At 45.0% G+C, this 115,343-nt stretch carries 80 protein-coding genes, 1 tRNA gene and 4 pseudogenes (1 of these 85 only partly in view); 27 read left to right on the plus strand and 58 right to left on the minus strand.

The window, feature by feature from the left end; all coding sequences use genetic code 11:
• Together ADJ77_RS05515 and ADJ77_RS05525 are read right to left on the minus strand one after the other, a co-directional pair.
• Positions 1 to 403: the 5' portion of a DUF2335 domain-containing protein gene (locus ADJ77_RS05515; RefSeq protein ID WP_025077842.1), read on the minus strand. Its footprint begins 104 nt before the window's first position; only the first 403 of its 507 coding nucleotides appear in the window; the start codon lies at positions 401 to 403; its stop codon lies off the left edge, out of view.
• 742 nt (positions 404 to 1,145) lie between these two features.
• Positions 1,146 to 2,894, minus strand: a complete 1,749-nt coding sequence (locus tag ADJ77_RS05525) for a S41 family peptidase (RefSeq protein WP_025077841.1) — start codon at positions 2,892 to 2,894, stop codon at positions 1,146 to 1,148.
• 195 nt (positions 2,895 to 3,089) lie between these two features.
• Between ADJ77_RS05525 and ADJ77_RS05530 the strand changes: the two genes are divergently transcribed.
• Together ADJ77_RS05530 and ADJ77_RS05535 are read left to right on the plus strand one after the other, a co-directional pair.
• Positions 3,090 to 3,163, plus strand: a tRNA-Asn gene (locus ADJ77_RS05530).
• 649 nt (positions 3,164 to 3,812) lie between these two features.
• Entirely contained in the window at positions 3,813 to 5,366 is a 1,554-nt protein-coding gene (locus ADJ77_RS05535) for a thiol-activated cytolysin family protein (RefSeq protein WP_025077840.1), read from the plus strand.
• A 711-nt stretch (positions 5,367 to 6,077) separates the two neighbouring features.
• Here ADJ77_RS05535 and ADJ77_RS05540 read toward each other — a convergent pair.
• From ADJ77_RS05540 to ADJ77_RS05565, 6 genes are all read right to left on the minus strand, one after another.
• Positions 6,078 to 6,446 (minus strand): desulfoferrodoxin family protein, encoded by a 369-nt coding sequence (locus tag ADJ77_RS05540; protein WP_025077839.1) that lies wholly within the window; start codon positions 6,444 to 6,446, stop codon positions 6,078 to 6,080.
• Positions 6,447 to 6,671: 225 nt separating this feature from the next.
• On the minus strand, positions 6,672 to 8,645 hold the full coding sequence (locus tag ADJ77_RS05545) for an alpha-amylase family glycosyl hydrolase (protein WP_208595988.1): 1,974 nt from the start codon (positions 8,643 to 8,645) through the stop codon (positions 6,672 to 6,674).
• 288 nt (positions 8,646 to 8,933) lie between these two features.
• Entirely contained in the window at positions 8,934 to 9,941 is a 1,008-nt protein-coding gene (locus ADJ77_RS05550) for an Outer membrane protein SusF domain-containing protein (RefSeq protein WP_025077838.1), read from the minus strand.
• A gap of 82 nt (positions 9,942 to 10,023) precedes the next feature.
• A complete protein-coding gene (locus ADJ77_RS05555) occupies positions 10,024 to 11,205 on the minus strand; it encodes a SusE domain-containing protein (protein ID WP_025077837.1) in 1,182 nt (393 codons plus the stop codon).
• 302 nt (positions 11,206 to 11,507) lie between these two features.
• Positions 11,508 to 13,139, minus strand: a complete 1,632-nt coding sequence (locus ADJ77_RS05560; protein ID WP_025077836.1) for a RagB/SusD family nutrient uptake outer membrane protein — start codon at positions 13,137 to 13,139, stop codon at positions 11,508 to 11,510.
• 21 nt (positions 13,140 to 13,160) lie between these two features.
• Entirely contained in the window at positions 13,161 to 16,226 is a 3,066-nt protein-coding gene (locus tag ADJ77_RS05565; RefSeq protein WP_025077835.1) for a SusC/RagA family TonB-linked outer membrane protein, read from the minus strand.
• A 281-nt stretch (positions 16,227 to 16,507) separates the two neighbouring features.
• On the opposite strand from ADJ77_RS05565, the gene ADJ77_RS05570 reads away from it, so the two are divergent.
• The 7 genes and pseudogenes from ADJ77_RS05570 to ADJ77_RS05600 all read left to right on the plus strand — a co-directional run bounded on the left by ADJ77_RS05570 (position 16,508) and on the right by ADJ77_RS05600 (position 27,775).
• Complete coding sequence (locus ADJ77_RS05570; protein ID WP_025077834.1) at positions 16,508 to 17,533, plus strand: LacI family DNA-binding transcriptional regulator; 1,026 nt, start codon at positions 16,508 to 16,510, stop codon at positions 17,531 to 17,533.
• A gap of 174 nt (positions 17,534 to 17,707) precedes the next feature.
• Positions 17,708 to 19,036 (plus strand): MFS transporter, encoded by a 1,329-nt coding sequence (locus tag ADJ77_RS05575; RefSeq protein ID WP_025077833.1) that lies wholly within the window; start codon positions 17,708 to 17,710, stop codon positions 19,034 to 19,036.
• Between the two features lie 599 nt (positions 19,037 to 19,635).
• Entirely contained in the window at positions 19,636 to 22,329 is a 2,694-nt protein-coding gene (locus ADJ77_RS05580; protein ID WP_050696117.1) for a 4-alpha-glucanotransferase, read from the plus strand.
• A gap of 362 nt (positions 22,330 to 22,691) precedes the next feature.
• On the plus strand, positions 22,692 to 24,605 hold the full coding sequence (pulA, locus tag ADJ77_RS05585; RefSeq protein ID WP_050696118.1) for a type I pullulanase: 1,914 nt from the start codon (positions 22,692 to 22,694) through the stop codon (positions 24,603 to 24,605).
• Positions 24,606 to 24,757: 152 nt separating this feature from the next.
• Entirely contained in the window at positions 24,758 to 26,737 is a 1,980-nt protein-coding gene (locus tag ADJ77_RS05590; RefSeq protein ID WP_050696119.1) for a glycoside hydrolase family 13 protein, read from the plus strand.
• A 289-nt stretch (positions 26,738 to 27,026) separates the two neighbouring features.
• A pseudogene (locus tag ADJ77_RS05595) lies at positions 27,027 to 27,603 on the plus strand (zeta toxin family protein).
• A complete protein-coding gene (locus ADJ77_RS05600; protein ID WP_025079195.1) occupies positions 27,593 to 27,775 on the plus strand; it encodes a hypothetical protein in 183 nt (60 codons plus the stop codon). The pseudogene ADJ77_RS05595 and the gene ADJ77_RS05600 overlap by 11 nt, the downstream one beginning before the upstream one ends.
• 123 nt (positions 27,776 to 27,898) lie before the next feature.
• On the opposite strand, the gene ADJ77_RS05605 is transcribed toward ADJ77_RS05600, so the two are convergent.
• Together ADJ77_RS05605 and ADJ77_RS05610 are read right to left on the minus strand one after the other, a co-directional pair.
• Positions 27,899 to 28,426, minus strand: a complete 528-nt coding sequence (locus tag ADJ77_RS05605) for a DUF6646 family protein (RefSeq protein ID WP_025079196.1) — start codon at positions 28,424 to 28,426, stop codon at positions 27,899 to 27,901.
• A gap of 13 nt (positions 28,427 to 28,439) precedes the next feature.
• The gene (locus ADJ77_RS05610) at positions 28,440 to 29,888 is read right to left on the minus strand and encodes a hypothetical protein (RefSeq protein ID WP_050696120.1); all 1,449 of its coding nucleotides are present in this window, start codon (positions 29,886 to 29,888) and stop codon (positions 28,440 to 28,442) included.
• Positions 29,889 to 30,411: 523 nt separating this feature from the next.
• On the opposite strand from ADJ77_RS05610, the gene ADJ77_RS05615 reads away from it, so the two are divergent.
• Positions 30,412 to 31,590, plus strand: coding sequence for an IS4 family transposase (locus ADJ77_RS05615; RefSeq protein ID WP_025079277.1), 1,179 nt, complete (start codon positions 30,412 to 30,414; stop codon positions 31,588 to 31,590).
• Positions 31,591 to 31,749: 159 nt separating this feature from the next.
• On the opposite strand, the gene ADJ77_RS05620 is transcribed toward ADJ77_RS05615, so the two are convergent.
• The 4 genes from ADJ77_RS05620 to ADJ77_RS05635 form a co-directional block, all read right to left on the minus strand.
• Positions 31,750 to 32,238, minus strand: a complete 489-nt coding sequence (locus ADJ77_RS05620; protein WP_025078549.1) for a hypothetical protein — start codon at positions 32,236 to 32,238, stop codon at positions 31,750 to 31,752.
• Positions 32,239 to 32,612: 374 nt separating this feature from the next.
• Positions 32,613 to 33,545, minus strand: coding sequence for a redoxin domain-containing protein (locus ADJ77_RS05625; RefSeq protein WP_050696121.1), 933 nt, complete (start codon positions 33,543 to 33,545; stop codon positions 32,613 to 32,615).
• A 128-nt stretch (positions 33,546 to 33,673) separates the two neighbouring features.
• A complete protein-coding gene (locus ADJ77_RS05630) occupies positions 33,674 to 35,353 on the minus strand; it encodes an ABC transporter ATP-binding protein (protein ID WP_050696122.1) in 1,680 nt (559 codons plus the stop codon).
• A gap of 145 nt (positions 35,354 to 35,498) precedes the next feature.
• Entirely contained in the window at positions 35,499 to 36,389 is an 891-nt protein-coding gene (locus tag ADJ77_RS05635; RefSeq protein ID WP_025078550.1) for an NAD kinase, read from the minus strand.
• Between the two features lie 135 nt (positions 36,390 to 36,524).
• Here ADJ77_RS05635 and ADJ77_RS05640 point away from each other — a divergent pair, with 135 nt between their 5' ends.
• The 4 genes from ADJ77_RS05640 (at position 36,525) to ADJ77_RS05655 (ending at position 41,737) form a co-directional block, all read left to right on the plus strand.
• Entirely contained in the window at positions 36,525 to 37,094 is a 570-nt protein-coding gene (locus tag ADJ77_RS05640) for a DJ-1 family glyoxalase III (protein WP_025078551.1), read from the plus strand.
• Between the two features lie 80 nt (positions 37,095 to 37,174).
• Positions 37,175 to 37,810 (plus strand): 2-C-methyl-D-erythritol 4-phosphate cytidylyltransferase, encoded by a 636-nt coding sequence (locus tag ADJ77_RS05645; RefSeq protein WP_050696123.1) that lies wholly within the window; start codon positions 37,175 to 37,177, stop codon positions 37,808 to 37,810.
• A gap of 553 nt (positions 37,811 to 38,363) precedes the next feature.
• Entirely contained in the window at positions 38,364 to 40,460 is a 2,097-nt protein-coding gene (gene recG / locus ADJ77_RS05650) for an ATP-dependent DNA helicase RecG (RefSeq protein WP_025078553.1), read from the plus strand.
• Between the two features lie 272 nt (positions 40,461 to 40,732).
• Entirely contained in the window at positions 40,733 to 41,737 is a 1,005-nt protein-coding gene (locus ADJ77_RS05655; protein ID WP_025078554.1) for a M23 family metallopeptidase, read from the plus strand.
• Positions 41,738 to 41,993: 256 nt separating this feature from the next.
• On the opposite strand, the gene ADJ77_RS05660 is transcribed toward ADJ77_RS05655, so the two are convergent.
• The 4 genes from ADJ77_RS05660 to ADJ77_RS05675 form a co-directional block, all read right to left on the minus strand.
• Positions 41,994 to 43,208 (minus strand): anaerobic sulfatase-maturation protein, encoded by a 1,215-nt coding sequence (locus ADJ77_RS05660; protein ID WP_025078555.1) that lies wholly within the window; start codon positions 43,206 to 43,208, stop codon positions 41,994 to 41,996.
• Positions 43,209 to 44,037: 829 nt separating this feature from the next.
• Entirely contained in the window at positions 44,038 to 44,481 is a 444-nt protein-coding gene (locus ADJ77_RS05665; RefSeq protein WP_025078556.1) for a hypothetical protein, read from the minus strand.
• A gap of 214 nt (positions 44,482 to 44,695) precedes the next feature.
• Positions 44,696 to 45,475 (minus strand): glycosyltransferase family 2 protein, encoded by a 780-nt coding sequence (locus ADJ77_RS05670; protein WP_025078557.1) that lies wholly within the window; start codon positions 45,473 to 45,475, stop codon positions 44,696 to 44,698.
• Positions 45,472 to 46,746, minus strand: a complete 1,275-nt coding sequence (locus tag ADJ77_RS05675; protein ID WP_025078558.1) for a glycosyltransferase family 4 protein — start codon at positions 46,744 to 46,746, stop codon at positions 45,472 to 45,474. Before ADJ77_RS05675 ends, ADJ77_RS05670 begins: the two co-directional genes overlap by 4 nt.
• Positions 46,747 to 48,084: 1,338 nt before the next feature.
• Between ADJ77_RS05675 and ADJ77_RS05680 the strand changes: the two genes are divergently transcribed.
• A complete protein-coding gene (locus ADJ77_RS05680; protein ID WP_025078559.1) occupies positions 48,085 to 50,007 on the plus strand; it encodes a DEAD/DEAH box helicase in 1,923 nt (640 codons plus the stop codon).
• Between the two features lie 952 nt (positions 50,008 to 50,959).
• Here ADJ77_RS05680 and ADJ77_RS05690 read toward each other — a convergent pair.
• The 3 genes from ADJ77_RS05690 to ADJ77_RS05700 all read right to left on the minus strand — a co-directional run bounded on the left by ADJ77_RS05690 (position 50,960) and on the right by ADJ77_RS05700 (position 55,881).
• Entirely contained in the window at positions 50,960 to 53,083 is a 2,124-nt protein-coding gene (locus ADJ77_RS05690; protein ID WP_025078561.1) for a S46 family peptidase, read from the minus strand.
• Positions 53,084 to 53,097: 14 nt separating this feature from the next.
• On the minus strand, positions 53,098 to 54,564 hold the full coding sequence (locus ADJ77_RS05695; RefSeq protein WP_025078562.1) for a lipopolysaccharide biosynthesis protein: 1,467 nt from the start codon (positions 54,562 to 54,564) through the stop codon (positions 53,098 to 53,100).
• A 90-nt stretch (positions 54,565 to 54,654) separates the two neighbouring features.
• Entirely contained in the window at positions 54,655 to 55,881 is a 1,227-nt protein-coding gene (locus ADJ77_RS05700) for a nucleoside recognition domain-containing protein (RefSeq protein ID WP_025078563.1), read from the minus strand.
• 426 nt (positions 55,882 to 56,307) lie between these two features.
• Here ADJ77_RS05700 and ADJ77_RS05705 point away from each other — a divergent pair, with 426 nt between their 5' ends.
• Positions 56,308 to 56,742 carry a hypothetical protein gene (locus ADJ77_RS05705; RefSeq protein WP_025078564.1) on the plus strand — a complete coding sequence of 145 codons (435 nt, stop codon included), beginning with the start codon at positions 56,308 to 56,310 and terminating at the stop codon, positions 56,740 to 56,742.
• Between the two features lie 1,100 nt (positions 56,743 to 57,842).
• Here ADJ77_RS05705 and ADJ77_RS05710 read toward each other — a convergent pair.
• The 7 genes from ADJ77_RS05710 to ADJ77_RS05740 all read right to left on the minus strand — a co-directional run bounded on the left by ADJ77_RS05710 (position 57,843) and on the right by ADJ77_RS05740 (position 65,748).
• Positions 57,843 to 58,304: a copper resistance protein NlpE N-terminal domain-containing protein gene (locus tag ADJ77_RS05710; protein WP_025078565.1), complete on the minus strand. Its 462-nt coding sequence runs from the start codon at positions 58,302 to 58,304 to the stop codon at positions 57,843 to 57,845.
• 114 nt (positions 58,305 to 58,418) lie between these two features.
• Complete coding sequence (locus ADJ77_RS05715) at positions 58,419 to 58,889, minus strand: DUF4625 domain-containing protein (protein ID WP_025078566.1); 471 nt, start codon at positions 58,887 to 58,889, stop codon at positions 58,419 to 58,421.
• A gap of 190 nt (positions 58,890 to 59,079) precedes the next feature.
• The gene (locus tag ADJ77_RS05720) at positions 59,080 to 59,817 is read right to left on the minus strand and encodes a DUF4625 domain-containing protein (RefSeq protein WP_025078567.1); all 738 of its coding nucleotides are present in this window, start codon (positions 59,815 to 59,817) and stop codon (positions 59,080 to 59,082) included.
• Positions 59,818 to 60,013: 196 nt separating this feature from the next.
• Positions 60,014 to 62,170 (minus strand): TonB-dependent receptor, encoded by a 2,157-nt coding sequence (locus ADJ77_RS05725; RefSeq protein WP_025078568.1) that lies wholly within the window; start codon positions 62,168 to 62,170, stop codon positions 60,014 to 60,016.
• 325 nt (positions 62,171 to 62,495) lie between these two features.
• Positions 62,496 to 62,834 (minus strand): hypothetical protein, encoded by a 339-nt coding sequence (locus ADJ77_RS05730; RefSeq protein ID WP_025078569.1) that lies wholly within the window; start codon positions 62,832 to 62,834, stop codon positions 62,496 to 62,498.
• Positions 62,835 to 63,108: 274 nt separating this feature from the next.
• Complete coding sequence (locus ADJ77_RS05735; RefSeq protein ID WP_025078570.1) at positions 63,109 to 65,364, minus strand: polyribonucleotide nucleotidyltransferase; 2,256 nt, start codon at positions 65,362 to 65,364, stop codon at positions 63,109 to 63,111.
• Positions 65,365 to 65,547: 183 nt separating this feature from the next.
• Positions 65,548 to 65,748 (minus strand): hypothetical protein, encoded by a 201-nt coding sequence (locus ADJ77_RS05740; RefSeq protein WP_050696124.1) that lies wholly within the window; start codon positions 65,746 to 65,748, stop codon positions 65,548 to 65,550.
• A 265-nt stretch (positions 65,749 to 66,013) separates the two neighbouring features.
• Here ADJ77_RS05740 and ADJ77_RS05745 point away from each other — a divergent pair, with 265 nt between their 5' ends.
• From ADJ77_RS05745 to ADJ77_RS05765, 5 genes are all read left to right on the plus strand, one after another.
• On the plus strand, positions 66,014 to 68,656 hold the full coding sequence (locus ADJ77_RS05745; RefSeq protein WP_050696125.1) for a substrate-binding domain-containing protein: 2,643 nt from the start codon (positions 66,014 to 66,016) through the stop codon (positions 68,654 to 68,656).
• A gap of 195 nt (positions 68,657 to 68,851) precedes the next feature.
• Positions 68,852 to 71,164: a TonB-dependent receptor gene (locus ADJ77_RS05750; protein ID WP_050696126.1), complete on the plus strand. Its 2,313-nt coding sequence runs from the start codon at positions 68,852 to 68,854 to the stop codon at positions 71,162 to 71,164.
• A 305-nt stretch (positions 71,165 to 71,469) separates the two neighbouring features.
• Positions 71,470 to 73,365, plus strand: a complete 1,896-nt coding sequence (locus tag ADJ77_RS05755; RefSeq protein ID WP_050696127.1) for a GH32 C-terminal domain-containing protein — start codon at positions 71,470 to 71,472, stop codon at positions 73,363 to 73,365.
• 312 nt (positions 73,366 to 73,677) lie between these two features.
• Positions 73,678 to 74,832 carry an MFS transporter gene (locus ADJ77_RS05760; RefSeq protein WP_025078572.1) on the plus strand — a complete coding sequence of 385 codons (1,155 nt, stop codon included), beginning with the start codon at positions 73,678 to 73,680 and terminating at the stop codon, positions 74,830 to 74,832.
• A gap of 81 nt (positions 74,833 to 74,913) precedes the next feature.
• Complete coding sequence (locus ADJ77_RS05765) at positions 74,914 to 75,795, plus strand: carbohydrate kinase family protein (protein WP_050696128.1); 882 nt, start codon at positions 74,914 to 74,916, stop codon at positions 75,793 to 75,795.
• Between the two features lie 436 nt (positions 75,796 to 76,231).
• Here the strand turns inward: ADJ77_RS05765 and ADJ77_RS13230 are convergent, their stop codons facing one another.
• Both ADJ77_RS13230 and ADJ77_RS05770 read right to left on the minus strand, forming a co-directional pair.
• Entirely contained in the window at positions 76,232 to 76,453 is a 222-nt protein-coding gene (locus ADJ77_RS13230; protein WP_148301605.1) for a hypothetical protein, read from the minus strand.
• Positions 76,454 to 76,470: 17 nt separating this feature from the next.
• A complete protein-coding gene (locus tag ADJ77_RS05770) occupies positions 76,471 to 78,429 on the minus strand; it encodes a leucine-rich repeat domain-containing protein (protein WP_025078573.1) in 1,959 nt (652 codons plus the stop codon).
• Between the two features lie 598 nt (positions 78,430 to 79,027).
• Between ADJ77_RS05770 and ADJ77_RS05780 the strand changes: the two genes are divergently transcribed.
• A complete protein-coding gene (locus tag ADJ77_RS05780) occupies positions 79,028 to 80,572 on the plus strand; it encodes an arylsulfatase (RefSeq protein WP_050696129.1) in 1,545 nt (514 codons plus the stop codon).
• Between the two features lie 661 nt (positions 80,573 to 81,233).
• Here ADJ77_RS05780 and ADJ77_RS05785 read toward each other — a convergent pair.
• From ADJ77_RS05785 to ADJ77_RS05825, 9 genes are all read right to left on the minus strand, one after another.
• Positions 81,234 to 82,424: an SH3 domain-containing protein gene (locus ADJ77_RS05785; protein ID WP_234398128.1), complete on the minus strand. Its 1,191-nt coding sequence runs from the start codon at positions 82,422 to 82,424 to the stop codon at positions 81,234 to 81,236.
• A gap of 120 nt (positions 82,425 to 82,544) precedes the next feature.
• Positions 82,545 to 82,784, minus strand: coding sequence for a hypothetical protein (locus ADJ77_RS13745; RefSeq protein WP_148301606.1), 240 nt, complete (start codon positions 82,782 to 82,784; stop codon positions 82,545 to 82,547).
• Positions 82,766 to 83,308, minus strand: coding sequence for a DUF5991 domain-containing protein (locus ADJ77_RS14120; RefSeq protein ID WP_025078577.1), 543 nt, complete (start codon positions 83,306 to 83,308; stop codon positions 82,766 to 82,768). Before ADJ77_RS14120 ends, ADJ77_RS13745 begins: the two co-directional genes overlap by 19 nt.
• A gap of 195 nt (positions 83,309 to 83,503) precedes the next feature.
• Positions 83,504 to 84,535, minus strand: coding sequence for a hypothetical protein (locus ADJ77_RS05800; RefSeq protein ID WP_025078578.1), 1,032 nt, complete (start codon positions 84,533 to 84,535; stop codon positions 83,504 to 83,506).
• Positions 84,536 to 84,680: 145 nt separating this feature from the next.
• A complete protein-coding gene (locus ADJ77_RS05805; protein ID WP_025078579.1) occupies positions 84,681 to 85,412 on the minus strand; it encodes an ankyrin repeat domain-containing protein in 732 nt (243 codons plus the stop codon).
• 114 nt (positions 85,413 to 85,526) lie between these two features.
• A complete protein-coding gene (locus tag ADJ77_RS05810) occupies positions 85,527 to 86,309 on the minus strand; it encodes an ankyrin repeat domain-containing protein (protein WP_081784442.1) in 783 nt (260 codons plus the stop codon).
• Between the two features lie 75 nt (positions 86,310 to 86,384).
• Positions 86,385 to 87,995 (minus strand): hypothetical protein, encoded by a 1,611-nt coding sequence (locus ADJ77_RS05815; protein WP_050696130.1) that lies wholly within the window; start codon positions 87,993 to 87,995, stop codon positions 86,385 to 86,387.
• Positions 87,996 to 88,001: 6 nt separating this feature from the next.
• The gene (locus ADJ77_RS05820; protein WP_042740993.1) at positions 88,002 to 88,778 is read right to left on the minus strand and encodes a hypothetical protein; all 777 of its coding nucleotides are present in this window, start codon (positions 88,776 to 88,778) and stop codon (positions 88,002 to 88,004) included.
• 1 nt (position 88,779) lies between these two features.
• A complete protein-coding gene (locus tag ADJ77_RS05825; RefSeq protein WP_244148556.1) occupies positions 88,780 to 90,459 on the minus strand; it encodes a type VI secretion system Vgr family protein in 1,680 nt (559 codons plus the stop codon).
• 54 nt (positions 90,460 to 90,513) lie between these two features.
• Here ADJ77_RS05825 and ADJ77_RS14125 point away from each other — a divergent pair, with 54 nt between their 5' ends.
• Positions 90,514 to 90,699, plus strand: coding sequence for a hypothetical protein (locus ADJ77_RS14125; protein ID WP_244148557.1), 186 nt, complete (start codon positions 90,514 to 90,516; stop codon positions 90,697 to 90,699).
• Between the two features lie 25 nt (positions 90,700 to 90,724).
• Here the strand turns inward: ADJ77_RS14125 and tssD (ADJ77_RS05830) are convergent, their stop codons facing one another.
• Positions 90,725 to 91,123 carry a type VI secretion system tube protein TssD gene (gene tssD / locus ADJ77_RS05830; protein WP_025079278.1) on the minus strand — a complete coding sequence of 133 codons (399 nt, stop codon included), beginning with the start codon at positions 91,121 to 91,123 and terminating at the stop codon, positions 90,725 to 90,727.
• A gap of 1,066 nt (positions 91,124 to 92,189) precedes the next feature.
• On the opposite strand from tssD (ADJ77_RS05830), the pseudogene ADJ77_RS14400 reads away from it, so the two are divergent.
• Positions 92,190 to 92,629, plus strand: a pseudogene (locus ADJ77_RS14400) (hypothetical protein); the annotation flags it as partial.
• A 197-nt stretch (positions 92,630 to 92,826) separates the two neighbouring features.
• Here the strand turns inward: ADJ77_RS14400 and ADJ77_RS14005 are convergent.
• The 12 genes and pseudogenes from ADJ77_RS14005 to ADJ77_RS05895 all read right to left on the minus strand — a co-directional run.
• Positions 92,827 to 93,289: pseudogene (locus tag ADJ77_RS14005) on the minus strand (type VI secretion system tip protein VgrG); the annotation flags it as partial.
• 17 nt (positions 93,290 to 93,306) lie between these two features.
• On the minus strand, positions 93,307 to 93,705 hold the full coding sequence (locus ADJ77_RS05845) for a hypothetical protein (RefSeq protein ID WP_234398192.1): 399 nt from the start codon (positions 93,703 to 93,705) through the stop codon (positions 93,307 to 93,309).
• A 131-nt stretch (positions 93,706 to 93,836) separates the two neighbouring features.
• Positions 93,837 to 94,442, minus strand: a complete 606-nt coding sequence (locus ADJ77_RS05850; RefSeq protein WP_025079218.1) for a M23 family metallopeptidase — start codon at positions 94,440 to 94,442, stop codon at positions 93,837 to 93,839.
• Positions 94,443 to 94,474: 32 nt separating this feature from the next.
• A complete protein-coding gene (locus ADJ77_RS05855) occupies positions 94,475 to 95,176 on the minus strand; it encodes a DUF4280 domain-containing protein (protein WP_050696133.1) in 702 nt (233 codons plus the stop codon).
• A 3-nt stretch (positions 95,177 to 95,179) separates the two neighbouring features.
• Positions 95,180 to 95,950: a hypothetical protein gene (locus ADJ77_RS05860; RefSeq protein WP_025079216.1), complete on the minus strand. Its 771-nt coding sequence runs from the start codon at positions 95,948 to 95,950 to the stop codon at positions 95,180 to 95,182.
• Positions 95,951 to 96,149: 199 nt separating this feature from the next.
• Positions 96,150 to 96,734: a hypothetical protein gene (locus tag ADJ77_RS05865; protein ID WP_042741144.1), complete on the minus strand. Its 585-nt coding sequence runs from the start codon at positions 96,732 to 96,734 to the stop codon at positions 96,150 to 96,152.
• Positions 96,731 to 97,759: a hypothetical protein gene (locus ADJ77_RS05870; RefSeq protein ID WP_042741143.1), complete on the minus strand. Its 1,029-nt coding sequence runs from the start codon at positions 97,757 to 97,759 to the stop codon at positions 96,731 to 96,733. Before ADJ77_RS05870 ends, ADJ77_RS05865 begins: the two co-directional genes overlap by 4 nt.
• Positions 97,760 to 97,777: 18 nt before the next feature.
• The gene (locus tag ADJ77_RS05875) at positions 97,778 to 99,610 is read right to left on the minus strand and encodes a type VI secretion system Vgr family protein (RefSeq protein WP_050696134.1); all 1,833 of its coding nucleotides are present in this window, start codon (positions 99,608 to 99,610) and stop codon (positions 97,778 to 97,780) included.
• Between the two features lie 130 nt (positions 99,611 to 99,740).
• Positions 99,741 to 100,139 (minus strand): type VI secretion system tube protein TssD, encoded by a 399-nt coding sequence (gene tssD / locus ADJ77_RS05880; RefSeq protein ID WP_050696135.1) that lies wholly within the window; start codon positions 100,137 to 100,139, stop codon positions 99,741 to 99,743.
• A gap of 1,060 nt (positions 100,140 to 101,199) precedes the next feature.
• On the minus strand, positions 101,200 to 101,829 hold the full coding sequence (locus ADJ77_RS05885) for a toxin-antitoxin system YwqK family antitoxin (RefSeq protein ID WP_025079269.1): 630 nt from the start codon (positions 101,827 to 101,829) through the stop codon (positions 101,200 to 101,202).
• Between the two features lie 87 nt (positions 101,830 to 101,916).
• Positions 101,917 to 102,540 (minus strand): hypothetical protein, encoded by a 624-nt coding sequence (locus ADJ77_RS05890; protein ID WP_025079268.1) that lies wholly within the window; start codon positions 102,538 to 102,540, stop codon positions 101,917 to 101,919.
• A gap of 48 nt (positions 102,541 to 102,588) precedes the next feature.
• A complete protein-coding gene (locus ADJ77_RS05895; RefSeq protein ID WP_050696136.1) occupies positions 102,589 to 103,767 on the minus strand; it encodes an IS4 family transposase in 1,179 nt (392 codons plus the stop codon).
• A 272-nt stretch (positions 103,768 to 104,039) separates the two neighbouring features.
• Here ADJ77_RS05895 and ADJ77_RS14535 point away from each other — a divergent pair.
• Both ADJ77_RS14535 and ADJ77_RS05915 read left to right on the plus strand, forming a co-directional pair.
• Positions 104,040 to 104,447: pseudogene (locus ADJ77_RS14535) on the plus strand (IS1380 family transposase); the annotation flags it as partial.
• 348 nt (positions 104,448 to 104,795) lie between these two features.
• Entirely contained in the window at positions 104,796 to 106,160 is a 1,365-nt protein-coding gene (locus ADJ77_RS05915; protein ID WP_025077722.1) for a hypothetical protein, read from the plus strand.
• Positions 106,161 to 106,635: 475 nt separating this feature from the next.
• On the opposite strand, the gene ADJ77_RS05920 is transcribed toward ADJ77_RS05915, so the two are convergent.
• The 6 genes from ADJ77_RS05920 to ADJ77_RS05950 form a co-directional block, all read right to left on the minus strand.
• Positions 106,636 to 107,115, minus strand: coding sequence for a hypothetical protein (locus ADJ77_RS05920; protein ID WP_025077721.1), 480 nt, complete (start codon positions 107,113 to 107,115; stop codon positions 106,636 to 106,638).
• A complete protein-coding gene (locus tag ADJ77_RS05925; RefSeq protein WP_025077720.1) occupies positions 107,105 to 107,617 on the minus strand; it encodes an RNA polymerase sigma factor in 513 nt (170 codons plus the stop codon). Before ADJ77_RS05925 ends, ADJ77_RS05920 begins: the two co-directional genes overlap by 11 nt.
• 489 nt (positions 107,618 to 108,106) lie before the next feature.
• Positions 108,107 to 109,999, minus strand: coding sequence for a biosynthetic arginine decarboxylase (gene speA / locus ADJ77_RS05935; RefSeq protein WP_025077718.1), 1,893 nt, complete (start codon positions 109,997 to 109,999; stop codon positions 108,107 to 108,109).
• 156 nt (positions 110,000 to 110,155) lie between these two features.
• Entirely contained in the window at positions 110,156 to 110,728 is a 573-nt protein-coding gene (locus ADJ77_RS05940) for a shikimate kinase (protein WP_050696224.1), read from the minus strand.
• 93 nt (positions 110,729 to 110,821) lie between these two features.
• A complete protein-coding gene (topA, locus tag ADJ77_RS05945) occupies positions 110,822 to 113,158 on the minus strand; it encodes a type I DNA topoisomerase (protein ID WP_025077717.1) in 2,337 nt (778 codons plus the stop codon).
• 78 nt (positions 113,159 to 113,236) lie between these two features.
• Positions 113,237 to 113,773 (minus strand): NUDIX domain-containing protein, encoded by a 537-nt coding sequence (locus ADJ77_RS05950; protein ID WP_025077716.1) that lies wholly within the window; start codon positions 113,771 to 113,773, stop codon positions 113,237 to 113,239.
• A gap of 366 nt (positions 113,774 to 114,139) precedes the next feature.
• Between ADJ77_RS05950 and ADJ77_RS05955 the strand changes: the two genes are divergently transcribed.
• A complete protein-coding gene (locus tag ADJ77_RS05955) occupies positions 114,140 to 114,964 on the plus strand; it encodes an alpha/beta hydrolase (protein ID WP_025077715.1) in 825 nt (274 codons plus the stop codon).
• Positions 114,965 to 115,343 lie beyond the last annotated feature (379 nt).

Consider the following 115,343-nt stretch of genomic DNA (forward strand, 5'->3'; position numbering starts at 1 on the left):
AATCATGCCCACAAAGAGCTAAAAGCGTCGACAATCCAATAAGAATTACAACAATAGAATATCCCATCCATTGTCCTCTGAAACTTTCTTTCAATCCACTTGTAACGATATTTCTTTCTGTGCTTATACGGTGTTCCACCTGCCGTTCCATCATAGACAAAATACGCTCTGGCGCATCAGGAATAACGTCCCCATAGGCTTTAAAATCTTCAGGAGCAGGCAAAGGACCACGAAAAGAGTGTTCTGTTTCTAATGCCATAAAAGCACTTACTATTTTAGAGCGTTGCTCAGGCTCTAAGGTTTCAAGTACTTCATTGATATCAGTTATGTCTTCTGACAGCTCTTCTTTAGTAGGCAACGTAGATGTGTCTTGCTTAGTCTCTTTTTGTTTATCACTTTCCATAGTTTAGCCGTTTTAGAACAATGTTCATGTCATTTGCAACAATCCTTGTATCTCTCTGCAAATCTTCTAAATCGTTTCCTTGCAGATAGCGTTCAAAGCGCCTCCTTGATATAATACCAATCACAGACAAGAAACCTGACCGCATCGTTGGTCTTTCTGAAAACAAGACCGATGAGGTAACATTCTTCTGTTCTTTTTTCTTTATAAGTTTCATAACGACAATGATGTTCTTAAATGAACACGCCACAAATTTACATATTCTGTTCGAGAATTCCAAGCCTTCACGTAATTATTTTTTCGTGTTATAAGAAGAAAAACACCATTTCTTTACCTCGAAGAAGTTTGCCAAAATCAAGATCCTTTCGTGAACATAAATATTTATTTTCACGAAGAGAAACATTTTTCTTCATGAATAAAAATATTTTTTTTCATGAAAATAATTCGACAATCGTGCTCTTTGAACATCCAAACAGCTAAACACATCCTATGTACCTTTGGTTTTACAACACGTCTCTCACAGTAAAATATTCTCCATCCAACTATATATAACATCGTATTTAACCCTCAACACCAATGGTGTTTACCAACAGCACCACACGTGCTGACCGCTAACACAACAACAGAAAACAGGGAAATGCTTACAAGGCAGCACTAACAAAAAAATGAAAACCATACTAATAAAAACAAGGCTTACAAGTTCCAAACGGACTTATAAGCCTTGTTCTTTTCCTAAAAGTTCCCTTTATTTCGCCTTTGTCTTGCTCTTATTATCAACAGACACATTGCTTGCTGGTTCAATCTTAACCATTGGCTGACTCACAACAGGCTGAAGGAGCTTCTTATACTCTGCTGGATTCTGCAATATCTCTACAGCCCTTTTCCACTGCTTGTCAAACTGCAGACTGTTCTCCAGCGAGCCTTTCTGATAGTAATACGCTGTAACAAGGTCGTTTGTCAGCAGCTTCTTCAGCACGGACTTGTTGTAGTCAAGATCCTTGGCGAGGTTATGGTTCAACTTCTTCTCCAATGCGTCAAACTCCGGCTTGGCTTCATCATAATAGCCCTCGAACTTAGCCAACTTCACAAGGTTCTCCAAGTACTTCCTGCTCTCACGGTCATACTTGAAGCCACTCTTCAGCACAGCCTGCTTGAAGTCCTCGAAATCGGCATCAGAGAGAACGAATGTCTTTGCCGGACCAATCGTAGGATGCTTCTTCAGATACTGCAACTCCCAGTTCCACATCACCTCCGTAGAGTCACGACCAGACGAAGCGAGATAGAAAGCAATGTTCGGCAGCGAGTCAGGACGCACCTCCACATCAGGCTTGATGCCACCGCCATCACGCACCTCACGCCCGTTTGCCGTGTGGAAGACGCTTGTCAGCGAGTCGGGCACATGCTCGGTATATCCTCCGTTGGCGTGCTTGTACTTGATAGTCTGTATGCAACGTCCGCTCGGAATGTAATACTTGCTGGTCGTGAGCTTGAGGTTTGCATTGTAAGGGAGATCCATTGAAACCTGCACAAGTCCCTTTCCGTAGGTCCGTGTACCGAGAACTACCGCACGGTCAAGGTCCTGCAGGCTGCCACTGGTAATCTCGCTGGCGCTCGCCGTTTCATCATTTACCAGCACAACAATCGGCATAAGGGTGTCAATCGGCTCAACAGTCGTCTTATAGTCCTTGTTTGCACGCTCCATCTTACCCACTGTCTTCACAAGCGTAAGCCCCTTCGGGACAAACATATTCACGATATTTACAGCCTCCTGCAGACTACCACCGCCATTGTTACGCAGGTCGAAGACAAGCGATGTCATGCCCTGCTTCTTCATATCGAGGAAGGCACGACGCACGTCCTTGGCACAACCTGTCGTAAAGGAATTAAGATTCAGATAACCGATTCCGCCATCCTGCAGACCATAATAAGGTACGGCAGGGAGCTGGATGGCACGACGCGTAATCTTAAACTTCATCTTCTTGTCTGTTGAAGGGCGGCGAACTGTCAGAATAAAAGTTGTACCGGCATCGCCACGCAGGTGGCTGCTGACGTATGAAACATCCTTGCCCACCATTGAGGAGTCACCGATAGACAGGATGACGTCACCTTTCTTCAGACCGACTTCCGCTGCGGGCATATTTGCATAAGGCTCATCAATGACGGCATTCTTCTGTGCGAAGTTGTAACGAATCAGCGCACCGATGCCTGCATATTTGCCCGAAATCATCATATCGAGGTCCTTTACTTTCTCTTCCGGATAATAAACCGTATAAGGATCCAGCGAATGAAGCATGTAATTGATACCGTTTCCGATTACTTCATCAGAGTTCAGGGTATCAACATACATCATATCAAGATACTTATAGATGGCAGAAAAAGTCTCAAGATTCTTTGCAACCTTGAAGTTATGGTCTTTACCTGCAGTGCTTTGCGCCATTACAGCTCCTCCGAAAGCAAGTACCCAGAGTCCGAAAGCCAAGAAGAGTTTTCTCATTATATATATATTCTATTTATTGTTTAATATGCTTATCACGGAACAAAAGTACGTTATTATAATGGAAAACAGGTCTTCAAAAGCATGAAAATAAAGAAAATTACGATTTTATTGAAATTTTCTTCAAAAACATTTGGTGGGTTCAAAGAAACATAGTACCTTTGCAACCGCTTACAAGAAATAAGCAATACGACTGCTTCAGTAGCTCAGTTGGTTAGAGCACCTGACTGTTAATCAGGGGGTCGTTGGTTCAAGCCCATCCTGGAGCGCATCAAAAGGAATTACGAAAGTAATTCCTTTTTTGTTTTCATACCCAAGAAACTCCAACACAGAACAAACCCGACTACTTATTTCATCCTCAGCTTCTGACACAGGGAATCTGTTTGTTCTTATATTTCAAGATGCCGATAAGACTTCAAAAAAACTTACATATATTTAAACAAAACACCTATAAACAAAGATAAAGACACCTATAAAAAGCAAGTTTACAACCAACAGAAAATCAATCAGTTATAACGTCGTGCAAGAAAAGGTGCTTAATTGGACTTCAAAAGGGCGTTAGTAACACGCCAAAAGAGCATCTTTTGAACCCTAACAGGGCGTCTTTTCAAAGCCAAAAGACCATGTATTGATTTCAAGATGTATGAAAAAGATTTACATCTACCTGTAAGTAACGGAATAAAGGAGCTGTTAACAGCCAACTTTCACATACTTATAGCACAGCCTTTTGGTCCATCTTAACCTTGTTTTAATACTTCAAAAAAAGACAAACATCACTTACGTGTACCAGAATGAATTATGTTAAAGAAATTTAATTACACTGACCTCGAGGCAAGGTTCTTCAAAAAACGCATTTAATAAGGTAAAACATACAATTAATAATATAGAAGTATAACTCTCAACTAATCAACAAACAAAATGAAGAAATTAAAGTTAAGAAAAGAACTAATGCTTATGTTCCCCATCCTCTTGGGCGCATGTACCAATGACAAAGACGGAGATTTGGGAACAAACACGGGAAATGGAGCTTTCCCAACAGCAATCAATTCGTATGTTCATTCCATGCCTTCGGTAAAACAGATAGAACCTTTCGCTGAGAGAAAAGCCGGTGAAGCGAAGACAATCTCTCTCATATCTCCACTTGCAAGTACAAGAGCAGGAGCTACAAAGGAATTCTACGAGCAGGCAAAAGAGTTTGAGGAACAGCTTCTCTTCTCAGATGATAAAAACGTTTTCTATCCAGGCGCACTGCTTCGGGCGAAGAGTGTGGTTGAAGGAGAGTACGACCCTATTGAGGCAGAACGTGCTCCGATAGTCCTTTCCACTGATCTTCCCGGCAGTTCTGACCCAACAGTCAGGATAGAGAACCCCACCCTTTCAGGCGTGAGAAAAGGAATCAACGAGTTACTTAGCCGTGGCTTCAACGCTCCTGCAGCCAACCTCACCTATTCAATTGAGGAAGTTTACGACAAAGCACACCTCAAAATGGCAATGGGCGGCAACTACAAGGGTGCTGCTAACACTGTGGAGGCAAGTGCTGGATTCAGCTTTGACAAGGAAAAGAACCGTTTTCTTGTGAAAGTGCAGCAGGTATTCTATGAGCTTAGCATTGACCTTCCTAAAAAGCCATCCGACCTTTTTGCCAAGGAATTTGACTACAAGAAAGAGTTTGGAAACGAGAAGCCGTTATTTGTTTCTTCTGTAAAATACGGACGAATTCTCCTCTTGGGTATTGAGACGAACATGACTAAGAAAGAGGCTGAAGCAAAGCTACAAGCGTCTGTGCTGGGTGGAAAGATTGGCGCAAACGCAGAGGCTGCTTATCAGGACCTGCTGAAAGAGTCAACTATCAAGGGACGTGTCCTTGGTGGTGATGCCAAACTTGGTGCGCTGGCAGCCATCAATCTGGAGGATGTTAAGAAGTTCATCGGCGAAGGTGCACGCCTGAGTACTGAAAATCCCGGTGCTCCGATTGCCTACAAGCTGAAGGAACTCGGAACCAACCGTACATTCAAGACGGTAATTTATTCCAAATACACCAAGAATGACCCTTATGCAGGTGAGTTCTCACATATCAGCTTCGACCTGATTGTTTTGGACGAACTGAAATCATTGTCAGGTCAGAAACTCGATGCAGGAAGGGGCTTCATACAGTTTGGCAATGATGCTAAGCAGCGGACAGAATTCTTCTTCGACCGTTGGAGCAGACGCATACGCCACAATTTCCCGAACTACAAAAGCGGAGAAAAGATCCTTGTCGTATTTGAAAGAGGAAAAAGGAGTGATGGTTTCAAGGAAAAATACACCTTTGAAGTTCCTCTGTTCGAGACCCTGGTGAGAGAAGGAAAGAAACTGGGACAAGGAGGCGTAAACAAACTTTACGACACAGCGAAGAATCCTCTGAACCTGCGTGACACGACAGGAGATGTGACATTGACCTTCGGAATAGAGAATCTGAAGTTCCACAAGTAAACTATCTTCCATACAGACTGCTGTCAAAACATCAGCAGTCTGTAACCAAACTGAATGAAAGACCATAAAACCGCTGCGGGGATATGGATGTATATACATTTTCCCATCCAAGGTTTTACATTCATTGTTTTCTCTTTGAAAAGAATCTGGCAAAACGCCAGGTTCTTTTATTTTTTCCTTTTCTTCATACTGCTTTCTGGTATAAACTAAAAATAAGAATGGACACATTACTGACGTGATAGTTCACCAGCTCTTTTATCTCTTTCTTTATTCTAAAAAGAATTTTCGCCATCATCTATCCTTTCTACAGGCTCTCAAACTTCATAAGTAGGTAGATAAGATAAGTAGGGAATAAGATAAAAGATACAACGATTGAAAGTAAAAAGAGTAGCTCATAAGACAGAAAAAACACAGCAAAACAGTTCTTATAGATGTCAAGTTATAATTTCTTTTCATGAAAAGAAATATTTTTCTTCATGAACATAAATATTTATTTTCATGAAAATAAATATTTATCATCGTGAAAAGAATTTGATAATGTCAGTGTATTGGATAAGATGGGGAAGCTGCTGGCGTGTTAAAGATATACTTTTGCTAAAGAGAAAAGCATAAGAAAAATAGGAAGAAAACCGAAAAAGGGCACATGGACTCCTGCTCAAGGAGACACATGCACCCATAATAATTATTATATGTCAGTTTGAAATTCTGTTCTTATTTTGAACGCCAAAGACCATGGAGGTTGCAGTATTCACGTGCATAAACCTCAGTTGCATCAGTCTTGAACTCAGCTACCGGACGGTCTGTCGGCTCGAGATACTTACGGAGAACCTCGTTGTTATTGGTTACTAACTCAATCCAAAGGATAGAGTGAGCCTCAGTCATCGGGTGCTCAACCTCACCTACGGTTACACGGTAGCCACCTTCAATTTTCTCAACAACTGGCACGTGCTTCTCTGTTGCAGCGTCAGTAGTATTTTCAACTACGTGCTCCATCTTTCCTACTCCACATTCACCGCCTACCAATACCTCAACGATGTTACCACACTCTGCGCACTTATATAATTCGTTTCTTTTTGCCATAATAAATTAATTCTTAATGTTGTGAGTGCAAAGATAGAATTATTTTCCGAAAGAAACAAGCCTTATACTTGTAATTATTACAGTTTTTACATTCTTTAATACATCCTTCATGATATAAAGAGAAAGGCGGACAGAATTCTGCCCGCCTTTCTCTTTAGTCTATCAAAGTTATTATTTGAGTAGTAGAATATCCTTGAGACATGCAGCACAGGGCTGCGCATCGCCTTATCTGATAATGATTTTCCTGCCTGCGTGGATATATACCCCACGCTGCACAGGCTTACCGCTGAGTCGCTGACCAGAGAGTGTGTAATAATACCTGTCGGCCGTACGGAGCTTTGAATCAGTCTCAACGCCTTCAATACCTGTTGCTTCAGTTACATCCCTGACCGTAAATTTCCCGTTCTCTTTTGCAGACGAAACAATAAAATAAGATGTCCGCTTCACACGCTCTACATCCAAAGACTGATTGGCACCTGCATTTGCTGCCGTACCTATGCTGAACACGAAGTTCACATAGTCATCAGCATTATTGAGTGTATAATCCTTATAGAACCAGGTCTTGCCGTTTACGGATACTGTCGCAGTAACCTTATCGCCGGGCCATGCTGTACCAGTATGCGTACCGCCCCATGAGTGATAGTTCACGTATGACTTCCAATTCACCTCATCAGTATTCACATAGACACGAATCGTCTCTGGCGTGTAAGGAGCTGCAGCAGCTATCTTATAGCTGCGAGTGATAACCTTACCCACGACACCATTGACCAGCAATGCCACCTTCAAAGTTGTTTCTCCCTCAGGGAGGGTTATCTCCGTACCCGAAGCCACCTGTGTGCTGCTTGCCGCAGGTGTTGTGCCATTCGTTGTATAAACAAGTTTAGCCCCAGCATTGGTAGATACAGCAGTTAGTTTAACCTTTAAATTCTCACCTTCATACGCTCCACTCGCCTTATCAACCCAAGCCGTCTCTGCATCTGAAGCAAGATAATAAGCATAGTGATAGCCACTCAACAACTTTGTATAACGTGAAGTCGGAACTGCCAGTTGGTTTGCGTTGCTACCCACAACCACCAGCAGCTTGCCGTTCGTACCCGTAACAACATTCGCATAATAGCCAGCAGAAGAACGATAGTTCTGATAACTGCTCGTATTCGTTACACCAGCCAGCTTACGGGCATCAATCATTGCCTTTATCTCCTTTGGATAGGCAAGGTAATGGGTATAGAACACACAAGGCGTTCCAGGCATTGCCAACAAGTAGGCATTGGCTGCAAGTGTATCCCTGCGGATAGGGTCAGGAGTGTAACCATTGGTCGTTCCTCTGTCCTGTACATCGTGATTCTCAACAAAGGTAACGGCATACTGCTTATAAGCACCATTATCAACATTGATGCCTGTAGTATTGGATTCGTTGAGCATACTCCAGTTATTCTGATTGATGGCATCACGAACAGTATAACGGAAAGCAAAGTCGAAGGCAGCACTCTTCTTACCTGTAGCATCTATCCATCCCTTTACATTATTCGCATTGCCGTCCCAGTACTCGCCGACAGAGTATTTCACGTTGGCTGCAGTATTATAATCACCCACATGATAAGCGCCAAATCCCTTCACCATATCATAACGGAAACCAGCATAACCAAGGTCATTGAGCAGGTAATCCTCGTATGCCTTCACAATGTTCTGCACGTTAGTGCTCTTGTGGTCAAGGTCACGCATGCCTCCCCAACCTTCTCCCTCGTCATTGTTCTTACTGAGCTGAACACCTATCCGGGACGCTTCTGCAGCCGCTGCACCATTGTCATCATTAGCGCAAACATCCGTCGACAGGTTCTGATAAGTCACACCCTTATACTCTTCAGCAGGGAAACCAAACCATCCATTGTTCGTTCCATGATGGTTGATAACCACATCGGCAATCGTGCCGACCTGCTTGTTCTTGAAAGTAGTTATCATGCTTCTCAACTGCGCTTCCGTACCAAACGTAGAGTTCTGATTGAAGTAATAGAGCGGGTCATAGCCCATTGACTTCGTTGCGGCGGCTTTACCACTCTGCGGAACCCATACAAGGTCAAAGTAGCCGGAGAAGTCATCGGCTTTCTTTTCCAATACTGTCCACTGGGACGCATCGAATGAATCCCAATAAAAACCTTGCAGCATCACACCGCCATAACCAGCAGGCCAGCCCTGTGCCATAGTGCAGAGGGAGAGTCCTAAGGCATATAAAAACACGAGTTTACGTTTCATATAGATTTCTTTTTTAGTCTTTTACAGTCTATGCTTGCAAAGATAGTAATTAAACAAACACAAGACCTGTAATGAACTGAGTATCTGCATTATTTACAGTGCAATCGTTTGCACGCACAATAAAGAAAAGGGAAAGATGCTCCCCTGCAATTCCTTCGCCTTGCTGTCAGTACAAAAAGAAAGGGTGTGTCGGACTTTACGCCGGCACACCCTCGTCATTTAATTTAGTTTCAGTATTTACGGAGCTACTTCCATTGTGCAAGAAGACTTCGTATCACACAAGAGATAGAGCTTGATGTTGTACTTACCAGCAGCAACCTTAATGTTATCACCCTTGTAAGTGATATCAGCTAACGAGCCACCCCAGTCTAATTCCCAGGCGTTGTTGGCACGGAACTTCATCTCGCCTTCGGTCAGTGTGATGCCCTTAATCTCCCAACACTTCTCTGCAGCATTGTAGGTCATTGCCTGATCGCTGTCCCATCCGCCTGCTGTTGCAGAACCGATGACACCGACACGGTTAATAGCAGTATAGGTAAGTGCCTGTGATGTGAGGTCAACATCAACCTTATAGAAGCCTGCTGGTTCAGTCATCACGATGTTGCTACCTTTCTCTACGAGACCTGTACCATAGTCAGTACCGTTCCAGTCCTGCTGGGTTGCGAACTTAAAGCCATTCTGGTTGAGATACATAAAGCCAGTGTACTTGCCGTCACCAGCTGCGCTATAAAGCGGATTGCTGAACGACCAGCCGTTAGCATCGCCTGACATGTAAAGATACTGCGTGAAAGCTGGTGCAACACAGGTCACACTTGCAGTAACATTCTGTGTAAGGCTGAAGCCCTCACCACGAACCAGTTTCACCTTGTCCGTCACAGTCACTGCCACCTTATGCAGGTCGCCATTCTTGCCATAAAGGTTCTCTACGGCAGAAACAAGTTCTGTACTCTTCACCTTACCGCTCTCACTTGCATTGAGTGTTGCCGTCTTGCCGTTATAAGTAAGCAAAGCGGTCAACGACTGAGAAGCAACAGGATGTGTTGAAACCACCTTCGGAACAAACAGCTGGACAGAGTCAGCTGTCACCGTATTGAAGTCGATGGCAGATGCTTCACCTACAGTCAACGTCACCGTACTGGTAGTCTCTGCGCTGTTACTCTGTGGAGCAGACCATGCTTCATATTCATCGCTACCGCAGGACGCAAGGAGCAATGCGGCACTTGCCATGATTAATAATTTCTTCATTTCGATTCTTCTTGTTATGTGATGAGGGTGTGCCATGCTGGTTGTGCCTGCTGACACACCCTCTATAATCATCTTTAATAAATTACTGCTTTACGAAAGAGTACTGTCCAGTGATGTCGTTGAAGTAAACAACGTAGGTACCCTTGCCATTGCGGACGTTCTTTCCACCCTTGGCAGCAACGCCGTATGGGAATGCTTCAGAACCCCAGTTTGCATCCCAAGCACCGTTAGCAGCGAACTTGCAGCCCTCACCATCAGCACCAGTAGACTTCTCGTCGAAGGTTACGGTAGCCTTCCAGTCGTGGTTCTCAACAACCGTAGTCTGGGCAGCCAGTGGTGTACCGCCGGCAGCGTTCCAGCCATCATGCTTGCCAGGCAGAGCCATGGAAGCATAGACTTCAGGTGCAGCACCCGTATAAGCCTCTATCTTCAGCTTCGTATTCTTGGTATCGAAGGTGATTGTATAATAGCCAGCTGTCGGCACAACGATATCGGAAGAACCACCGTTATTATATACAAATTCTCCGAAACTTGCGCCCTGACCGACCTGACCGTCATCCCAGTTTGAAGGATTCTTCTTCAGCTTGAAGCCGGTTGTTGACAGATAACCCGTCCAGGAGATGACACCCTTACCGGTCTTCTTGTCATACTCCTGACCTTCCATCGGCAGCAATGGAACTACCTGACTGTCGCCCCAAGAGCCGTCTCCGAATGATCCTCCGATGAGATACCAGGTCTCAACAGGGGCATCAGAGAGCTCTACATAATAAGGAGCTACACTTACCTTTACAGGGTTAGAGTAGATGGTATCACCATTTATCAATGAATAAACACGTGCATAAAGGTCCTGCGCAGAAGGAACATTGTTCTCCTCATAGCGTTCCATCTTCTCAATGGCAGTAGCAAGGTCGGATGCAGAAACAGAGGTAGAGCAGGTTCCTGTCGGCGAACCGACAGATGCATAGTTGCCACGCTCAGCATCCATATCAACAACAGCGTCGACAGACTTTGTCCACTTGTTGGTGGTAGAGAACTGCATACCGTATTCAGCGGCTACAGGGAAACCATATTCAGGCTGCGACCATGTGAAGTTCAGGTTTTCAGCAACCTTCAGATCTATTGTCTGTGCAGCGTAAGCTGGTGTGTTCAGCACAAATGTCTCTGGTGTCTGAAGGACTGGATTATTGTCCAGGTCCTTGTCGCAGGCAGAGAACAACGCCACACCTGCAAACAACAGCAACGATGACTTAATTATTGATTTCATATTGATTATTCTTTAATCGTTTACTTTCTATTATTCAGTAGTACATGTTTCCGATGACTTCCAAGCTACAAGTTCAACCCCGTAAAACCACGACTGATGCCATGCCAGGGGCTTGTCGGCTAATTCTTTTCACGAAAAGAAATATTTATTTTCATGAAGAAAAATATTTATTTTCATGAAGAAAAATATTTATTTTCACGAAGAAAAATAATTATTTTCATGAAAAGAATTTGCCACAGATGATATCCGGGAGGTTAAACCACAGTATCAACCGAGCTTGTCGGTCATTGATTCCACCTCAATTAATACCCTGGATTCTGAATCAAGTTCTCTGCATTGGCAGTCATGTCACTTGTCGGAATCGGGAAGATATTGAGGTGAGAATCGAAGTTACGACCGTTCTTCACGCCGCCTTTCCAACTCCAGTTGTAGTTGACATTACCACCGAAGTAACCGAAACGGATAAGCGTTGTACGACGTAAGCCCTCAAAGTAGAACTCACGGCTCCACTCGTCACAGATCTGACGGAGAGAGTAAGCAGTCTGCGTTGTGGCATGAGCACGGTTACGGAGTGCGTTGACATAGGAAGTACCCTCTGCTGATGTCCTACCACCGTTCAGTCGTGCATCAGCCTCAGCAGCTATCAGGTAAGCCTCAGCAGCACGCATGAGGAAGAAGTCAGCATCAGGGAAGAGTGCATTATGACCCGCAGAGCCGTCTGTCTTGAAGTTATTGAACTTACAAACAGAGAATCCGTTAGTAAACAACTTCACTCCTTTCTCATCGTCACCATTGGTAACATTACGACCTTCACCATCAAAGAGAGCACGGTCGTCATCAGCAGCTGCAGGCATAGCGTAAGCTGCAATATTAGGAGCATCGTTGTTAGGGAAGAACTTCAACACGAGGTCTGAACGCATGCGGTTACCAGCCCAGCCACCAGTCGTATTGTTACCCTTGACAGTAGCATCTTTTATATGCTCGCTGTTATCGTTTGAACCTGCCATGAGATAGAGTGTTGTTCCGTATGATGTAGTCTTCAGACCATCCTGGAGGATTGGGAATACAGCCTCAACAGAAGCACCATTCTCACCGTTATCGCCCATGAAGAGCTGCTGGTAAGCACTCCACTGTCCCTTCTTAGCAGTATAGAGCTTGTAAGGAGAGTCAATAACCTTCTTTGCGTACGTCTTAGCATCAGCCCAGTCTGCTGTACCAGTATAGACCTCAGCATTCATATAAAGACGAGCCAGAAGCATCCATGCTGCAGCCTTGTCAACACGACCATAGCCGGTAGTAGCTGAAGTCTTTGGTGCTGGGTCGTTCAGATTAGGCTCAACCTCGTTCTTCAACTCATCAACGAGCCACTTGTAAAGGTCAGCACGCTTGATACGTGGTGGCTTTGAAGAAGAGATAGCAGTTGTGAAAGGTACATTGCCCCATCCGTCCAACAGATAATAATAGTTCAAGGCACGGATGAAACGAACCTCAGCTGACATCGTAGCATTGTAGTCACCAAAGTCAGCAAGATATTGGTTACAGTACGTTATACCGACATAGAGACGGTTATAAAAACCATTCAACATTGGGTGTGATGCATCGTAGGTATTGAAGTTGAAGTTAGAGATACCCTCGTCACCCCACGAACAGATAGCCTCATCAGTCGTCAGTTCCTGCGTATTGAACAGCTGACGCACGTAACCACTTGTACCACCATCGATACCATCAACATCGCTGTCGCCGTTGGCACCACCGTTACCAGCCATGGCAATGTGGGCATAGCACTTATTGAATGAGCTTTCTGGTGATGTATTCTCCCTTGTATTAAGGTTTGGGTCAATAGGCTTGACATCCAAATCACCAGTACAAGAGGTAAATCCTACTGACAGCAGAAGTGCTGCTGCAGAGAATATATATTTGAATTTAGTATTCATTGTCTTTACTCTTTAATAGATTTAGAAATTCAGATTCAGACCCAGGATGAATGAGATTGGACGTGGGTAGAGATTGTTGTCAATACCGTTGAACACCTCTGGATCAAGACCTTTATACTTGGTGAGACAGAACACGTTGTTGACTGTTCCGTAAACACGACCAGAGATACCGTTCCATGAACCCTGCTTGAGAAGGTTAGCGAAGCTGTAACCCAAGGTTACGTTGTCCATCTTCAGGAAAGAAGCATTCTGAACCCAGTAGTCAGTCTGTGTTGATGTAGGGTCGTATGAACGCCAGTTGTCAGCCAGTACATCTGAAGGACGGTTCACGAGATACTTGCTCTTTACATACAGTTCTGAATTTGACATATTGGAAGAGCTTGCATAAGTATCGTTGTAAACATAGTTGCCAAGACTTGCACGGAGCGCAAAGCCGAGGTCCCAGTTACGGTACTCGAAACGAGAAGCGAAGCCCATCGTTACTGGAGCAGCAGGTGCCTTGTAGTAATACTTATCATCATCGGTAATCTTGCCGTCGCCATTGCGGTCAACAACAACACCCTCCAACGCCTTTCCGTTCTTGTCGTATGCCTGCTGGAATACGTGGAAAGAGTTGATTGTATTGCCTACGTGCTGTGCCTGGATATTACCACCTGTACCGGCAGAGATACCGCCTGTAGGTACGAAATAGTTAGGATTGTCGCCACCGTTGAGCTTGGTAATCTTGTTATAGTTATAGGTGAAGTTGTAATCCATTGTCCAGTTGAAGTCCTTGGCATTCACTGCCAGCCAGTGGATACTTGTCTCCACACCTGTATTGAACATTGAACCGATGTTGGTCATCACCTTATTACGGAAGTTAGAACCTGCTGACACATCTGCTGTGTTAAGGAGGTCGTTGGTCTTGCGGTAATACCAGTCGATGGTACCAGTAAGACGCTGCTTGAGAATACCCCAGTCAAGTCCTATATTATAAGAGGTGGTTGTCTCCCACTTCAGACTTGGGTCGTATGCCTTTGGACGAGCCAGAGAACCGTCACCGGTAAGTGGATAGTAAGATTCGTTACCAGTATTCATTTCATATACGGCGAAGTAGTTGTAGTCGCCGATACCTTCCTGCTGACCTGTCATACCCCAGCTGAGACGCAGCTTCAGGTCTGACAGCCAGTCAATCTTCTTAAACATATTCTCTTCATTGATACGCCATGCGAAAGCGAAAGAAGGGAATACAGCCCAGTGATCCTGGAAACGTGAAGAACCATCATCACGTACTGTTGCTGTTACCATGTAACGACCATCCATCAAAGACCAGTTTGCACGACCGAAGAATGACACGAGATAGTTCTCTGTTGCATAATAATAAGGAGCATAGTTACGTTGTTTCCCAGCAAGATTTGCATCATTATTGGTCTTTGGATAGTAGCTCCAGTAAGCGTTTTTGGTGTTATGCCAGAAGTGAGCCCACTCATAACCTGCCATAATATCAAAGTGGTTCTTTGCCTTGTCGTTGAAGTCATGGTAGTACTGAGCGTAAGCAGAGAGCTGCATATTGCGCTTCAACTGTGTTTCCCATCCGTATGAACCATAGTAGATTGCCTGCGGAGAAGCTGGGTCAACATCCGTTACCTGACGTCCCTTTGCTACATCAAGACCTGCAGTAACGTGGAGACGGAGATCCTCAAAGCCATGTACCTTATAGTCAATGTCAGCACTTCCGAGGAAGTCGCGGCTGATAGCACGGTCGTTCTTCAGGTTGAGAATTGACACTGGGTTCTTTGTAGCCAGATTATAATAGGTCTTTGGCCAGCTGCTGTCATTAAGCGCTGTACCGTCATCAAGCCACTGGTAGTAGCCACCGAACTTCTCATATCCAGCCGCATATACAGGCTGTGTCGGGTCAAACTGACGTGCGGCCTTGATAGCCTCACCATCAGCAAAGCGGTTCTTTGTCCACATTCCCTTAGCATTCAATGTCACTTTCAAGTGATCGTTCAAGAGAGAAGGGCTCAATGTCAACGCACCCGTGAAACGCTCGAAGTTAGAAGTCTTGATGATACCCTGCTGGTTTGTGTATCCTGCACTGACACGATAAGGCAACCAGTTAGCAGCCTGACCAGATACAGCTACGTTATGATCGTGGCTGATAGCAGTACGGAAGATTTCATCCTGCCAGTTAGTATTGGCATTACCAAGGCGAGAATAAGCTGTTGGAACTTTGTTTCCATTAGAATCAAGGGTGTACAAATCAGTACCGAACTTCTCCTTTATGAGATTACGATACTCATCAGCTGACAACACATCAAGGTTCTTTGACTTCGTACTAACGGTAAAGCTACCGTTATAAGACACCTGCAAGCCACGGCGTCCTTTCTTGGTTGTGATGATGATGACACCATTTGAACCACGAGAACCATAGATAGCTGTAGCAGAAGCATCCTTCAAAACGTTGAAAGACTCAATATCCTGAGGGTTTACAAGAGACAGAGGGTTACTTACACCCTTGACGCCTGTCTGGTCCATAGCCACACCGTCGATGACAATCAACGGGTTGTTAGAAGCATTCAGAGACGAACCACCACGGATACGGATGTTAGAACCGCCACCAGGAGTACCGCCGTCGCTTGTCACACTCACACCGGCAACCTTACCAGCGAGCATGTCCTGCGCATTAACAACAAGACCCTTGTTCTTGCCATCAGGCTTCAGAGCTGTCACAGAACCGGTAAGGTCACTCTTCTTGACTGCACCATAACCAATGACAACGACCTCGTTCATCTGCTGCGCCTGGTCTTCCTGAAGTGTAATTACCATACCATTGGTTGCAGCAACCTGTTGTTTCTGGAAACCAATGTAAGAAATTGTCAAAGTAGCACCTGGCTGTACGTTGACAGAGAAGTTACCATCAAGGTCAGTCACAGTACCATTACTTGTCCCATTAATAAGGACAGAAGCACCAATGACTGGCTCGCCAGTAGCATCCTTCACCTGTCCAGTAATAGTAGACTGCGCAAAGGCACTGACTGAAAGGAACAGACTTAATAATAAAGTCAGCATCCTAACAGGAAATTTGCATTTTACCTGCTTCATCTTTTTTATTGTTAAAGTAATTTATAAATTGATTAAAGTAATATCTGTTTAGCTTTATTATAAGGTAGGTTAATAGCCGTTTCACGGCTTAATCTGATGCAAAGATAGTTGAGTTTAAGCTACTTTGTACTTTTTTTGCTTTGAAAACGTTATTTATATTGCGCAAACGATTGCACAAATAAATATGAGATAAATGAATTGACATAGGTCAAAGAATTTGTGAAAAATATGTATATTTGCGTTATAAAACAAGTAGCAGACTAAAAACAAAGCTAAATCGAATGAGTGACTCAACCAGCATAACGATGAAGGATATAGCACGAGACCTCGGCGTCTCCGTTGCTACCGTGTCGCGTGCACTCAAGGACAGCCCACGTATCTCTGCTGAGAAACGCGAGGAAATAAAGAGGTATGCGCGCGAACATAACTTCTTCCCTAACATCATTGCTGAGAGTCTGCGCAAAAGCAAGGTGCAACCCATCAAAATCATCGGTGTCATCATTCCCCAGCTTAACCACTTCTACTTCTCGTCAATCCTCTCCGGCATTGAGGAAGAAGCCTCATTGCGTGGCTACCGACTCATGGTAGCACAAAGCCAGGAGAACTATGAGAACGAGGTGAACATCTGCCGGGCTTTCTCCGAGAGCAAGGTATGCGGCATCATCGTATCACAAGCCAAGAACACTGCCAAGTACGACCATTTCCAAAGGCTCATCGACCAAGGCGTTCCATTGGTATTCTACGACCGTATCAGTACTGGAGTGAATGCCAGCCGTGTGGTGGTGGATGACTATATGGGTGCATACGCTGCCGTAACACATCTCATCGAAACCGGCTGCAAGCGCATCGCCTACTACGGCACTTCGCTGACAATGGAAATCGGGAAGAACCGTTACAACGGGTATCGTGACGCCTTGCTGAAGCATGGCATGCAACCTGACGACCAGTTGATTAAGAACTGCGACAACAGAGCGGATGCAGAGACTATCACTCCTGATGTGATGCGACTCCCCCAACCGCCTGACGCTTTCTTTGCCGTCAATGACGACACTGCCATCGGCATCCTCTATTCCTGCAAACGCATGGGATTCCATATCCCAGAAGACGTCTCAATCTGCGGTTTCACCAACGGACAGCGTGCCATTGCCTGTGACCCGATGCTGACGACTGTCGAACAACGAGGCATCCGCGTAGGCGAAGAAGCTGCCAGCATCCTCATTGACCAGGTGGAAGGAACGCTGCCAAAGGACAAGGTGGAGAAGCGGGTGGTGAGAACAAGGCTGATTATCAGAGGGACAACAAGGTAAATGAGAACCTCCCCAGCCCCTCCGATGGAGGTGAGTGCCTAACGGGAGAGAGGAAGGGTATTGGGCTAATTAGCCTTATTTGCCCAATTTGCCACATTAGCTTTATTAGCCCTATTAGCCTTATTAGGCAAATAAGCCTGATGACCCAATAAAATTCTAAAATACAACATAACAATGAAACAAAAACCTAATTTAAGTTTCTGGCAACTATGGAATCTCAGCTTCGGATTCTTCGGAGTGCAGATTGCCTACGCACTGCAGAGTGCAAACATCTCCCGCATCTTTGCAACATTAGGTGCCGACCCGCATAAGCTCAGCTATTTCTGGATACTACCGCCATTGATGGGTATCGTCGTGCAGCCGATTGTCGGAACACTCTCCGACAAGACGTGGACACGCTTCGGCCGCCGCATCCCTTATCTCTTCGTCGGTGCAGCCGTTGCCGTTCTCGTGATGTGCCTGCTGCCCAATGCCGGTTCGTTCGGCATGGCTGTCTCAACAGCTATGGTGTTTGGACTAATCTCATTGATGTTCCTTGACACAAGCATCAACATGGCTATGCAGCCATTTAAGATGCTGGTGGGCGATATGGTCAACGAAAAGCAGAAGACACTCGCCTACTCCATCCAGAGCTTCCTCTGCAATGCTGGCTCTATTGCCGGCTACGTCTTCCCGTTCTTCTTCACCTTCTTAGGTATCTCAAACCAGGCCCCATCAGGCGTAATTCCCGACTCTGTGGTCTATTCTTTCTATATCGGTGCAGCCATCCTCATCCTATGCGTGCTCTATACAACAGCCAAAGTGAAGGAGATGCCACCACAGGAATATGCAGAATACCACAGTGTAAAGAAGGCTGAAAATGAATCGAAGGCAAGTATGATTACCCTTCTGAAGAATGCGCCGTCTACTTTTTGGAAGGTGGGACTGGTACAGTTCTTCTGCTGGTTTGCCTTTATGTATATGTGGACCTACACCAACGGAACCGTGGCTGCCAACTGCTGGGGCGTTGACATGTTTGCTGCTGACGCCACGACCACCACAGGTTATCAGGAGGCCGGCAACTGGGTGGGAATCCTGTTTGCCGTACAGGCTATCGGCTCTGTGCTCTGGGCAATGGTTCTTCCACAGTTCAAGAACCGCAAACTGGCATACGCACTCTCCCTCGTCTTGGGTGCTGCCGGCTTTGTCCTCGCAGCCTTCGTACACGACCAGTACATGATGTTCATTCCGTTCATCCTCATCGGATGTGCCTGGGCAGCAATGCTTGCCATGCCCTTCACCTTCGTCACGAACGCACTGGAGGGCTATGGACACATGGGAGCTTACCTCGGACTCTTCAACGGAACCATCTGCATCCCGCAGATTATCGCAGCAGCCGTCGGTGGCGTTCTTCTTCAGATGGTTGGCTCCGTGCAGAGCAACATGATGATTCTGGCTGGCGTAGCCCTCTTCCTCGGTGCACTTTCCGTTGGAATCATCAAGGACCGCCGTTCTACTGAATAAGAAAACAATCCTTTTTATAATCTCTCTGAACTTAAAAGGTGTACTGAAAAGCGTTTCAGCACACCTTTTTCTTTTCTATCAACGTTGTCCACGCCTCTTACCGCCCCCCAAAAGCAAGAGCCCTTTGTTTGCCTTAATTATTCCATTCCACATCATCTTCCAATTTTTCATCATGAAAAGAAATGATAAGCCATCGAGAGTTCAATGGAAAAGAGGCGTAATTAACTATGCAAACAAATAGGTTTCAACAGCTAATGAACATCCTCCTACGAATTCACTATCCGCAACTTACAAATATTATAGTCCCTATCACAAAATTCGTTTACCATTTCTAACGACTGTGCTACAGCCCAGCACGAATGGTGCTTGGCGTGCGCACCATTGGTGCTGAGCACCGACACGCAAGCGAAATATCGTCAGAAAGCAGCGCAAAGCAGGTTTTATCTATACTTATAGAGTGATAGTTTATTAGCCATGAACTATCAACAATTTACCATCATGCAAACGATTGCACAAGAATTGATTTAAATCATTTGAAAGGCTATTGCTTTTTCTGATTAATATTCTTATCTTTGACGAAAAATAACTATCCCAACTCTATGAACATACAGTTTCACATAGACTATCAGACCTACTACGGACAAGACCTTGTCCTGAATGTTATTACGGGTCGACATAACGGGGCCGCAGAGACCTCACAGTATAGAATGCGCACTGCTGACGGCTACCACTGGGAGGTGGAAGTCAAGAAGGACGCAAAGCCAGGGACGCAGATTGACTACTTCTACAGTATTCTCCGTGGTGACAATGAAGAACGGAGAGAATGGGGAGTAACGAACCATCGACTGGACTTTGACACCGAACGGAGTCTGAACTACCGTGTTTACGACCACTGGAGCGATATTCCTGACAATGCCTTCCTCTACGCTTCTGCCATTACCGACTGTGTCGTGGGGAAAAAGCTGATGAAGGCTAAGCTCAACAACTACAACAAGGCGGTCACGCTGAAAGTGCGTGCGCCACAGTTAGGCGATGCTGACGAGCTTTATCTCGTAGGCGCTGAGCCGGCACTGGGTGCATGGAACGTGAAGAAGGCACTGAAGATGGTACAGCACAACATCAATGAGTGGAGCCTCACCTTGGATGGAACGAAACTTGCCGGCAACCAGATAGAAGTAAAATTCTTCATCAAACGCAATGACAGCAACGAGAACATTGTATGGGAGTACAGCGACAACCGCACGCTGACATTGCCGACAATGGATGAAGGCGATGTCGTTGTATATGAGTTGGCAGAGGCATCCTTCCCGCTTCCAGCTGTCCGTGTTGCCGGAACATTGGTACCGGTATTCTCACTCCGTTCACAGACGAGCTTCGGTATCGGCGACTTTGGCGACCTGAAAAAGATGGTTGACTGGGTAAGCATGACCAACCAGCGTGCGCTGCAGATTCTTCCCATCAATGATACGACCATCACTCACACTTGGACTGACTCTTATCCGTATAGCTGTATCTCTATCTTTGCCCTCCATCCACAGTATGCTGACCTTACAGCATTGCCTGCTTTGAAGGACAAGAAACAGCAGGAGAAGTTCGAGACACTGCGCAAAGAGCTCAATGCGCTGCCACAGATTGATTATGAGCGTGTCAACGATGCGAAGACTGAATATCTCCGTCTGCTCTTTGAACAGGAAGGTGCTAAGGTGCTCGAAAGCACTGCTTTCAAGACATTCTTTGCTGAAACGGAGAGTTGGCTCGTACCATACGCACAGTATTCATATATGAGAGACAAGTTCGGAACAGCCGATTTCTCTCGCTGGGCTGACCATAAGCAATGGGATGAGGCTGACCGCAAGGCGTTGTCTAACCCTAAGGACAAGGCTTATAAAGAGGTAGCTTTCTTCTATTACGTACAGTTCGTGCTGAGTACTCAGCTGAAAGCAGTGCACGAATATGCACAGGCACATAAGATTATCCTCAAGGGTGATATTCCTATCGGTGTCAACCGCTATGGCTGTGACGTATGGACAGAACCTCGTTACTTCAACCTTAACGGTCAGGCAGGTGCACCACCCGATGACTTCTCGGTAAACGGTCAGAACTGGGGGTTCCCTACTTACAACTGGGATGAGATGATAAAGGACGGTTGCCAGTGGTGGGTAAACCGCTTCCAGAACATGGCACGGTACTTTGATGCTTACCGCATCGACCACGTTCTCGGCTTCTTCCGCATCTGGGAGATTCCAGTTCATTCGGTACATGGTCTACTCGGTCAGTTCTCTCCATCACTCGGTATGAGCCGTGAGGAGATTGAAGGCTACGGTCTGCACTGGCAGGAGGAACTCTTTACAGAGCCGTTTATTGCCGACTGGGTGCTCGACCGCATCTTCCGTGAGCACGCTGATGAGGTACGACAGAAGTATGTTGAACACGTATGGGGCGACAGATACAAGATGCGTCCGGAGTATGATACACAGCGAAAGGTTGAAAAGGCATTTGCTGGTAAGAACTCTGACGTTGACATCTGGCTGCGTGACGGGCTTTACGCATTGATTAGTAATGTTCTATTCGTTCGTGACCACAAGGATGCTAATCGTTTCCATCCACGTATCTGCGTACAGTTCGACTTCATTTACGAAAGTCTCTACGACAGCGACAAGGCTGTATTCAACAAGCTCTACAACGATTACTACTATCGTCGCAACAACCAGTTCTGGTATCAGGAGGCAATGAAGAAGTTGCCTAAGTTGGTAAATGCGACCCGTATGCTTGTCTGTGCGGAAGACTTGGGAATGGTTCCTGACAGCGTAGCGTGGGTGATGAACGAGCTGCGTATTCTCAGCCTTGAGATTCAGAGTATGCCAAAGGACCCTAAAGTACGCTTCGGTCATCTTGGCGAAAACCCTTACCGCAGCGTCAGCACCATCTCTACACACGATATGGCAACACTACGTCAGTGGTGGGATGAAGACTGGGCACGCACGCAGGATTACTTTAATAGTATGCTTCATCGTGGTGGTCCGGCACCTCATCCACTGCCAGGTTGGTTGGCAAGAGACGTCGTAAGCCGTCACCTTACATCGCCAAGCATGCTCTGCATCCTCGGTATTCAGGACTGGATGAGCATTGACGAGGAACTCCGTTTGGCTGACCCTGATGCCGAACGTATCAATGTTCCGGCCAATCCAAAGCATTACTGGCGTTACCGTATGCACGTCAGCATCGAGGATCTGATGAAGAACAAGGCTTTCAACGAACAGATAACAGACCTCCTCTATCAGGCTGGTCGATAACAAGAATAGGTGATGATGGATATTATTATTTTTATAACTGTCCATCATCACCTAATATCTAACACCCAACACCTAACATCCAATTCATCATCACCCATCATTCAACACCCAACACCTATCATCCAATTCACCATCACCCAATTCACCATCACCCATCATTCAACACCCAACACCTATCATCCAATTCACCATCACCCATCATTCAACACCCAACACCTATCACCCAATTCATCATCACCCATCATTCAACACCCAACACTTATCACCCAATTCATCATCACCCATCATTCAACACCCAACACCTATCATCCAATTCACCATCACCCATCATTCAACACCCAACACCTAACATTCAACACCCAATGAAAATAAAATATAAACTTGCAGCATCTGTTGCTGCTTTCATATTCTCGCAGAACGTTGCAGCACAGCAGCGATTCAACGAGATGACCTATTCTCCAAGTGAGACGACTTTCCGTCTCAACGCTCCCTCTAAGCCAACGCTCCGCCTTTATGAGGCAGGACGAGGTGGAAAAGCCTATAAGAAAGTGAAACTTATGCCCAATGGCGATAACACCTGGACGGCAACCGTGAAGGGAGACCTCAAAGGTAAGTTCTATACATTCGACATCGGACGTGGTGAAACACCGGGTGTCTTTGCCAAAGCGGTAGGCTGCAATGGCGGTCGTGGTGCCGTTATTGATATGAAGGAGACCAACCCGGCAGGCTGGGAGAACGATCGTCGCGTACCAACCAAGAGTCCGGCAGACCTTGTTATCTATGAGTTGCACCACCGTGACTTCTCTATTGACCCTTCATCGGGCTTGATGCACAAGGGTAAATACCTCGCCCTGACCGAGCAGAAGGCTATTGACCACTTGAAGAAACTGGGTGTTAACGCTGTACATATCCTCCCATCGTTCGACTTTGCATCGGTAGATGAATCCAAGCCAGACGTGCCACAGTATAATTGGGGATATGACCCATTGAACTATAACGTACCAGAGGGTAGCTATTCCTATGATGCCAACCTGCCGACACGTCGTATTATGGAGTTCAAACAGATGGTGCAGGCATTGCACAAGGCAGGTATCAGAGTTATCCTTGACGTTGTTTACAACCACACTTTCGACCTTGCAAACAGCAACTTTGAGCGCACTTACCCTAAGGCTTACTACCGATACAATGCTGATGGTACGCCATCAAACGGCTCGGGATGCGGCAATGAGACAGCAAGTGAGCGTCCTTTGATGCATGATTATATGCTGGAGTCAATGAAATACTGGGTGAACGAGTATCACATTGATGGTTTCCGTGTAGACCTTATGGGTGTGCATGACATCCAGACAATGAACGATATCCGTCGTGAACTAAATGCCATCGCCCCTGAGATATTTGTCTATGGCGAGGGATGGAGTGCAGGTTCTTGTGCTTATCCACACGAGAAGCTGGCGATGAAAGCTGCTGTTCCACAGATGCCGGGCATCGCAGCCTTCTCTGATGACATCCGTGATGCATTGCGTGGACCTTTCTCTGACGACCATAAGCCCGGTTTCCTTGGTGGCGTTACAGGTCTGGAAGAAAGTTTGAAAGCAGGTATTGCAGGTATGATTGACCATCCGCAGGTAGACTATTCAAAGGTGAACTATTCCAAGAAACCTTATGCCCTTGAACCCACTCAGATGATTTCTTATGTCAGCTGCCACGATGATATGTGCCTTGTTGACCGTCTGAAGGCTTCCATTCCAGAAGCTGAATACGACGAGAATGAGCTGATTCGTCTGAATCTTCTTGCCCAGACAGCCGTGTTCACATCACAGGGTGTACCCTTTATGCTCGCTGGTGAAGAGATGCTTCGCAACAAGAAGGGCGTGCATAACTCATTTAATTCACCTGACAGTATCAACCACCTCGACTGGAACAACCTCAAGACTTATCCGCAGGTATTCAAGTATTACAGTGGACTCATCAACCTCCGCAAGGCACATCCAGCCTTCCGAATGGGCAGAGCCGACCTCGTTCGCAAGCATCTTGAGTTCCTTCCTGTACAGGACTGCCTGATTGCCTTCCGTCTGAAAGACCATGCTGGCGGCGACAAGTGGAAGAACATCTACATCATCCTCAATGCCAACAAGGAGCTTCGCACCATCAACATCCCTAAGGGACAGTACACAATCGTATGTGCAAACGGCGAAGTCAATGAAGCTGGATTAGGCGAAATGGAAGGTGGAGAGGTAATGGTTGACGGACAGTCTGCCCTTATCCTACACGATTAAGGAACCAAATCCTTCCCCACTTCTCCCTCAAAGGGAGGAGTGTTAACCATTCAGCAGATTATTAATAGCAGTCAAGGGGATTGGGCTCATTGGGCATATTAGCCTAATTAGCCCAATAACTCCAACACCACAGCAGAACAAATTACCTAATAATGAATCTCAAAGAAATAACCAACTATCCTAATCTTCCGCTCTTCCAAAAGGGCTGGAAGATTCTTTTATTCTTACTTCTCTTATCAAGCCCTATGACCGCTCATAATAGTACGGCAAGTTCTAAGAAAGCCAATAACCGCACTGCTGCACCCAACGTAACCCGCATTGACCCTACCAACTGGTACGCTGACATGCAGGATCCGACGTTACAGCTGATGGTATATGGAAAGGATATCAAGTTTGCAGACGTATCTGTAGACTACCCTAATGTAAAGATTGACTCTCTTGTACGCCTCGATTCGCCTAATTATCTCCTTATTTATCTCAACTTAAAAGGGGCAAAACCAGGTGACATAGTCCTTACCTTCTCTAATAAGAATGGTAAAAAGACCACACAGAAATTCCAACTGAAAGCACGTGAGATGGCTGGAGCAGAGCGTAAAGGCTTCGACATTTCGGATGTTCTTTATATGCTGATGCCCGACCGCTTCGCTAACGGTAATCCAAAGAACGACATAATCAAAGGAATGGAAGACCAGCTTTGCAACCGCAACGAGCCAAGTCTGCGCCACGGTGGTGACCTTGAAGGCCTCCGTCAGCATCTCGACTACTTCACCGACCTTGGTGTTACTGCCCTTTGGTTCACACCTGTATTGGAGAATGACCGCCCTGCCGATGATGGCAAATACAGTACCTACCACGGCTACGCCACAACCGACTACTATCGTGTTGACCCTCGCTTCGGCACGAACGAAGAATATAAAGCCCTCATTGACGAATGCCACAAGAAGGGACTGAAGGTGGTTATGGATATGATTTTCAACCATTGTGGCGACTATCATCCTTGGGCTAAGGGAACACGCATTGATGAGAACGGCAAGACTATCAAAGACTATCCTTCAAAAGACTGGTTCAATAGTCCTAACTATGGGCTACAGACAAGCTACAAGCTCACCCCAGTTCTCGACCCATACGCCAGCAAGGTGGATATGGCAGAGACTGTTGACGGATGGTTCGTATCGTCAATGCCCGACCTCAACCAACGCAATCCACACGTAATCAAGTATCTGATTCAGAACTCTATCTGGTGGATTGAGACCGTAGGCATCGACGGAATTCGTATGGATACTTATCCTTACGCCGACCGGAAGGCAATGGCAGAATGGATGAAGGTGCTCGATAAGGAATATCCTAACTTCAACACCGTTGGCGAAACATGGGTAACAGAACCAGCTTACACGGCAGCTTGGCAGAAAGACAGCAAACTCTCCGACATCAACAGCTATCTGAAAACCGTAATGGACTTTGCCTTCTTCGACCGTCTTTCGCAGGCAAAGAACGAGGAAACAGACGACTGGTGGAAGGGATGGAACCGCATTTACAATTCCCTTTGTTATGATTACCTCTACACAGACCCATCTTCTGTGATGGCATTCATCGAGAATCACGATACAGACCGCTTCCTTGGCAATAGCAAGGACTCAACAACTTTGAAGCAGGCATACGCCCTCTTGCTGACAATGAAACGTATTCCACAGCTCTACTATGGCACGGAGATTCTGATGAATGGCACAAAAGAGAAGACAGATGGCAATGTACGTCAGGACTTCCCGGGTGGTTTCCCAGGCGATAAAGTCAACAAGTTCACACGTGAAGGCCGTACCAAAGCAGAGAATACAATGTTTGACTGGACCAGCCGCCTGCTCCATTGGCGACAGAACAACGATGTAATCATCAACGGATCACAGACACAATTCATACCTCACCATGGTGTTTACGTCCTTGCCCGTCAACATAATGGCAAGACAGTTCTCACCATCCTCAATGGCAAGAAGGCTGACAACCAAGTCGACGTAGCCCGATATGCCGAAGTGATAGGCTCACACACCACCGCTACTGATGTCCTCACAGGTGCTACCATAGACCTGACAAAGAACATTCCATTGGGACAGCGACAGGCAATGGTACTCAGTTTTTAATTCCTCTGAAACTTAGGAGGCTTATTTAACAGTTCATTTACCTGTTAGATAAAGCATCTGAACTTTTCATACATATAACATATAGGCAATGACAACCTACTATCTTTGGTTGTCATTGCCTTTATTATCACTTATTATCTATCCGACAAAAGAACAGATAAATAAAGAACTTAGAACTAAGGAAACGATTTCTCTGCAACAAATAAAAGAAGTAAAAAATGATACTACACAATTAATAAAAAATCAACTGACTTGCTTTATTCATAAGAAAAGATTATCTTTGCATCGAATGGTAAAACATTTATATATCATAGCAGGGTGGAATGGGGCTGGAAAGACAACAGCTTCTATGACAATATTACCAAAGACCCTTTTGGTAAAGGAGTTTGTCAATGCCGATGAAATAGCAAAAGGATTGTCACCACTCAACCCTGAAGGTGCAGCCATTGAAGCAGGAAGGTTGATGCTTCAACGAATAGACTACCTCTTAAGAAAAGATGAGTCATTTTCTATTGAGACAACACTTGCAACTCGCTCCTATATTAAACTCGTAGAGAAGGCGCATCAAAGAGGATTCGTAGTCAATCTCTTATTCTTTTGGCTACCATCACCAGAGCTTGCAAGCATACGTGTGACTGAAAGAGTAAGAATATGGTGGACACAACATTCCTAAAGACATAATATACAGAAGATATTTATTGGGACTATCAAATCTGTTCAACTTGTTTATGAACAAGGTTGATATATGGTCAATATATGATAACAGCATACAGCCTAAAGAGCGCATAGCTTTCGGAGGGAATAGTATAAGAACCAGAATTAGTAATAAAGTAAAATTTAGAAAGATAAGAAGTTATGTCAAATAAAGAAATAGAAGCCTATTTGAAAACGATTGAAGAGGGGTTTATTGAGTCAGAACGAATCTTGTTAAAAGAGAAAGCTGCCAACAATGAATCTGTCATTAATTGTGATGAAAACGGTAATATTGTTAGCATTCCAGCGAAAGACATTATTGCCAGAAACCGTCAATATCAATAAAAAGACTATTATTATCCAATAAAGGCTATCGGACACTCCGATAGCCTTTATTGTTTATTTGCATCCAACCTGCACCCACCTGCCCTTCAAGTCATCACAATGAAGCAGCAGACAAAAACAGCATCAGAACGTGATGGTCATACCCAGCGAGAGGGCTGTCTTCCCTTGATAGATAGGTCCATAATCCTCGTCATCACCGAAGGTTTTGAAGAGGTTTTGCCGCACCTGCCCATAGAGTCCGAACGTCTCACTGAAGTTATAGCGCACACCTGCCTGCAAACCACCCGTCCGCAAGCCGACAGAAGCACCAGTATAGATATCCAGTACAGATGGCAGCTTCAGCACTTCCGACCAATGATAATTACCCATAAGGCTGAGGTCATAGCCCACCAGGAAACTATTATCCCCATCACCATGCTTTTTGACGGAGACATAAGTTATCTGACCGCCTAAAGAAACAAAATCACTGAGCGCATAATCAGTTCCCAACTCAAAGCCCGACTTACCCCCGACATTGGCATAACCGCCATAAACTTTCACATCACCTTCTCCGTCCCACGCCTGTGCCTGTGCGCTGCGGGGAACGCAAAGCAGGCAGACAAGCAGCAGAAGCCACTGGCAGAAACAGCGTTTCTCTACGTATTTCATCATCTTCACAGCTCTTTTACTTAATTGTGTACTTTGTAATAGCAAACACTTTACGGCGTTCACCCGTCTTTGCATTCTTCACCACCTGCGTTCCATAGACGAGGAAGTTATCGCCATACCAGTGCTGAGAGTTGGAATAACGCATCTTCTTTACATCCTCATCATCGTTATCCGTCTCCATAATCTCCGATGTACGGTCCTGGATAACATTCCCGTCAGCATTTCTGAAGAGTTTTGAAACCAGTCGGTTCTTATCAGCAAAGAGCAGGTTGACGTTCTTCCCCTTCAAACTTGCTGACACAAAACGCTTCACATACATCGGCATTATACGTGGCTCCATTGGGAAACATTCATCCCATAGCAGATTACCAGCAACATCAAACTTTGCCAGAACAGCGTGCGTATAGTTATAGCCGGCGAAGGTTGTCACCGTCGTATTACCAATCCAGGTCGTACGGTAAACCGGATAAAATGCCTCACCCAGATAGAAGTAATCCTTACCATCTGTCATAATACGGTGCGAAGCCATCAGATACTTAAGCGAATATTCCTTACCTGCCTTCTCAGCCTTTTCCTTTTTGCGTTCAATTTTCGCCTGCTTACGGTCGCTCATATACTCCGTAAAGTTCTTTAGCTTCAAGAAGTTGTAGAACTTGATATTATTAAACCTATCGTCTTTCAACTCTGAGAAGAAGATACCTTCTGCCCCACCTTTCTTTGCCTTTGAGTAAGTTCCAGTGACAAAGAACTTGTTGCCAGCTTTTGAAACCGATGCCGAGATGATACGTTCGGCAATGTCAGCAGTAAGATTGTTTGCGCCTAACTGATTGCCCTGCATATCCATACGAACCAGATAGACGTCGGTCTCAACCCTCACCAGTGCATAGATAGTATTGTCGATTACGGTGTTTTCAAGAACAAAGATATTCTTATCCTTCACTTTCGGGAAGTGGATATCAGCAAAACGGCTATTACCCGTCTTCAGGTCAATGATGCCGATGCGGTCTAATTTCTTCTGCGTTGAGCTGAAGATGACAGCCCCTTTGTCAACAATCAGGTTTCTCATTGTTCCCTTTCGGGTATATTCGCCATCTGTAGTGGTTATTTTTCGTGTTGCAGGGTTGAAAGCAACAATCATAAACGTACCATCCTTCTCACGCAAGACAGTATAGAGCACACCGCCTTCAACCACATCCGAATAGAAATACATTCCCTTGTCAATCAATACCGAATCAGTACTTACCAGTTTCATCGCCGTTGAATAAAACTCAGTCTTAAAATATCGCTTGTCTCCTTTGCAATCCTTAGCAAATGACTGAACAACCAGCCCCTTTTCTTCTACTGGCAGAACAATCTGGTTTTCATAATCAGCACGGTGGGGATACTCAATTCGTCCAATAACTTGGGCTGTCATACTCATTACCTGAGAGCACAACGCAATAACGCATAATAGCAGAGTTCTCATATTACTTTATATTTTATAGTTAATTATTAGTGTTGTCATTATGTCTTCAGAACTTCCATAAAGTTCTATACGATATTTAATTTCAGATATTCATCTTCCCTTTTTAAAAGCGTAGCTTACTTCACACAAAAGTACATTATTTATTGGAAAATCAAAAAGAATTCAAAAAAATATTTATATTCTCCTGTTATTTTCAGCTTAATTAGAAGTTTATACAGGCTATTTGAAGCCCAACAAACAATTTTATTTGAAATTAGCAGCATAGCTGGAATAAACATCGAATTATGGGGTAGCTTAAGTAAAGGGGAGCAAAAAGAGGATATATCAATTTTGACACACCCTCTTTATTATCACTTATTCTCTATCCGACAAAAGAAAAACAATTAAAGAACTTACAATACTAGTGATGCAATAATTTTAAATTAAACTTCATATATCCCTTTATTAATAAGGGTTTCAGATCGTTCTTTGATTTTTTGATTTGAAAATGACAGCGTAACTTTGCAACCAAAACTGCATTGTTATGAACGTCGGTCGATATGTGTTTTCACAAGTTGTGAAGTACATACCTCGTTATCAGTTCGACAAGTGCGTGAAGAAGTACCGTGGCGACTGGCATGTCAAGGATTTGACTTGTTACAACCAGCTTCTGCACCTTTTGTTTGGACAGCTGACGAGTTGTGATTCTCTACGGGACATCTGCCTGTGTCTTGGTGCCCACAAGGACATCCTCTACCATCTTGGATTTGGCAACACGGTCAACCAGTCATCACTTTCCCGAGCTAACGACAATCGGGATTACCGCATCTATGAGGAGTTTGGCATCTATATGATAAATCTGGTAAGACCTTTATACACAAGGACCTCGATACCAGATGTCACTATAGACAACGTACTTTACTCCCTCGATTCCACGACCATCTCCACAAGTGTCAAACTTGCGACATGGGCTTTAGGAAGATACAACAAGGGGGCGGTGAAGATGCACACTCTGCTTGACTTGCGCGGGAGCATTCCAGCAAACATCCACATCACGGATGGCAGATGGCATGACAGCAACGAACTTGAACTGACTGCGCCGGAGCCTCTTGCCTTCTATATGATGGACAAGGCCTATGTTGACTTCGATGAGTTCTTTCGCTTCCATTTGGCTGGAGCCTATTGGGTTACCAGACCGAAGGACAACATGAAATACGAGATTATTGGTCATAGAAAAGACTTCTCCCGAGAGGATGGTATTCGAGGCGACTTTACCATTCGCTTGACTCAGCCAAAGACTCATGCACTTTACCCTGAGCCTTTCAGGGCAGTCTGCCACTATGATGAGGAGACGTGTGAAGAAATAGTGTTCATCACTAACAACTTCGAGATCAGCGCAGTGGAAGTGTCCGTCCTGTATAGGCACAGATGGGACATAGAGGTGTTCTTCAAGTGGATAAAGCAGAACATTGTCGTGAAGACCTTGTGGGGGTATTCCGAGAATGCAGTCCGAATCCATCTCTGGGTTGCAGTCATCGCCTATCTGCTTGTTGCAAGAATAAAGGCGGACAACAAAAGCCCATACACCATTACGGAAGTGGCAACGCTGATAAGAGTTTCTGCTTTGGAGAAAACTCACCTCAGAGATTTAATCACTAAGCCGAGAACCTCTGTCATTTACAATCAATATGTCAAAGAACTACCTCTATTTGATAATATGTAAAACTTAACGCGATTTTATCGCATCAGTACTAAACTTACAACTAAAGAAACGGTTTCTTAGATACAAATAAAAGAAGTAAAAAAATGCTACTACACTATTAATAAAAACATCACCAACAAAAACAACATAATTGAACAGTATATAAACAATCTACTCAACTTAAAATACTTCAATCAGCTTCATAAATTCATTGAACTCGGAAGAGTATTTTACACCTGTCCGTCCCCAGTCATATTCATATCGAACAGTCTTTCCAGGATAGTAGATATAGATGTATAGACCACCCATATCGCTGCAATGGTTGTTGTCTTTTACCGCCACAACGTCCTTTACAGTACCCTTGACGAACATATCGTCAACAAGTTCTTGTACACGACGAGCGCTGTCATCATTAAAACGAACAGTTGTGACAGTGTCTTTACCATCGTCAGATACAAATACTGATTGCGTACATTTTGTTACAATACCATTCTTATATAACATCCAATAAACATCCGTAAGACGTCTACTAAAGCCTAGATCACGTCCAATAAGAACGGAGTCATACGCTCTAAGTGCATCCTTTCCCTTGACACTACCTCGATTACCTTCTGAACAGCTGATGACTGCGAAGGCAATTATTCCACACAACCATAATAACTTATTCATCCCTCTAAAAATAAAAAAGTCAACCGTTATCAATCAATCCTACTAACTATATCGAAATGTAAGACATAGTAAAACAGTGCTCCTGTCGACAACAACCTTTCCTTTATGTACCTTTTACAAAAGTAAGCATTAATATTCTTGTTTCCAAACACTGGTCAACAAAAGTTCTTCTTACCCGTCTTTTCTATACGTGTTAGTGCTTAGCACATAGCGTGCGGATAGCAAACACCAATGGTGCTGAGGGCTGACACATTGCAATATGCTACCAACGTAGATTCAGACGGAGTACTTTTCAAGGGATAAAAAGCACAGGGCTGCCTCGTAAGGACAGCCCCGTGCATCTTAATTTAGGGGTTATTAGTTTTGCAATCTGTTTATGACTGGAACACTATCGTCAGACTCGTCCTGCTCTTGACAGGGCGTCCCTTCTGCATAGCAGGGTTCCACTTCGGCATGTTATTGGTAAGACGGACCGCCTGCTCCTTGTAGTATTCAACACAGTTATCCAACACACGCTTCTGTTTCTCCGCATTCATCTTCATGAAATGCTTGCTTGTTCCCTGTACGTTCTTCACATCAACGACACGGGCACCAGTAACAGTACCATCCATTTCAACATTGAAGACAACTGTCACCTCGGCATGTACCTTTGAACGGAAAGACTGGATGCTGCGACGCTGACCCTGTGCAAAGTAGCTGTCAATAGCCTCCTGCCCGCCTTCAAAGGTTGGAAGAACATCCGTCTTGCTTACCTCTGGAGCAAGTGGAAGAGCCTCCAACTTCGCTTTCAGCTTGTTTATTTCCACCGTTCCCATGACAATCTTACCATCCGGGGCAATGAGATACATTGACGGAATCCAGTCAACCTTATACAACTGGTCAATCATCGTGTTCTTTCTGAACTTCTTGAGTTCGCTCACCTGTGTCCAGTTCATCTGGTACTGACCCCAGTAAGTCTTCGCCCATACCTCACGGTCAGTATCGAATGAGATACCGATGAACTGCACCCCATAGTCGCGGAACTGCTCGTAAAGGGCTTTCATTGCCGGAATATCACGACGGCAGTCGGGACACCAGCTTGCCCAGAAGTCCAGTACTACGTAACTTCCACGATACTGGCTCAGGCTTATGTCCCTGCCATCGTATGTCCTCAGCTTGAACTCAGGCGCACGTGTGCCGGGCTTCAGCATGTTTACCGCATACTTAGCATCCAGATTCGTTGTCTGCTCAGTGTCTGTTGTCTGCGCAAAAGCTGCCGGTGCTGACATGAAGATTGCACAGACAGCTGCTAAAAGAATTCTTTTCATATCTTTTCTTGTCTATTTTTCAGTTTCATTCGTTCGTCAATAAAACGGCTCCTCCAGCCCTCAGGTTTCCTTTCGGTTTGTCAGTCATGTTGCAAATATACGACCTTATTTTGGATAACGCAAATACCTTATTGTATTTTTTCAATCGTCAGCGTCTGGTCGCAATAGTCAACAACCGCCGGGCGGTGGGTTATGAAAATCACCGTCTTATCATGATTTGAGAGTATATTCTTCAAAAGCAGGCGTTCTGTCTGCGGGTCAAGTGCCGATGTAGCCTCATCAAATATCATGACACTACGGTCACGCAGAAGCGAACGGGCTATGGCTATGCGTTGCGCCTGACCTTCGCTGAGTCCTCCTCCCTGCTCTGAACAGAGGGTATCAAGCCCTAACGGAAGGTGGAAAACAAAGTCGGCACAGCTTTTCTCAAGTGCGGCATTCATCTCTTCCTCTGTTGCATCGACCTTGCCGAGCAGCAGGTTCTCACGGATTGTACCGCTGAGAAGCGTGTTGCCTTGGGGCACATAGACGAAATTGGTACGCATAAGCGGGGTCAGCTCCAGGCATTCCATCCCGTTGTATATCTCTACCGAGCCCTTATTGGGTTTCAGCAAGGCAAGCAGCATACGTACAAGTGTGGTCTTTCCCGCACCTGTTTCGCCAAGAATAGCCGTACAGGAGCCAGGATAGAAATCGAAGTCCAGATTTCTCAATATCTCACGTTCGTTATCATCATAACGATAGTCGATGTGGTTAAGACGGATACCGCAGGGGCCAGCCAGCTCTATTGAGTCCCCTTGTTCCTCCAAAGGGTTTTCCTCCAACTCCATCAGTCGCTCTGCAGCCGTGAACACTGATACGAAAGCTGGTACAAGTTTCGTCAGCTGCCGGGCAGGGCTCTGAATCTTATTCACCAACTGCAAGAAGGCAGTCATACCACCAAAGGTAAGTGAATGAGCCGACATGCGGAGGGCTGCCCATGTAAAGGCAACAAGATAGCCAAAGGCAAAACCGAAGTTCAGGACAAGATTGGAGAAGACAGAGAACTTTGTTTTCCGCACCACCTTACGGCGCAATTCGCGTTGTGTTCCCTCCAGTTTCCCCACGATCATCTCGTCACTTTCGAGTGTCTTGATGAGCATTCGGTGCTGGATAGTCTCCTGCAGAACGCTCTGAACCTTTGAGTCAGAGTTGCGAACCTCACGTGTCAGCCGTCGCATCTGCCGTACATAAACCTTGCTGATGAGAACAAACAGCGGGATCATAACGACGATGAGGATTGCCAGACGCCAGTCCATCGACATCAGATAGAAGAAAGCACCGAGGAACATTGCCACCGTTGAGACTGAATTCGGGATGGTCTCGGTAAGAAAGTTCACCACATTGACAACATCAAACTCCAGACGGTTCAGCACGTCACCACTGTGATGACGCTCCTTTCCATGCCATTCCGAGCGCAGAATACGGTCGAGCATACGCTGCTGCATACGGTTCTGAGCCTTGATACCCAGCAGGTTCCGCACCCACACAGAGGCTATATTCAATGCAAAGTCACAGATAATCAGGGCTCCCATGATTCCCACTGCGACGTAGATACTGCCTTCCCTGGCATGAGATGCCACATCAATGGCATGCTGAACAGCCCATACCGTTGCCAAAGAAACGCCCACGCTGAGAATTCCTATCAGTGCATTCAGCACCGCCTGCCTACGGTTACCACGCCATGCTATCCACAGCCAGCGGAATATCTCCTTGCTTGTGTAGCGTGTTTCAGGGATTTGAAAGAGCTTCTTTATCTTGTTCACCATTATTATCTCCTTTGTTTAATTATATCGAGAGCTTAGGAATCCGGAGGAGGACAGCACACATTACAGTTCTATATGCTATGATTCAGAAAGATATTCCTAAGATTTACAATCCCTTTCATCGTCTCCCCGCAGACTGCCTGCCGCCTTAAAGTTTACGCGTATCGGCTCCCCACATCAGTTTCTCGCGTAGTGTCGAGAAGAATCGCTGCCCATGCAGCTTCACAATGCGCACCTTATGCGGTGCTTTCTTCACTGTCAATGTCACCCCTTCACGCAGTTTCTCCGACCTCCCGTCCACTGCTGCAAGGAAATTATGGCTCCGGCTCTGCACCTCGAGCTTGATTTCAGCCTCGTCACTGATGACAATCGGACGGATATTCAGGCTATGTGGGGCTACGGGAGTTATGCTCAAGATACCTGACTGGGGCACGATAATCGGTCCGCCGATAGATAATGAGTAAGCTGTTGAGCCTGTCGGCGTACTAATGACAAGTCCGTCTGCCAGATAAGTAACCAGGTATTCACCGTTAACACTTGCCTTTATGGATATCATCGCAGCATTGTCACGTTTCAGGATGGCGATGTCGTTCAATGCGAAAGGACAGTTTTCGAGCGGCTCACCATCAGCTTCCAGCTGGATGACGGCACGCTCTTCAATCTCACATTTCCCCGCAAAGACATCATCGAGCACCCTTTCAATATCCTCGGGCACCACATTTGCGAGGAAACCCAGTCGTCCCATGTTCACGCCGATGATAGGTGTCTGCTTCGGACCGACCTTGCTTGCAGCCTTCAGAAACGTACCATCACCGCCTAACGAGATGACATAATCGACATCGAAGTTCACCCCTTCAAACACTCCTGCTATGGGAAAATCCCTCTTCAGTTCATTCGCCAGGACACGATAGAAGTTCTGCTCGATATACACATCAGCCTCATGACCTGCCAGATAGTCCAGCATGTCAAGTATCTGAAGTGTGTCGAAAGCCTTGGAGGCATTCCCGAAAACAGCAAAACTCAGTCTCTTTTCTGCCATAAAAACGTGCCTTTTTAATTTCTTTTAGCCTTACAATACATACTAAACGATAGATATTTAGTATATTTGCACAACCTTTACATTTGCAAAAGTAAAGATTTTAATTGGATTTATGTACTTAAAAACAAAATAAATATGGCTAAAGTATATGAGTTTCTTGCCAACGGCTTCGAAGAAGTAGAGGCTTTGGCACCTGTTGACATCCTGCGCCGTGGGGATGTGGAGGTAAAAACAGTCAGCATAACGGGCAGTCATCTCGTTGAGTCATCACATGGAGTAATCGTCAAAGCCGACCTCCTTTTCGAGGAGATAACCGACTTCTCTGACGCAGACCTGCTGATGTTGCCTGGCGGAATGCCCGGGTCAAAGAACCTGGACAGGCACGAAGGTGTGCGCAAAGCACTCAAGGAACAGTTTGAAAAGGGCAAACGTGTTGCTGCCATCTGTGCTGCACCATTGGTATTGGCATCCGTCGGACTGCTGAAAGGCAGGAAGGCAACCATCTATCCCGGCATGGAAAGCCACTTAGGTGAGGGCGCTGAATACACGGGGGCACTTGTTCAGGAGGACGGAAACGTTACAACAGGAGCAGGTCCTGCTGCTTCTTTCCCTTACGGATACAAGCTCCTGAGCTATTTCGCACCTGCCGAGAAGGTCGAAGAGATACAAAAGGGAATGATTTACGACCAACTTCTTAATTCATAAATCATCATTCATAATTCAGAACTGTGAGTCATAAAACGTCAAAATATGCCATCATCGTCGCTGGTGGAAAGGGACTGCGAATGGGAGCAGACATCCCCAAGCAGTTCCTTCCCGTTGGCGGAAAACCTGTCCTGATGCACACAATCAGCCGCTTCCACGCCTACGACAAGGATTTGAAGGTTATCCTTGTGCTGCCGAAGGAACAGCAGGATTACTGGCAGGAGCTGTGCGAACAGTATCATTTCAATGAGGAATACCAGTTGGCGGATGGTGGCGCAAGCCGCTTCCAGTCATGCAAGAACGGCTTGTCGATGATTCCGGCTGATACTGTCGGGCTTGTCGGCATTCATGATGGCGTGCGTCCTTTCGTCTCCTGCGAGACCATTGCACGCTGTTTTGATACTGCACAGGAGGCGAAAGCGGTAATTCCAGTACTGCCTGTTACTGACACACTGCGCTTTACCGGTGACTCCCCAAGTGGACGAAACGTGCAACGCAGCGATTATAAAGCCGTACAGACGCCGCAAGTCTTTGACATCCAACTTATCAAAAAGGCATACGAACAAGAAGAAAAAGCCGATTTCACTGATGATGCCAGCGTCGTTGAGCATCTCGGGCAGACTGTTACAATGGTGGAAGGGAACAGGGAAAACATTAAAATCACCACCCCGTTCGACTTGAAAGTGGCAGAAGTTCTGGTAATTCATAATTCATAATTCACAATTCATAATTATGATTACCGTTGTCAAGTCAGAATTCATAATTCATCGTTCATATATTATGATTACTGAGTTTGATGGGGTTATTGGATGAGAAGAACGAAAGAATGAAAACGTAAAGATGGTGTTTAAAGCTGATAGATAGCACTATAAAACAGCGTAGAGCATAGGGATGAGAAGTGTAAAGGGCGTTCTTTCCGAATTATTTTCACGTAAAAAAGAAATTATTTTCATGAAGAAAAATATTTATTATCGTGAAAAAAAATATTTATTTTCATGAAAATAATTCGCAACAGGCAAATTCTAACGTGAATAAGAAGGCTGAAGAACAGCTTTATTTACACACCGCTGCAAGCTAAAAGAAGGTCGGAAGCAAGTGAGAAAGTGAACAAGTAGACGAGTAGACGAGTTTATCAGTTATATGTTTTATAAAACAGCAAACATCAATATTCATAATTATGAACTATGAATCCTGAACTCTGACTTAACAATGGTAATCATAATTATGAATTATGAATTACTCAGTAATTGTGAATTATGAATTAGACTAATGGATATACTATCGCAAGACATAATGTATTTACCAGGTGTAGGACCACGCCGCAGGGAGATTCTGAGCAAGGAGCTTGGTATCCAGACCTATCGTGACCTGCTGGAATACTTCCCTTACAAGTATGTCGACCGAACAAAGGTGTATCTCATTTCAGAGCTTTCACAGGATATGCCGTTCGTGCAAATCAAAGGAAGAATCCTCAGCTTTGAGGAAGCTGAGATGGGAAAACGTAAGAAACGTATCATCGCACACTTCACGGACGGACATGGCATCTGTGATATAGTGTGGTTCAATGGCACGAAGTATATCTATCAGAATTACCAGATCAACAAGGAATATATCATCTTCGGAAAGCCTACCATATTCAACGGCAGGTTCCAGTTCACCCACCCCGACATTGACGATGCTTCCCAGTTGCAGCTCAACGACATGGGGATGCAGCCTTTCTATGTCACCACCGAGAAGATGAAGAAGGCGGGAATCACTTCACGTGCGGTGGAGAAACTGACGAAGACACTCATCGGCAAGCTCACAGAACCACTGGAAGAGACTCTCCCTCCCTTCATAACAACCCACCTGCATCTCATCTCACGCGATGCTGCCATGCGCAAGATTCATTACCCAAAGTCGGTTGATGACACCCAGCGTGCCCGTGTACGGCTGAAGTTTGAGGAACTTTTCTATGTCCAACTCAACATCCTCCGTTATGCCAGCGACCATCGCCGCAAGTACCGTGGTTATATATTTAATCGCATCGGGGCACAGTTCAACTGGTTCTATGCCCACAACCTGCCCTTTGAACTCACCGGGGCACAGAAGAGGGTGATGCACGAAATACGTGCCGACATGGCTGGCGGGCGACAGATGAACCGTCTGCTGCAGGGCGACGTGGGCTCGGGTAAGACGCTCGTCGCCCTTATGTCGATGCTCATTGCCATCGACAACGGTTATCAGGCGTGTATGATGGCACCGACGGAAATCCTTGCCGAGCAGCATCTGCAGACCATCAAGGAGTTCCTCAAGGGAATGAACCTGCGCATAGAACTGCTGACGGGCATCGTGAAAGGCAAGAAACGCAAGGAAGTATTGGATGGACTGTTGGACGGTTCCATCAATATCGTCGTCGGAACACACGCCATCATTGAGGATAAGGTGCAGTTCCAGCACCTCGGTATGGCTGTCGTTGACGAACAGCACCGCTTCGGCGTGGCACAACGTGCCAAGCTGTGGAGCAAGAGCGAGAACCCTCCGCACGTACTGGTCATGACGGCTACACCTATACCACGCACCCTTGCAATGACCATCTACGGCGACCTTGATGTCTCCGTCATTGACGAGCTGCCGCCGGGACGTAAGCCCATACAGACCATCCACAAGTATGACGACCAGATGACAAGCCTATATCAAGGCATCCGACAGCAGATAAAGCTCGGACGCCAGGTGTATATCGTCTATCCGCTCATCAAGGAAAGCGAACGTATGGACCTCAAGAACCTTGAAGACGGCTTTGAGGCTATGTGCGACATATTCCCTGATTTCCAGCTCAGTAAGATACACGGGAAGATGAAGGACAAGGATAAAGAGGCCGAGATGCAGAAGTTTGTCAGCAGACAGACACAGATACTCGTTGCCACAACGGTGATAGAAGTGGGCGTGAATGTCCCCAACGCCAGCGTTATGATTATCCTCGATGCCCAGCGTTTCGGGCTGTCCCAGCTCCATCAGCTGCGTGGTCGTGTCGGTCGTGGTGCCGAACAGAGCTACTGCATCCTTGTCACCAACCACAAACTGACCAAGGAAACCAGTAAACGAATTGACATCATGTGCGAGACAAACGATGGTTTTGAGATTGCTGAAGCCGACCTCAAGCTGCGTGGTCCCGGTGATTTGGAGGGTACACAGCAAAGCGGTGTTGCCTTCGACCTCAAGATAGCCGACATTGCCCGTGACGGACAGATTGTACAGATGGCACGGGAAGAGGCGCAGAAGATTATTGACGATGACCCAACTTGCCAGAAAATGGAGTATAACTTGCTTTGGAACAGACTGAAAGCGTTAAGAAAGACTAATATAAACTGGGCTGCCATTTCATAGGAAGAATGACCATTAAAATGGCAGAAAGCCCCAGTCTAAAGGGCTTTAAACCAATCACCTACATGCTGGAAAAGGGAAGCGAGTTTGTTAAACTCACTATAAAAACTGTTAAGCAGCAATGTTATCCCACATTTTTTCATTAACTTTGCGCCATCTTTTGGTCAAAGCTGTATGCTTATTGTATAAATAACCAACAACTCTGCCATTTGAAAGGGACATAAGAATCAGTCCCGTGCCACTGCGGCATCTGAGTTTAATAAAATAACTTGATTATGACTTTTAAGAAAGTAATTAGAACTTTTGCACTAACATCTCTTTTAACCCTGACAGCCCATTCAGCAAATGCACAGGACCTGCTTGCACGCCAGGCACCTATCGACCGTCGGGCTAAGGCTCTCGACACAATGGTAATCAGCCGTCTGCGTGAGGCTGAAGAGATTGAAGAACCAGCAGCAGAACTCTATAACGACTGGAACAACAACTACGCACACCGAGGCGGTAACCTCCCCGATGTATACAAAATTGACCTCCGCGGCTTCCACATGCCGACTCCAAGCCGTGTCATCACAAGTAACTTCGGACGTCGCTGGGGTCGTCGCCATCAGGGTCTTGACATCAAGGTCTACATCGGCGATACCATCCGTGCAGCCTTCTCAGGTAAGGTTCGTGTAGTGAAATATGATGCAAACGGATATGGTAAGTATATCGTTATCCGACATAATAACGGACTTGAGACCATCTACGGTCACCTTTCAAAGCAGATTGTTACTCCAAACCAGACTGTCCGTGCTGGTCAGCCTATCGGTCTGGGCGGTAACACCGGTCGTTCTACAGGTTCTCACCTCCACTTCGAGACACGTCTGGCAGGTGTGGCTTTGAACCCGGCACTCTTCTTCGACTTCGCTCATCAGGACGTTACTGGTGACTTCTATGTGTTCCGTCGCAGCACCATAGCACAGGAGTCAGAACGTGCAACGGCAGCCCGTGGAACTTCATCAAGCCTCAGCTACTCACGTGAAAACATCCAGGGTAAAGGTAACCAGAGCTATACTCCACGTCAGGAGAAGAACTACAACACTGATTTCTCCAACCACACACCACGTACAGAGCCTACCGCTAACAACGGAAAGATTATCTATCACAAGGTGGTCGACGGTGAGACATTAGAAACGATAGCCAGACAACATGGCATCAGTGTTGAGCAGCTTTGCCGTCAGAACCGCATAGGCAAATTGACCCGTGTATCTGATGGTCAGTTACTCTCAATCAGTAAGTAAACATTTCCCACATCATAAAACAGCTCCGGCAGACACCAGTCTGTCGGAGCTGCTTTCATTTATGCCCCTGCTTGCCAACTGTTCCCCGATAAGAAACAGCTTTCCTACTTCGTTGCGAGGGACATAATAAAGTATTTAATTACTGCCACCTGCCTTTCATTTCCCGTATATGTTAGCCATTGGTATCTTTTAAAACGACTTGTCAAGTAGGTTTTCAAAATTAAACGCTTATATGCAATTAATCATGAACCCCTACCTAACCGAAAATCTGACTCATTACATTAGCTGGCGGGCGCTGGTTCTCCAGCTCATTCTTCATAAAGTCCATATAAGGTGCTATATGCTCGAAGAACTGATGATAGCCCTTACAGAGATAGTTAAGCCCCGGATTGCCGTAACAATCACGGACAAAACGGTTCTTGGGACACTCTCCATGACAGGCAAACTGGAACTTACACTCCTTGCATTGCTGCGGAAGAAGTCTGTATTTCATCTTTGAAAACTCTTTCTGCCGGTCGCTGTTCATCATCTCATAGATAGTCTGTCGGGACAGGTTTCCAAGTTTATGTTCAGGGTAAACGAAATGGTCACAGGAATAAACATCGCCGTTGTATTCCATTACTCCAGCATGACCGCACTCCTTTGCCATCGTACAGATGCCCGGTGCCACGCCGACCCAGTTTGCCAAAGTGGCATCAAAGAGCTGTATATAATAGTCGCCTACATCATTATGTACCCACTCATCGAAGATGGCACAAAGGAAGTTTCCCCATTGCTCGGCAGTAACAGAGAAGTCAGTCACCTCACCACCTTCCTGCATTCCGGGTGCCAGTGTAAGCCCATCGGTACGGTTTACAATCCGTTCAACAATAGGAGTAAACTGGATATAACGACAGCCTATCTCCTTGAAGAAGTGATAGAAGTCCAATGGATAATCTGCATTAAAGTCGTTGACCACGGCAAGGGCATTCCATTCCACACCGTGCTTGTTCAGCAGGTCGACACCTTTCATCACCTGACGGAAGGACGGTTTGCCGGTAGCCGTCCGTCGATACTCATCATGAAACTCCTGCGGTCCGTCAATAGAGACGCCCACAAGAAAATTGTTCTCCTTGAAGAAGCGGCACCATTCATCATTCAGGAGGATGCCATTCGTCTGAATGCTGTTGTCAATCTGACGCCCACGGGCATAATACCGTTGCAGTTCCAGTGCACGACGATAGAAGGATACGGGGCGCATCAGGGTCTCACCGCCATGCCATGTAAAGAGCACCTGCGGCGTTGTCTGCGCCTCGATATACTCCTTGATGAACTTCTCAAGCAGCGCATCAGTTATCACATGATTCTTGTTATCGTCATACAGCTTACTCTTCTCCAGATAATAACAGTACTTACACCGCAGGTTACAAAGTGAACCGGCAGGTTTCAGCATGATATACATCGGATGACTAAAGGGAACAATGGTATTCATAAATGTTTTGTTTCGGCTGACAAAGGTAGTCAATTATTTAATAACGGCAAAACATTCCAAATCACTTATTAAGACACTGACAACAGATTACGTACCATTACGAAACACATTAGGAGAACAACCTGTCCTGTCTTCTCATGAAACAAAAAGAACTGTATGCTTATCGTATCGCCATTATCCTGCCTTCTCTATAAAAACAAGCACCGTTTTGCCTTGACCACAATACCGAAATATATTTACAAAAACGCTTGCTATATTCCCTTGGTGCACGCACAAAAACCATCTTACACCCGTATTTACAATTAACTGAAGTTCAATATGTTACAAAACCATACAAGAAAAGGTGCTTAATTGGACTTCAACTAAGCCTTAGTTAGGCTTCAATTAACGCCCTTTTGAACGTCAGTTTGGGCTTGATTCGAGTGCAGAAAAGCGTAGATTAAAAATGAGAAATAAAAAAACACGACAAAAGTAACCTTTTCCAGTCCCTCTTCCAATAACAGCCCCACCCCGACCCTTCTCCGAGTGGAGAGGTGAAAGTAAGTACCCTACAAGTCTGCCGACTAATATATTTTCTTCACAACGGTCATACAACACTTCTTTCTTGCCGTTTGATTGATGAGAATACAACAGAAATTCAGAACAGATAAAGGAGAACTCTCCTACACACCTCATATTGGTTTATCAAGAAAGGATATTCCTTTTCACGTAAAGTACAGCCCATAAACTGTCCTACGAATACATTATGGCATGAAAAAGGATGTTTCAAGGCTTCTGACCGGTAATGGTGCTGTCCTTGGAACATCCTCGATATAATATGAAACGAAACTTACTTGGTTGCTGTGCTGTCGGATTTGAAGGAGTCAGAGATGCCCTTGCCGAGCTTCTTAAAGAACTTCTTTCCGTCATCACCTATCTTACGTGTCACCTCGCCCATTGATTTTACCTCACGCTTGAAAACCTTTCCCATACCACGTGAGAAAGTCTTGAAACCTTGCTTTACTTCCACCTCCGCCGAGTCATTGTCGGCTGCCTGCTGTGGATTAGCATCCTTACTGGTCTTGACACTATTCCCATGAGCCGTCTGGGACTTTGAAGCCGCAGACGAAGTACCAGCCTTAGCAGTGTGATTTGACTCCTTTGCGGCAGCCTGCTTGTTTGCTTTCACCAATCCTGGAGATGCACCAGCAACACCGCTATACTCTGTCTGCGCTGACACCGAGAGGCACAGCAACAGCAAAGCTACAAACATTTTAATCCTGATTCTTTCCATTGTCGTACGTTTTATTATATTAAAGGGCTATATCAAGACCCTGGAATGGCAATCCGCCGGTACATATTCATCCCGTGGATATTGTGTATAGAAGCGCACCTTGCGTATCCCCACACCAGAACCACCCATGAATAAAACGATTGACCTGCAAAGAAATTGCCGTTCTTAACAATCAATAGGACGTATTAAGGGCATTTAAGCCACAGGTATCATCCTATTTTATAAGACTGCGGATAGCAAACCACACATGCAGCAAGAGGGTCCGAACCAATCCATAATGCCTGCGCATCACGTCAAAACGCTCACGGAGCGACTCCTTATGATGGATGGTAGTCTGCCCTTCCTGCACATAATTCGCCACGACAGCATGGATATTGCGAAGGAGAAGACGACGTTTTTCGCCCTCTTTCATTATCCGGATGCACCAGTCAACATCAGCTGAATAACGATAGTCTGTATCATACGGCAGCGAGCGGGCTATATCCATACGGGCATAGAACGCCTGATGACATACCAGCATGCCATAACGGAAGGAACGCCAGGTGAGCCGTCCGGGAGGACTGAGCCTGCGATGACAAAGGAAGTTGCCCTTTTCATCAATTATGTCCGTATCACCGAAAAGCACTGCGGGACGCTCCTCACCATCACCGACGACAGCTGCAAGCACCACCTTGTCAAGTGTGTCGGGTTCAGGGAAACGGTCGCCGGCATTCAGAAAGACAACATAATCACCTGTTGCCAGCTGCAACCCCTTGTTCATGGCATAGTAGAGTCCGTCGTCAGGTTCACTCTGGATGCGTACAGTATGCTCATTTTCCGCCTCATCCGACTGCTGCTGATAGGCTTCAGCTATCTTTACCGTATCATCCTTTGAAGCACCATCAATGATGATATGCTCCACATGAGGATAGTCCTGCATGAGCACACTGTCAAGTGTCGGTTGCAGAACCGAGGCTGCATTATAGGTTATCGTGACTACTGAAAACGTGATCATAATCGGAAATTCTTAAAGGCAAGTGCCTCATTATATACTTCAAGATACTGCATTGCGACACTGTGCTGCGAATAACTGCGCAATACTTTTCCTACTGCTGCTTCAGAAAGAGCTGCATAGTCAGCCTCATCAAGCACCCAGCGCATGCCCTTGGCGAGGTCTTCAGCATTGCGTTCGGCTGCGACATAGCCGTTCTTGCGGTGGTCAATCATCTCGGGTATGCCACCAACCTTGAAGCCTACGCAGGGTACGCCACATGCCATAGCCTCCATGATGGTATTGGGAAGATTGTCCTCAAGCGACGGAAGCACGAAAACGTCAGCGGCATTATAGACATCACGGATGCGCTGCTGGTCGCTCACATAACCGATAGGATAAACCGGCAAAGCAAGTTTCCCTTCCAGTTCCTCAGCGTGTCCGCCGAGAATGGCGATACCTGTATTCTCCTTCATTCCCGGATGTTCAGCTACCATCCTGCCAATAGCCTCGACGAAGAAGTCCATCCCCTTGCGCTGATCCGTCACACGCTGGGAAACAAACAGCACAAACCGTTTGTCCGTTGGAAGCTGCAGATGCTGCCGTGCAACCTGCTTATCCTGCGGCTCGAAGAAATGAGTATCAATGGGATTGGGAATACTCGTGACGCTAAGACCACGAAGAAGACCACTCCGCTTAGCCTGTCGGGCAAGCCACTGGCTGCAGGTTACAAACCATATATTACCGTGACTGAGCATGGTTTTCTTGCGTTTCCACACCTTTGAAGACAAATCATTCGGATTGCCATTACCCGGCAGGAGCGGACAGTTACCGCAACCATTCTCATAACGATAGCATCCGTGCGCATAATGACAGATACTGGATGCTGGCCAGAGGTCGTGCATTGTCCACACAACGGGCTTGCCGGAACACAATATCTTCCTGATACTTTTCAGCGAGAGCATGCCCTGATTAATCCAGGAAAGGTGGATTACATCTGCCTCCTTGAACTCACGTAGCTTCGTGATATCCGTTCCAGAATTTGCCAGGTCAATCTCAAAGAGGTGGTTTCTGGAGAAGTGAAGGTGCCAGAACACACAGAATCGTTCCCAAAGCAGATGCCACTGGTTACGCCATTCGTGCCCGAGACTGACCACGGTAATGTCATCCGTGAGCTTGTCACGCACCAACATCTTCGCTTTTACTCCGTTGTTGTTCAGAGCATCCTTGAGCCGGTTGGCTGCAACAGCAGCCCCACCCGTTTTCTCACTGGTATTTACTATCAGTATTCTCATTGATATATCATTTGCAGCAAAGTTACAAGAAAACAGATAAAAAGCCAAGAAAAGTGAGGAAATATTGATTGTTTGCGCACACAAAGAGTTGATATGTATCAAGAAAAAGCTACTTTTCACGCAAAAAACTTTTGGAAAGTTGCAGGAAACTTGAAAACTTTTTAACTTTGCATCGTCAAAAGGTTAATAGATTGTTTAGGTTAGTAGTAATAGATTTAGGTTTTTAGTTATTTTATTAAGGTAAAAGTTTAACGATTGATCTAGGATGACAAAGGAGGCCGTGAGGTTCCCTTTCATTTTGAAAAGATTTCTTAGTTAAACATACTAATAACGCCGGAGCTCGTTGAGAGTCTCGGCGTTTTTCTTTTATTATTGCTCCAATGGTTCTATTACAAACTCTTTATCGTATAACGTTTTCTTCACATCACCCTTTACTTTCAGCAGCTTTCCCTTTGCATCAAAGGGGACAGTAGATATTTAGTGGGGATACGCATATAGTTTAGCAAGGCTTATCTGATTAGGGGACTTGTTTTTCTGAGGGTGAATCATCTTTTAGTAAAAACATAAAAGGCTCCGCATCACTGCGAAGCCTTTCGTTTAACATCAAACTTACTCACGTAAGTTTTGTGTTCTTGTACTAACTCAAATAATTAACTTTAATAACGACTATTTTTCTATTTGACAAGGCAAAGTTACAAAAAAAACACATAAATAAAATGTAATTCAATAATATTTACCATTACTTTTAGACTTTATAACAGAAATGACTGATTTGTATTCTTTTTTAATATGTATGATAAAATATTTTAATAGATTGATTTTTGGTTGTTCTGCCTCTGATAATCTCCTTTGGAAGAAGTCGTCTCTTTTAAAAGACTGAACTTTTCTTCTTCTGAAAACATGGGGCGGACAATGTGGCTGAGAAATGTGGTATCAAGGGATGTGGCATCAAGGCTGTATGCCATAAGGGTAATACTTCATAAAAGGAATACGGTATAAAGATAATGTATCATAAGGGAGACATGGCGTAAAATAACTGGTAATATTCATGAAAATGAACCTTTCATCGTGGTTTCTGAGGATGCTGGCATTGCTTGATCCTGCTATTTCTTTTTCTTTCAGACAGCTTTTTTCTTACATCCCATTGATTTATAGGCAGTTTTATTTGCTCATTTCAACTTCTTGACGTACCTTTGCACTCCCGATAAAAGTAACATGCCACCTGAGAGTCTGCGTACTGACTGGTTGAAGCCCGGCGCAGGCAAGTGTCTTTTCAGTGGGTTCGTTTGGTGGCGAGCTTACCTTTTATATAGGATAATAAATAATAAACAAACGAATTTGAAGACATTTGAAGAGTTAGGTGTGAGCGAAGAGATTCGCCGCGCCATCAGTGAGCTTGGATTTGAAAATCCAATGCCTGTACAGGAAGAAGTAATCCCTTATTTACTTGGTAATCGTAACGACGTCATCGCACTGGCACAGACCGGTACGGGTAAGACGGCTGCATTCGGTCTGCCTTTGCTGCAACGTATTGACACAAGCAGCAAGGAGACACAGGCGGTTGTGCTTAGTCCTACCCGTGAACTTTGTCTGCAGATTGCCGATGACTTGAAGGAATTTAGTAAGTATATCCCTCATCTGCACATCGCAGCTGTTTACGGCGGTGCGTCTATCGACACACAGATTCGCCAGTTGCGTCATGGTGTGCAGATTATCGTGGCTACACCGGGTCGATTGATTGACCTTATGCACCGTGGAAAGGCTCGCCTTGACAAGGTTACAAACGTTGTTCTGGATGAGGCTGACGAGATGCTGAACATGGGTTTCCAGGAGAGTATCACCGAGATATTGACCGGTGTGCCTGAAGACCGTAACACACTGTTGTTCTCGGCTACGATGAGTCGTGAGGTGGAGCGTGTTGCAAAGGGTTATCTGCACGACTATAAAGAGATCGTTGTGGGCAGCCGTAACGAGGGTGCGGAGAGTGTAAACCATATATATTATATGGTGAATGCACGCGATAAGTACCTTGCGTTGAAGCGACTGGTAGACTTCTATCCGAAGATTTATGCGATTGTGTTCTGCCGTACAAAGATTGAGACGCAGGAAATTGCCGACAAGCTGATTAAGGACGGATACAATGCTGAGGCATTGCATGGTGACCTCTCACAGCAGCAGCGTGACCTGACGATGCAGAAGTTCCGCTCACATCTTACACAGATTCTCGTGGCAACGGACGTTGCAGCACGTGGATTGGATGTGAACGATCTGACACATGTCATCAATTACGGTCTGCCTGATGATATTGAGAACTATACCCACCGTTCCGGCCGTACAGGTCGTGCTGGCAAGAAGGGTACTTCTATCTCGATTATCCACTCACGTGAGAAGCACAAGGTGCGCAATATTGAGCGTGAAATTAGTAAGGAATTTGTTGACGGAACACTGCCTTCACCAGAGGAAATATGCAAGAAGCAGCTGTTCAAGACGATGGATGACATTCTGAAGACAGACGTTGATGAGGAACAGATTGCTCCTTACATGAAGGATATCAACCGCCAGTTTGAGTATATCGACAAGGAGGTTGTCATCAAGAAGATTGTAACAGCAACCTTCGGTCGCTTCCTTAGCTATTATAAGAATGCTCCAGAGATTGAGAAGCCTTCATCACGCAGTTCACGTGAGGACAGCCGTGGTGCGCGAGGTGAGGGTAGAGGAAGTCGCAGCCGTGGTTCCCGTAAGCCGGAGAGTGGTTACAAGCGGCTCTTTATCAACCTCGGTAAGACTGATGGTTTCTATCCGGGCGAGGTGATGCAGTTCATCAATAAGAATATGCACGGTCATCAGGCTGTAGGCCATATTGACCTTCTTGCAAAGCAAAGCTACATCGAAGTGCCTGAACAGGATGCGCAGAAGGTGATGTGTGCCTTGGATGGTACGACATACAAAGGTCGTAAGGTGCGTTGTAACGATGCCGAGGAAGGTGGTCACGGTCGCTCAGCTGGTGGTCGCTCGGCTGGTGGCAATGGTCGTTCTGCAGGCGGTCGTGGTGGTTACGGCAGCCGTGGTGAAGGTCGTCAGGAGACACGTGAGCGCAAGGGTCGTGGTCGTCGCCAGTATGAGGACAATCCTTTCGCATCACAGCATAAGTTCAAGAAGGATGACTGGAAGGAACTTATGAAGGGTGCACCGGCAAAGCTGAAAGGCGAAGAGCCTGACTTCTCTGAGGAAGGTTGGGCAAGACGCAGACCGAAGAAGTAGGAAACCCCACTCCAACCCTCCCCGAGAGGGAGGGGGACTTAGCGTATAGCGTTGGATAGAATTTCTATAAATCGCCTATACATTAATGATATTTTGCATAGCGCATTGCCCTCTTCATGAGTGGTATTAGACCTCAACACGAGTGGTGCTTACTAAGAGCACCATTGGTGCGGGGCATCAACACGAGTAGTGCGGAGCCTCAACACGATGGCTAAACGGGGGAAGAAAGATGGCTGTTGTCAGTATAATATATCGTAAGACATCACTTATCCAGAAGGTGTTTTTCAGCTTGCCAAGTGCCCATTACGACAGCATATATTATATGAGATATTTAACACACATAAGTTTCGCAGAACTATGCCACCCAAAAGGAGGTGCTTCTGCTAAATAATAGAAAACTTTTATTGGTGAATCTACTAATCGCATATACCTTTCCCCATTCTATAATTACATCTTTTTTCAGTAATGCCTATGTACAAAATCATAGTCAGTTTATACCGTTTTAATATGAGAGGGGCTAATAAAAGCATTTCTTATTTTGCTACCTTAACAAACCTTCTCGCACTGTTTACACTTTGCTTCTTTATAATAACTGTTTTATTAGATATGCAGAGTGTATTAAATCTATGGCATACAGGCTCAAAAGGAGGGGATTACCTGATAGGTGCAGTTGTTGCCGTTCCCTTATACCTCTTGATGTTTCGTATGTTCCCCGAGCGAAAGATGAAGGAGCAAGAGGCATTACTGACAAAGAAAGAATATCAACTGGGACTATTCTGTTATGTTTTGTTTCTAATAATATTAATGATTATCCTTTTCGCTATTGTCTAAATAAAGATATTGGATGCTTGCTGTAAAAGTCAATAAATACTCTTATAGATAAAACCTCTCAAAATAAAAAGAGGTACGTTCATTCTTGAACATACCTCTTTTAATATATTAAGAGTAACCCTTACTGTGGGTTGATTTCCTGCAAGAGGCGGTCAGCGTGGCCCCACTTATCCATCAGGTAGAGAACGAAGCGGATGTCAACACCAATACAACGTGCGAGTTTGCGGTCGAAGTTGATGTCGCTTGAAAGGCTGTCCCAGTTACCGTCGAAAGCAAGACCGATGAGGCGACCCTTCCCATCGAATATAGGTGAACCGGAGTTACCGCCGGTAATGTCGTTGTTGGTAAGGAAGCAAAGCTGCATCTTGCCGGTTGTCTTGTCCGCATAACGACCAAAGTCCTTTGCGCTCATGAGCTCCATCATAACAGGCTCTGCCTGATAATCCTCAACTTTCGAAGCACGCTTCATCTTCTCGACAATGCTCTCGGCAGTGGTGTAATAGTTGCTGTTGAAACCACCTATCATATAGCCACCCACCTGTCCGTAGGAGAGACGCATGGTGAAGTTGGCATCGCTATAATGAGGCATATCCATCTCCATCTGCACCTTTGCCTCGCAGAGTTTCTTCTCTTCATTCTCGATGGATTCGGCTTTTTCTCCCAGGTCAGCCATGATTTCCTTATAAGTCATGATAAGCTGCATGCCAAGTGCTATACCCGGATCCTTCAGGTTCTTCTCTTCATTATAGAACTTATAGCCCTTTGTCATCAGCTTACTCTTAGAGTAAAGCCATTCGGTGTACTTCTTGTAATTGTTGCCGAACTTGGTCTTGATGGTGGTGTAGAAGTCTGGAAGATACTTGGCAGGTACTTGCTCGGCATAATTCTTCAGCATAGCAGCTGTCATTTCCTTGTCAAGAGTCAGGTTCCATTCATCACTGTTGTCCTTGAACTGCATGTATTGCTTCTTAGGATTGTCCTGTGGTCCCTGTGGTTCAATAGCTCCACGGGTGATGTCAAGGGCTCTTTTGAATAATTCTGATACTTTCCAGAATGACTCAGTCCAGTAAATCTGTGCCAAAGCTGACTCATTGCTTGCGTCATAAAGGCTGCTCAGATTGGCAAAGTCTACGTTCACCGACGGGTCTTTCACAGTCTTTTCGTCAAGCCACCTCTGTATCTTAGCCTCGTATTCAGCCTTCTGGCGAATCAAACCGATGGAATCGATACATTTATTCATACCCATAGAGTTCTTCCAGTAGTTGGCTGCAGTGACATACTGGTTCTCATATTGGATGCGGGTCTTCTCACTCTTGTCCATGTACTTCTTCATAATGGCAAGTTTGATGTCACGAGCCTGTACGCGGGCTGTGTTGTCAATGTCTCTACGTTGCTGTATGCCATAGGAAGAAAGGTAGCGGGTTGTGCTGCCGGGATAGCCCACTGTCATGGCAAAGTCCTTGTCCTTGTAGCCTTCAAGACTGACAGGCGACCAGTGTTCAGGATGATACGGTACGTTGTCCTTTGAGTAAGCAGCTGGTCCGTTAGTCTTGGGATCGGCATAGATGCGGAACACTGAGAAGTCACAGGTTTGTCGAGGCCACATCCAGTTGTCAGTTTCACCACCGAACTTACCCATACTCTTTGGCACTGTGAAGACCAGACGAACATCCGGGAAGTCCTGGTAAGTAGTTGCATAATACTTGTTTCCCTCATAGAACGGGTCAATGCTTATGTGCAGTGTCTTGTCGACAGCCTTGATGGAATCAGTCATGTGGTTGGTCAGAGAGTCTATAATGGCTTCGGTCTCTTCTGAACTTTTACCTGCAATGAGCTTGTTGACACGGGCTGTGATGTCCTGCTGGTTCTTCATGAACGACACAAAAAGGTCTTTGTTTGGCAATTCTTCAGCAAAGCTCTTTGCATAGAAGCCATCCTTCATGTAGTCATGTTCGACGGTGGAATGGGCGTTAATTGCGCTGAACCCACAATGATGATTGGTGAAAACAAGACCGTCCTGCGATACAACCACACCTGAACAGAAGCCGGAGAAGTTGACAACATAATTGCTGATAGCATTGGGCGAGTTGTAAAGCATGTCGCAAGGCAACTGGAATCCCTCGGCTACCATTTGGTCGTAGACGGCATCAGGCAAGTTGTAGAGCGTCCACATACCTTCGTCGGCGTGCATGGATGTACTGCCCAATGCAAGAAGTCCGGCGATGAGTAAAGTCGATTTCTTCATAATGATATTATTGATTAATTGATGTTTTGTTTATTTTTTGCAAACCGACTGCGTATTTTTTGCAGCGGAAAGTCGTGATAAAGAACGTGTGCAATGAATAGGATAATAACCAGTGTGTTGATTGCCAATGCTGCAGGAACTGGCAGGTTGGCGTTGGTATAGCTGATGATGGCAAAGAACAGACCACCTATCAGTACGTAAACAAAGATGCTCTTCAGTGGATAGTCTATCGGATACTTGCGCTGACCGACAAGGTAAGACAATACCATTGCCGTTGCATTGCCTGAGAAACCTGCCCAGGCGCAGGCGATATAGCCGTATCTCGGTACGAAAATCACGTTGATTCCGATGATTACTGCACATCCGATGCCTGAGAAGTAGGCACCCCAGATGGTCTTGTCGATGAGCTTATACCAGAAACTGAGGTTGAAGTAGATACCCGTCATGATTCCTCCTGCCATCACGATAGGTACAACCTGCAGTCCTACCCAGTAGTCACGGCCGATGATATGGCGCAGGATATCCATATAACCCATTACCACAAGGAACGCCAGAAGCGTGAAGATGATAAAGAACTTCATAGCCTGTGCATAGGTTTCCTTGTTGTCCTTGTCGCGTGCCTTGCCAAAGACGAACGGCTCGTAGGCATAGCGGAAAGCCTGCGTAATCATTGACATAATCATTGCAATCTTGCTCGCAGCCCCGAAGATACCAAGCTGTGTATGCGCATCACTGTCCTTGTAGACGTATGGGAAGAGGATGTAACCTGCCGTCTGGTTGAGAATACCCGCAATACCGAGGATGAGAATAGGCCAGGAGTACGACAGCATCTTCTTTGCCAAAGGCATGTCAAGGAGTTTTCCGCCCGAGAAGAAGCCGTCCTTCAGTTCCTTCCAGAAGCAGAAGGTGATGGTACTTGTGCATGCAAGGTTGATATAGAAAGCATAACCCACTTCATGTCCGCCAAGGATGAGATAGTAAACAAGGTTCAGAACGATGTTCAAAGCGATGAACAGCAGCTTGAAAGCAGCGAACTTGATGGGGCGTTTCTTGTATCTCAGATAGGCAAAAGGGATGCACTGGAAGGCATCAATCGCCACGGTGATTGCCATTACCCACACATACGACGGATGTTCCGAATAACCCATGAAGTCACAGATAGGCTGCAGGAATACGAATACCATTGCGATGAACAACAGTGAGGAAAGACCCACCATCGACAAAGTAGTGGAATAAACCTTCTTCGGATCTTGGTCAGTCTTATTGGCATAACGGAAGAAAGTCGTCTCCATTCCGTAGGTCAGAATGACCAGCAGCAGTGCAGTATAGGCATAGATGTTCGTGATAACACCGTAGCCACCGCTCGCAGCACTGATTTTTGCTGTATAGAGGGGTACAAGAAGGTAGTTCAGGAACCTTCCGATGATACTGCTCAATCCGTAGATGGCAGTGTCTTTTGCAAGTGATTTTAAATTTGCCATTGTTGTTTTGTTGTTTGGCTTATTAGCCTTATTAGGCTGATAAGGCTAATAGGGCAAATAGCCCAATAGCTTAATAGACTCAATTATCTCCTAAAAGAAAACATAGCAGATGGCGATAGCGGCGATTACACCTGCCAAGTCTGCCAGCAATCCACACGCAACAGCGTGCCTTGTGTACTTGACGCTGATGCTTCCGAAGTAAACTGCCAGGACATAGAAGGTCGTGTCAGTAGACCCTTGGAAGATACAACTGAGCCTGCCGACGAATGAGTCAGGACCATAACTCTTCATGGCTTCCAGCATCAGACCGCGTGCTCCGCTGCCTGAAAGGGGTTTCATGAAGGCTGTAGGGAGTGCTCCGACAAAATCGGTGTTCAGTCCGCATTGCTCCACACACCATTGTATTCCCTTTATTAAGAGGTCCATTGCGCCCGATGCACGGAATACTCCTACTGCCACAAGGATAGCGACCAAATAAGGAATAATGCGCACAGCCGTCTGGAATCCATCCTTTGCTCCTTCGATGAAAGCGTCATAAACGTTCACCTTCTTCAGTAAGCCGGCACCGATGAAAAGGACGATAATCGACATGAGGATAAGGTTTGAGGCAACAGAAGTCACCGTGCCCATCGTCTGCTTGTCCATCTGTCCGAAGCCCCAGATAATCAGTCCGACGAAGCCCATCAGTCCCACAAGGGCTGCAAGCAGTGTGGGCTGGAAGATGTTGATGCGCTGCCAGCCTGCCGTAAGGATGATACCCGCAAGCGTTGCGACTGTGGTAGCAAGCAGGATAGGGATGAATACATCCGTTGGCTGTGCTGCTCCGTAGGAACTTCGGAATGCAAGGATAGTCGTTGGAATGATGGTCAATCCCGAAGTGTTCAGTACCAAGAACATAATCATCGGGTTGGTTGCCGTGTCTTTCTTTGGGTTCAGCTCCTGCATCTGTGCCATCGCCTTCAGTCCGGTAGGCGTAGCAGCGTTGTCAAGTCCTAACATATTCGATGCAATATTCATGAAGATAGACCCCATCACAGTGTGATTCTTAGGAATATCGGGGAAGAGCTTTGTGAAGAAAGGGCTGAGTATGCGTGCAAGAACATTCACGACACCCGCCTTCTCGCCTATTTTCATGATGCCTAACCATAGTGCCAGGACGCCTGTCAGACCTAATGAGGTCTCGAAGGCAGTCTTGGACGAGTCGAAGGTGGCATCCACCATTTTCTGGAATATCGTCATGTCGCCCGTCAACAGTGATATGATTCCGAAGATGAAGGCGATGAGGAAGAATGCTATCCAAATGTAGTTCAGTACCATTTAGTGTTTCTTTGTGTCTGTTTTTATTTGTCTGAATATGTCAGGGGTGGGGACGGACAGCCCCATAAAGGTACCATTCTTTCCCATTGCAAAGATAATCAATTCTGTGTGAACCCGCAGCAAAATGCGTTAAAAAGATGTATATAGTCCCGGTGTTTCCTGTTGTTCTGCTGATGATGGCGTGTGAATGGTTTTATATTGATGGACTTTAATTCCCTTTTATGATAGCTTGTTTTTCGTGTTTTATCGATGGTTGTAATGAATTGTATGTATGATTTAGTCTTTTTAACATATGTAATTGTGTATATGTAGTATGAAGTCTTTATCTTTGCAATTATCTTTTTGGATGGGATTTTATCTGTTTCCGATTGCTTTTATTATATAAATCAGTTACTTGCAAATAGAGATAGTAACAGTTAGGACTATATGGGTATATTCGATTTCTTTAAGAAGAATAAGCGTAAAGAGCAAGAGAACGACCGCTGCTTCCTTGATGTAGGGGAGGCAGAGGAGACTGACTTGTGGGCGGAGGCTTATGTCGCCAAGCCTCAATGTTATGCGAAAGAGGGCAAGGAGCCCTTTTTGACTTTTGTCATAACAGAGGGTGTGAATACGATTCTGCCGATGTATCCTAACGAGTCGTATAAAGTAGGTAACGGACATTTTTCTGATATACGACTTACTTTCGTAAGTACGACAAAGCTGGGAGAGGTAGTTGACCTCCCTTTCTTCCACTGTGTTCCTGCGCTATCCAATTACGCTGTGGAAATCAGAGAGCCTAACGTGTTGATTAGAGGACTGAATGCTGCAGAGATGGGGGTACTTATCTCTGGCGTTAAACAGTCGTTGAAGCGTTATTAAACACTTGGAATAGGTTTGAAGAACCCTCCGTCTTGAATTCCGATTATGGTCATGGGGAAGTCCGTCCACAGTCGGGATTTGTTGTTTCTGCAGGCTTGATGAGCAATAATGAACTGTGTATAAGTCAAGGTGTCCGTATTGTTTCTGTCCTTCTGTGCATAGAAAATAGGGCTGTTTCTCTGTTTTGTCGTTCTGAAGTATTCTTACATTTTCGTTGTTTTTCTTGCTTTGAAACAGGCTTGAAGTAGCCTTTTGGGCTGCATTTGTAACTATCATGAAATGAGGTTGTTGTAAAGTTGTGCACGTAAATGCGCTTGGTCTGACTTCAATTAAGCCTTAGTTAGCCTTCAATTAAGCACCAATTGGACATCAGTCAAGGCTTAATTCGACTCTATTCAGGCATCAGTAGGAAACATTCAGGTTCTTCCGTTAAATGCGTAGATTGGAAACAGAATAAAGGATTATACACCTTCATGGTATGACTCTCCAAAATCAGACGGTCTCACAAAAAGGGATAATGCACAAGATAAAAATGTAGAAAAGGCAAACAGATGCTATGTCTTTCCGTCTTCAAGAAACAACTTATTCCCATATCAACCAATGTTTGTAAACTATTTTCGTACTACTCAAAATTAATACATGGTCTTTTGGCTTTGAAAAGACGCCCAATTGGCTTGCAATAGACGCCCTTTTGAGGTCTAACTAACGCCCTTTTGAAGTCCAATTAAGCACCTTTTCTTGCACTGCTTTATAACTAATTGATTTACTGTTGGTTGCAGACTTGCTTTTTATACGTGTTTATGCCTTTGTTTGTAGATATTTTACCCGAAATTATGTCATGATTTTTCAAACTGTTGTCTGCATTTTCAAAGCATTAACATGAAAAGGTTTTCTGTGTCGGAGGATGATAAAAAAGTAGGCAGCCAAGGACCGTCTTAGCTATGTTTTTATTTAATGAATAACTCCAGTTCTTCCGTTAAAGCTATACGAAAAGTGTCCACGCATTTAACGGATGAACCTAAAAAAGGCTTGCACAAGGTTTGAAAGCCTTGGCAAGCCCCATTATTTTAGTGTTTTAGTTTACAGATTCTCGTTGCTTCTTACTTCAGCTTCAAGTCGTAGTTCATATCCTTTGAGTTCGTTGCTGGCTCCTCGAAGTCAGTGTTGACAAGGCGGAGGGTAGAGTCGTTTACAACGAGGAAGTTAACCTTGTTGTCCTTACCCAGGTCGAACTGGTAGTAAGTATTCTCCTTGCCCTTTACGTCCTTCTTAAGAACCACGTAGTTACCAGTATAATTGTAAACGGTATCAGCCTCAGAGTCAGACTTCATGTAAGCCTCAGAAACGTTGAAACCATTTGATGAATCCTTAGCCAAAGCAACGCGGTACTTGATACCAGCAACGTCAGCTGCAGGTGTCATACCCTCGTAAACTGCTGAGTCAACTGCAGCAACAGAATCCTGTGTTACGCTGTCTGTACTGTCTGCGTTTGTAGTAGTCTTGCCATTGTTGCAAGCTACCATAGCTGCACAAGCAGCTACCATAAACATAATCTTTTTCATAATCATTTTAATTTTGTATGTAAACTCTTACTTAACTCTCATGCTGCAAAGATATTGTATTTAATTCAATAAACAAGAATGTTTTAACCTTTATTTTGTGTTTATCGTGCAAGTTTATTTAATCTTAATAGCCATTGCACGCAGCTGTTGGTTCCCCGTTCGGTCTGTAACACGTATAACAAAGTGATAATCACCGGGTTCTACGTTGGCAGGTATCTGTATGTTCTGGGTGGCATCGTATGTCTTGCTGCCATGTGGAATGGCAAAATCCTTGTTGTATTTGAAGGCTTTGTCAGCATTTCTCTTTTCAGTGTCAGGGTCGCATGACTTGCCCTGTGTGCCATGTGTGTGATGGTCGAAGTTGTTATGTATCTCGAGGTTATAGTTTCCCAGTTCCTCATTGTCGGTGAAACGGTAATGGAAGGGTATGATTTCGCTACGGTTATACACCTGGCAGTCTACGGGGTTGGCTATGATACCCGCATCTGTGATTATGGGTAACTCCGTGTCTTTGTCTTTGTCGCTGGTGCAAGCAGTCATGCCGAGAAGTGCTGCAGCTGTTAAGCCTAATAAGTACTTTTTCATAATGTGTGTTGTATTTGTTTATCCGTAATGGTTAATTGTCTTTCTGTTTTTTTCTTGTCTCTGATAGCTTTCCTGCCTATAAGAGGAATACTCCTTTCTGCCCGTTAAATGCTTGTGCAGAGTGGATGGGCAGGCACGCATTCTCTTATAGGTAGGTTGCTGTCATTTAGCTGATAGCTTTGTGTTTGACTTACTTGACAACGAAGCCCTCAATCTCCTCTGTTGCCTTGCGCTTCTTGTTGTCCTTTACAGTGAAATGGATGTGATAGGTACCTGGCTTGCAGTCACCTGGGAGTGTAACACCCTTGCTGAACACGAACTTGCCGCTCTTTCCTTTGAATTCAACAAACTCCATTTCGTATTCTTTATCGCCATGGAACTCAATCTCAATCTCATCAACAGGGTCCTTGGTCTCGATGTTTGCCGTGAAAGTAACCTTTCCGTTGGCGGTACTCTCCATGGTGTTTACCTTTAAATCACTGATTTTTGGCATGTTAGGGTCTACTTCTTTTTTCTTCAATGTTATTTTTGCATTGACAGTCTTAACGGTTCCCTCTGTGTTGGTGACAGTGATGGTTCCCTTGTATTCACCCTCGGCAAGTGTTGCAGGAAGGTCAATGTGCTCGTGGAAGGTAGTGTTGAGGACACCAATGTACTTGCCGCTGTTGTAAACCTTCTCTACTTTGTTGTTTGCATCCTTGATGATTGAGACGCTGATAGCCTTAATCTTGGAACTTGACTTTATTTTACACTCTAAATGAAGGTCTTTGCCGATAGTGCCAAGACCGTTGTTGTGGTGACCGAACTCGACGTCCTTGATTTCAATGCTGCCATTTGATGGAGAATCGTTGTCGTCACTGCATGAGGTAAGTGTCATTGCAAATACGCTCAGAAGCGCCATTGCGCCCATAATAAGTTTCTTTTTCATTGTGTAAGTTGTTTTAAGTAAGGCTTTCGCCTTGGTTTATTATCTTTGTTAATTAGCTCGCTTTTTGTGTTTTGAAAGGATGGCGTGGGGACAGTGTGTTGTTGATTCCTGCCCGCCATGCTCATCCATTCGAAGTCTCAGATTAGTTTATTCGATCAAGTGTTTATATCTCATTCATTACTGAAATGCTTGTTTGTCAGAACTCGTAGGTTGCCATCAGAGCCACGTTACGTCCCGGTTCGGGTACATCGATGAGTCGGTAGAAGCTCGTGTGGTCGTAATATTTACGATTGAGGAGGTTCTCTGCGTTGAGGCTCAGCCGTAGCGTTCTGTCTCCGAAGGCAAAGTCTTTGCCCGCAGTGAGGTTTAATGTGTAGTAACCCGGTGTCGTTTTCTCTGGCGGAACGATGTTGTTCTGTCTGCCAGTAACGTGCAGGTTCATTGCTGCAAAGCCCTCATTGCCAACCTTCTTACGACAGAAATCATAGCGAAGGGTAGCATCTGCCGACCAAGGGGTGGAGAATGGGATTGTATAACCTTTCTTCTCGCCCGACAGCTGTTCGGAGTAAAGGTACTCACCCTTGAACTCTGCGCTCAGTGCAGGGAGTATCTTCCAGTCTGCCTGCAGCTCAAATCCATAGCGGATGACACGGCTCTGCGTGTAGTAGTACCACTGCAGCCCCTCGTAATAGTCTGGTGTCGGGTTCATGTAGATGTAATTCGGGAAGTAGTTGAGGTACGGGTCCAATTGAATCGTAACCTTGCTGTTTCCCCAATGGATACCGGCATCAATCTGATAAGACTCCTCTGGCTTGAGGTTTGGATTACCCTTCTCGTATCGGAAGATGTGATAATTGACACCATCCGTCCCCAGTTCCTTCGGAATAGGTACACGGAAGCTCTTGCCGATGTTGGTTTTCAGAATCCAGTTGCCTGTGGCATAGTTGATTCCAGCTGACCATGTGAGGCTGTTGAACGAACGGCGGAGATTCTGCGAACGCTCTTTATAGATGGTGTCGGTGGCATTGACGGGCGTTCTGAACCAGTCAGTATAGTTGTGGATGTTGGTTCTTACGTGGTCATAACGCACACCTGCATTTACTATCAGGTCTTTCTTGATTGTGAATCGGTCGAAAGCATGAGCACCGAACGCCATCGTTTCAAAGTCAGGAATGATAAAGCCCCATCCTGCACGGCGGTTATGCTGATATTCACCATTGGCACCTGCCGAGAGTGTATGCTGTTCGTTAAGCACAAAACGCATCATGACATTTGCCGTGTAAGTGTCTTTCTTGAACTCACGTTCCAATGTGTTCGGCGGTGTTGGCATATAACCATGAGCGATTGGTTCGGAGAGTTCCTTCCGATGGTTGTTCTGATAGGCGATGTTTGCTTCTAAAGCGAGGTTCCCCTGTTGGTAAACCGTGTGGCTCATCACCTTCAGGTGGTTCACACTCTGGTAGGGTAAGTCAATGTCCCGACGTGACTTGTCATAGTCGATGGTCGACAGTCTCACCTCCAAACCGTGCGCATTGGCAAAGAAACCGCTCTTTGTGTAGGCATCCGTCAGCTTGAGTTCGGTGTGGAAATTATAGCCTTTATAACCGATTGTCACACTTCCGTCCCGTTCAAAACCAGCTGTATTGCGCAGTCGTTTGTTCTTCAGTGGGATGTCGTAGGAGAAGTACTGGATGCTGTTTGTCGGTACTTTGTAGTCGGCATAGTCGATAAGTGTCGCATTGGCTTTCCAATAGAAGTGTCCGTTGATACCCTGCAGACGGGCAGATAGACCAACCGATTCATTGTTTGTGCGGCTGAAGAGCGACACACCTCCTTGGAACTTCTTTGTCGGAATGTAGTTGCTGTAGATGTTGATGACGCCACCAATGGCATCCGAGCCATAGAGAAGGGCAGCCGGTCCTTTGACAACATCAATGTGGTCGATGGCAAACTGGTCTATTTCCAGTCCGTGGTCGTCTCCCCACTGCTGTCCTTCATGCTTGATTCCGTCCTCCGTAACGACCATACGATTGAATCCCAAGCCACGTATCGTAGGCTTTGACTGTCCCGAGCCAATGCTCATCGCCTTTACGCCGGGTATGCCGCTGAGGCTCTGCATCAGACTTCCCGAGAAGTTGTTTTGCAGGAATTCTTTGCCAATACTGATGGTATTGACGGATGATTTCATCTGAATGTCTTTCTGTCTGTTGCCCAATACGGTTACGTCCTGCATGACAATACTGCTGTCGGCATCGGTTTCAATGGGAGTTGAAGTGCCTTTTGGCAGGTGGTTGTCAGCGAATGTAGCCACGCACACAGGAGAAAGAACAAAAGCTAATAAAGCCTTATTCATTTCCAAATGTAGTAGAATGTTGATAAAATATGGAATGTTCAGCCGGATGTTATACCCACGGGAATGTGTGTATAACTGGGCAGAATGTGACGCAATGACGCAATAACAAGGATTTTCTGACGGTAGACAGTTGCCCCATAGATACTGCTGCCGGATGTTAAAAACAAAGCCGAATAGACGCAATTATCCTTATATTGTGCCTGCGTCAGAGGTTGTATCAAATGTAATGTCTTTGAATACTAATGGATTGTATGCCTTTTGCAAGTATAGAAAAGCTATGCAGACGCATCATTCATACACCAAGACGAGCAGATACAGCCTCCCTTTAGAACTTTGAAGGAGGTGCCCTGAGGCTGATGACTTCCACTTCCGGGCGTACACATGCCGTTACGCAGACAAGGAAGAGGAAACCGAGGAAGATGATAGCTACACCATCCAACTGGATGTTCGTAGCTTTCATGTAGTTGAAAAAGGCAAAATGACAGATTGCGCAGTTGTCACCATTGTGGCTCTGACTGTGTTGACCGGTACTCTGATGACCGGCTGCAAGTTTCGTTTCAACCTGACATACATGCACAGACTTGACAACCATTGGCAACATGAAGAGTGCCAACAGCAGCCATGCAATAAGCGTATGTCTTGTTTTCTGGTTCTGCTTAGCCATTTATAAGCCTTTGAAATTCCTCGGCAAAGATATTTATTATTTTGTTACAAAGCAAGCAATAAGATTTCATTTTCACTATTATTAACGGAGAAGGTGGGCTGACAATATGCTGAAAATGTCTTTGCAATACATTATGATGAGTCCTAACGGTCTTTCTGACAAGGTCTTACTCTGTTGTTGAAGGCTTCGTTCCGGCAGAATCCTGAAAACAATAATCCCCCATCAGACCATATCCAGTCTGATGGGGGATTTATGGTTTTATGATGAACGACGATTAAGCGTTGTTCTCAAAATCATTGTGTTCGCGGCGTGGACGACGCTCGTCATAACGACGCTCACCATCACGACGTGGACGACGGTCGCCACGTGGACGACGCTGTGGCTCTACATAACCTTCTGGTTTGTCAAGCAACACACGGCGTGAGAGCTTGTACTTGCCGGTCTTAGGGTCAATCTCGAGGAGCTTCACCTGCAGCTTGTCGCCTTCCTTGATACCTGCCTCTTCAACAGTCTCAAGACGCTTCCAGTCGATTTCAGAGATATGAAGCAAGCCGTCCTTGCCTGGCAGAATCTCTACGAAGCAGCCGTAAGGCATGATTGAACGTACTGTACCCTCGTAAACCTCACCAATCTCTGGAACGGCAACGATAGCCTTAATCTTACCAAGGGCGGCGTCGATTGAATCCTTGTTAGGTGCAGAAACCTGTACTTTACCAACACCATCAGTCTCTTCGATAGTGATAGTAGCACCAGTATCTTCCTGCATCTGCTGGATAATCTTACCACCAGGACCGATAACAGCACCGATGAACTCCTTAGGAATCTCCAGCTGAATGATACGTGGAACCTGTGGCTTCATCTCGGCACGTGGCTCAGCGATTGTCTCTGTCATAATGCCAAGGATGTGCTCACGGGCTGCCTTTGCCTGCATAAGTGCCTTCTCAAGAATCTCGAATGACAAGCCGTCACACTTGATATCCATCTGTGTTGCAGTCAGACCGTCCTTAGTACCGGTTGTCTTGAAGTCCATATCGCCCAAGTGGTCCTCATCACCGAGGATGTCGCTCAGTACGGCATACTTGTCTTCACCTGGGTTCTTGATAAGACCCATTGCGATACCTGATACTGGCTTCTTCATCGGAACACCTGCATCCATCAATGCGAGTGTACCTGCACATACAGTAGCCATAGATGAAGAACCATTAGACTCGAGGATCTGACTTACCAGACGAACTGTGTAAGGGAAGTCAGCAGGAATCTGACCCTTCAAACCACGCCATGCAAGGTGACCATGACCAATCTCGCGACGACCTACGCCACGCTGAGCCTTAGCCTCACCTGTACAGAATGGAGGGAAGTTATAGTGAAGGAGGAAACGCTGATAGCTCTTCTCCAAAACGTTATCAACCATCTTTTCGTCCATCTTTGTACCGAGAGTACAAGTAGAGAGAGACATTGTTTCACCACGCTGGAAGAGCGAACTTCCGTGTGGCATCGGCAGTGTGTCAACCTCGCACCAGATAGGACGAATCTCATCTGTTGCACGACCGTCCATGCGCTTGCCTGTGTCAAGAACACTGCGGCGCATTGAGTCACGCTGAACATCTGCAAAGTAACGCTCAATAAGTGTGTGTTTTTCTTCGAGGTCGTCTTCCGTGAGGTCTGTGTGGGCTGCGTCATAAGCCTCGATGAAATCGGACTTAATCTTGTCGTATGTCTCCTCACGATGCTTCTTGTCGGTGTCTCCGCTCTGTGCCTGTGCATAGCAAGCGTCGTAAGTCTCCTTGCGAACCTGCTCACGCAGTTCCTCATCGTTGACCTCGTCTTCGTATGTACGTTTGACATCAGTACCGCAAGCCTTTGAAAGCTCTTCCTGCATTTCGCACATAGGCTTGATAGCCTCGTGCGCAGCCTTCAAGGCACCGATAAGATCCTGCTCGGTAACCTCGTCCATCTCACCCTCAACCATCATGATGTTGTCCTTGGTTGCGCCGACCATGAGGTCCATGTCAGCTTCCTTCATCTGCTCGAAGGTAGGGTTGATAACGTATTCGCCGTTAACACGTGCGACACGCACCTCTGAAGTAGGATATTCGATAGGGATGTCTGAAGCAGCAAGTGCTGCAGATGCTGCCAGTCCAGCGAGTGCATCAGGCTGGTCAACGCCGTCAGCTGACAGCAACATTACCTGTACATAAACTTCGCAGTGATAATCTGATGGGAAAAGTGGACGAAGAACACGGTCCACAAGGCGTGATGTTAGGATTTCGTCGTCATTGGCTTTGCCTTCGCGCTTGGTGAAACCACCCGGGTAACGACCTGCGGCAGCATACTGCTCGCGATAATCAACTTGCAAAGGCATGAAGTCTGTGCCCGGAACTGCCTCTTTAGCTGCACAAACAGTGGCGAGAAGTACTGTGTTACCCATGCGGAGAACCGCTGCGCCATCGGCCTGCTTTGCAACCTTTCCGGTTTCAATTGAGATGGTTCTTCCATCTGGCAATTGAACTGTTTTCGTAATTACGTTCATCTAAAATTTTAAAATACTTATTGTTTTGACCAACATCTTAGGGAACCAAAAGTGGTAACTCTGGGCAAGGCTCGAATGCCTTGACGTTTACCTTCTCACGCGTCCCGAAAATTTAATCCGTGCAAATTTACCGATTATATATGTAACACACAAATAAATATGGATTTATTTTAGTTCTGATAATTATCGGATGTTAAAACGTTTATACAAACTTTCTTCCTCTTTTGGCATCATCTTTTCCTCTTTTTGCATAACTTCATGTCTCTTAACCGACAAATATACCTTCTTCAAAGGATATTGTTTGATATTTAAAACAGCCTCTTTCTCATCGTTCAGAAGCTCATTTCTTAAAGCATTAAGCGTCCTTTTCCGAATTATTTTCATGAAGAGAAATATTTTTTTTCATGAAAATAATTATTTTTCTTCATGAAAAAAAATATTTATTTGCGTGAAAAGAATTCGCCAACTGTGGTTTTCTTCATTGCAGTAGGTTCTGTTAGTCTAAATAATAGATGCGGTGAAAGATGATTAACAACTGTTTATCGCCACTTTTTACACGCATAATTACTTATCTATTACTTGCAAATAAAAAAGAAAGAATGTATCTTTGTTGCAGTAAAATGTAATTGAACACAATCTTTTGACGGTTATGCAGATGAAACAACACCTATATATCATGCTTCTTATATTGCTGCTTTCGGCGTGCTCGGGTAACAACGGAAAGAAGTATGTCATCGGTGTGTCGCAATGTTCAGAGGACATCTGGCGCGATAAGCTCAACAACGAGCTTGTGATGAGTACCTATCAGTATGACAACGTAACACTGAAGTTTGCTTCTGCTAATGATAATGATAAGCTGCAGAAACAGCAGATTGAGCAGTTTATAAAGGAAGGTATCAGCCTGCTCATTGTTTCACCTAACCAGATTCATACCATTTCATCGGTCATCGACAAGGCTTACGATGCCGGTATTCCCGTAATTCTTTTTGACCGCAAGACTGATTCCGGGAAGTACACTGCCTTTATGGGAGCTGATAACTATGAGGCTGGGCACGAGATGGGACAGTTCATAGCGCAACAGCTTGGTGGTAAAGGAAACGTTGTTGAGATAGGCGGACTGAAGGGGTCCTCACCTTCCATTGAGCGTGACCGTGGCTTTACGGACGCCATGAAGGCTTATCCTGGTATTCGGATTGTAGACCGTCGTTATGCCGACTGGCTGAAGAATCGTGGCGAAGCCGTTATGGACAGCATGCTCAGGCAGTGCATGGAGATTGATTATGTCTTTGCACAGAATGACCGTATGGCTGTCGGTGCCCTGCAGGCAGCGGAGAAGCATGGGGTGAAGGACTTGAAGTTTGTCGGTATTGATGCCCTTCCCGTTCCCGGTGGTGGTATGGAGAGCGTGCGTGATGGCAGGTTGATGGCTTCCTATATCTATCCAACCCGTGGCGACCTCGTCATGCAGCTGGCATTGAACATCTTGGAAAAGAAGCCCTACAAGCGTGACAACTACCTGAAAGGCACACTTGTGACGAGCAACAATGCCAATGCCCTGCTCCTTCAGAATGAGGAAATCATGAAACAGACAGCACGGCTCCAGTCGCTGCATGGCAAGGTGGATAACTATTTGGCACAGTATAACCACCAGAAGGTCTACCTCGTTCTGTTCAGCATTATCGTCTTGCTGCTCGTGGGTATCATGATCTACGTCTACCGAAGCATCGTTGCACGGCATCGGATAGAGGAAGAAACTGTTGCAGCCAAGCTGCAGTTCTTTACCAATATCAGCCATGAACTGCGCACACCGCTGACGCTGATTGCCGACCCTGTTGACTATATCATCCATGACAGCAACCTGAATGCGCAGCAGAGGGATATGCTTCAGATAGTCCAACGTAATGTGGCTGTGCTGACCCGTCTGGTCAGTGAGATCCTTGACTTCCGCAAGGTGCAGAACGGAAAGATGAAACTGCATCTGTCTGACTTCGACCTTGCGGAGAGTATGCGGCAGTGGTTCAGTCTTTTTGCCACCTCTGCACAGAAGAAGAACATCAGCCTGCAGCTTGAAGTCCCGGAGGCTCTATCCATGCGTGCCGACCATGACAAGCTGGAGCGTATCTGCTATAACCTCTTGACCAATGCAATGAAGTACACGCCCAACGGGGGCAGGATTACCTTTGCTGCATCCGTGGAAGGAGACAAGGTAAGGATAACGGTAAGCGACAACGGTATAGGTATTGCGCACGACGAACAGCCCTATATCTTCAATCGGTTCTATCAGGCAAAGAATGCGGAACATGGAACTGGAATCGGACTGGCACTTGTCAAGGCATTCACTGAACTGCATCATGGACTGGCAACGGTGGAAAGCAGGGAGGGAGAAGGCAGCAGATTCATCATTACCATGCCGCTCCGTCAGGCAGGAGAATTGAGCAGCTCAAGGTCGGAACAGGCTTTTTCGCCTGTCGTTGAGACGGTTGCAGATGAGGATGTGCCTAATCAGGCACGCCATATTGACGACCTTGTGCTGCCCGATGAGACTGCCCGTCCCGAGGTGCTGGTCATTGATGACAACAGCGACATCCGTGCCTATCTCCGCACAGCACTATCATCTATATATAAGGTGAGCGAAGCCATTGATGGTAAGAGTGGGCTGGAAATGGCAAGGCGGATAGTACCCGACCTTATCATCTCCGATATTATGATGCCTGTCATGGATGGACTGGAGTTCTGCAGTCAGCTGAAACAGGACAAGGCCATCAGCCACATCCCTGTCATCCTGCTCACAGCACGCAGTCTTGACGACCAGCGTGTCGAGGGATATGAGCATGGTGCAGATGCCTATATATCCAAACCCTTCTCCCTCCGGCTGCTTCTTTCGCGTATTGACAACCTTATTCAGAGTAGGAAAAAACTCAGCCAGCTTTTCTCAAACAGCGATGAAAACGATGTTTTCGAGAAGCTGTCGAACGAAACAGACAAGACTTTCATCACCCAGCTGCGCAAGATAATTCAGGATAATCTTGGTGACAGCGAGTTTAATGTGGAGAGATTCGGCGATGAAATCGGGCTTTCCCGCGTCCAGCTCTATCGCAAAGTAAAGGCTCTGACAGGTCATTCTCCTGTTGAAATGCTCCGTAAAGCTCGCCTCATGCGTGCCCGTCATCTGCTCCAGACAACCGATAAGTCGGTGTCAGAGGTGGCGTATGCTGTAGGTTTCTCTACTCCAAGTTACTTCTCAAAGTGCTATAAGGAGGAGTTTGACTTGCAGCCTGCACAGGAACGATAACGACCATATATCAGCCACATACAACAAAACGTTCACAGGATAGAACGAATGTTTCGCAGACACAATATTTGCAGTCTATGAACGGATTTTGCGCCACACTATTAGTTTCTCATTGTAATTTTGCACCGTAGTTAGTTACCTGAAAGGAAGAAGAGACTGCAACTTAGAATATTCACATTACTAAACAATTTAATTATGGTCAACTTTTATCATCTTTCATTACGCTTAGGTGCGTTATTGTTAGCCACTTTGCCTGCCTTCTCTATTGTCAGTGCTCAGGATGACAACAGTAACAAGAAGGATAACGGGAACAAGGAGGAGAGCAATCGTAACGTGATGTTGAACGCTGCCAGTGCCAACGGTCCACGTGAGATACAGATTGGTCTGCCTTCTGCTGATGTCAATGTGCTTGAGAACGGTTTGCCGGTTACCTATGCAACCAATCCCCGCAGCGTCAATTCTCTTTGGCGTGGCGATGCCAGTCTGAGTCATCAGGGATTGCTGAAGATAGCTGAAACTGCCATTACAACCGGCAATATCGGTTATGCTGTCAACTCTTTCACACAGTTGGGGCAGGATGGTTTCCACGGAACACTCAACTACAAGACCAATCATTTCGGCTTGCAGGAAATGTCGTTGAACCTGAATGGTTCGTTAGGAAATGGCTGGTACTACAGCGGAAGCATGTATCAGAACAGCGATCCCGGTACGTTTAAGATCAAGAGTTCGCAGAACCAGGACCGCACACAGATTTACAAGGCAGCCATCACGAAGCGTTATGCCGGTAACAAAGGCGAGCTTACGGCTATGTACAGCTATAGCAACAGCCATCCTGTCTATACTTACGCCACACAGTCCGCACCGTTTATCTATGTCGGTGACGGTAGCGTGAAGGAGTATGGCGACTTCAAGCTCGGTACGACTTCCTATCTGCCTGTGGATGCGAACATTACCTATCGGGATATGCGTGACGGTCAGTTGAAGAGTATTTCCCTCTATGATGCCATCGCCAATCGCAGCAGTCAGATTTCATTGATGAACAACTACGATTTTGGTAACGGACTCTCTTGGAAGGCAATGGCACGCTTTGATCATGGTCATGCTGCTTTGGTTTATCAGACTCCGATGTCGCTGATTAACACGAAAGCACCAGGTTTCGTCAACAATTATATGCAGTATGGCATTGATGGAAGTCAGTCGCTTTATAATGGTGAGTATGTCCAGACCCGTATGTCCTGTCTGAACTCTGGCGATGTCAACGAATTCCTCTTCACTTCAGAGCTTTCAAAGAAGTTCCGCAAATCAACACTGCGTGTAGGTGTCAACGAGTGGTACTATCACATTGATTATACATCTAATACAACGATGTACGACCAGAGCGTTCCTTCTGATGGAAGCTATGCTGTACGACTCTATGATGCTGGCAAGCGCACGTCCTTCTTCTATGATTATAACAAGAACGCATCCGAATTCTACCGTGGTCATGAAAACAAGACTGCCCTTTACTTCACCCATGACTGGGACATTCTCCCACAGTTGAATCTCTACTATGGTGCCCGTGTAGAGCTGCAGAAACTCAAGGGCGAGAACCTTGCAGTGAAGAATGCAGCTGGTGATTACGTCGGACGATTTACCGATTACCATCTCGGGGCTACTGCTGCCGACGGCACGAAGATAACCCCAGTACCATTGGATTACAGCTGGTTCAACTACGACCTCGCCCTTGCTGCAACCTATAAGGTAAACAAGCATTTTGGACTGACGGGTGATTTCACCTATATCGTTCAGCATCCGAAGTTCGAGGCTTTCTCTCCGGCGACACTCCCTAACACTGACAAGATTTCTGTTCCTCTCGGGCGTGTAGGTTTTTACTACAATAACTCGTGGATGAGCCTCACCTCTCTCTTCTCTTACATCTCAAAGACAAACAACAACTCTACGCTTAATCTTCAGCACGGAAGCGAGATTATGGCTGCACCACTTACTTATGACATACAGACCATCGGCTGGACTACCGACGTGGTTGCCCATCCGGTAAAGGGGCTTGACGTTCACTTCCTCTTCACTTATCAGCGTCCTACATACAAGAAGTATGAAACTTCGGTTACCTTCGCTGATGGATATGTCGGCAGTATCAATGCTACTGGCAACATCGTAGCTGAAATTCCAAGAGTGCTCATCGAGTTTGACCCGAGTTACATGGTTACGAAGGACATCAAGCTATGGACCAGTTTCCGTTATTTCAGCAAGACCTACGCCAATATCAACGATGCCTACTATTTCAACGGACACTGGGAAACATTCGGAGGTGTGAACTGGCAGGTTAACAAGCGACTGGCTTTAGGCTGTACAGTAGTGAACTTCCTCAATCAGACAGGTGCCAAGGGTAGTATTGCCGGTGCAGAACTTATCACCAAGGATGAAGCCAAGAACATCAAGAACCAGCTGATGACAGGTAGCTATCTCCGTCCTTTCACAGTTGAGTTTACCGCTTCTCTCAAGTTCTAAGACGCTTAACTGCCTACGCTTCTGGGTTATTCGGATTGTTACCAGGTTTTGGTGACTTTGTTACCAAGCACTGGTAATACGTCTACAAAGCGTTTGTAATGCTTCTACAAAGCGTTTGTAACATGTGTACAAAGCGTTTGTAATATAGTTACCAGATGCTGGGAATATATGAATAATCAGTTGTTGGCAGGTGGATTGTTGACATCTTGCACTCAAGAACATATCAGAAATAAGAGTAAAATATTATCCGGCATGTTCCATAAGTTCCAATTCCTGATTGGAACATGCCATAACTAAAAACAGCTATGAACAGAAAGAATACTATCCTATGTGCTGCATTGACAGCCCTTACACTGTCAGCCACTGCACAGACAATGAAGATTACACGTGCTGGTGATACCACCATCGTGAAGATTGAGAAGTCGCCACAGTATCTCATCCTTCCTGTTGAGGAGGAGAAGGACGAGGCACAGGTGCTCCTCGACAACGGAAAAGCTACCGACACGTGGATGGATGTACGGCTGGCACAAGGAAAAACCGACTATTGCGTGCCTTTCAAGCTCAATAAAGGCAGGACTTCTGTCGTCAAGATTCTCAACCTGAAGTCTGATGCACTGGTACTCAAGAAGGGACAGATGAAACTTTCAAATGTCTGGGATGTGACCAATACCGATTTTTATCGCCCTTCTTACCACCACACACCTTCGTATGGATGGATGAACGACCCTAACGGTATGTTCTATAAGGATGGTGTATATCACCTCTGTTATCAGTATAATCCCTACGGATCCAAGTGGGGCAACATGCACTGGGGGCATGCCATCAGCCGCGACCTTATCCATTGGAAAGAGGTTGAGCCGACGATTGCACGTGACCCGATGGGACATATCTTCTCAGGAAGTGCTGTTATTGATAAGGAGGGTACTGCGAAATACGGCAAGGATGCCATTGTTGCCCTTTATACATCAGCCAGTGACAAGAACGGTCAGATACAGTGCATGGCATACAGTACCGATGGCGGTTACACCTTCCACAAGTATCCGGGGAATCCAGTCCTTACTCCTTTTGACGGACTCAAGGATTTCCGCGACCCGAAGGTGTTCTGGTATGCACCGCTGAAGAAGTGGTATATGATTGTTTCAGCCGACAAGGAGATGCGTTTCTATTCGTCACCTAACCTGCGGGATTGGACTTATGTCAGTGCTTTCGGTCAGGGATATGGCGCACAGCCTAACCAGTTTGAGTGCCCGGACTTCTTCCAGCTGCCAGTTGATGGAAACCGGAACAAGAAGAAATGGGTGATGATAGTCAACATAAATCCGGGCTGTCTCTTCGGCGGAAGTGCTACGGAATACTTCATCGGTGACTTCGATGGGAAGAATTTTGTCTGCGACAGTAAGCCTTCTGTTGCCAAATTCCTCGATTATGGCAAGGACCATTATGCCACTGTAACCTTCTCTGGTGTCCAAGATCGTGTACTGGGTATTGCGTGGATGAGCAACTGGCAGTATGCCAATGTTACTCCTATCCGCCAGTATCGTGGTGCCAACACTCTCCCACGTGAGTTCAAGCTCTTTACTGGCAAGGACGGACAGATTTATATGTCGTCCAATGTCGTACCCGAAGTTGCCGGACTGAGAAAGACTTTCAAACGTCTGCCTGACTTGGTCATTACGCAAGGGAAGGAATCAAAGAACCTCTCCTCCAGCAAGGAGAATGCCTTTGAAATGGAGATGGACGTTACTCCCGGTGATGCTGCCAAGACTGGTTTCATCCTCTACAATGAAAAGGGTGAGAAGGTAAACATCTATTTCGATATGAAGGCTGGCAGGCTTGTCATGGACCGAACGGAGAGTGGTAGGACCAAATTCGGTGAGAAGGCTGAAGCCCATAAGATAGAAAAGGAATTCGACCTGCACGAACACCGTGAGATTAAGGAGCCGTTCCGCAAGTTGAATTCAGTCAATTATAAGAATGACTTTGCACTCGGCACATGGGCTCCGTTGAGTCTCTGCGATTCAAAGACCTATCATCTGGATGTCTTTGTTGACAAGTGTTCAGTTGAAATCTTCGTCAATGGCGGTCGTATTGCAATGACTAATCTTGTGTTCCCGACGCAGCCATACACATCTGTCAAGTTCTACTCTGATGGCAACAAGGCCGCTTACAGGAATATAAAGGTGAGTGAACTGAGGCTGTGATTTGCTGATTTTCTGCTGCGTTGAGGCTTTGGTGCTGTCGGGAAGATGACTATGGTCAGCCTTGTCTTCCTCCCCAGTCCCTGCAATAAGATTCTTGTAAAGGACTGTAATGGGAAGACTTGTGCAGTGAAGAGGTGAGTAACGCAGCACAAGGGAATGTAACATTTCGTTCATTTGTCGCAAGAAAATCCCTTTGGAAAACATTTGTTGCGATAAATGAACGGAAAGTAAAAGTCGTTTTCATTGCTAAATCATAACTTTGCAATCGAAATAAAGACAATCACTTTACACAAAACTAAAAATTTAAAGATTATGTCGAAAACCAATAAACTCACACTGCTGCCCGTAATGCTTTGCTTCTTTGCAATGGGTTTTGTCGACCTGGTGGGTATTGCTTCCAATTATGTGAAGAGCGACTTGCATCTGTCGGATTCCACAGCGAATGTCTTTCCGTCCCTTGTCTTCTTCTGGTTCCTCATCTTCTCCGTACCAACAGGAATGTTGATGAATAAGATCGGGCGCAAGAAGACGGTACTCATCAGTCTTGTTATCACCTTGTTCTCCCTTCTCCTGCCGATTTTCGGCGAGTCATACGGCTTGATGCTCGTTTCATTCTCACTACTTGGAACTGGCAATGCTTTGATGCAGACATCGTTGAATCCGCTGGTTTCAACCGTTATGAAGGGTGGAAACTTGGCATCAACACTTACCTTCGGGCAGTTTGTCAAGGCTATCGCATCCTTTATGGCACCTTACTTAGCCATGTGGGGAGCGCAGGCAAGCATTCCTGCTTTCGGTCTCGGATGGCGTGTTCTCTTTCCAATCTATTTGATTATTGGTACACTCGCAACCCTTCTGCTCTTCTCTACACCTATCGAAGAAGAGCCGATCGAGGGCAAGGCAAGCTCTTTCGGAGAGTGTCTCAGCCTGTTGGGTAAGCCGATTGTTCTGCTGAGTTTCCTCGGTATTATGTGTCACGTGGGTATTGATGTGGGTACTAATACTACGGCTCCAAAGATTCTGATGGAGCGTCTTGGCATGACACTGAACGATGCAGCCTTTGCAACATCACTCTACTTTATCTTCCGTACCATCGGATGTCTTACAGGTTCGTTCTTCCTGCGTGTGATGAATAACAGGCTGTTCTTCATCATCTCGGTTGCCATGATGGCACTTTCAATGTGTGGTTTGGTTGTAGGAACGTCAAAAGTTGAGCTTTTCGTGGCTATTGCCCTCGTCGGTTATGGTAACAGTAATATCTTCTCAATGGTCATCGCACGTGCCTTGCAGAGTGTTCCCGGCAAGCAGAACGAGGTGAGCGGACTGATGATTATGGGTCTTTTCGGTGGTACGATCTTCCCGCTTCTCATGGGTTTTGCCAGCGATGCAGTCGGGCAGTTCGGTGCTGTTGTGGTAATGGCAGTGGGTGTGTTCTACCTCTTTTCTTACATTCCAAGGATGAAATAGGACTATTGGTTGATAAGACTGATTAGCCTGACAGGGCTAATAAGCTCCTCTTAAAATAATAACTGAAAACAGAAGAAATATATGAAACAAGTAATCGTTGGCCTCGGAGAGGCATTATGGGATTGTCTTCCTGAGGGGAAGAAACTCGGTGGCGCACCTGCAAACTTCGCCTATCACGCAGGACAGTTCGGTCATGATTCGCTTGCTGTCAGTGCTGTCGGAAATGACGCATTAGGGCAAGAGACCCTCGATGAATTCGATAAAAAGGGAGTAAAGTACATGATGCCAGAGGTGGATTATCAGACTGGCACCGTCCTGGTGGAACTCGATGATGAGGGCGTACCTACCTATAACATCAAGGAGGATGTGGCATGGGACAATATTCCGTTCATCCCGGAGCTTGAAGAAGCTGCCAGAAACAGCCGTGCCGTGTGTTTCGGTTCGCTGGCACAGCGCAGCAGCGTAAGCCGTCAGACCATACAGAAATTCCTTGAGGCTACACCGAAGGACTGTCTGAAGATATTTGATATTAATCTTCGTCAGAACTTCTATACAAAGGAGATTATCACAAACTCGCTCAAGCACGCCAATATCCTCAAGATTAACGATGAGGAACTCGTTACCATCGGTCGCCTTTTCGGCTATCCGGGACTTGACATGGAGAACAAGTGCTGGCTTCTCCTGGGCAAGTACAATCTCGACATGCTCGTGCTTACCTGCGGTGTAAACGGTTCATACGTATTTGCGCCGAACCTCCAGTCGTTCCATGAAACACCGAAGGTTGAAGTTGCTGATACTGTTGGCGCAGGTGATTCCTTCACGGGTGCCTTTGCTTCAGCCATCCTTGCCGGTATGCCCATCACGGAAGCCCATAAACTTGCCGTGGAAGTCAGTGCATACGTCTGTACGCAGAACGGTGCCATGCCGAAGCTCCCGCAGGAACTGCTTGACAGGATCAAGTAATGTCTGCCGCATCCCTGAACCATGTTCTGTTTCAGGATGGTGCACCAATGATACATAATGACAGCATTCAGGTACTGGGTAAAAGTGTTCAGGATAACCCATGTAGCCCGGATTAATAGTGGGAAGGTGTCCTTTTCTCGATTAATTCGGGCTTTTTTGTGCTCTTTCCGTTGTGTTGTTACCCCCATAGGACGTACTCCTCTTGCCTCCTTGACCGCCTCCTTTCGAATTGTTTTCATGAAAATAAATATTTTTTTTCATGAAGATAATTATTTCTTTTCACGTAAATAATTATTTTTCTTCATGAAAATAATTCGTAGTGAGTGTCAGGTTGTAGCTGTTTTTGTTGGAAATATATAATAAAAAATGGGACAGTATCAGCATGAAGCAGATGCAATCCCATTTGATAAGTTAATCAACAGTAAAGAAGATGGTTTTAATCTTCCCAGACATTGGGTGTGTATTGTTCGCCGAACAGATTTTCCTTGCTTCCTGATACACCTGGCCCACCAGTTTGAATGTCTGGTTGTTCTTTTTCATTTGGGCTTCCAGTGCCTCCAATACTTGCAGAATCCGTTGTTTTGCTATTGCAAATAAAGCTCTCGGAAATGACGGCATTAACAGCTATCATTGGTTTAATATACTTTGTTTTCATCATGATTATCTGCTTTTTGTTTAACGAACGATATGTTTTTTCCCATTAATGATATACAGTCCCCGGGGCAATGTCTTCAGATTGAGCGTTCCTTGCTGGATAAGCTGCCCGGTAACGGTGTAGATTTTACCCTGCTTTGTTTCATGGTTTATCGGCATGACGGGAAGGTCGCCGATAGCTGTTGTCTGCCCGTCGATAGTCTCCATATAATAGCTGATTGCGGGTTTAGCATTCGCACCATTGTCCTTATTCATCAAAACGCATGCCGTGTAAGGAGTCCATGTTCCACTGTTAAGGTTGACCCATTTGTAAAAACCATTCTTATAAGTTGTCTCATCATCGCCCGAATAGTAATAATAAGAATACTGCTGCAAGTGCTTGTTCTTGTCATAATTACCAATAAAAGTATAGGTGACGCCATCAGCAGTCTTTTCAACCTTTTCAGCTTGTAGACTTTCAGCTTTTTCTTCCTTCTTCTTGATGCCTACGATGGTTGTCTTTACGCCTGTCTGTGTTCCCTTGTGCAGGGCTGGGTGAATCATATAAGGATGATGTGCCTTGGTTGTTGTAACGGGAGTTTTAAACTTCAGTGTGATAATCTTGTCACGATTAGGTTTTGTCTCAACCTCTACACCAGAGAACTCTACAACCTCAACTTTTGAACCGTATGCGCTCTTGAGCTGTTGGGCTGTCATGTCAAACGGCAGACACATTGTGTACCATTTGCCATCCACACGCTTATCGTCCTCCCAGGTCTCCTCCTGTTTGAGTTTACCAGTAAGTGCAAAATTCTTCCAACCGGCATAGTCACCATGCGCCGTAGTGAATTTACCATCTTCTTTAGTAGGCCAGCAACCACCATTCTCTGCTTCCATGTTTTTTGTTGAACCGCCCAAGGAACGTGAATTCTCATTGACATAGTCATTGTATGCCGCCTCAGGATAATGCAACATAGCTAAAGGACTATCAGAAGAGTTGCCTTTCTTATAAAACTCTCGCTTTAAAGGGGTCGTGTTACTTGGATTATTATATCTAAAACTTGCGGTTGCTTGCTCGTAAAAAGCCTGGTTTTCTGCCTTCGTATGTGTTCCCAGTACATAAACATCCGTCAAAGCATAGTTCTCTTGAAACGCTTGTCCTTGAATCATCTCGACACTTGCAGGAATAGTAATAGTTTTCAAATGGTGACATTTAAAAGCTGTTGCTTCAATTTTTTTCAAAGTATTTGGTAAATGAATAGCTTCAATCGCTGCACCCGAGAAGGCACCATAACAAATGGTTTCAATTCCTTCTGGTAAAACAATATCTTTTAAAGCAGAACAGCCGTCGAAAGCCTGGCGTCCAATTTCTTTCCACCCTAAGCCGAAATCAACAAAAGTAAGACTTGTACAGCCTAAAAAAGCATGTTGTCCAATTTTACTATGACCATTTGGCTCTACTTCACCTAATTTGATTGTTTTTAGAGTTTCTCCAAATGCCTGTGCTTCGACTGTAACACTGCGGTTTTTATTATCAGGAATGGTGACATGTTCTATTTTGCATGAACCATTCGTAAGACAATATTGCGGAATATTTGTCGTTGTACGTGGAAAAGTGATAGTCTTTAATTTATCCATATACTTCAGATTAACCAAGTCGGCGTCATTTGTAAGGTCTGCAGATTCAAGGTCAAGCGTATTTAGGTTAGGAAAGTTGTTCTCATTCTCTTCCATACCACAAATACGTTTCAAGTCCTCATTGCTCATTTTTACCCCAGGTTTGGTTACAACTTTCAACTTCGTAGCATTTAAGTGAGGCTTAATTAGGGATAATGCCTCATACTGTGCATATCCTTTCATCTTAAATTCACTTGCAATGTCGCCAGTAGCATTGAGTGTGAAAACGACTGTGCCGTCGCTTTCTTTTGTCACAGTCAGTTTGGCCCATGTAGCTTGCAGCACAGCAAGACATAGGATTGTCATTAAGAGTAATCTTTTCATTTTGTTTGTTTTGATTAATATTTATCAGTCATTTAAACAGTTTTTTGTATTATCCATGATTTTCTGTAAATTAAATATGGATAGTTGCTATTTGTCCAATTATCTGCAACGATAATCACTTGAAATGATATGAAAATGTAAATTTATTCTTATTTAATGCGAAGCAAAGGTATTGTTAATAATTTAACATGGCGTTTTACCCCCCCTGTGTTTAATGTAAATTAACTAAAATTATGCGTATTTTAGTCAAAAGGTAATAGTAAGCGATAAAATAGGTTTTAAAAAGTGAATGTATTTATACTATTTCTGCAAAAGAAAGTACATTGTTTATTTTGTCTTGTTTTATTAGGATTTTGGTTAGTATAGAAAGGAAGAACTATCAGCTTTTTTGTTGTTGAGTCAGATACTACATTAAAGTTTCTGCTCGGTTCTGAAAATGACGATGTTTGTTGGTAGGCTTTGCCGTTGCGCCTGCTTTAATTGCAACTTTAATATTCGTGTTTTCGTTTTTTTTATGTAAGTTTGTATGCCTATTTATGTTTATAGAACCTAAGGCTAAGTAAAAGAAATAAAAAATACCTAAGTATAACATTGTCATATGAATCCAAACCTTACAAAGATGCTTCTGCCCATGGCCGCACTGGCTTGTAGTCAAGCCGAAGCGATAGCGCAGAAAAACCAGCAACGCCCGAACATTATTTACATTATGTGTGATGATATGGGCTATGGCGACCTTGGCTGTTACGGGCAGCAGTACATCCTTACACCGAATATTGACAGAATGGCAAAGGAGGGTATGCGCTTCACGCAGGCGTATGCCAGTGCTCCGGTGAGTGCCCCATCGCGTGCCTGCTTTATGACAGGACAGCATTCCGGGCATACTGAAGTGCGTGGAAACAAGGAATATTGGGCACTGAGCAAGCCTGTTTATTACGGTAAAAACCGCGATTTCAGCGTTGTCGGCCAGCATCCTTATGACCCGGAGCACGTCATCCTGCCTGAGATAATGAAAGGCAATGGCTATCGGACGGGTATGTTCGGTAAATGGGCTGGCGGTTATGAAGGTTCTACATCAACTCCTGACAAGCGTGGTGTAGATGATTTCTACGGTTATATCTGCCAGTTCCAGGCGCATCTTTACTACCCAAACTTCCTCAATGAATATAGCAGAGAGCGTGGCGACAGTGCGGTAAGACGTGTCGTGATGCAGAATAATATTGATTATCCGATGTTTGGTGAGCTGTATGCGCAACGCAAGGACTACTCAGCCGACCTCATCCATCAGCATGCCTTGAGCTGGCTAAAGCGACAGAACAGGGAAAAGCCGTTCTTCGGCATCTTCACTTATACGCTTCCGCATGCAGAGCTGACACAGCCGAACGACTCGCTCGTAGCTTTTTATAAAAAGAAATTCTTTGAGGATAAGACTTGGGGAGGGCAGGAAGGATCTCGTTATAATGCCGTTGAGCACACGCACGCACAGTTTGCTGCGATGATAACCCGCCTTGATGCGTATGTAGGAGAAATCCTCCATGTGCTGGACGAGCAGGGACTTGCAGAGAATACACTCGTCATCTTCACCAGTGATAACGGTCCTCATGAGGAGGGCGGGGCTGACCCAGCCTTCTTCAACCGTGACGGTAAGCTGCGTGGACTCAAACGTCAGTGCTACGAAGGAGGTATCCGTATTCCGTTCATTGCCCGTTGGAAGGGACGTATCAAGGAGAATGTGGCCAGTGATCTGCCATTTGCATTCTACGACCTGATGCCGACTTTCTGTGATGTGGCTGGTGTACGCAACTTCCCCAAACGCTATGTCAACAAGAAGAAAACCAACGATTTCTTCGATGGAATCTCTATTTTCCCAACCTTGATGGGTGATGAGAAGGCGCAAAAGAAGCATCTGTACCTTTACTGGGAGTTTGCTGAAACCAATCAGATTGCTGTGCGTATGGGGGATTGGAAGCTGATAGTCGTCCGTGGTGTTCCGCATCTTTATAACCTTGCGACAGACCTGCACGAAGACAGAGATGTTGCACAAGAACACCCGGAGACTGTTGAACAGATGGTGAAGATTATCTATCAGGAGCATGTAGACAATCCCTTGTTCCCAATAACGATGCCGAAGGACAAGGGGAAATAAGGTTCTTCCGTTAAATGCGTGGACACTTTTCGTATAGCTTTAACGGAAGACCGAGGTTATTCATTAAATAAAAATATAGCCAAGACGGTCTTGGCTGTCTACTTTATTATCATCCTCCGACACAGAAAACCTTTTCATGTCATTACTTTGAAAATGCAGATAATGGATTGAAAAATAATGACATAATTTCGGATAAAATATCTACAGATAAAGGTAAAAATACGTATAAAAAGCAAGTTTGCAACCAACAGTAATTCAGTTAGTTATAAAGTCATGCAAGAAAAGGTGCTTAATTGGACTTCAAAAGGGCGTCAGTTAGACCTCAAAAGGGCATCTATTGCAAGTCAATTGGGCGTCTTTTCAAAGCCAAGAGACCATGTATTGGTTTTGAACTTCATGAAAATAGTTTACAAACATTGGTTAGCGTGGGAATAAGTTGTTTGTAGAAGGCGGAAAGACATAGCATCTGTTTGCCTTTTCTGCATTTTTATTTTGTGCTTTATCCTTTTTTGTGGGGCCGTCTGATTTTGGATAGTCATACCATACTGGTGTATAAGCCTTTATCCTGTTTCCAATCTACGTATTTAACGGAAGAACCAAAGCAAGACTTTGCAACATTGGAGAGTTGTGGGAAAAATCCAATGGACCGATTTGGGATTAATTAGTTACATCTGATCCTACTCTTATGGATATAGCCGATTTTACCATTGTCAGTCTTTACTTTCCACCAATTATCACTTTTCTCAATGACATCTACAAAACATCCCGATCTGACCCGAGTTATAATTCTGGCTTTAGTACTTCCAGTTGCACGTAAGTTGGTATAGCCATCAGAATCTTCGATATAATAATCTGTGGAATCATCAGCTGTGGATACTTCCAGTTCCACATCCTTTGCAATCGCTCGCAAAGTGTTTTTCCCATAATAATTGCTTTTGTCCATCCGCTTCAGAAGTCCACAGTCAACTGACATGAAGTTAGAAAGATGCTGGTATGCCTTCCTATCCATCACTTTGAGTATCCTGTCCTGATGTGCTTCATCGTACTGATTCAGGCAATCCAACAGACATGCCAAGCATTCATCCTTCACGTCCTGACTTACGTTGATTTGCTTGTAATCCTTGTAATAGGCATAAACAAGGTTTTCAAATTTTTCCATGCAGCTCTTGCTTGATGCCGCATGCTGGTAAAACATGGCAATCAGTTTCTCCCTGTATCCCCTTGCCGGATTATTGTAGAACAAGAAGTGCGTGACATAAGCATCAAAGTAATCGTCCTGACAGGCGTATTCTATGGCACGCCGGGTAAGCAGATAGTTGTTCTCATAATTCAAGTTAAAGACTATATCCATCGCTTTGCCTTTATCCCTATAGAAATAAGACAAAGAGGACTGATTGTCATTGAAAAGTAATCTATTGTATGCCAGGAACATATCCGCCATGCCATTCTCCTTCGTATAAAGAACCCTCCGGGCGTCATCCATAGTCGGGTCACGGTCCATCAACTCCGGCTGATAAAACAGCCCTTCAGCACCTGTAAAGACGAACCTGCCTATTTCATTGATTGTATACTCAATACCCTCACCTATACTCACGTTATAATCCTGTGCAGTCGGGTGAAGCTGTTTGCCAAAATAGTGCAGACACTTTTCCTTGAACACTCTGTAGTCAGGTGTCTTGTAACCGTTTGCCCTTGCATACTCTTTCAATAGGAGGGTCTGCATACTGTCTTCCCTCTCCATTAATTCCGTATTGACAAATTCTCTCTCATCCGCCACTTGCTGAGAAACAGAAGACTGCGCCTGGCAATGTATTGCTGCCAGCCCGAACAAGTATAATAATATGGTTCTCATATTCCGCTTCATTGAATTTTCATTCCCCCTCCTTTGGGATTCTTTTCTGTTCAATATATCATTCTTTCTCTCACAAGCCAGCTGTTGGAAACAGGAATTTCAGAGAGAAGCGACACAGCATTACTCGTCACGCACCTTATATATTTCTCTATCAACATCTACGGAATAACGATGATAATGCTCTTTGGCAATATCTTCAAAGCCAGGAAGAGGCTTGACTCCACTACTTATAAGTTCCTGACAATAATGACAAACAAATCTTACAACCGCATCAGAATGTAAAAGCCGATGGAACTGAATCGCTGTAGTACAGTTGTTGTCATTTATGCCACGCTTACATTCTACAGCTTCTTCTCGCACTTCACCTTCACATTACTCTTACCTTTCTTGTTTATGATATGAGGACTTTTAAGATAGTATTTCCCATTATGCCGGTACAATTCCACTAACGTTGCTTTCTCCGTATCAACCAAGGTCAAGGAGTTATTCTCATCTAATGAAGCCAAGTAACGCAATGTCAGACATTCCTCAGTCTTTTTACTCACAGTGCACAAGACCCGAAAACATGTCATTTGACCATTTCCCGTAAAGATGCAGCTGTCTGGACTAATCTCAAGCTCATAGTCGACAAAGACCGGGGGATAATCTGATGCCTGCAAATAATATTCATAATGACCATACCAGCTGGTATCCTTTTCAGTCACTGACTGCGATTTACGAGTCTCTTCTAAATTATCTTTTACGATGACTTGCTTGTCATTACCTTCTTTTATTGCCTTTATGGTTAGACAATAATGGTCAAGGGATTGTTTTTCGTGACAGTGACCAGAACTTAACAGTCCAAACAGGCACACAAATAAAAAAGCTGGTTTTTTCATATTCATTCTTATTGATTAATTTCAACATGGATTGCTGCAAACTTAGAGTCATACTGTACCATTCCTGGATTACCCATGCCATTAACAGGACAAAGTGGCTCTATTATTTTACTGACCGAATTATCTTTTAAGAGTTCCAACATGAAAGCCTATCGGCAACATACATCATAGCGCATGAAACACTATACTTAGTGCCAAACATCAGCTTTGATTCAACTGATAGAACTCTCCATCGTCATTGATACGGTAAACATCTATGGAGGTCTTCTTGCCCTCTATCGTTCGCACATAGATAGTTCCATCCGTAAAGATAGCGAAGTCTTCCTTTATGTTATTATATGAACTGAAGGTAAGGACGCTGATACAGTTATCGTCGTCTATCATCCCATTCTTGTAGGTAAATATCAGGAACTCATCGTCCTCGTTGCAGTTATAAGCAACAAAGATGGGGAAGGATTTATAGTTAGGTAGTTTCACGAAATAGAAGCCACCACTGCTGTCCATCTGGGATATACTCTTCCCCATACATATTCTCAGTTTTCCTTTATAGGGACGAATATTATATTCGCGGGCACGCTTGCTACTCATCTCCTTTTTTACATCCTTATACATGTCGGCTTGCGTGTATTCCAGCTTTGCATCAAGGGAAGGTAGTCCCTGCCCAGATTTTCTCACGTGTTTGAAAATACCAGCAATGTTATTATGATACAACACAAGATATTTACCAGTATAAATATACTCCAGCATATCGCTGTATATCTCGTCCTCCGACGACTGTATAAGCAGAACAGGAACTGACTTGGATATATTGATACCACGAAGAGCAAAGTAATCCTTTAGATAGGGGTAGTAAAGTGCGTCCCGTTCGTACATAAACGAATCACGGTCAGTACGGCAAACCTTGATTTTCTTCCCATTCAGATAAAGGATAGAGTCACCAAGTATCTGTATCTTCATGTTCTGAAGTTCCTCCAAGCTATTCTCATTTTCTGTGACCGAATAATCATAGTAGGACACAAGTTCCCAGCTGTCTTTCGGTTGGTATTTCCTTGCGGCATACGTGCGATGGATAGCATTCCAGTCTGCCAGCGTCTTGTCGCTGACAGGCTGCGCCAAGGGAGCAGCAGCTCCCTTACGCACCTTTGGCAAAGGTCGTCCAGTCTTTCTCTGTGCTTCAGAGTGCACTACGAAAAACAACAAGGCAATTAGTATCAGTACTACCTTTCTTTTCATATCTTGACTTTTATCTATGCCATGAACAGCTGTTTACAGGATGAATCTGCTACGATTCTGAACATTCAACGCCCCCTTCCGGCAATATAGAATGTTGATACATATACGATGTCTTCATAACGTCAAAGAACAGCATAATATTATACTACTCGCCAGACATACGGTGCCTTTCTATCTCAACCCCTTCTTGATACCGGTCATATTGAATTTGTATTATCTTATCGAAGTCCTTTAGTTGGAAATAATTATTCTTCTTGATGTATGAACAATACTCCGTTAATTTGTAAATAGCAGCCTGACCGCAAATTATAGGGGTATTAGTTATACTGAAGTTTAAATCTATACCCTGCTCTGCTAAATACTTTATCTTTTCTTTTCCCTGAACCTGATCTTGTACTGCAATGCTAAGAGGACTGATATAGGTCGTATCATTGATGTTTGCACCATATTTCAAAAGAAGTTTCATATATTTGATGTCATAAGCCCTGTATCCGGAATACTCCAAACATACGCCCGTACTCTTATCATCACTGAGTCCTTTTTCATGCAAGTCAGGACGGGTATAGAAATCACTGTGGATGTTGGGGTCTGCACCATTCTTCAGCAGCAGTTCCATCATGTCATAGTTCATAGTCAGCATGGCATAATAAAGGTAGGTCATACCACCTTTACTGATGCGGTTCAGGTCAACACCATCATTGATCATTGACTGTACGGAGCGGGTGTCACCGTCATAGATAGCCGTAGCCATCTTCAACTCCTGCCCGTCAGGGAAATACACCTGTGGTTCGGGAGCTAACCGCTTAGAATTCTTAAAGATAAGATTACAGCCTGACAATAATACCGACAGAAGAGCTAAAAGAATGATTCTGATCATAAACTTGTCGTGATTGTTATGTCTATATAGCCAGCAAGCGTGCACTGTCTTTGTGCTCTCCTGCCTGACTACTCAACTCATAAACCAGCTGTGGAAGTTCCTGCGCCCTTGCTATTATTCTCTTGCCTGCTCCGTGCTATCGGATGCTGCCTTATCTTTCTTGGGATAGTAAGGGAACTTCACACCTCGCCGTTCAAGCCTTCGCTTCACCTCCTGTGCCATCTTGCCATACTCGCTGTTAAGGTCAAAACCCTCATCGTAGTACTCTTGTACAGAAGCTGCAACAGTATTATCTTCCTTATCCGCAGCCATAGGGTCAGCACCAAGGTCTAATAAGAAAAGCACCATATCCCATTTATAAATAGCAGCCTGACCGCAAATTATAGGGGTATTAGTAATACTGAAGTTTAAATCTATACCCTTCTCTGCCAAATACTTTATCTTTTCTTTTCCTTGGACCTTATCTAGTACAGCAGCACTAAGAGGACTGACATAGGTCGTATCATTGATGTTTGCACCATATTTCAAAAGAAGTTTCATATATTTGATGTCATAAGCTCTGTAGCCAGAATACTCCAAGCATACGCCCGTACTCTTGTCATCGCTGAGCCCTTTTTTATGCAAGTCAGGGCGGGTATAGAAATCACTGTGGATGTTTGGGTTGGCACCATTCTTCAGCAGCAGTTCCATCATGTCATAGTTCATTGTCAACATCGCATAATACAGATAGGTCATGCCACCTTTACTAATGCGGTTCAGGTCAACACCATCATTGATCATTGACTGTACGGAACGGGTGTCACCGTCATAGATAGCAGTTGCCATCTTCAGTTCCTGCCCGTCGGGGAAATACACCTGTGGTTCGGGAGGGATTATCTTATATGATTTCTTAAACATAAAATTACAGCTTGTTAGTAATACTGATATAATAGCTAAAATAATGATTCTAATCATAATATATTATAGTAATTGTTATTTATGTGATGCCAGCAGTTTGTTATCATCTTTGTGCAAAGCTGCCTGACGCTCTATCTCTTCAATGAGCAACGGCATTCCATGACCATCCAAAGGATAAGCTAAAGGATCTAATAAGTCAAAATGGTTTTCGGTATCTAACTCCATACGCATTCCCACCGAGGATGGGGCTAATGTTGGAAGATTATTCTGTAAGCCATTCAGAGGATCCGATGCAGCATAAATGGAATACACATTTGACGAGTTAGCCCGCGTCTTTCCGTATTTTGCGACTGTATTTGGATGCACACCTGCTGGATTGAAGGCATAGGTATCACTTCCCGTGATAATACCAGAGGCAGAGCTGGTGCCTCCTCCCATAGAATGACCTGTGATTGTAATATTTTGTTTACCAACTCTTTGTGAGGCTTTCTTAGAGACGGATATTACCTGTTCATACTGATCACTTCCTAATCCAACGCCTTGTGTTAGGTTATCATCTATCCAGTCTGGGGTCCGGGCTGTTCCGCGAGCAACTAAGATGTAATGCCCATCTTTCTCGTACATTCCCATTTTCATACCTGAACCATTTTCTGCAGTATCATCATTCACATAACCATTATAATCTTTATCTGTAAAGAAGTACCTTGTTCTATTATTGTAGTTTTCAGGATGGTATTTTATAGCATTATTTCCTTCTAATACATAAACCCCATTATTTGACTTCCTTAGCATCCCCTTCTCCACCAACTCCTCAGGCGTAACCTCTCGCCAACCCATATTCTCTGGATCATATTTCTCATACTCCTTATACTTATCCGGTGTGCAATAGACCCAATATGACATCTTTGCACACATAAGCATTATATCCCAGTCTGGCTTTGTTATAGAAATCAGCCCCGCCATCGGGCAGGTAATCTTGGCATCGGGCATCAAAGCATGTTTACCCGCAATCGTCACATCTTCATGCAGACTGGTCCAAGGTATTCCTTTTGTTAACAGGGAGCAAGGGTTGATTTTCTTCACTATCATATTCGTAATACAACTACGTCCGACCCCATTTGTAATGCCTCCAATGAGCGCACCAGCAATAGGGGCTGCAATACTACCAATAAGAGCACCTTTCACTCCGTACTCTATTCCCTTTACAAGCCCATTACAAACAGCACCTATCAATCCGCCTGCGACACTCCCCAGAGCCTGGCCGAGCTTCTTTCCAGCAAGTGCTCCCAACGGGCTGAGGGGAAATGGCATAGTCATTGCGCCTATGGCCTCACCGATAGCTCCTCCTGCCATTTCACCTGCGGCCGAACCAATCTTGTTCCCCTCATTTGCTCCAGAAAACAAACCATAGACGGCACCTGCCGTAAAGCCTAAAGCGGTCGTTGCAGGCATTAGCTGAGCTCCCGCAATAGCACCTATAATTGCTCCTGAGATCATGCCGTAAGAAGACTCCACTGCTGTTATTTTCTGGCATAAGAAGCACCCAGTAAACCGGTCATCTTCTGTTGCCACGAGTTTTCCACTGCCTCTTTTTACCATATACTGGCTGGACACATGAATAGTTGTCTGCCTTGCACCAGAAGTACAAACTACCATATCTCCATCCAGAACGTACTGTTTTGCCATTCCTGTTTATTCTAAAGAACTGAACTCAATGCTATTCTTATAAATATAACCGTCTGACAGATGCTCATGTATTTTGCATACTGCATTGTCAAACATTCCACCCTTCAGATGGTCATACTCGTACTTTGTACAGAAAGAGAAATCATACTTAAAGGGAGCACCTACATATTCTGAGAGATCCTTATCATACTTTGCACGCACCTCCTGTAAATCAACAGGGACAGCCTTGCCTTCGTGTACAAGAATGTCTTTTCCTTCCTTTTCCCCTGCAGCTTCCTTGCGCCTGATGCTTAGCTCTATGGGACTGCCGACAGCCAGGATGGAATCTGTAGGAATTTTGAACTCATCTCTCTTGCTGAACGTGGATAAAAGAACAAAGAAAATCATACTACGCTTGACGTAGCTGTCAATGTCCTTCAGACTTTCCTTGACATTCTGGCAGAAGGTCTCCATTTCGTCATCATAGCCGAAAGTGCTTATAATGTCCTTCCGGACAGAGTCCCAGTTGCTGAAAATCTCTTCCTTGTTGTCTACCTCCATGTCTCCATTTTGCCCTACACGAAGCACAATACGTGCATATACACTTTCTGCCATTTCGAGTAGGGTGTTCAGGTCTTGACCATTGTCTGTGTTGCGCAAGGGGGTCCGTTCGATGGTAACAAGATAATTACCACCGATTTTCTCCAGCACTACTCTCCATTGCTGACTTTTGAAATCTTGAAAGATGTTTATTCCCTTGACACTGATAGTGCTTCTTGTATCGACTTTATATCTCTGTTCCATACTATTTTATTTTCACTTCTCCACCTTCACCTTGATTAATGTTCACAGGACTTCCAATGATATCAAGGTTCAGACCTTCCGTCATAGAGATACCTGTCTCACCGCCTGCTACACACAAGCTCAGGTTGCTACCTGCCGCATGAATATTCTGGGCGTTCAAAGTTATGCTGTTAGTATCTATCGTAATAGTACTTTCACCTACTTTTATAGTAACTTTGCTCTTACCACTAAGGTCTATTACTCCATTACTATCCATAGAAAGTGTGGATGAAGCTGGCTGATGCTTCTTCGCCCCGACATTGATGCCGACGTTTGCCCCGGCATTGAAACTTTGGCTGGAATTGGCATTGAGCGTTGAATTACCTCCGCCATCAAAGTTCATGCTTACGCCTCCTCTGTCGTGCAGCGTAACGCTGCCAACAGAGTCGTCGAGCATCAGCGAGCTGCCGCTGCGGCTGGTAAGGCTCTTGCAGTTGTTGCCCTTGCCGCCGCCACCACCTGTCGATCCGTTGAACAGGCTGCCCATGGCATAGGGACGGGAGGGGTCGCCGTGGCGGAAGCCGACGAGGACATGGTCGCCGACCTCGGGGATGAATACGAAGCCGCGGTTGCTCTTCACGTCACTACTGCTACCACCATCCGGTGTCATCACACGGATCCAGTTCGTGTTCATGTCGTCAGCCTGCCAGTTCATCCGCACCTGGATGCGACCGCTGCCCCTGGGGTCGTCGTTCCTCGTCACCGTAGCCATCTGCGTCTCGGCGTGGGGGATGCGTGCGTCGGGCACGGGGATCACCTCAAGGGCGGAGGGGAGTGCCTTGAAGCGGTTGCGGTAGTAGCCGTCCTCACCCACCTCGTGCACGATCTCGGTGATGATGAACTCGCCCAGCGTCTTGCGGGAGAGCGACCTGAAGGACTGGTAGAAGGAGCTGTCTATCTTGACGACACTGCCCACGCACAGCCCCGGGACACGGCTCTCGGCGGTGACGTAGTGGCTCTCCGCCGTCTCGGCCGACTGCTTGCGGCGCATGTAGTCCACCAGCTCCGGACCGGAGTTGACACGCTGCTCGGCATACTGGCGTGCCGGGACGCTGAACAGCTTCATCGAGGCTGCCACCGCCTTGCGGGCAAGGAGGTCCTGGCCGGCCGTCTCCGACGGGCTCGCCTCGTTCATCTGCTGGTCGGACGAGGAGTGGTAGCTGTAGGCCTTCTTGGGACGGGCAAGCGTCTGGATGCCGATGTCAAGCGACGAGAGGGTGGTGCCGAACTCAAGGCAGACCGAGTCGGGAAGTGTCGCGGGACGCCCGAAGACGAGTGATGTGCCGTCATAGTAGAGCCATTCCTTGTACTGTGCGGCAAGGCGGCGGATGAAATCGAACTGGGACTCGCCGTACTGGCAGAGATAGTCAGGCGTGCCGTCATAGGCGGCATTGACCTTTGCCCCGACCCCTGCGGCATCACAGAGCTGGCTGACGATCTCTCCTATCTTCTTCCCTGTCCATGAGAAGTTTCCGGGGGCGGTCTCCAGTCGGTAGGTGGCGGAGTAGCCGGACACGACGAGATACCCGAACTCGCTGTCCTCACGGTGCATGTGGACGTTCGTCACCACGCCCAGGAAGGAGGTGCTGCCGTCGGTGCGGACGGTCAGGGGCTCGCCGAGCCAGTCGGAGCTGCTGCCCATGTCATGTGAGAAGCGGCTGCTGCCGGTCTCGAGGTCGAGGACCAGCTCGAAGTAATGATGGTCGCCTATGCGCTGTTCCAGGCGGAAGGACTTGAAGGTGGGGATTGCTGTGTCACCGATGGTCACGGTGAAGCGTATGTCGGGAAATGCCATGTCGTATCGTTTTTACTGTGGGAATGTCTGTCGGGAAAGGGATGTAAGCATAAGGCAGGAGGGCATGCCGGGAGACCTGCTCCCTGACATGCCCTCCCCGCCGTCCGTAGGCTTATGTGCGTGGCCAGCGGTTGTCAAGCTCCGCATTGCCCACCGTGATGGTCTCCGCAGAGAAGGTCATCGCGATGGTCATCGGAGTCTCGTTCTCAACGTTCAGCGTCTCCTTGTAGTGGACGATGTACGCATTCTTGAAGCAGATCTCCTTCATCTTCGCATCCTCCTCTGTCTTCTTGTAGACGATCTTGCCCTCGACGGCCTTGAACTGGCTGTTGAGCATGGCCTCGATGGCCGTCGTGTCGTCCGTTGACTCTACCGTCACGCTTACACGTCCGCCCGAGATGCTTGATGAAGGCTTGCCCTTGCTGTCGGTGTTGCGGCTGAACTCGTAGTTGGAATAGAGTACGTCATACTCCTTGCCACCCAATTCCAATGTTGCTCTGAATGAACCCATGATTGAAAAAATTTTAAGTTGTTGGTAAATAATGATCAAAGAGGCAACTCTGCATCATCCTGCAAGGGACAAAAAAAGAGAAAACCTCAAACAACTTCCTGAAGTCTCCTCTGTGCGGCTGTGAACAGTCTTGCTCTGAATGAAGAGGAAGAATTGCAATCTGTTGTATAATAAAATATTGTCTTCTACAATTATATACGCAAATATATACTGCAAATATAGAAAGATAACCCCGTACATGCAAGTATCTTGCCCGTATTTTATCCACCTTTAACATTCCTTGTCAGGTTTTTACGGTTGCTGCCCGATAAGACCAAAACAAGCATACGCTACAAAGCGGAATCACTTTCAAGTCCAGCCCAGTTCATCAGGACATGAATGGTTTGGGCTTGAACTGACAGCCGACAGGTATCTGACAAACACTTGTTCTCAACTACAACTGTCTGACAACACCACACCTGGCAGGCAGCAATACTGGTTCATCCGTTAAATGCGTGGATGCTTTTCGTATAGCTTTAACGGAAGAAGCGAAGTTGTGCGTTAAACAAAGCAGACAGCCAAGACCGTCTTGGCTGCCTGCTTTATTATCATCCTCCGATGCAGAAAACCTTTTCATGTCAATACTTTGAAAAGGCAGACAACGTCTTGAAAAATCATGACATAATTTCAGATAAAATACCTACAGATAAAGGCAAGAACACGTGTAAAAAGCAAGTTTGCAACCGGCAGTAAATCAGTTAGTTATAAAGCTGTGCAAGAAAAGGTGCTTAATTGGACTTCAAAAGGGCGTCAGTTAGACCTCAAAAGGGCATCTATTGCAAGCCAATTGGGCGTCTTTTCAAAGCCAAGAGACCATGTATTGGTTTTGAGTAGCATGAAAATAGTTTACAAACGTTGAGTGATATGGGAAAAAGTTGTTTGTAGGAGACGGAAAGACATGGTATCTGTTTGCCTTTTCTGTATTTTAATTTTGTGCTTTATCCTCCTTTGTGAGACCGTCCGACCTTGGACAGTCATACCATACAGGTGTATAAGCCTTTGTTCAGTTTCCTATCTACGTATTTAACGGGAGAGCCTTATAAAGGCAGGCAGCCATGTTGACCTGGACTTTGACCACCAGTTTATTCCAGCTTACAAGTTCGACGCAAAGTATTCCTACAGGCAGGACCATGGTTAATTCCCGGGCTGGGCTTCCATCGGGGCCATCATAGTCGGAGGTGAGAACCGTGACGGAAACACCAATGTGAATAACTGGAACATATGCTCTTTTCCCTCATGGCTGAGAACATGGCTTTCATGATGGTTACCGCCATGCTGAAGAACATCTATCTCTATCTCGTCCGCCATATCAGCGAAAAGGTCAAACCGTTGAAAAAGACAAGCAGGCTGAAAGCCTTTATCCTGCATTTTGTCAGCATGCCGGCAAAATGGGTGAGAACAGGAAGGCGGAACGTTCTGAACCTGTATACAAATAAAGCATACTATTCTGAAGTATTCCTTGAATAAGCAGCATTTCTTTGTGGTTTTTCATACTTCCCCATTGGTTTGGGTGGGGGACTTCATGCCTATGCAAGAACCAAGAAGCCCCGAAAAACCTCATATCAACATATAGAACCCCCAAAAAGACATCTCAACATATAAAATCGCCTCACAAGGAAAAACGCTGCGGAATTGAGGTAATACTATTATTTGAACCGCCTCCCTTTCCAGTGAAACCGTTGTCCCTTTCCTTGTGGGTCAGCATTGCTGAGCACAATTGCCATCTGTGTCTCGGCTAATGGCATACGAACCTTCGCTTGGCAATGCCTTAATCGTGGCAGGTATAGCCTTGAAGCGGTTTTTATAATAGCTTCCTTGGCTCACCTCGTGTGTTATTTCGATAATAACAAAGTTACCTAAACTCTCCTTAGATATATTTCCTATACGCTCCAAGAACGAGCTGTAAAGACTTACGACTGAGACTATACGTAGGGTGGGAACCTGACTCTCAGCTGTGATGTAACGTGTATCGGCAGTCTCAGCTGCTTGCTTACGTCCCATGTAATTAATGAGTTCTGTCTCATTGCTTATGCGTGGTAGTACATGCTGTCGTGCAGGTTCTGAGAACAATCCGAGTGATGCACGGAAAGCATCCCCCGAGAGTTTGTCATGACCAATAGCAATGTCAGAGATATGTACTTTTATCAATATATTATTTTCATTATAGCCTTGACAAATTGGAACTTTTTACCACAGACAACATACTCTGGTTTTTCTCCGATTTTCAAAGTGTCATTAAGACTGCCCGTAAAACTGTTTGTATTCCTTAATATTATATTCCTTTTCTTGAAGTCTAATGAGGTGTATTCTGGAACACAATCAGAAAAGCATGCAGGTGTAATATAAGCTCGCTGTGTCAAATAGTTGAAAAACAAAAAGCTGTTCCCATCAGCAGCTGCATTATAAATAGCATAAACTCCAATTTTCTCCTGTCGTTTCTTCCCTCTGATATTCTTCACAAAGTCAATGGAACTTCCATCTTCACAATGTAACTCTAGGAGCACATTGTTTTGACCATTATGTGATAAAATTAGTCTATTCATACAGCATGTGTCATTTTCCATCTCTGTTATGATTAGACTATCCTGCCGAATATTATTCTTAAAGGTATCAGAATAATAGGATTGACTACAGGAAAGTAGTATATAGGATGCAAAAAATAAAAGCATTTTTTTCATAGGATACAGTCCATTTTCGTCTTTTTATTATTCTTATCTACCTTATACACTCCTAAAGAACTTTGCATTTTACTCTTAGGATCCTGTGAATAGAATTTAGTCAATACTATATTGTTGGGAGATAGTCTTCCGTCCAGACCTTTCCCTAATATTGCTGCTGTTCTGCACTCAAAATGTAAATGCTGGTCAAGTCCTCTAAAAGTCTTGGCATTTCCTGTGATTCCGGTCTTCCCTATAGTGTCACCTTTCTCCACAGGATCTCTCTTCTTCACATAAATTTGTGACAAATGAGCATAAAAAGCATAATAATTGCTATTATCTATTTTTATAATAATTTGCTTACCATAATCGCCCAAAGGAGGGTCTACGATACAGACCACTTCACCATTAGCAACTGCATAAACTTCTGTCCCTTCTAAGGCGTAATAATCAAAACCTTGATGGTTTTTTGTATTGTTGTTTCTTACTGTACCAAAAAGGTTGCTTGCCCGATTTCTTCTTATCTGCATATATGAGAGTGGGTCGCCAAAATCCACATGAGGTGTTTCTTTAAGCCTGGGAGTCCCTATAAAACCTTCTGCTGCTATTGTTATATAATCCATAATTCCTTTTTATTTTGTATAATTAGTTCCAATTATTTCTTATCAGAACTTATCATAAAATTATCTATAAAAATAGTATTCTCATTTATTACCTTACCATTATATGGTTTTTCTTGTCCTCTTCCATCTTTAATGATTAAATGCACTTCTTCCCCTACATAAACATTTCGAGCTTTTATATACAGCCCAACAATAGTGTTCAACGGTATGTCTCTTCTAACCTCATCCCCATCAATCCAATAAGCATCTTCAAGTACTTTACGTTTATCTAAAGGGTTAACGACATCTAAGGTTGCTGTTTGTCCACTATGCACAATTTTTAGCTTTTCCCCACTAATTAGACATGGAATCGTCGACTTAACCAAAAGAGCATTGTGGTTGCCAATGATTGTCTCAGAAAAGTCCTGCCACTGACCAAGCTTGATGACAGACTTGCAAGATGGTTTGTTATTTCCCCACTTGGGATGGGTGCAAAGTCCTGTAAAACCGAAATTCACCTGACCATTATTATCTCCTACAGTTGCCCATGGTTTGTCTTGTAGCATAACACTCTCTGTTGTAACCCTAATTGGTGCAACGGGTGAACTACAGTACTTGCATTGGACTTTTCCCCCATCACAAACATATTTCACATCTTCATTAGGGTCTTGCCATTTTCGCTTCTTCTCCTCCTGTTGCATGTCATCCACTGAAGCAGTAGCCATTATAGATGATTTATTCACTTTACGCTCCATAAATTATTGTTCCACTTGTTTAGTTAATTCGTATTTCCAATATACATTGATATCTTCTTTAGTGTAATCAATTTCTAATTGTGTCCAATCTGGGAAGAAACTATTCATAGGGACTTGTACTCGTCCGTAGTATTTGTTTATTCTACAGTTGGTTGACTCATTTATGTTCTCTCCCACAATAGAAAAACAACGTTTATCATCCATATCTTGTTCATGAAACAATCTCTCCTCAAATATGATATCATCAAAATCAGATAACATCACATTCCGTATCCTGCTCCATCCGATGGGTGTTTCATGTGGAATGCCAAATAAGATCAATCCGTAATAGAAATAATTATTCATGGGCATGTTATGTTCTTCGGAGGATTCCGTTATATTATTTATTCTCATTAGGTAATCATCTACAAAGAAGCCTTTGTAATCGGACAGCAGCAAAGAGCGTATAGACTCCCACTGTCTTAACAAAGCTAGTTTATTTTTTACCCCAATACCCCCAAAATTATCTATACTAACTTGTACTCCGTCATATCGGTAGGCACATCTTCGTAAAAAATCAGTGGATTTTATCAAAGATTTATCTAAACTTATAAAGACATCATTTATATTTGTTTCGTATAAATCTTTTACTTCCATTTCATTAAAATGGGACTTCTTTTGTTTAAAGGTTAATGTGCATTCTGTAGAAAAAAAACTTTCCTGTGGTGAGTCATTTAAATAGTCTACAGATAAATGTATCTTTATTAAATAGAGAAGTTTGTCATCTATATTCATTCTAAAAAATATTTGCTGGATGATTCAAGAACTTATCATTACAGTCATAAAGGAATATGATAATACCAAAGACATGAAACACTGACTTTCTATCTTATTTACTTCTACTACATACACATTGCTTTAAAGGTGAATATCTACTGTGTGAAAAGTTTTCTATTGTAATTAAGAAATTTAATGATGAACTCATTGTAAAAGTTTACCAAAAGTCTTCTGCCTCATAAGGTTTAGCCTCATTAATATTGGACTCCCAATTTTCTGTTAGGAAAGGATAAACCAATATGTTTTTACTAACTAATTTCCCATCCTTATCAAGCTGTTCTTTGTCATAAACAGAAGCCTTAGGAATATATATCTTTAATTGGTCAGTCTCATAAGGTGCACCTAATGATAGCAGATAAACATCTTCTTCTAATATTTCTCCATCATGGAGTAGTGTAAACTGATATACTGTATGCGACTTTAAGAAATCTATAGACAACTTGCTTATTTTATCCGATTCCTTGTACTTTGGGTAATTCTTATGTATCCATCCTGGAAGATGCTGCTGGATAAACTGCCAATCCTTTTCTGTAAGGAGACGAGGCTGCGGATTCCAGAGTTTATATTTTCCTATGATTCTATACCCTTTTTCTAACCAACCTTCTACACGTATCGGTCCCATTCCATTTGTACATAAATATTTTGGTTTCATTAAATTCCAAGTTAAAATAGTAACAAGAAAAGCACAACATATAAACAAAAAAAGATGTACCTTTCGGGGTAATTTATATAAATACTTCATAGCTTATAAAATCTCCAAAATTTGCTAGAAACATTTCTTGGAGTTCTTGCAGCTCTTACGGGATGAAAGGCTCCTGTTAAACGAAAACTAGCATTGTCTACTATAATATTTTTCTTTTTATCTCTCTCTTCATTCAGCTTTTGATATCTGTCCCTTTCCGTGCGAGTCAACTGCCTCGTTTGTGTGATATGATCGTATTTTGATGCTTTTCTACTTCTTTTCTTATTTAGGAGAGCAGCATCACATGCATCAAGGAAGTCATACTCGTCAGTGGTAAACAGTGTGTCACTGTACTCTGTTCTTCTCAGATAAGCATAAACCGTAACATTCAAGATTACAGAAATTCTAGAAGCTAAACTTTCCAAGAGTAATAATGGCAACTCTATTATGTATTGTTCTCCTCTGTCGAAAGACGTTTTTCCTTCTTTCTTAATAATTCTGTCTTGGTCTATATCTGGATTCCCTAATCCTGTTCTACAAGCATAGCTCTTCACTACAGCCTCTTTGACAAAAGATTCTTTTTTTATTTTTTTAAAAAAGTTTTCGTCTATAGGTGTACCTTTACGTAATTTCATCCAAGGTAGAATTTCTTTTACGACTCCATGCGCATAAAAATAGAGAGTTTCTATCTTTTGTTTTTTGGCAGACAAGCTATTAATATATGAGACTATATCATCAAGAGAGGAAATCATATGACAATCTAGCACTATCTTTTCCCCTGCTTTATTAGTTATACCTGTAACTGTTTTTTCTATATGGTCTAATTGACTTGCTGTATATCCTTCTGAACAAAGCAAAACGATCCACTTATATATTAGACCTAATCTGATTGTCCTGATAGCCTGATGAACAAACATAAGTTTACTGTTCCTACCGACACCTGCTACTGGATTCAACCCCAACGGATCTACATTTCTCCACCAGTCAGAGCTGTGTTGCTGTGTGCCTATAACTATGATATTCACTTTAGAATAGCTAATGCCAGACATTGCAGCAGAATCATATACAATACTATTATAACTCATTTCAGATTACCTGATAATTTATCCTTTACTTATTCTCGCATCATCGCCGCCCTGTAAAAGAGCCTTTGAAGCTGCACTAATGATAATATCTCCTTGAGTTACAGTCATAGACATGTCTGCTGTAGTTTGTTTAGTTTTTCCGACTATGTCCATTCGCAAATCTCCACCAATTGATGTCTCAACAGATTGACTAACAGAGGTTGTCTTTTCTCCTCCTATCGAAACATTTTTATCTCCTCCAATTGAAATATTTGCATCTTCTCCTACATTCAAATCTAAATTTCTGCCAACATTAATTTTCATATCTTCGGAGGCATCTATGTTGACATTCTTTGTGTTGACATTCACTTCTTCGGCAGAAGATATGGTGATGGTGCCATTTCTCTCATCAATGAAGATTTTATTGGCACGGGTTGTCTGTAGAAGGATAGTGTGGGCGGTATCATCAAAGGTGACGGTCGAACCACTCCGGGTGGTAAGACTTTTCTTGTGGTTGGCAGCAAAACCGCCCTTTCCCGTGAAACCGTTGAAGAGGCTGCCCATGACATAGGGACGGGAGGGGTCGCCGTGGCGGAAGCCGACGAGGACATGGTCGCCTACCTCGGGGATGAATACGAAGCCGCGGTTGCTCTTCACGTCACTACTGCTACCACCATCCGGTGTCATCACACGGATCCAGTTCGTGTTCATGTCGTCAGCCTGCCAGTTCATCCGCACCTGGATGCGGCCGCTGCCCTTAGGGTCGTCGTTCCTGGTCACCGTCGCCATCTGCGTCTCGGCATGCGGGATGCGTGCGTCGGGTACGGGAATCACCTCAAGGGCGGAGGGGAGAGCCTTGAAACGGTTGCGGTAGTAGCCGTCCTCGCCCACCTCGTGCACGATCTCGGTGATGATGAACTCGCCCAGCGTCCTGCGGGAGAGGGACCTGAAGGACTGGTAGAAGGAGCTGTCTATCTTGACGACGCTGCCCACGCACAGCCCCGGGACACGGCTCTCGGCGGTGACGTAGTGGCTCTCCGCCGTCTCTGCCGACTGCTTGCGGCGCATGTAGTCCACCAGCTCCGGACCGGAGTTGACACGCTGCTCGGCATACTGGCGTGCAGGGACGCTGAACAGCTTCATCGAGGCTGCCACCGCCTTGCGGGCAAGGAGGTCCTGCCCGGCCGTCTCCGACGGGCTCGCCTCGTCCATCTGCTGGTCGGACGAGGAGTGGTAGCTGTAGGCCTTCTTGGGACGGGCAAGCGTCTGGATGCCGATGTCAAGCGACGAGAGGGTGGTGCCGAACTCAAGGCAGACCGAGTCGGGAAGTGTCTTGGGGCGGCCGAAGACGAGGGATGTGCCGTCATAGTAGAGCCATTCCTTGTACTGTGAGGCAAGGCGGCGGATGAAACCGAACTGGGACTCGCCGTACTGGCAGAGATAGTCAGGCCTGCCGTCATAGGCGGCATTGACCCGTGACCCAACATTCGCATCGTCACAGAGCCGGCTGACGATCTCTCCGATCTTCTTCCCTGTCCATGAGAAGTTGCCGGGGGCGGTCTCCAGTCGGTAGGTGGCGGAGTAGCCGGACACGACGAGATGCCCGAACTCGCTGTCCTCACGGTGCATGTGGACGTTCGTCACCACGCCCAGGAAGGAGGTGCTGCCGTCTATGCGGACGGTCAGGGGCTCGCTGAGCCAGTCGGAGCTGCTGCCCATGTCATGTGAGAAGCGGCTGCTGCCGGTCTCGAGGTCGAGGACCAGCTCGAAGTAATGATGGTCGCCTATGCGCTGTTCCAGGCGGAAGGACTTGAAGGTAGGGATTGCAGTGTCACCGATGGTCACGGTGAAGCGTATGTCGGGAAATGCCATGTCGTATCGTTTTTACTGTGGTGATGTCTGTCGGGAAAGGGATGATCATAAGGAAAGGGATGTAGGCATAAGGCAGGAGGGCATGCCGGGAGCCCTGCTCCCTGACATACCCTCCCTGCTGTCCGTCGGCTTATGTGCGTGGCCAGCGGTTGTCAAGCTCCGCATTGCCCACCGTGATGGTCTCCGCAGAGAAGGTCATCGCAATGGTCATCGGAGTCTCGTTCTCAACGTTCAGCGTCTCCTTGTAGTGGACGATGTACGCATTCCTGAAGCAGATCTCCTTCATCTTCGCGTCCTCCTCGGTCTTCTTGTAGACGATCTTGCCCTCGACGGCCTTGAACTGGCTGTTGAGCATGGCCTCGATGGCCGTAGTGTCGTCCGTTGACTCTACCGTCACGCTTACGCGGCCGCCCGAGATGCTTGATGAAGGCTTGCCCTTGCTGTCGGTGTTGCGGCTGAACTCGTAGTTGGAATAGAGTACGTCATACTCCTTGCCACCCAATTCCAATGTTGCTCTGAATGAACCCATGATTGAAAAAATTTTAAGTTGTTAATAAATAATGATCAGAGAGGCAACTCTGCATCATCCTGCAAGGGACAAAAAAAGAGAAAACCTCAAACAACTTCCTGAAGTCTCCTCTGTGCGGCTGTGAACAGTCTTGCTCTGGAAGAAGAGGAAGAATTGCAATCTGTTGTATAATAGAATATTGTTTCCTACAATATATACGCAAATATATACTGCAAATATAGAAAGATAACCCCGTACATGCAAGTTTCTCATCCGTATTTTATCCACCTTTAACATTCCTTGTCAGGTTTTCGTTATTGCTGCCCGATAAGATAGAAACAGCATACGCTCCAAATGCGAGTTCTCTTTTAAACAGATAATATCGTATCAGCTCTGGAAGACAAGTCTCCTAATCAGATAAGCCTTGCTAAACTATATGCGTATCTCCCGCAAAATATCTACTGTCCCCTTGTTCACTTTTGACAGGACAACCCTTTCCTGACGACAAGCTGATCCCGTCCCGGTAACATATTGCAAGGTACTTGGCACCCAGCACCACATGTGCTTGCCATCAGCACCGCATGTGCTTGCCATCAGCACCACATGTGCTTACCATGGTCCAATATCAGAATAGTCCATAATATTGTCCGTTTTATATTCTTCAAAAGTGTGTAGGTTTAAGTCACTAAATGAATAATATAACCCCAGCGCATGGAGTAACTCATGTGCGCAGGTTGTGTCATCAAGACCTAAAGCCAACACCATTACTTCTTTTGAGCAAATTTTATGGGCATACCCATACTGGTTTTGATTCTCGTTGTACTCATTAATAAAAATATTTTATGCTAATTCTTATATTTATAAGTCTTCATATCTCCATTAAATACCTCTGTTACATAGTCAAAAACATGTGTCCAGCTCAGTCCTTATATGGCAAAGAACTTTCAACATTGGAGAAGTCACATGTCAGACGAACATTGGCTGCAATGTGATGAATGAATCGACAAGATTGCGGAATTAAGACACATTTAAGAAATCAAGGACTTGTATCTAACATATTACATAGACTATGTTTTCATATCTACTTTTGAGCTTTAAAATCCTCTTCTTTTATCACTTTTCTCGTATTGATGTCTATTATAACATTCTTAAATACATCATTCTTGCTTCGCCAGCAAATATCATATACTGGGGTACTGGTCTTATCAAGATAACGATGTACAATCGTGTGCTTGTCAAAGAAATCAACATGATATTCTTTCTCCATAAACAAGCGTACTTCATTCCAAGGATAATTCTTGAAAGGCTCATCCTTATCAATCTCTCTTATCAATATCCCATCTTCATTATATTCACTCCAGACGCCTATAGGAAAACCGTGGTTCTTATAACTAAATCCCCTCACATTGAGTTTGCCACTTGAGAAAAATCTACGATACTCCTCGACAAGTTCCCCATCCTTTAGTTTTCTTTCATAATAATAGTATACATTATTATCACTCATATATCTTTGTAGAACTTGCCATTGTCCTGTTCTATACATATATTCATTATTGTTTCCTCTGTTCATCTGGAACAGAAGTGTATCAATTTTTTCACTTGTTGTTTCCATTTGTTTTCCTATTTTAGCTCGGGTGTTACTACTATTATCAGGTACACTGCAACTGTTAATGCCTGTCAATATTATCGATAACATAATAAGTTTTTTCATTTGCTTTTTGCTTTATTAATCGTTTCATCTACAGTCTGCAATCCTCTATGCAAAATATTCCATTGATATAGCCAAGTAGAATCTACGCTATTTCTCTACCTTCCCTTCTACTTGATTAATTATCTTACCGGTATCCGCATTTATTTTAATTGTATAAACCTTAATGCCAACTTGCCACCGAATTCGCCATATAGGGATTTTACTATGTTTGCTCACATAACGATGGATAGAGACTTTCTTATCAAACAAATCCAGTTTCAATTCTTCTTTGACAAACTTCTCCACCTTTTCCCATGGGTAGTTCTTATAAGGGGCATCTTGGTCGTATTCATCTATTAAATAACCATTCTCATCATACTCTTTCCAAATACCACTATTAAAATCATTATAATAATATTTTCCTACTAATTTAAGAGTTCCCGTTTTATTGTAATACTCCTTACACGTTCCAAACAGGCTGTTGTCCTTTCTGGCATATTCTATATAATTAGAGCCATTATTGCCCCCAAACTGCCTCACTTTACCTCGCAAGTAATGCTCAAATTGATATTCATGTCCTTGCCTTTTCATATAATAGGTAGATGTGTCAAATCTCTCGGTTGTTCTTTCCATGTTCTTATTCTTTTTGATGTCACTACCACCTGTGCCCTGTGCCTTACAACTACCTGTTACAACAAGTAATGTAAGTAAAATAACTATTTGTCTTACCATATATATTGTATTTAAATTAGTACTGATGCGATAAAATCGCGTTAAGTTTTACATATTATCAAATAGAGGTAGTTCTTTGACATATTGATTGTAAATGACAGAGGTTCTCGGCTTAGTGATTAAATCTCTGAGGTGAGTTTTCTCCAAAGCAGAAACTCTTATCAGCGTTGCCACTTCCGTAATGGTGTATGGGCTTTTGTTGTCAGCCTTTATTCTTGCAACAAGCAGATAGGCGATGACTGCAACCCAGAGATGGATTCGGACTGCATTCCCGGAATACCCCCACAAGGTCTTCACGACAATGTTCTGCTTTATCCACTTGAAGAACACCTCTATGTCCCATCTGTGCCTATACAGGACGGACACTTCCACTGCGCTGATCTCGAAGTTGTTAGTGATGAACACTATTTCTTCACACGTCTCCTCATCATAGTGGCAGACTGCCCTGAAAGGCTCAGGGTAAAGTGCATGAGTCTTTGGCTGAGTCAAGCGAATGGTAAAGTCGCCTCGAATACCATCCTCTCGGGAGAAGTCTTTTCTATGACCAATAATCTCGTATTTCATGTTGTCCTTCGGTCTGGTAACCCAATAGGCTCCAGCCAAATGGAAGCGAAAGAACTCATCGAAGTCAACATAGGCCTTGTCCATCATATAGAAGGCAAGAGGCTCCGGCGCAGTCAGTTCAAGTTCGTTGCTGTCATGCCATCTGCCATCCGTGATGTGGATGTTTGCTGGAATGCTCCCGCGCAAGTCAAGCAGAGTGTGCATCTTCACCGCCCCCTTGTTGTATCTTCCTAAAGCCCATGTCGCAAGTTTGACACTTGTGGAGATGGTCGTGGAATCGAGGGAGTAAAGTACGTTGTCTATAGTGACATCTGGTATCGAGGTCCTTGTGTATAAAGGCCTTACCAGATTTATCATATAGATGCCAAACTCCTCATAGATGCGGTAATCCCGATTGTCGTTAGCTCGGGAAAGTGATGACTGGTTGACCGTGTTGCCAAATCCAAGATGGTAGAGGATGTCCTTGTGGGCACCAAGACACAGGCAGATGTCCCGTAGGGAATCACAACTCGTCAGCTGTCCAAACAAAAGGTGCAGAAGCTGGTTGTAACAAGTCAAATCCTTGACATGCCAGTCGCCACGGTACTTCTTCACGCACTTGTCGAACTGATAACGAGGTATGTACTTCACAACTTGTGAAAACACATATCGACCGACGTTCATAACAATGCAGTTTTGGTTGCAAAGTTACGCTGTCATTTTCAAATCAAAAAATCAAAGAACGATCTGAAACCCTTATTAATAAAGGGATATATGAAGTTTAATTTAAAATTATTGCATCACTAGTATATTTAAATCTTTACTTTAATTCCGCAGCACAAAGTCTTTTAAGAAACACAAGTGCCTGAGAAACAAAGTCTTCAAAACACTTGGACATGTCAGAGATTTCACCTATCTTGGTGCTGCAAACATAAAAAGCAAACAAAATATCCGACATGCCAAAGATAGCAATTAAAAACGAGAATATCACTTCTTTCGGAGGAATTTATCACATCATGGACGTTTATTCAAAGTTGGGTTTTGAAAAACTTACCGAATCCGTATTGGGCAGATGCAGCGGCAAGGCATTCAGCTATGGAAGCATTCTGTGTCCTCTCTTCTTCAGCTGCCTTTGTGGTGGAGAATGACTTGAGGACATCAATGCGCTTATAGAACAGTTCAGGCAGAGACCTGTTACGCTGTTACCCTGTGCCGACACTATGGGGCGCAGACTGAAGGAGCTTAACAAAAAGAATATTGTCTACAAGAACGAAACCTCCAGCAAGCCGTACAGTTTCAACACGGCAGAGATAAAGCATACTACTCTGAGATACTCCTTGAACAAACAGCATTTCCTTGTGGTCTTCATACTCCCCATTGGTTTGGGTGGGGGATTTCATGCTTAGACAAGACTCCAAACTCTCGAAGATGTCCTCACGTCAACGTATAGAGAGCCGAAAAGAGATCTCAACACATAAAACTGTCTCACAAGGAAAAATGCTGCGGAATTGAGGACAGTTGTAAGATGACAATAATACTGTTCGTTAATTGAGAAGTTAAATCCCCGTAACGATACTGATATTCAAGTTTCTTTTAGTATCTTTGCACTCGAGTTATAGCGCATCGCAAAGACCTGATGCCCTTACACCTTTGTTGTAAAGGCAGGAAACGACTAACAAGGTGCGCCAGTTACAAATTAGAGACAGGATAAAATGAGAAAAATTATTATTGCAGCATCTATGGCATTGCTTTTTGCCGCTTGTGGAAATGACGATAATTCCTTTACCCCAACCCCACCAACACAAGAAAAAGTAATCGAGGTAACGACTGATGACATTGTGAAGTTTCTCAACCTTGATAAGCAACTGAATGTTTATCAGGCTTTGGAGAAGGCAAAATCCGATTTGGGAAAGAAAAGCATCAATGGTAAGGAAGTGAACGTTACGGCTGTGAGCGTGGTAAAAAGCGATGAAGAGAAGGGAACGTTTACACTGAGAGTGATGGGTAATTGCGGTGGCAAGCCATTCGTTAAGGATGTAGATTATAACGGTTTTGCACAGAAGCCTTCCGATGAAGAGATGGTTATGCGCGCTGTTGCTTCGTGGAAAAAGGGCGTTGACTATCAAAGTGGGGTCGATTTCGACACACTTTATCGTCTGAAAGATAACAGCAAGTTCACTGCAACCTACCTGCAAAAGTTTGTAAATCTATCATCTTCAGACATTGATGGCAACAAACATTATACCTTTACGCCAGCCGATTGGGCTAATACGACTATTAGCGACGTGCGCTACATTGGTGGCAGTTCGTCGGGACGTATTGCATTCACAATTACCTATAAGGGTAGAAAGGGTAAGACAAGCGATAACAGCATTAACGGTTCACCCAGCGTCAGCTTCGACAAGAACCTGTACTATCGCAACCAAATAAGTATTAACACAGCAGAAGCCAGCAAGTTATACATGCGCGGAACGTATGAGCATGCAGATGTTTTCTACACATCTTTGCTTAAATATGACAAGGACAAGTTTGTGCCTTATCTCAAGGGTAAGTACAGAGACAATGGTACAAACTCATTAAGATTCTCAATCAACCTTGTTGCAAAAGATGGTCACGATACGGAATTAGCTAACTTTGATGTGACAATCACAGACTTCAAGTCACTGTCTGCACTGAACGATGAACTTACGATTGCCAGCAGTACAAAAGTTGGTGAGTTCTTTGGCAAACGCTATAGAAACAAGACCGATGGTGATTACACTGATGCAGTGAAGGCATTATCGCCACAGCTGTGGTTTAACAACGTACAGATGGGATTAACACGTGATGGCAGATTTATCGACATGTATGCAGAAAAGGTAAGAAGCGAGAACGGAAACTATAATGTTACAGCATGGATTCCTAACAGTGGAATCGCAAAATATTTAGATATTTATCTTTTAGAACCTCGTATTGAGGTATCAAGTGCTAAGAAGACGGGGTATTTCCTCAATATCACGTATAAGATTACCTATGTCAACGATGTGGCTGTAGACGGTAAGGAACGCACATTAAATGTGCATTTAATTGAACCTTAACACTGTCTGCACAGTGTTCATAACGCAGTAGCATCATCTCCTCGAACATTGGTTAACAAACAAACCCAAACGCCCCTCGTACAGCAAGTACAAGGGGCGTTTTGTCATTTCAGGGCAGCCAGAGCTTAACATTTACAGAAACTGCGTTTATTGACAGTATCAAGCCCTGTCCGGAACATTCCTCATAAGCATCCAAGCTGTTCATTGAACCCAAAGCGTTCATTGAACCAGAACAGATTTTGTGTTATATGACCGAGAAGAATGTTTGTCTTTGCAACAAAGGTGTAACAGACTACGGCTAATTTAGAAGCCCATCGCTTCCACTTACCTCTGCACAAAAGAAAAACCGACACCCACAAGGAGTATCGGCTCTTCTACGTTAGTATGTTATGAAAAATTTGAGAGAATTGAGACTTCACAGCCTCGAGTTGTTTTACTTAAAATGATTATTTATAGAGAAAGCATAGAAATTGTCTTACTTTGTGATTGTTGATACAGTAGACTGTATCTTGTGCTGCAAGGTGTCACTCTTTACAGAGTCAGCCTTGGCAACGGACGGACCTTCCTGCGGTCTGTCAACAGCAGCTGTGCTTGGGGTTACCTGACGGACATCACCATCAGAGAAAGCCACCTGCATGGCATTGCCCAAGGTAAGGAAGATAGCCACCACAGCGGCAGCCTTGAAGAGTGGCATAAGGCGATGGCGCATTGTTATGACACGTGCCTTGACCGGCTCGTCTTCCCTGATAAGTCCCAGGACTTTCTGGTCAAAGTCATCGCCCAAGACATCCACAGCTTTCTCGTTCTGCTCATAGATGAACAGATGGCGATAAGGCAGCAAAGCAGCTGGAATGTCCTCCTGTGAGAAGAACATACGCAAGATTTCCTCCTCTTGGAGAGAAGTCTCGCAACGCCAGTAGCGTTCCAGTAATTGTTCGATGTACTTATAATCCATAATTGTCTAATTTCAAATATTGTTGTTTGACCGTCTGACGGGCTCTGAAGATATTGACTTTCACCTGTTCTTCGCTGATTTCAAGGACTTCAGCAATCTCTTTGTATGACTTTCCTTCAAAATCTCTTAGCTGCATACAACTTCGTTGTTTCTCAGGAAGACCATCTACAATCTGTTTTACAAGATTAATCTTGTCCTCTTCTATCATTCGGTCTTGAGGATTGGATGAAGCAAGGGGTTCGGATATCTTCACATCTTCCAAGGAGTCATTGTTATTTTCCTTCTTCTTGATGCGGTCGAGCGACAGGTTCCGGCATACGGTGAGACTGAATGCTTCGATGGAATCGATGTTTTCCCACTCGTATCGGCGGTTCCAGACCTTTATCAGCGTGTCCTGCACGATGTCCTCAGCCTCAGCTCTGTTGAGCGTGATACGGAGTGCAAGCCGGAAGAGTTCGTTCTTCAACGGCAACACATCGTTACGGAAACTGACTTTTTTCATCTTCTCTCTGTTTAAATGACGGTTATCTATGGGGGAAAGTTACAGGAACGAAGGCAAAAATGCCGTTATTTAACTTTCATTAAGCCTTTAATTGTCATGAAAGCAACGCATAAAACTGCACTTCAATCGGCCTTACTACTATGTCAAAAGGACATCTGCCACGAATTATCTTCACGAAAAAAAAGAATTATTTTCATGAAAAAAAATATTTTTCTTCATGAAAAGAAATAATTATTTTCATGAAAAGAATTCGGCAATGACGCTCCTCGACAGGAAAAACAAGGATAAACTGCAGGAACGGACATCCACATCTACCTAAAGAAACACCCACGTTTAGCAAGCATCTATTAACGACACAGGGACGCACAATCCGTGCGTCCGAAACCAATGTCTCGATGGCGGACACACGAGCCGTGCGCCTCTACAGATTATCAATGACTACATTTTCATATCCTGCGGTCAGCCTGCTTGCCCAAAGGGACTTGCAGTCTACTCCAGATATGTGTAACCGTAAAGACCGCTACGGTAATTGCTGAGGAATTCCTTACCCTCCTCAAGCGAAATCCTACCTTGCTTTACGCTCTTTGTCACCCAGATTTCAAGTTGGCGGACAAGTTTCTTAGGATTATACTGAACGTACTCCAAAACCTCTTCCACCGTCTCACCATCAAAAATCTGGTCGATATGATAGCTGCCATCCTTTACCGAGATGTGTACAGCATTGGTGTCGCCGAAGAGATTGTGCATGTCGCCCAGGATTTCCTGATAGGCACCAATGAGGAACACACCGAGGTAATAAGGCTCGTTCTTCTTCAGCGCGTGAACCGGCAACACATGGCTGCTGCGTCCCATTGCTACGAAGTTTGAAATCTTACCGTCGCTGTCACAGGTAATATCCTGCAAGGTGGCATTGCGTGCCGGACGCTCATTGAGTCGCTGAATCGGCATTACCGGGAAGAGTTGGTCTATTGCCCAGCTGTCCGGGAGCGACTGAAAGAGTGAGAAGTTACAGAAGTACTTGTCGGCAAGCAGCTTATCCATATTGCGCAACTCATCCGGTACATGCTTCATATTCTTTGCCAGATTGTTGATTTCATGGCACACACTCCAGTACATCGCCTCAATCTCGGCACGTGTCTTCAGGTCAACCATACCATGAGAGAACAGCTCCAAGGCTTCCTCACGGATCTGCTCTGCATCGTGCCAGTCCTCCAGCATATTGCGTGAATCAAGGTTATCCCAAATATCGTAGAGGTCTTTTACCAACTGATGGTCTGTATCACTTGCCTCAAACTCCTCTGACATCTCAGGCAGGGAAGCTGTTTCGAGCACATCAATCACGAGAACTGAGTGATGGGCAGAGAGGCTTCTGCCACTCTCGGTGATGATGTTCGGGTGTGGAATATCGTTCTTGTTGGCTGCATCAACAAAGGTGTAGACACAGTCGTTGACGTATTCCTGGATGCTATAGTTCACTGAGCTTTCACTGCTTGACGAGCGGGTTCCGTCGTAGTCAACGCCCAATCCACCGCCACAATCCACGAAATCAACGTTATAACCCATCTTTCTGAGGTTCACATAGTACTGTGCTGCCTCGTTGAGTGCGGTCTGAATACGGCGAATCTTTGTAATCTGTGAACCGATATGAAAGTGAATCAGGTGCAGACTGTCATGCAGCCCCTTGTCATCGAGTGTCTCCAACGCCTGCAGAAGTTCAGAAGACGTAAGCCCGAACTTGGAAGCATCGCCGCCACTGTCAGCCCATTTGCCGGAACCACTGGATGCCAGCTTGATGCGGATGCCGAGGTTCGGCTTTACGTTCAGTTTCTTTGCTGCACGTGCAATGAGGTCGATTTCATTGAGTTTCTCCACTACGATGAAGATGCGCTTACCCATCTTCTGTGCCAGTAAGGCCAGTTCTATATAGCTCTGGTCCTTGTATCCGTTACAGATAATGAGCGAATCGCTCTGGCACTGTACGGCGATCACTGCATGCAACTCGGGTTTTGAACCAGCCTCCAAGCCGAGGTTGAACTTGCGTCCGTGAGAGATAATCTCCTCAACCACCGGCTGCATCTGGTTTACCTTAATAGGATAGATGATGAAGTTCTCAGCTTTGAAATCGTATTCCTTCTTTGCCTTCTCAAAGCAGGAGGATGTCTTCTCGATACGGTTATCGAGAATATCGGGGAAACGAAGCAACACCGGCGGTGTCACATCGCGCAAGGAGAGTTCGTCCATGACGTCACGTAGGTCAATCTGCGTATTGTCCTTACACGGCGTTACATACACGTCACCCTTGGGGTTGATGCCAAAGTAAGATGTACCCCACCCTGAGATGTTGTACAATTCTTGAGAATCTTCAATCGTCCACTTTTTCATTTCCAATATTCTATCCCTATATATAATCTTTATTCAATCTGTTTACTTTTTCTAAATGACGCCTTTCTGCTGTGCGGAGCATAGCTCTGTAATCCTCAGACAACTGCTTGTCATATCGTGAAGGACAGCTTTACAGCCATAACATTCACCATGCTATCATCGACGGACAGCCTTGTCAATCTTCAGCAGCTGGCAGAGCTGGGTGACGGAAATCTGTATCTTGTCGTAACTGTCCATAAGACTCACGTCAAGAACGTGCTTCGCCTTCATGTAGAAAGGCTCACGCCCCTTCAACTGTTCACGGATGAACAGGCTGACCTCATCAGGTGCCTTATTGAGCAGAAGGGGGCGGACTGACTTGCCCATCTGCAGATGCTTGAAAAGGACGTCCGGCTCTACTTTCAGGTAAACGGTCTCAGCCTGCCCGTTCATATACTCCATATTATCAAAGAAACAGGGAGTTCCTCCTCCGCAGGAGATAATGACATTTTCAAACTCTGCAACCTCATGAAGCATTGACTTTTCCATCAAACGGAAGCCATTTTCCCCCTTTTCATCGAAGATTTGCTTCACAGTCTTGCGCATACGGCTCTCTATGTACCAGTCCAAGTCATAGAAGGGAATGTTCAATTCCTTCGACAAAGCCCTGCCGACTGTCGTCTTCCCGGCTCCCATATAGCCAATGAGAATGATGCGCAACGGTCTGTTCTCTTCCTTGTGGTCTGCCATGCTCACGATATATTTATCATCCACCCTATAGTCTGCAGTTGCAAGACTATGTGGTGGATGTCTTTCTTTCCGTTAAAGGTGAGTCTGTATTCACTACTTCTTACGCTTTGGCTCCGGGGCATTCTTTACGATGTCCATGCACTGCTCGTAAGTAAGTTCTGCAGCTTTCTCGTGGAGTGCCTTCGGCATACGGTAGTTCTTGCCATCATAGGCAATATAAGGACCGTAACGACCGTTCATCACTTCCATCTTGGCATCTTCTTCAAAAGTCTTCAAGTGACGCTGTGCATCCTGCAGACGCTTCTTCTGAATAAGGTTGATAGCGGCATCAAGGCTGATGGTAAGCGGGTCTTCCTCCTTTGGAAGTGAGGTGTACTTCTTGTTATGGAGCACGTAAGGACCGAAGCGACCAGCACCGATCACAACGTCTGTACCCTCAAACTGACCTACCTTACGTGGCAGCTTGAACAATTCCAACGCTTCCTCAAGGGTGATGGTTTCCATGCTCTTGTCTGACGGAAGCTGTGAGAATCGTGGTTTGTCCTCATCATCTGCACTGCCAATCTGCACAACCGGACCGAAACGACCAATCTTAACGAACACCGGCTTGCCTGTCTTTGGCTCGACACCAAGCTCACGTTCGCCTGCCTTATGCTCGGAACGGGCATTCATAACCTTCTCCACCTCTGGTTCAAAACCTTGATAAAAGGTCTTCATCTTCTTATTCCATTCAGCCTTTCCTTCAGCAATCTTATCGAAATCCTGCTCAACTTTGGCTGTAAAGTTATAGTCCATAATCTCCGGGAAGTTCGCCATAAGAAAGTCGTTCACAACAATTCCGATGTCTGTCGGGATGAGTTTGCCCTTGTCTGCACCAGCCATTTCCTTCTTGGTCTTGGAAGTTACCTTCAGACCAAGGAGTGAGTCAACAGCATACTTACGCTCTTCACCCTTGCGGTCACCCTTCTGTACGTATTCACGTTGCTGGATGGTTGAGATTGTCGGAGCGTATGTTGACGGGCGACCGATGCCAAGTTCTTCAAGTTTGCGCACCAGACTTGCCTCCGTATAACGGTTAGGTCCCTGTGAATAACGCTCTGTTGAAACGATTTCACGACGTTCAAGTTCCTCGCCTTCGTGCATTACCGGCAGCGCATGTGAGAACTCCTCGTTGTTTTCATCATCGTCAGTCGATTCGTTATAAACTTTCAGGAAGCCCTCGAAAGCAATCACTTCGCCGTTGGAAACAAACAGCAGATCAGTGTTGTTCTTGCCATCTTCCGCCTCAAGTGATATGTTTACAGTGGTCTTCTCTATCTGTGCATCAGCCATCTGCGACGCAATGGTGCGCTTCCAGATAAGGTCGTAAAGACGCTTCTCCTGGCTTGTCCCTTCGATAGAAACATTATCAATATATGTAGGACGGATAGCCTCGTGCGCCTCCTGCGCCCCTTTGCTATGGGTCTGATACTTTCTTACTTTACTATAATTCTCACCATAGAGCCGCTCAATCTCCTCCTTGCAGGTGCTGACAGCCAAACTGGAAAGATTCACACTGTCGGTTCGCATGTAAGTAATACGTCCTGCCTCATACAATCGCTGGGCAACCATCATCGTCTGACTTACGGTGAAGCCGAGCTTTCTTGCAGCTTCCTGCTGCAGTGTTGAGGTTGTGAACGGAGGAGCCGGGGTGCGTTTCAAAGGTTTCTTTGCTATCGATGAAACCTTGAATTTTGAAGTCTTGCACAGTTCAAGGAAGTCCAAAGCCTCCTCATGTGTCTTGAAACGCTTGCTCAATTCAGCCTTTACTTCACTCTTCGAGCCATCCTCACCGGTTACAGCAAAGACTGCATTCAATCGGTAGTAAGGCTCAGAATTGAAGTTCTGTACCTCACGTTCGCGCTCTACAATCAACCTCACGGCAACGCTCTGCACACGTCCGGCACTCAAAGCCGGCTTTACCTTGCGCCACAGCACCGGTGAAAGACGGAAGCCTACCAGGCGGTCGAGTACGCGACGGGCCTGCTGTGCGTTCACAAGATTCATATCCAGACGGCGTGGCGACTCAATTGCTTTCAATATGGCGGGCTTGGTAATCTCATGGAACACGATACGATTCGTTTTCTCTTCATCCAGCCCTAACACCTCACAAAGATGCCAGCTGATAGCTTCTCCCTCGCGGTCCTCATCGGAAGCCAACCAGACTTTCTTGGCTGCTTTAGCACTTTTCTTCAGTTCACTGACTACTTTCTTCTTCTCGTCAGGGATTTCATAATCGGGATTCAACGTGTCGAGATCAATGCTAAGTTCCTTCTTTTTCAAGTCGCGGATATGACCATAAGACGACATAACCTTATAGTCCTTACCGAGAAACTTCTCAATGGTCTTAGCCTTTGCCGGGCTCTCTACTATTACCAAGTTTTCTTGCATAATCAATCTTGTACATTTTTTCAAGGGCGCAAAAGTACTTAAACTTTTTGCTTACACCTTATATAATAGACAAAATTTCTACTTTTTTAAGTTTTCTACCTCCATCTGCAAAAAGTCATGCAGTGCCTGACGGATGGAACGAAGACCGAACTGTTCGGTATGAACCTCTGCCAATGGCACCCATGTAGCCTCATCTACATCATCCGCCACCTTGAGAGCGGTCTCATCCTCTACCTTACAGATGAAGAAGGCATCAAGTGTAGGTATATCAAAACCACTGTAACGGTACTTGTTAGGAAGTGAACAGAAGTAACTTTTCTCCTTGACAACAAGGTTGGTTTCCTCTTTTATTTCACGTATCAATGCCTCGCCAATGGTCTCGCCAATATCACAGAAGCCTCCGGGGAGGTCTAACGTTCCACGTCCTGGATCAAACTTCCTGCGTGTAACGAGCAATTCCCCTTTACCGTTCAGGATGAATGCAGCCACAGCAGAACTCGGATTAAGGAAATACTCGAAGCCACAACTCTCGCAGCGTTTGCTTTTCTCGTTCTGTTCTACAAAACGCTTACTTCCACATACGGGACAATACCGAAACTTATCTAATACGTGCATGTCTGAATGATAGATGATAAATACTGGATGATAACTATTTTTTTTAAAATAAGAAAGGGAGTGATAATGAACCGCTGGATATTGAATCAGCTAATTAAAAGATAGTTGTTAACAGTCATACGAAATCATTAAAATTCGTTTATACTCCATATCTTTTATTATTTCTGTCTGCAAATATACTAAAAACTCTAAACATCTACTATTGAAATCGTATCTTTTTGTTAACTTTGCAATAATACGTTCAAAATCTCATGCTTTATTCCTGCTTTTTATTACAGCAACGTTCCGTTTCCTGGTAGATTGTACCATAACCGAATGGAAGGAAGAGCGATGAAAACGAACTAAAACAACTAAACAGAGTATAGAATGAATTTAAGAAAACTATTTCTCACATTCGGACTGGCTGCTGCTGCCATGACGATGAACGCCCAGAGCACTTTCGATGTAAAACTCTATAACGGGCGTCCGCCTTACAACAACGGCGATCCAAATGATACCGCTAAGGTACGTGTCTTCCTTCCGACAGAGAAAGAAGCTACAGGACGTGCCGTAATCATCTGCCCAGGTGGTGCCTACGAGACACTATCAATGGACAAAGAGGGTTATGACTGGGGGGAGTTCTTCCAGAATCACGGCATTGCAGCCATCGTATTGAAGTACCGCATGCCACATGGTGAGCCCGAGGTCCCCGTTTCTGACGCCGAGCAGGCAATGAAGCTCGTCCGTATGAACGCAACAAGCTGGAGAATCAATCGCAATGACGTTGGTATCATGGGCTTCTCTGCCGGTGGTCATCTCGCTGCAACGATTGCTACAAGAAGCCAGGGAGAGGCTAAGCCGAACTTCCAGATACTCTTCTACCCCGTCATTTCAATGCTGGAAGGCTACGGTCACGACAGAAGCCGCCTCAACTTCCTGGGCAAGAACCCCGGCAAGCGTGACGAGAAGAAGTACAGTGCTGACATGAACGTGAGCCGTGTAACGCCACGTGCATTCATTGCGCTCAGCGATGACGACGATTCCGTACCGCCAGCAAACGGCGTAAACTTCTACACCGAACTTTACCGCAATGACGTTCGCGGTTCTCTCCACGTCTATCCCGGCGGCGGTCATGGCTGGGGCAGCAAGATCGGGTTCCGCTATCATGAGGAGATGATGATGGACCTCAAGGCATGGCTGAAGAGTTTTTAAACCCCACCTTCTTTATCTCTTTCCCCGCTTGACAGACCCCTTGTCTATACAAAACACTTGAGGGAGAGAACACCATACAGGCATACTTCCTGACGACAACTTGAGTCCGATGCAAGAGCCATCCCATAAACACCGACCTTACAGGCAGCTTATGGGATGTTCCTTGCATCGGACTCACTGTTTAAAAAAAGACCCACCAGAACCAACATCCAACGAACAGTCAAGTCTCATCGCCCGCCTCTTTCCACCATTTAGAAGTTCTTTCGGCGAATTAGAATGCCTCAAAATGGAGATGTTATGCTGCGAATCAAACGGACAATTTTAATAGAATTACCCGTGTACTGACTTCAAGACGGGACTACCATATGCACTGATTGCC

This window comes from Prevotella fusca JCM 17724, assembly GCF_001262015.1.
GTDB lineage: Bacteria > Bacteroidota > Bacteroidia > Bacteroidales > Bacteroidaceae > Prevotella > Prevotella fusca.

Excerpts from the sequence above, each read along its gene's own strand:
- ADJ77_RS05860 (WP_025079216.1), bottom strand. The coding sequence starts at position 95,950 with ATGAATATAGATGACAAACTTCTCTATTTAATAAAGATACATTTATCT.
- speA (WP_025077718.1), bottom strand. The coding sequence starts at position 109,999 with ATGAAAAAGTGGACGATTGAAGATTCTCAAGAATTGTACAACATCTCA.
- ADJ77_RS05800 (WP_025078578.1), bottom strand. The coding sequence starts at position 84,535 with ATGAAAAGAAAGGTAGTACTGATACTAATTGCCTTGTTGTTTTTCGTA.
- ADJ77_RS05640 (WP_025078551.1), top strand. The coding sequence starts at position 36,525 with ATGGCTAAAGTATATGAGTTTCTTGCCAACGGCTTCGAAGAAGTAGAG.
- ADJ77_RS05670 (WP_025078557.1), bottom strand. The coding sequence starts at position 45,475 with ATGATCACGTTTTCAGTAGTCACGATAACCTATAATGCAGCCTCGGTT.
- ADJ77_RS05950 (WP_025077716.1), bottom strand. The coding sequence starts at position 113,773 with ATGCACGTATTAGATAAGTTTCGGTATTGTCCCGTATGTGGAAGTAAG.
- ADJ77_RS05875 (WP_050696134.1), bottom strand. The coding sequence starts at position 99,610 with ATGGCATTTCCCGACATACGCTTCACCGTGACCATCGGTGACACTGCA.
- ADJ77_RS05605 (WP_025079196.1), bottom strand. The coding sequence starts at position 28,426 with ATGATGAAATACGTAGAGAAACGCTGTTTCTGCCAGTGGCTTCTGCTG.
- ADJ77_RS05575 (WP_025077833.1), top strand. The coding sequence starts at position 17,708 with ATGAAACAAAAACCTAATTTAAGTTTCTGGCAACTATGGAATCTCAGC.
- ADJ77_RS05725 (WP_025078568.1), bottom strand. The coding sequence starts at position 62,170 with ATGAATAAGGCTTTATTAGCTTTTGTTCTTTCTCCTGTGTGCGTGGCT.
- ADJ77_RS05675 (WP_025078558.1), bottom strand. The coding sequence starts at position 46,746 with ATGAGAATACTGATAGTAAATACCAGTGAGAAAACGGGTGGGGCTGCT.
- ADJ77_RS05855 (WP_050696133.1), bottom strand. The coding sequence starts at position 95,176 with ATGGAGCGTAAAGTGAATAAATCATCTATAATGGCTACTGCTTCAGTG.
- ADJ77_RS05755 (WP_050696127.1), top strand. The coding sequence starts at position 71,470 with ATGAACAGAAAGAATACTATCCTATGTGCTGCATTGACAGCCCTTACA.
- ADJ77_RS05740 (WP_050696124.1), bottom strand. The coding sequence starts at position 65,748 with ATGAAAATAATTCGGAAAAGGACGCTTAATGCTTTAAGAAATGAGCTT.
- ADJ77_RS05525 (WP_025077841.1), bottom strand. The coding sequence starts at position 2,894 with ATGAGAAAACTCTTCTTGGCTTTCGGACTCTGGGTACTTGCTTTCGGA.
- ADJ77_RS05545 (WP_208595988.1), bottom strand. The coding sequence starts at position 8,645 with ATGGCACAGGGCTGGCCTGCTGGTTATGGCGGTGTGATGCTGCAAGGT.
- ADJ77_RS05610 (WP_050696120.1), bottom strand. The coding sequence starts at position 29,888 with ATGAGAACTCTGCTATTATGCGTTATTGCGTTGTGCTCTCAGGTAATG.
- ADJ77_RS13230 (WP_148301605.1), bottom strand. The coding sequence starts at position 76,453 with ATGATGAAAACAAAGTATATTAAACCAATGATAGCTGTTAATGCCGTC.
- ADJ77_RS05700 (WP_025078563.1), bottom strand. The coding sequence starts at position 55,881 with ATGGTACTGAACTACATTTGGATAGCATTCTTCCTCATCGCCTTCATC.
- ADJ77_RS05750 (WP_050696126.1), top strand. The coding sequence starts at position 68,852 with ATGGTCAACTTTTATCATCTTTCATTACGCTTAGGTGCGTTATTGTTA.
- ADJ77_RS05645 (WP_050696123.1), top strand. The coding sequence starts at position 37,175 with ATGGGAGCAGACATCCCCAAGCAGTTCCTTCCCGTTGGCGGAAAACCT.
- pulA (WP_050696118.1), top strand. The coding sequence starts at position 22,692 with ATGAAAATAAAATATAAACTTGCAGCATCTGTTGCTGCTTTCATATTC.
- ADJ77_RS05570 (WP_025077834.1), top strand. The coding sequence starts at position 16,508 with ATGAGTGACTCAACCAGCATAACGATGAAGGATATAGCACGAGACCTC.
- ADJ77_RS05825 (WP_244148556.1), bottom strand. The coding sequence starts at position 90,459 with ATGGGCAGCAGCTCCGACTGGCTCGGCGAGCCCCTGACCGTCCGCACC.
- ADJ77_RS05820 (WP_042740993.1), bottom strand. The coding sequence starts at position 88,778 with ATGGAACAGAGATATAAAGTCGATACAAGAAGCACTATCAGTGTCAAG.
- ADJ77_RS05715 (WP_025078566.1), bottom strand. The coding sequence starts at position 58,889 with ATGAAAAAGTACTTATTAGGCTTAACAGCTGCAGCACTTCTCGGCATG.
- ADJ77_RS14120 (WP_025078577.1), bottom strand. The coding sequence starts at position 83,308 with ATGAATATGAAAAAACCAGCTTTTTTATTTGTGTGCCTGTTTGGACTG.
- ADJ77_RS05850 (WP_025079218.1), bottom strand. The coding sequence starts at position 94,442 with ATGGATTATATAACAATAGCAGCAGAAGGTTTTATAGGGACTCCCAGG.
- ADJ77_RS05635 (WP_025078550.1), bottom strand. The coding sequence starts at position 36,389 with ATGGCAGAAAAGAGACTGAGTTTTGCTGTTTTCGGGAATGCCTCCAAG.
- ADJ77_RS05655 (WP_025078554.1), top strand. The coding sequence starts at position 40,733 with ATGACTTTTAAGAAAGTAATTAGAACTTTTGCACTAACATCTCTTTTA.
- ADJ77_RS05780 (WP_050696129.1), top strand. The coding sequence starts at position 79,028 with ATGAATCCAAACCTTACAAAGATGCTTCTGCCCATGGCCGCACTGGCT.
- ADJ77_RS05690 (WP_025078561.1), bottom strand. The coding sequence starts at position 53,083 with ATGAAGAAATCGACTTTACTCATCGCCGGACTTCTTGCATTGGGCAGT.
- ADJ77_RS05615 (WP_025079277.1), top strand. The coding sequence starts at position 30,412 with ATGAACGTCGGTCGATATGTGTTTTCACAAGTTGTGAAGTACATACCT.
- ADJ77_RS14125 (WP_244148557.1), top strand. The coding sequence starts at position 90,514 with ATGATGGTCGCCTATGCGCTGTTCCAGGCGGAAGGACTTGAAGGTGGG.
- ADJ77_RS05940 (WP_050696224.1), bottom strand. The coding sequence starts at position 110,728 with ATGGCAGACCACAAGGAAGAGAACAGACCGTTGCGCATCATTCTCATT.
- ADJ77_RS05885 (WP_025079269.1), bottom strand. The coding sequence starts at position 101,829 with ATGAAAAAACTTATTATGTTATCGATAATATTGACAGGCATTAACAGT.
- ADJ77_RS05810 (WP_081784442.1), bottom strand. The coding sequence starts at position 86,309 with ATGTTTAAGAAATCATATAAGATAATCCCTCCCGAACCACAGGTGTAT.
- ADJ77_RS05600 (WP_025079195.1), top strand. The coding sequence starts at position 27,593 with ATGTCAAATAAAGAAATAGAAGCCTATTTGAAAACGATTGAAGAGGGG.
- ADJ77_RS05560 (WP_025077836.1), bottom strand. The coding sequence starts at position 13,139 with ATGAATACTAAATTCAAATATATATTCTCTGCAGCAGCACTTCTGCTG.
- ADJ77_RS05665 (WP_025078556.1), bottom strand. The coding sequence starts at position 44,481 with ATGGAAAGAATCAGGATTAAAATGTTTGTAGCTTTGCTGTTGCTGTGC.
- ADJ77_RS05765 (WP_050696128.1), top strand. The coding sequence starts at position 74,914 with ATGAAACAAGTAATCGTTGGCCTCGGAGAGGCATTATGGGATTGTCTT.
- ADJ77_RS05695 (WP_025078562.1), bottom strand. The coding sequence starts at position 54,564 with ATGGCAAATTTAAAATCACTTGCAAAAGACACTGCCATCTACGGATTG.
- ADJ77_RS05845 (WP_234398192.1), bottom strand. The coding sequence starts at position 93,705 with ATGAATAGACTAATTTTATCACATAATGGTCAAAACAATGTGCTCCTA.
- ADJ77_RS05815 (WP_050696130.1), bottom strand. The coding sequence starts at position 87,995 with ATGGCAAAACAGTACGTTCTGGATGGAGATATGGTAGTTTGTACTTCT.
- ADJ77_RS05920 (WP_025077721.1), bottom strand. The coding sequence starts at position 107,115 with ATGGATTATAAGTACATCGAACAATTACTGGAACGCTACTGGCGTTGC.
- ADJ77_RS05620 (WP_025078549.1), bottom strand. The coding sequence starts at position 32,238 with ATGAATAAGTTATTATGGTTGTGTGGAATAATTGCCTTCGCAGTCATC.
- ADJ77_RS05555 (WP_025077837.1), bottom strand. The coding sequence starts at position 11,205 with ATGAAATCAATAATTAAGTCATCGTTGCTGTTGTTTGCAGGTGTGGCG.
- tssD (WP_050696135.1), bottom strand. The coding sequence starts at position 100,139 with ATGGGTTCATTCAGAGCAACATTGGAATTGGGTGGCAAGGAGTATGAC.
- ADJ77_RS05760 (WP_025078572.1), top strand. The coding sequence starts at position 73,678 with ATGTCGAAAACCAATAAACTCACACTGCTGCCCGTAATGCTTTGCTTC.
- ADJ77_RS05540 (WP_025077839.1), bottom strand. The coding sequence starts at position 6,446 with ATGGCAAAAAGAAACGAATTATATAAGTGCGCAGAGTGTGGTAACATC.
- ADJ77_RS05625 (WP_050696121.1), bottom strand. The coding sequence starts at position 33,545 with ATGAAAAGAATTCTTTTAGCAGCTGTCTGTGCAATCTTCATGTCAGCA.
- ADJ77_RS05955 (WP_025077715.1), top strand. The coding sequence starts at position 114,140 with ATGAATTTAAGAAAACTATTTCTCACATTCGGACTGGCTGCTGCTGCC.
- recG (WP_025078553.1), top strand. The coding sequence starts at position 38,364 with ATGGATATACTATCGCAAGACATAATGTATTTACCAGGTGTAGGACCA.
- ADJ77_RS05730 (WP_025078569.1), bottom strand. The coding sequence starts at position 62,834 with ATGGCTAAGCAGAACCAGAAAACAAGACATACGCTTATTGCATGGCTG.
- ADJ77_RS05785 (WP_234398128.1), bottom strand. The coding sequence starts at position 82,424 with ATGAGAACCATATTATTATACTTGTTCGGGCTGGCAGCAATACATTGC.
- ADJ77_RS05705 (WP_025078564.1), top strand. The coding sequence starts at position 56,308 with ATGGGTATATTCGATTTCTTTAAGAAGAATAAGCGTAAAGAGCAAGAG.
- ADJ77_RS05565 (WP_025077835.1), bottom strand. The coding sequence starts at position 16,226 with ATGAAGCAGGTAAAATGCAAATTTCCTGTTAGGATGCTGACTTTATTA.
- ADJ77_RS05890 (WP_025079268.1), bottom strand. The coding sequence starts at position 102,540 with ATGGTAAGACAAATAGTTATTTTACTTACATTACTTGTTGTAACAGGT.
- ADJ77_RS05580 (WP_050696117.1), top strand. The coding sequence starts at position 19,636 with ATGAACATACAGTTTCACATAGACTATCAGACCTACTACGGACAAGAC.
- ADJ77_RS05925 (WP_025077720.1), bottom strand. The coding sequence starts at position 107,617 with ATGAAAAAAGTCAGTTTCCGTAACGATGTGTTGCCGTTGAAGAACGAA.
- ADJ77_RS05805 (WP_025078579.1), bottom strand. The coding sequence starts at position 85,412 with ATGATCAGAATCATTCTTTTAGCTCTTCTGTCGGTATTATTGTCAGGC.
- ADJ77_RS05590 (WP_050696119.1), top strand. The coding sequence starts at position 24,758 with ATGAATCTCAAAGAAATAACCAACTATCCTAATCTTCCGCTCTTCCAA.
- ADJ77_RS05745 (WP_050696125.1), top strand. The coding sequence starts at position 66,014 with ATGCAGATGAAACAACACCTATATATCATGCTTCTTATATTGCTGCTT.
- ADJ77_RS05550 (WP_025077838.1), bottom strand. The coding sequence starts at position 9,941 with ATGAAGAAATTATTAATCATGGCAAGTGCCGCATTGCTCCTTGCGTCC.
- ADJ77_RS05535 (WP_025077840.1), top strand. The coding sequence starts at position 3,813 with ATGAAGAAATTAAAGTTAAGAAAAGAACTAATGCTTATGTTCCCCATC.
- ADJ77_RS05915 (WP_025077722.1), top strand. The coding sequence starts at position 104,796 with ATGAGAAAAATTATTATTGCAGCATCTATGGCATTGCTTTTTGCCGCT.
- ADJ77_RS05895 (WP_050696136.1), bottom strand. The coding sequence starts at position 103,767 with ATGAACGTCGGTCGATATGTGTTTTCACAAGTTGTGAAGTACATACCT.
- topA (WP_025077717.1), bottom strand. The coding sequence starts at position 113,158 with ATGCAAGAAAACTTGGTAATAGTAGAGAGCCCGGCAAAGGCTAAGACC.
- ADJ77_RS05720 (WP_025078567.1), bottom strand. The coding sequence starts at position 59,817 with ATGAAAAAGAAACTTATTATGGGCGCAATGGCGCTTCTGAGCGTATTT.
- ADJ77_RS05865 (WP_042741144.1), bottom strand. The coding sequence starts at position 96,734 with ATGAAGTATTTATATAAATTACCCCGAAAGGTACATCTTTTTTTGTTT.
- ADJ77_RS05770 (WP_025078573.1), bottom strand. The coding sequence starts at position 78,429 with ATGAAAAGATTACTCTTAATGACAATCCTATGTCTTGCTGTGCTGCAA.
- tssD (WP_025079278.1), bottom strand. The coding sequence starts at position 91,123 with ATGGGTTCATTCAGAGCAACATTGGAATTGGGTGGCAAGGAGTATGAC.
- ADJ77_RS05870 (WP_042741143.1), bottom strand. The coding sequence starts at position 97,759 with ATGAGTTATAATAGTATTGTATATGATTCTGCTGCAATGTCTGGCATT.
- ADJ77_RS05630 (WP_050696122.1), bottom strand. The coding sequence starts at position 35,353 with ATGGTGAACAAGATAAAGAAGCTCTTTCAAATCCCTGAAACACGCTAC.
- ADJ77_RS05735 (WP_025078570.1), bottom strand. The coding sequence starts at position 65,364 with ATGAACGTAATTACGAAAACAGTTCAATTGCCAGATGGAAGAACCATC.
- ADJ77_RS05710 (WP_025078565.1), bottom strand. The coding sequence starts at position 58,304 with ATGAAAAAGATTATGTTTATGGTAGCTGCTTGTGCAGCTATGGTAGCT.
- ADJ77_RS05660 (WP_025078555.1), bottom strand. The coding sequence starts at position 43,208 with ATGAATACCATTGTTCCCTTTAGTCATCCGATGTATATCATGCTGAAA.